The organism is Pseudoalteromonas piratica, from assembly GCF_000788395.1.
In the GTDB taxonomy this organism is placed as follows: domain Bacteria; phylum Pseudomonadota; class Gammaproteobacteria; order Enterobacterales; family Alteromonadaceae; genus Pseudoalteromonas; species Pseudoalteromonas piratica.
The window spans coordinates 634386-749728 of sequence record NZ_CP009888.1 but is presented as its reverse complement, the minus strand read 5'-3'; the positions used below and the strand labels follow the sequence as shown (position 1 = coordinate 749728).

The 115343-nt window shown below is 40.4% G+C and carries 115 protein-coding genes and 2 tRNA genes (2 of these 117 cut by a window edge); 64 read left to right on the top strand and 53 right to left on the bottom strand.

Going from position 1 to position 115343, the window contains the following annotated elements; translation table 11 throughout:
- The 3 genes in view from OM33_RS03340 to OM33_RS03330 are tightly spaced (at most 33 nt apart) and all read right to left on the bottom strand, a layout consistent with a single transcriptional unit that may run on beyond the window.
- Positions 1-58: the 5' portion of a DUF494 family protein gene (locus tag OM33_RS03340; RefSeq protein ID WP_038638760.1), read on the bottom strand. Its footprint begins 416 nt before the window's first position; the window shows 58 of its 474 coding nt (coding positions 1-58); the start codon lies at positions 56-58; the stop codon falls past the left edge of the window.
- Between the two features lie 2 nt (positions 59-60).
- Positions 61-1149 (bottom strand): DNA-processing protein DprA, encoded by a 1089-nt coding sequence (gene dprA, locus OM33_RS03335; protein WP_038638757.1) that lies wholly within the window; start codon positions 1147-1149, stop codon positions 61-63.
- Positions 1150-1182: 33 nt separating this feature from the next.
- A complete protein-coding gene (locus tag OM33_RS03330; RefSeq protein ID WP_038638755.1) occupies positions 1183-2289 on the bottom strand; it encodes a LysM peptidoglycan-binding domain-containing protein in 1107 nt (368 codons plus the stop codon).
- A 124-nt stretch (positions 2290-2413) separates the two neighbouring features.
- Between OM33_RS03330 and def the strand changes: the two genes are divergently transcribed.
- The 5 genes from def to OM33_RS03305 all read left to right on the top strand — a co-directional run bounded on the left by def (position 2414) and on the right by OM33_RS03305 (position 7875).
- Positions 2414-2926 (top strand): peptide deformylase, encoded by a 513-nt coding sequence (gene def / locus OM33_RS03325; protein WP_038638752.1) that lies wholly within the window; start codon positions 2414-2416, stop codon positions 2924-2926.
- Positions 2927-2944: 18 nt separating this feature from the next.
- Positions 2945-3898, top strand: coding sequence for a methionyl-tRNA formyltransferase (fmt, locus tag OM33_RS03320; RefSeq protein WP_038638751.1), 954 nt, complete (start codon positions 2945-2947; stop codon positions 3896-3898).
- Positions 3882-5174 (top strand): 16S rRNA (cytosine(967)-C(5))-methyltransferase RsmB, encoded by a 1293-nt coding sequence (gene rsmB, locus OM33_RS03315; protein WP_038638748.1) that lies wholly within the window; start codon positions 3882-3884, stop codon positions 5172-5174. The genes fmt and rsmB overlap by 17 nt, the downstream gene beginning before the upstream one ends.
- 35 nt (positions 5175-5209) lie before the next feature.
- Positions 5210-6586 (top strand): Trk system potassium transporter TrkA, encoded by a 1377-nt coding sequence (trkA, locus tag OM33_RS03310; RefSeq protein WP_038638746.1) that lies wholly within the window; start codon positions 5210-5212, stop codon positions 6584-6586.
- Positions 6587-6750: 164 nt separating this feature from the next.
- The gene (locus OM33_RS03305; protein ID WP_038638743.1) at positions 6751-7875 is read left to right on the top strand and encodes a DUF3103 family protein; all 1125 of its coding nucleotides are present in this window, start codon (positions 6751-6753) and stop codon (positions 7873-7875) included.
- A 299-nt stretch (positions 7876-8174) separates the two neighbouring features.
- Here OM33_RS03305 and OM33_RS03300 read toward each other — a convergent pair whose 3' ends face one another.
- The 4 genes from OM33_RS03300 to OM33_RS03285 form a co-directional block, all read right to left on the bottom strand.
- On the bottom strand, positions 8175-9626 hold the full coding sequence (locus OM33_RS03300) for a TrkH family potassium uptake protein (protein WP_038638741.1): 1452 nt from the start codon (positions 9624-9626) through the stop codon (positions 8175-8177).
- A gap of 37 nt (positions 9627-9663) precedes the next feature.
- Complete coding sequence (locus OM33_RS03295; RefSeq protein WP_038638738.1) at positions 9664-10281, bottom strand: YigZ family protein; 618 nt, start codon at positions 10279-10281, stop codon at positions 9664-9666.
- 59 nt (positions 10282-10340) lie between these two features.
- Positions 10341-11663: a Xaa-Pro dipeptidase gene (gene pepQ / locus OM33_RS03290; protein ID WP_038638734.1), complete on the bottom strand. Its 1323-nt coding sequence runs from the start codon at positions 11661-11663 to the stop codon at positions 10341-10343.
- Positions 11664-11766: 103 nt separating this feature from the next.
- Entirely contained in the window at positions 11767-13659 is a 1893-nt protein-coding gene (locus OM33_RS03285; RefSeq protein WP_038638731.1) for a transglycosylase SLT domain-containing protein, read from the bottom strand.
- A gap of 327 nt (positions 13660-13986) precedes the next feature.
- On the opposite strand from OM33_RS03285, the gene fadB reads away from it, so the two are divergent.
- The 3 genes from fadB (at position 13987) to tusA (ending at position 17692) form a co-directional block, all read left to right on the top strand.
- A complete protein-coding gene (gene fadB / locus OM33_RS03280; RefSeq protein WP_038638729.1) occupies positions 13987-16149 on the top strand; it encodes a fatty acid oxidation complex subunit alpha FadB in 2163 nt (720 codons plus the stop codon).
- Position 16150: 1 nt separating this feature from the next.
- On the top strand, positions 16151-17314 hold the full coding sequence (gene fadA / locus OM33_RS03275; protein ID WP_038638728.1) for an acetyl-CoA C-acyltransferase FadA: 1164 nt from the start codon (positions 16151-16153) through the stop codon (positions 17312-17314).
- Between the two features lie 135 nt (positions 17315-17449).
- Positions 17450-17692 (top strand): sulfurtransferase TusA, encoded by a 243-nt coding sequence (tusA, locus tag OM33_RS03270; RefSeq protein ID WP_038638725.1) that lies wholly within the window; start codon positions 17450-17452, stop codon positions 17690-17692.
- 59 nt (positions 17693-17751) lie between these two features.
- Here tusA and OM33_RS03265 read toward each other — a convergent pair whose 3' ends face one another.
- From OM33_RS03265 to dnaA, 8 genes are all read right to left on the bottom strand, one after another.
- Positions 17752-18210 (bottom strand): hypothetical protein, encoded by a 459-nt coding sequence (locus OM33_RS03265; protein WP_038638722.1) that lies wholly within the window; start codon positions 18208-18210, stop codon positions 17752-17754.
- 178 nt (positions 18211-18388) lie between these two features.
- Entirely contained in the window at positions 18389-20455 is a 2067-nt protein-coding gene (gene glyS, locus OM33_RS03260) for a glycine--tRNA ligase subunit beta (RefSeq protein WP_038638719.1), read from the bottom strand.
- 2 nt (positions 20456-20457) lie between these two features.
- A complete protein-coding gene (glyQ, locus tag OM33_RS03255) occupies positions 20458-21381 on the bottom strand; it encodes a glycine--tRNA ligase subunit alpha (protein ID WP_038638717.1) in 924 nt (307 codons plus the stop codon).
- Positions 21382-21514: 133 nt separating this feature from the next.
- Entirely contained in the window at positions 21515-22132 is a 618-nt protein-coding gene (locus OM33_RS03250; protein ID WP_038638715.1) for a hypothetical protein, read from the bottom strand.
- A 117-nt stretch (positions 22133-22249) separates the two neighbouring features.
- Positions 22250-24667 (bottom strand): DNA topoisomerase (ATP-hydrolyzing) subunit B, encoded by a 2418-nt coding sequence (gene gyrB, locus OM33_RS03245; RefSeq protein WP_038638712.1) that lies wholly within the window; start codon positions 24665-24667, stop codon positions 22250-22252.
- 12 nt (positions 24668-24679) lie between these two features.
- Positions 24680-25774 (bottom strand): DNA replication/repair protein RecF, encoded by a 1095-nt coding sequence (gene recF, locus OM33_RS03240; RefSeq protein WP_038638709.1) that lies wholly within the window; start codon positions 25772-25774, stop codon positions 24680-24682.
- A gap of 24 nt (positions 25775-25798) precedes the next feature.
- The gene (gene dnaN / locus OM33_RS03235) at positions 25799-26902 is read right to left on the bottom strand and encodes a DNA polymerase III subunit beta (protein WP_038638707.1); all 1104 of its coding nucleotides are present in this window, start codon (positions 26900-26902) and stop codon (positions 25799-25801) included.
- A 12-nt stretch (positions 26903-26914) separates the two neighbouring features.
- On the bottom strand, positions 26915-28294 hold the full coding sequence (gene dnaA, locus OM33_RS03230; protein WP_038638703.1) for a chromosomal replication initiator protein DnaA: 1380 nt from the start codon (positions 28292-28294) through the stop codon (positions 26915-26917).
- A 546-nt stretch (positions 28295-28840) separates the two neighbouring features.
- On the opposite strand from dnaA, the gene rpmH reads away from it, so the two are divergent.
- From rpmH to OM33_RS03200, 6 genes are all read left to right on the top strand, one after another.
- Entirely contained in the window at positions 28841-28975 is a 135-nt protein-coding gene (rpmH, locus tag OM33_RS03225; protein ID WP_010376846.1) for a 50S ribosomal protein L34, read from the top strand.
- Positions 28976-28979: 4 nt separating this feature from the next.
- Complete coding sequence (rnpA, locus tag OM33_RS03220) at positions 28980-29402, top strand: ribonuclease P protein component (protein ID WP_038638698.1); 423 nt, start codon at positions 28980-28982, stop codon at positions 29400-29402.
- Between the two features lie 85 nt (positions 29403-29487).
- Positions 29488-29754 carry a membrane protein insertion efficiency factor YidD gene (gene yidD / locus OM33_RS03215; protein ID WP_038638695.1) on the top strand — a complete coding sequence of 89 codons (267 nt, stop codon included), beginning with the start codon at positions 29488-29490 and terminating at the stop codon, positions 29752-29754.
- 8 nt (positions 29755-29762) lie between these two features.
- On the top strand, positions 29763-31391 hold the full coding sequence (yidC, locus tag OM33_RS03210) for a membrane protein insertase YidC (RefSeq protein WP_038638692.1): 1629 nt from the start codon (positions 29763-29765) through the stop codon (positions 31389-31391).
- Positions 31392-31484: 93 nt separating this feature from the next.
- On the top strand, positions 31485-32849 hold the full coding sequence (mnmE, locus tag OM33_RS03205) for a tRNA uridine-5-carboxymethylaminomethyl(34) synthesis GTPase MnmE (protein WP_038638689.1): 1365 nt from the start codon (positions 31485-31487) through the stop codon (positions 32847-32849).
- On the top strand, positions 32812-33285 hold the full coding sequence (locus OM33_RS03200; RefSeq protein ID WP_199922495.1) for a ribosome recycling factor family protein: 474 nt from the start codon (positions 32812-32814) through the stop codon (positions 33283-33285). Before mnmE ends, OM33_RS03200 begins: the two co-directional genes overlap by 38 nt.
- Before the next feature lie 278 nt (positions 33286-33563).
- Here OM33_RS03200 and OM33_RS03195 read toward each other — a convergent pair whose 3' ends face one another.
- Positions 33564-34142, bottom strand: coding sequence for a hypothetical protein (locus tag OM33_RS03195; RefSeq protein WP_038638684.1), 579 nt, complete (start codon positions 34140-34142; stop codon positions 33564-33566).
- A 447-nt stretch (positions 34143-34589) separates the two neighbouring features.
- Entirely contained in the window at positions 34590-34844 is a 255-nt protein-coding gene (locus OM33_RS03190) for a hypothetical protein (RefSeq protein WP_038638681.1), read from the bottom strand.
- A 448-nt stretch (positions 34845-35292) separates the two neighbouring features.
- Here OM33_RS03190 and mioC point away from each other — a divergent pair, with 448 nt between their 5' ends.
- The 14 genes from mioC (at position 35293) to OM33_RS03120 (ending at position 47543) form a co-directional block, all read left to right on the top strand.
- Positions 35293-35730, top strand: a complete 438-nt coding sequence (gene mioC, locus OM33_RS03185) for an FMN-binding protein MioC (RefSeq protein ID WP_038638678.1) — start codon at positions 35293-35295, stop codon at positions 35728-35730.
- A 425-nt stretch (positions 35731-36155) separates the two neighbouring features.
- A complete protein-coding gene (mnmG, locus tag OM33_RS03180; protein ID WP_038638675.1) occupies positions 36156-38045 on the top strand; it encodes a tRNA uridine-5-carboxymethylaminomethyl(34) synthesis enzyme MnmG in 1890 nt (629 codons plus the stop codon).
- 30 nt (positions 38046-38075) lie between these two features.
- The gene (gene rsmG, locus OM33_RS03175) at positions 38076-38696 is read left to right on the top strand and encodes a 16S rRNA (guanine(527)-N(7))-methyltransferase RsmG (protein ID WP_038638672.1); all 621 of its coding nucleotides are present in this window, start codon (positions 38076-38078) and stop codon (positions 38694-38696) included.
- Between the two features lie 16 nt (positions 38697-38712).
- Positions 38713-39498, top strand: coding sequence for a ParA family protein (locus OM33_RS03170; RefSeq protein WP_038638669.1), 786 nt, complete (start codon positions 38713-38715; stop codon positions 39496-39498).
- Between the two features lie 16 nt (positions 39499-39514).
- Complete coding sequence (locus OM33_RS03165; protein ID WP_038638667.1) at positions 39515-40423, top strand: ParB/RepB/Spo0J family partition protein; 909 nt, start codon at positions 39515-39517, stop codon at positions 40421-40423.
- A gap of 218 nt (positions 40424-40641) precedes the next feature.
- The gene (locus OM33_RS03160; protein ID WP_038638662.1) at positions 40642-41019 is read left to right on the top strand and encodes an ATP synthase subunit I; all 378 of its coding nucleotides are present in this window, start codon (positions 40642-40644) and stop codon (positions 41017-41019) included.
- 15 nt (positions 41020-41034) lie between these two features.
- Positions 41035-41889 carry a F0F1 ATP synthase subunit A gene (gene atpB, locus OM33_RS03155; RefSeq protein ID WP_010561329.1) on the top strand — a complete coding sequence of 285 codons (855 nt, stop codon included), beginning with the start codon at positions 41035-41037 and terminating at the stop codon, positions 41887-41889.
- 49 nt (positions 41890-41938) lie between these two features.
- A complete protein-coding gene (gene atpE / locus OM33_RS03150; RefSeq protein WP_010561330.1) occupies positions 41939-42172 on the top strand; it encodes a F0F1 ATP synthase subunit C in 234 nt (77 codons plus the stop codon).
- Positions 42173-42216: 44 nt separating this feature from the next.
- Positions 42217-42687 carry a F0F1 ATP synthase subunit B gene (gene atpF, locus OM33_RS03145; protein WP_038638658.1) on the top strand — a complete coding sequence of 157 codons (471 nt, stop codon included), beginning with the start codon at positions 42217-42219 and terminating at the stop codon, positions 42685-42687.
- A gap of 15 nt (positions 42688-42702) precedes the next feature.
- Entirely contained in the window at positions 42703-43236 is a 534-nt protein-coding gene (gene atpH / locus OM33_RS03140; RefSeq protein WP_038638655.1) for a F0F1 ATP synthase subunit delta, read from the top strand.
- Positions 43237-43250: 14 nt separating this feature from the next.
- Entirely contained in the window at positions 43251-44792 is a 1542-nt protein-coding gene (gene atpA / locus OM33_RS03135) for a F0F1 ATP synthase subunit alpha (RefSeq protein ID WP_010561333.1), read from the top strand.
- Between the two features lie 44 nt (positions 44793-44836).
- Positions 44837-45697, top strand: a complete 861-nt coding sequence (atpG, locus tag OM33_RS03130; protein WP_010561334.1) for a F0F1 ATP synthase subunit gamma — start codon at positions 44837-44839, stop codon at positions 45695-45697.
- A gap of 30 nt (positions 45698-45727) precedes the next feature.
- Positions 45728-47113, top strand: coding sequence for a F0F1 ATP synthase subunit beta (gene atpD, locus OM33_RS03125; protein WP_010561335.1), 1386 nt, complete (start codon positions 45728-45730; stop codon positions 47111-47113).
- 13 nt (positions 47114-47126) lie between these two features.
- Entirely contained in the window at positions 47127-47543 is a 417-nt protein-coding gene (locus tag OM33_RS03120) for a F0F1 ATP synthase subunit epsilon (protein WP_038638651.1), read from the top strand.
- Between the two features lie 134 nt (positions 47544-47677).
- On the opposite strand, the gene OM33_RS03115 is transcribed toward OM33_RS03120, so the two are convergent.
- Positions 47678-48331 (bottom strand): PKD domain-containing protein, encoded by a 654-nt coding sequence (locus OM33_RS03115; protein ID WP_038638646.1) that lies wholly within the window; start codon positions 48329-48331, stop codon positions 47678-47680.
- Between the two features lie 156 nt (positions 48332-48487).
- Here OM33_RS03115 and OM33_RS03110 point away from each other — a divergent pair, with 156 nt between their 5' ends.
- A complete protein-coding gene (locus OM33_RS03110) occupies positions 48488-49135 on the top strand; it encodes a YceH family protein (RefSeq protein ID WP_038638643.1) in 648 nt (215 codons plus the stop codon).
- A gap of 15 nt (positions 49136-49150) precedes the next feature.
- Entirely contained in the window at positions 49151-49981 is an 831-nt protein-coding gene (gene nadE, locus OM33_RS03105) for an ammonia-dependent NAD(+) synthetase (protein ID WP_038638640.1), read from the top strand.
- Between the two features lie 66 nt (positions 49982-50047).
- Here the strand turns inward: nadE and OM33_RS03100 are convergent, their stop codons facing one another.
- Complete coding sequence (locus OM33_RS03100; RefSeq protein ID WP_038638638.1) at positions 50048-52564, bottom strand: zinc-dependent metalloprotease; 2517 nt, start codon at positions 52562-52564, stop codon at positions 50048-50050.
- A 170-nt stretch (positions 52565-52734) separates the two neighbouring features.
- Between OM33_RS03100 and OM33_RS03095 the strand changes: the two genes are divergently transcribed.
- Both OM33_RS03095 and OM33_RS03090 read left to right on the top strand, forming a co-directional pair.
- Positions 52735-54810, top strand: coding sequence for a S9 family peptidase (locus OM33_RS03095; protein ID WP_038638635.1), 2076 nt, complete (start codon positions 52735-52737; stop codon positions 54808-54810).
- 1 nt (position 54811) lies between these two features.
- Positions 54812-55399: a DUF938 domain-containing protein gene (locus OM33_RS03090; protein WP_038638632.1), complete on the top strand. Its 588-nt coding sequence runs from the start codon at positions 54812-54814 to the stop codon at positions 55397-55399.
- Here the strand turns inward: OM33_RS03090 and OM33_RS03085 are convergent.
- Positions 55376-56518, bottom strand: a complete 1143-nt coding sequence (locus tag OM33_RS03085) for a GNAT family N-acetyltransferase (RefSeq protein ID WP_038638630.1) — start codon at positions 56516-56518, stop codon at positions 55376-55378. The genes OM33_RS03090 and OM33_RS03085 overlap by 24 nt on opposite strands.
- Before the next feature lie 73 nt (positions 56519-56591).
- Between OM33_RS03085 and OM33_RS03080 the strand changes: the two genes are divergently transcribed.
- Both OM33_RS03080 and OM33_RS03075 read left to right on the top strand, forming a co-directional pair.
- On the top strand, positions 56592-57899 hold the full coding sequence (locus tag OM33_RS03080) for an alpha/beta hydrolase (RefSeq protein WP_038638627.1): 1308 nt from the start codon (positions 56592-56594) through the stop codon (positions 57897-57899).
- Between the two features lie 118 nt (positions 57900-58017).
- Positions 58018-59103, top strand: a complete 1086-nt coding sequence (locus tag OM33_RS03075; RefSeq protein ID WP_038638623.1) for a GGDEF domain-containing protein — start codon at positions 58018-58020, stop codon at positions 59101-59103.
- Positions 59104-59133: 30 nt separating this feature from the next.
- On the opposite strand, the gene OM33_RS03070 is transcribed toward OM33_RS03075, so the two are convergent.
- From OM33_RS03070 to OM33_RS21960, 6 genes are all read right to left on the bottom strand, one after another.
- Positions 59134-59628 (bottom strand): YcxB family protein, encoded by a 495-nt coding sequence (locus OM33_RS03070; RefSeq protein ID WP_052140884.1) that lies wholly within the window; start codon positions 59626-59628, stop codon positions 59134-59136.
- A gap of 6 nt (positions 59629-59634) precedes the next feature.
- Entirely contained in the window at positions 59635-60534 is a 900-nt protein-coding gene (locus OM33_RS03065) for a prenyltransferase (protein WP_038638621.1), read from the bottom strand.
- Positions 60535-60544: 10 nt separating this feature from the next.
- A complete protein-coding gene (locus tag OM33_RS03060) occupies positions 60545-61309 on the bottom strand; it encodes a substrate-binding periplasmic protein (RefSeq protein ID WP_081990998.1) in 765 nt (254 codons plus the stop codon).
- Positions 61310-61409: 100 nt separating this feature from the next.
- Complete coding sequence (locus OM33_RS03055) at positions 61410-62681, bottom strand: hypothetical protein (protein WP_038638615.1); 1272 nt, start codon at positions 62679-62681, stop codon at positions 61410-61412.
- Positions 62668-63555: an ABC transporter ATP-binding protein gene (locus tag OM33_RS03050; protein WP_038638612.1), complete on the bottom strand. Its 888-nt coding sequence runs from the start codon at positions 63553-63555 to the stop codon at positions 62668-62670. The genes OM33_RS03055 and OM33_RS03050 overlap by 14 nt, the downstream gene beginning before the upstream one ends.
- Positions 63552-63956, bottom strand: a complete 405-nt coding sequence (locus tag OM33_RS21960) for a GntR family transcriptional regulator (RefSeq protein ID WP_052140883.1) — start codon at positions 63954-63956, stop codon at positions 63552-63554. Before OM33_RS21960 ends, OM33_RS03050 begins: the two co-directional genes overlap by 4 nt.
- A gap of 65 nt (positions 63957-64021) precedes the next feature.
- Here OM33_RS21960 and OM33_RS03040 point away from each other — a divergent pair, with 65 nt between their 5' ends.
- On the top strand, positions 64022-64339 hold the full coding sequence (locus OM33_RS03040) for a DUF4144 family protein (protein ID WP_038638610.1): 318 nt from the start codon (positions 64022-64024) through the stop codon (positions 64337-64339).
- A gap of 9 nt (positions 64340-64348) precedes the next feature.
- On the opposite strand, the gene OM33_RS03035 is transcribed toward OM33_RS03040, so the two are convergent.
- Positions 64349-66340, bottom strand: coding sequence for a winged helix-turn-helix domain-containing protein (locus tag OM33_RS03035; protein ID WP_038638607.1), 1992 nt, complete (start codon positions 66338-66340; stop codon positions 64349-64351).
- Positions 66341-66503: 163 nt separating this feature from the next.
- Between OM33_RS03035 and OM33_RS03030 the strand changes: the two genes are divergently transcribed.
- Entirely contained in the window at positions 66504-68738 is a 2235-nt protein-coding gene (locus OM33_RS03030) for a DUF5916 domain-containing protein (protein ID WP_038638604.1), read from the top strand.
- A gap of 40 nt (positions 68739-68778) precedes the next feature.
- On the opposite strand, the gene OM33_RS22480 is transcribed toward OM33_RS03030, so the two are convergent.
- From OM33_RS22480 to OM33_RS03015, 4 genes are all read right to left on the bottom strand, one after another.
- Entirely contained in the window at positions 68779-68952 is a 174-nt protein-coding gene (locus OM33_RS22480) for a hypothetical protein (RefSeq protein ID WP_199922494.1), read from the bottom strand.
- 9 nt (positions 68953-68961) lie between these two features.
- Positions 68962-69225 carry a hypothetical protein gene (locus tag OM33_RS03025; protein ID WP_038638601.1) on the bottom strand — a complete coding sequence of 88 codons (264 nt, stop codon included), beginning with the start codon at positions 69223-69225 and terminating at the stop codon, positions 68962-68964.
- A gap of 93 nt (positions 69226-69318) precedes the next feature.
- Entirely contained in the window at positions 69319-71202 is a 1884-nt protein-coding gene (locus OM33_RS21955) for an ATP-binding protein (RefSeq protein ID WP_052140882.1), read from the bottom strand.
- Positions 71195-72154 carry an ABC transporter substrate-binding protein gene (locus tag OM33_RS03015; protein WP_052140881.1) on the bottom strand — a complete coding sequence of 320 codons (960 nt, stop codon included), beginning with the start codon at positions 72152-72154 and terminating at the stop codon, positions 71195-71197. Before OM33_RS03015 ends, OM33_RS21955 begins: the two co-directional genes overlap by 8 nt.
- A gap of 197 nt (positions 72155-72351) precedes the next feature.
- On the opposite strand from OM33_RS03015, the gene OM33_RS03010 reads away from it, so the two are divergent.
- Positions 72352-73089: a helix-turn-helix domain-containing protein gene (locus OM33_RS03010; protein WP_038638597.1), complete on the top strand. Its 738-nt coding sequence runs from the start codon at positions 72352-72354 to the stop codon at positions 73087-73089.
- A 54-nt stretch (positions 73090-73143) separates the two neighbouring features.
- Here the strand turns inward: OM33_RS03010 and OM33_RS03005 are convergent, their stop codons facing one another.
- The gene (locus OM33_RS03005) at positions 73144-73581 is read right to left on the bottom strand and encodes an MAPEG family protein (protein WP_081990997.1); all 438 of its coding nucleotides are present in this window, start codon (positions 73579-73581) and stop codon (positions 73144-73146) included.
- Positions 73582-73657: 76 nt separating this feature from the next.
- Here OM33_RS03005 and OM33_RS03000 point away from each other — a divergent pair, with 76 nt between their 5' ends.
- Positions 73658-74650, top strand: coding sequence for a GlxA family transcriptional regulator (locus OM33_RS03000; protein ID WP_081990996.1), 993 nt, complete (start codon positions 73658-73660; stop codon positions 74648-74650).
- A gap of 345 nt (positions 74651-74995) precedes the next feature.
- Here the strand turns inward: OM33_RS03000 and OM33_RS02995 are convergent, their stop codons facing one another.
- Positions 74996-76270 (bottom strand): Xaa-Pro dipeptidase, encoded by a 1275-nt coding sequence (locus OM33_RS02995; RefSeq protein WP_038638589.1) that lies wholly within the window; start codon positions 76268-76270, stop codon positions 74996-74998.
- Between the two features lie 187 nt (positions 76271-76457).
- On the opposite strand from OM33_RS02995, the gene OM33_RS02990 reads away from it, so the two are divergent.
- From OM33_RS02990 to OM33_RS02975, 4 genes are all read left to right on the top strand, one after another.
- Positions 76458-77606 (top strand): efflux RND transporter periplasmic adaptor subunit, encoded by a 1149-nt coding sequence (locus OM33_RS02990; RefSeq protein ID WP_038638586.1) that lies wholly within the window; start codon positions 76458-76460, stop codon positions 77604-77606.
- Positions 77607-77615: 9 nt separating this feature from the next.
- Positions 77616-80744, top strand: coding sequence for an efflux RND transporter permease subunit (locus OM33_RS02985; protein WP_038638583.1), 3129 nt, complete (start codon positions 77616-77618; stop codon positions 80742-80744).
- 192 nt (positions 80745-80936) lie between these two features.
- The gene (locus tag OM33_RS02980; protein WP_234402721.1) at positions 80937-81944 is read left to right on the top strand and encodes a GGDEF domain-containing protein; all 1008 of its coding nucleotides are present in this window, start codon (positions 80937-80939) and stop codon (positions 81942-81944) included.
- A 14-nt stretch (positions 81945-81958) separates the two neighbouring features.
- On the top strand, positions 81959-82144 hold the full coding sequence (locus OM33_RS02975; RefSeq protein WP_038638581.1) for a hypothetical protein: 186 nt from the start codon (positions 81959-81961) through the stop codon (positions 82142-82144).
- A gap of 19 nt (positions 82145-82163) precedes the next feature.
- On the opposite strand, the gene OM33_RS02970 is transcribed toward OM33_RS02975, so the two are convergent.
- Positions 82164-83063, bottom strand: a complete 900-nt coding sequence (locus tag OM33_RS02970) for a sulfite exporter TauE/SafE family protein (RefSeq protein WP_052140879.1) — start codon at positions 83061-83063, stop codon at positions 82164-82166.
- Between the two features lie 241 nt (positions 83064-83304).
- On the opposite strand from OM33_RS02970, the gene folM reads away from it, so the two are divergent.
- Genes folM through folX form a run of 3 tightly spaced genes read left to right on the top strand, consistent with a single transcriptional unit; the run spans position 83305 to position 84942 of the window.
- Positions 83305-84012: a dihydromonapterin reductase gene (gene folM, locus OM33_RS02965; protein WP_038638578.1), complete on the top strand. Its 708-nt coding sequence runs from the start codon at positions 83305-83307 to the stop codon at positions 84010-84012.
- Between the two features lie 9 nt (positions 84013-84021).
- Complete coding sequence (gene folE, locus OM33_RS02960; RefSeq protein WP_038638575.1) at positions 84022-84576, top strand: GTP cyclohydrolase I FolE; 555 nt, start codon at positions 84022-84024, stop codon at positions 84574-84576.
- 3 nt (positions 84577-84579) lie between these two features.
- On the top strand, positions 84580-84942 hold the full coding sequence (gene folX / locus OM33_RS02955) for a dihydroneopterin triphosphate 2'-epimerase (RefSeq protein WP_038638572.1): 363 nt from the start codon (positions 84580-84582) through the stop codon (positions 84940-84942).
- Here folX and OM33_RS02950 read toward each other — a convergent pair.
- Positions 84939-85361, bottom strand: coding sequence for a YqaA family protein (locus tag OM33_RS02950; RefSeq protein WP_038638569.1), 423 nt, complete (start codon positions 85359-85361; stop codon positions 84939-84941). The two genes, folX and OM33_RS02950, sit on opposite strands and share 4 nt — an antisense overlap.
- Before the next feature lie 91 nt (positions 85362-85452).
- Here OM33_RS02950 and OM33_RS02945 point away from each other — a divergent pair, with 91 nt between their 5' ends.
- A complete protein-coding gene (locus OM33_RS02945; RefSeq protein WP_038638566.1) occupies positions 85453-85950 on the top strand; it encodes a TlpA disulfide reductase family protein in 498 nt (165 codons plus the stop codon).
- Positions 85951-86058: 108 nt separating this feature from the next.
- Complete coding sequence (locus OM33_RS02940; protein WP_038638563.1) at positions 86059-86508, top strand: c-type cytochrome; 450 nt, start codon at positions 86059-86061, stop codon at positions 86506-86508.
- Positions 86509-86592: 84 nt separating this feature from the next.
- Here the strand turns inward: OM33_RS02940 and OM33_RS02935 are convergent, their stop codons facing one another.
- Entirely contained in the window at positions 86593-87246 is a 654-nt protein-coding gene (locus OM33_RS02935) for a cytochrome b/b6 domain-containing protein (protein ID WP_038638559.1), read from the bottom strand.
- A 227-nt stretch (positions 87247-87473) separates the two neighbouring features.
- Between OM33_RS02935 and OM33_RS02930 the strand changes: the two genes are divergently transcribed.
- The 3 genes from OM33_RS02930 to OM33_RS02920 are packed head-to-tail and all read left to right on the top strand — an operon-like array spanning position 87474 to position 89264.
- On the top strand, positions 87474-88301 hold the full coding sequence (locus OM33_RS02930) for an AraC family transcriptional regulator (RefSeq protein ID WP_038638556.1): 828 nt from the start codon (positions 87474-87476) through the stop codon (positions 88299-88301).
- Positions 88282-88965, top strand: a complete 684-nt coding sequence (locus OM33_RS02925) for an AzlC family ABC transporter permease (RefSeq protein WP_038638552.1) — start codon at positions 88282-88284, stop codon at positions 88963-88965. Before OM33_RS02930 ends, OM33_RS02925 begins: the two co-directional genes overlap by 20 nt.
- Positions 88962-89264, top strand: coding sequence for an AzlD domain-containing protein (locus OM33_RS02920; RefSeq protein ID WP_038638550.1), 303 nt, complete (start codon positions 88962-88964; stop codon positions 89262-89264). Before OM33_RS02925 ends, OM33_RS02920 begins: the two co-directional genes overlap by 4 nt.
- Positions 89265-89294: 30 nt before the next feature.
- Here OM33_RS02920 and OM33_RS02915 read toward each other — a convergent pair whose 3' ends face one another.
- Positions 89295-90449 (bottom strand): iron-containing alcohol dehydrogenase, encoded by a 1155-nt coding sequence (locus tag OM33_RS02915; RefSeq protein ID WP_038638547.1) that lies wholly within the window; start codon positions 90447-90449, stop codon positions 89295-89297.
- Positions 90450-90587: 138 nt separating this feature from the next.
- Between OM33_RS02915 and OM33_RS02910 the strand changes: the two genes are divergently transcribed.
- The 3 genes from OM33_RS02910 to OM33_RS02900 all read left to right on the top strand — a co-directional run bounded on the left by OM33_RS02910 (position 90588) and on the right by OM33_RS02900 (position 92461).
- Positions 90588-91460, top strand: coding sequence for a LysR family transcriptional regulator (locus OM33_RS02910; RefSeq protein ID WP_038638545.1), 873 nt, complete (start codon positions 90588-90590; stop codon positions 91458-91460).
- A 75-nt stretch (positions 91461-91535) separates the two neighbouring features.
- Complete coding sequence (locus tag OM33_RS02905; RefSeq protein ID WP_038638541.1) at positions 91536-92018, top strand: glutathione peroxidase; 483 nt, start codon at positions 91536-91538, stop codon at positions 92016-92018.
- Positions 92019-92020: 2 nt separating this feature from the next.
- Positions 92021-92461, top strand: a complete 441-nt coding sequence (locus tag OM33_RS02900) for a MarR family winged helix-turn-helix transcriptional regulator (protein ID WP_038638539.1) — start codon at positions 92021-92023, stop codon at positions 92459-92461.
- Here the strand turns inward: OM33_RS02900 and OM33_RS02895 are convergent.
- Positions 92458-92637: a PA3496 family putative envelope integrity protein gene (locus OM33_RS02895; RefSeq protein ID WP_038638536.1), complete on the bottom strand. Its 180-nt coding sequence runs from the start codon at positions 92635-92637 to the stop codon at positions 92458-92460. The genes OM33_RS02900 and OM33_RS02895 overlap by 4 nt on opposite strands.
- Positions 92638-92914: 277 nt before the next feature.
- Here OM33_RS02895 and OM33_RS02890 point away from each other — a divergent pair, with 277 nt between their 5' ends.
- On the top strand, positions 92915-93733 hold the full coding sequence (locus OM33_RS02890) for a DUF2884 family protein (RefSeq protein WP_038638534.1): 819 nt from the start codon (positions 92915-92917) through the stop codon (positions 93731-93733).
- A gap of 58 nt (positions 93734-93791) precedes the next feature.
- Here the strand turns inward: OM33_RS02890 and OM33_RS21950 are convergent, their stop codons facing one another.
- Entirely contained in the window at positions 93792-96554 is a 2763-nt protein-coding gene (locus tag OM33_RS21950; protein ID WP_052140878.1) for an HD domain-containing phosphohydrolase, read from the bottom strand.
- Positions 96555-96570: 16 nt separating this feature from the next.
- On the bottom strand, positions 96571-97434 hold the full coding sequence (locus OM33_RS02880; protein WP_038638531.1) for a diacylglycerol/lipid kinase family protein: 864 nt from the start codon (positions 97432-97434) through the stop codon (positions 96571-96573).
- A 221-nt stretch (positions 97435-97655) separates the two neighbouring features.
- Here OM33_RS02880 and OM33_RS22475 point away from each other — a divergent pair, with 221 nt between their 5' ends.
- The 3 genes from OM33_RS22475 (at position 97656) to OM33_RS02870 (ending at position 100487) form a co-directional block, all read left to right on the top strand.
- Positions 97656-97796, top strand: a complete 141-nt coding sequence (locus tag OM33_RS22475) for a hypothetical protein (RefSeq protein ID WP_199922492.1) — start codon at positions 97656-97658, stop codon at positions 97794-97796.
- Positions 97797-98206: 410 nt separating this feature from the next.
- Positions 98207-99823, top strand: a complete 1617-nt coding sequence (locus OM33_RS02875) for a sensor histidine kinase (protein ID WP_234402720.1) — start codon at positions 98207-98209, stop codon at positions 99821-99823.
- Positions 99804-100487, top strand: a complete 684-nt coding sequence (locus OM33_RS02870; protein WP_081990995.1) for a response regulator transcription factor — start codon at positions 99804-99806, stop codon at positions 100485-100487. Before OM33_RS02875 ends, OM33_RS02870 begins: the two co-directional genes overlap by 20 nt.
- Before the next feature lie 77 nt (positions 100488-100564).
- Here the strand turns inward: OM33_RS02870 and OM33_RS02865 are convergent, their stop codons facing one another.
- Together OM33_RS02865 and OM33_RS02860 are read right to left on the bottom strand one after the other, a co-directional pair.
- The gene (locus tag OM33_RS02865; protein WP_038638522.1) at positions 100565-100867 is read right to left on the bottom strand and encodes a DUF3718 domain-containing protein; all 303 of its coding nucleotides are present in this window, start codon (positions 100865-100867) and stop codon (positions 100565-100567) included.
- Between the two features lie 281 nt (positions 100868-101148).
- Complete coding sequence (locus OM33_RS02860; RefSeq protein WP_038638519.1) at positions 101149-101451, bottom strand: DUF3718 domain-containing protein; 303 nt, start codon at positions 101449-101451, stop codon at positions 101149-101151.
- A 240-nt stretch (positions 101452-101691) separates the two neighbouring features.
- On the opposite strand from OM33_RS02860, the gene OM33_RS02855 reads away from it, so the two are divergent.
- A tRNA-Ser gene (locus OM33_RS02855) sits at positions 101692-101782 on the top strand.
- A gap of 19 nt (positions 101783-101801) precedes the next feature.
- Positions 101802-101894, top strand: a tRNA-Ser gene (locus tag OM33_RS02850).
- Between the two features lie 254 nt (positions 101895-102148).
- Here OM33_RS02850 and rraA read toward each other — a convergent pair.
- The 4 genes from rraA to OM33_RS02830 all read right to left on the bottom strand — a co-directional run bounded on the left by rraA (position 102149) and on the right by OM33_RS02830 (position 104846).
- The gene (rraA, locus tag OM33_RS02845) at positions 102149-102634 is read right to left on the bottom strand and encodes a ribonuclease E activity regulator RraA (RefSeq protein WP_038638516.1); all 486 of its coding nucleotides are present in this window, start codon (positions 102632-102634) and stop codon (positions 102149-102151) included.
- A 110-nt stretch (positions 102635-102744) separates the two neighbouring features.
- Positions 102745-103062, bottom strand: a complete 318-nt coding sequence (locus OM33_RS02840; RefSeq protein ID WP_038638514.1) for a YbjQ family protein — start codon at positions 103060-103062, stop codon at positions 102745-102747.
- Between the two features lie 130 nt (positions 103063-103192).
- Positions 103193-103870: a LipL32 family surface lipoprotein gene (locus OM33_RS02835; RefSeq protein ID WP_038638510.1), complete on the bottom strand. Its 678-nt coding sequence runs from the start codon at positions 103868-103870 to the stop codon at positions 103193-103195.
- A 94-nt stretch (positions 103871-103964) separates the two neighbouring features.
- Positions 103965-104846, bottom strand: a complete 882-nt coding sequence (locus tag OM33_RS02830; protein WP_038638507.1) for a helix-turn-helix transcriptional regulator — start codon at positions 104844-104846, stop codon at positions 103965-103967.
- A 167-nt stretch (positions 104847-105013) separates the two neighbouring features.
- Here OM33_RS02830 and exaC point away from each other — a divergent pair, with 167 nt between their 5' ends.
- Both exaC and OM33_RS02820 read left to right on the top strand, forming a co-directional pair.
- A complete protein-coding gene (exaC, locus tag OM33_RS02825) occupies positions 105014-106534 on the top strand; it encodes an acetaldehyde dehydrogenase ExaC (RefSeq protein WP_038638503.1) in 1521 nt (506 codons plus the stop codon).
- A gap of 200 nt (positions 106535-106734) precedes the next feature.
- Positions 106735-107679, top strand: a complete 945-nt coding sequence (locus tag OM33_RS02820) for a tetratricopeptide repeat protein (RefSeq protein WP_038638501.1) — start codon at positions 106735-106737, stop codon at positions 107677-107679.
- Here OM33_RS02820 and OM33_RS02815 read toward each other — a convergent pair whose 3' ends face one another.
- The 5 genes from OM33_RS02815 to OM33_RS02795 form a co-directional block, all read right to left on the bottom strand.
- Positions 107680-108165, bottom strand: coding sequence for a hypothetical protein (locus OM33_RS02815; protein WP_038638497.1), 486 nt, complete (start codon positions 108163-108165; stop codon positions 107680-107682).
- Between the two features lie 32 nt (positions 108166-108197).
- Positions 108198-110372: a cation:dicarboxylate symporter family transporter gene (locus OM33_RS02810; protein WP_038638494.1), complete on the bottom strand. Its 2175-nt coding sequence runs from the start codon at positions 110370-110372 to the stop codon at positions 108198-108200.
- Positions 110373-110464: 92 nt separating this feature from the next.
- Positions 110465-111202: a purine-nucleoside phosphorylase gene (gene deoD / locus OM33_RS02805; protein WP_038638491.1), complete on the bottom strand. Its 738-nt coding sequence runs from the start codon at positions 111200-111202 to the stop codon at positions 110465-110467.
- Positions 111202-111981: a deoxyribose-phosphate aldolase gene (gene deoC, locus OM33_RS02800; RefSeq protein ID WP_038638489.1), complete on the bottom strand. Its 780-nt coding sequence runs from the start codon at positions 111979-111981 to the stop codon at positions 111202-111204. The genes deoD and deoC overlap by 1 nt, the downstream gene beginning before the upstream one ends.
- A 319-nt stretch (positions 111982-112300) precedes the next feature.
- Positions 112301-113197: a DUF808 domain-containing protein gene (locus tag OM33_RS02795; protein ID WP_038638486.1), complete on the bottom strand. Its 897-nt coding sequence runs from the start codon at positions 113195-113197 to the stop codon at positions 112301-112303.
- Between the two features lie 78 nt (positions 113198-113275).
- Between OM33_RS02795 and OM33_RS02790 the strand changes: the two genes are divergently transcribed.
- The gene (locus tag OM33_RS02790) at positions 113276-113938 is read left to right on the top strand and encodes a COG3650 family protein (RefSeq protein WP_038638482.1); all 663 of its coding nucleotides are present in this window, start codon (positions 113276-113278) and stop codon (positions 113936-113938) included.
- Here OM33_RS02790 and OM33_RS02785 read toward each other — a convergent pair.
- Positions 113935-114282 (bottom strand): thiol-disulfide oxidoreductase DCC family protein, encoded by a 348-nt coding sequence (locus OM33_RS02785; RefSeq protein WP_038638479.1) that lies wholly within the window; start codon positions 114280-114282, stop codon positions 113935-113937. The two genes, OM33_RS02790 and OM33_RS02785, sit on opposite strands and share 4 nt — an antisense overlap.
- Positions 114283-114388: 106 nt before the next feature.
- On the opposite strand from OM33_RS02785, the gene OM33_RS02780 reads away from it, so the two are divergent.
- Positions 114389-114688, top strand: coding sequence for a DUF6482 family protein (locus tag OM33_RS02780; RefSeq protein ID WP_038638476.1), 300 nt, complete (start codon positions 114389-114391; stop codon positions 114686-114688).
- On the opposite strand, the gene OM33_RS21945 is transcribed toward OM33_RS02780, so the two are convergent.
- On the bottom strand, positions 114669-115265 hold the full coding sequence (locus OM33_RS21945; RefSeq protein ID WP_052140877.1) for an acyl carrier protein phosphodiesterase: 597 nt from the start codon (positions 115263-115265) through the stop codon (positions 114669-114671). The two genes, OM33_RS02780 and OM33_RS21945, sit on opposite strands and share 20 nt — an antisense overlap.
- A 66-nt stretch (positions 115266-115331) precedes the next feature.
- Between OM33_RS21945 and OM33_RS02770 the strand changes: the two genes are divergently transcribed.
- Positions 115332-115343 carry the beginning of a glutathione peroxidase gene (locus tag OM33_RS02770; RefSeq protein ID WP_038638472.1) on the top strand. Its footprint extends 534 nt past the window's final position, so 12 of the gene's 546 nt are visible here — the first part of the coding sequence; the start codon lies at positions 115332-115334; its stop codon lies off the right edge, out of view.

Here is a 115343-nt window from a genome sequence, read left to right as displayed (position 1 = left end):
AAATTTCGCTTTCGCTGTGAATGTAGTTCTCAAACAAATACATGAGGATATCAAACATTTTCAACTCCTCCCTATTAGGGTATAACCGTCTAGAACACGAATAACATCGCCAGATAACTCTAGATCTAATAGTTTTGAAAGCAATTCATCCATTTGCAATCCAGATAGTTGTTGTAACTTATCTACAGGTGTTACTTCAAAAGTGAGGTGTTTTAAAACAGGATCTGTACACTCACCTTTTTTTTCCTCTTTTACTTTATATAGACAACTTTTTGGTAAAACGCTTAATTCTGCGAAAATATCCTCGCAATTTTCAATTAACTTAGCACCTTGCTTAATAAGTGCATGACACCCTTTAGATAGTTCATTGAACACAGAACCTGGTACAGCAAAGATTTCTCTATTTTGCTCTAACGCATATTTCGCAGTAATTAACGAACCACTTTTTTGCTCCGCTTCAACCACAATTGTTCCCATCGACAAACCTGAAATAATCCTATTTCTACGTGGGAAATTTGACGCAAGCGCAGACGCACCAGGTAAATATTCTGAAATAAGCAAACCATGTTCTTCTATCTCTCGATACAAGGATTGAGCGCGTTTTGGGTAACACACATCAACCCCAGTACCAAGCACAGCGATAGTTTTACCGGAAACATTTAAAGCTCCCTGATGAGCACAGCTATCAATTCCCCTGGCCATGCCTGAAACGATACAAAAATCACTGATAGCTAAGTTAGTTGCAATATCTGAACTTAATTGCCGTCCGACTTCCGTCGCATTTCTTGAACCAACAATGGCAAGCTTCGGCAGCTCAAGTAAATCAATATTGCCTTTACAAAAAAGTACTAATGGCGGGTTGGAAATCTCTTTTAAAAGCTGGGGGTAATTAGGATGTGAATAGTAAATAATATCGATATTACTATTATCACACTCACGGATCAGTGATGAGATTGTTTGCCAATTAACGCGCTTAAGATTATCGAGAACGCTTCTATTTGGACCAGCTTGAGTAAGCTCTGAATTAGGCGCAAAAATTTCACTAAATGTAAAATGAGCAAGTAAGTTTTGTGTGGTCTGGAAACCCACTCCTTTTGTCAAATAAAAAGCGAGCCAATATTCAAGCTCGCTTCTCTTATTATGTTGCATCTTCTCTCCTTAGAAGATGCTCCACAGAACATTTTAGTTATCTACGTGGATAGTATCACCAACGCGAACAGGCTCTAGAGTTTTAGTTACTATGGCGTAGCTTACTTTATCGTAAACTTTAAACACCATTAGTTCACCAACCTTTTCTTTTGGCATATTCCATTCGCGACTGTCTTCACCATCTCCAAAATAGCTCATTGTACGTTCATAACGTGAAGCAGCATCTTTGTATTTAGGTCCATCTTTACCTACTACAACTGTAGGCGATGCACGACGAATGTCCAGTACATGACCTGCTTTGATTGAATCCTTTTCACCGCGATTTAACACAACAACATCCATAGTACTAAACTCTCGTAATTTAGATGATGTATCAATTATCGTACCTGAAATGTCTGTTTCAGGGCGTTTCATCATGAAAAACGCCGGTAGTGTTTGTCCCTCTAAGGCTGGCATTAAAAAGTCACCTTGGCGCACTTCTCGTTTAGAGTTTTTTACACGTACGGAAGCAGGTACTGCATTTGCCTCATCTCCGGTTCTAAAAGCGCGACCAGTACCAACCAAAATGGCTTCATGACCTAGAACCTCTTCTGTTTCTGGATCAATATATGGGTCACCTTGGCGATAAATTCCATAAAACTGTGAGCGCTCTAAATCGCCTTTCACATAAATAATGTGATCTGTTTTTATATTTTTAACATTGGAATTTGCGCCCAACACCACTGGTCTTGTATCGATATCTTCTTTATCTAGCGCTTGCTCAAATGTTAAGAAAGGACGAATAACCTCTAACGGTAAGGTTGGTATTGCATCCCCTTTCTTCATTGTTTTACGAACACCAGGTGATAATTTTTTAAACTTTTGGTTAATCACCAACATTGGGCGACCTTGAGAGTCATACACCAAAGAAAGTTTGTCACCTGGGTAAATTAAATGCGGGTTGTCTATTTGTGGGTTCAGACGCCATAGCTCGGGCCACAACCAAGGTTGGTCGAGGTAAATAGCAGAAATATCCCAAAGGGTATCGCCTTTTTCAACAACATATTCTTTAGGGGCGTCCTTTCTGATCTGAAGCACATCAGCAAGAGTTGGAAACGCCATAGTTAATGCGACTATCGCAGCTGTCAGCTTTTTGACCATAACTAGCTTCCTTGAGCTGTTTTTTATTATTATTTACTTAAACCTGTAAAAGGTGAAGACAAATGGCTAAAATAAAAACATATCATAAATTGATGATTTTCGCATAGTTTAAATTAAGGTAAATATGGCTATTTTAGAAGTTTTACGCTTTCCAGACGAGAGATTACGTACAGTTGCTGAAGAAGTGACACAAATCAATGATGATACTAAGAAAATTGTATCAGATATGCTTGAGACCATGTATGACGAAAACGGTATTGGTTTAGCTGCAACGCAAGTAAATATCCACCAGCGCATTGTCGTCATCGACGTTTCAGAAGAAGGTAATGAACCACTGGTATTAATTAACCCAGAAATAATCAAGAAAGATGGCAGCACAATCAGCGAAGAAGGCTGTTTATCTGTGCCTGGTTCATACGCAAAAGTTGACCGTGCTGAAACGGTAACAGTCAAAGCGTTTGATGAAAACGGTAATGAGTTTGAAAAAGATGCAGATGGCCTACTTGCCATATGTATGCAACATGAGCTTGACCACTTAAAAGGTGTGCTTTTCATTGACTATCTTTCACCTTTAAAGCGTCAACGTATTCGCAAGAAGCTTGAAAAAGAAGCAAAATTAGCCGCGCGTGCTGGCTAACCTACCTGGAGTTAAACCTTGAGCAAACCTTTAAGAATTGTATTTGCGGGCACCCCAGACTTTGCCGCACAGCACCTCGATGCCTTAATACAGTCAAACCACGACGTAATTGCTGTTTACAGTCAACCTGACCGCCCTGCAGGTCGAGGTAAGAAATTAAAAGCCAGTGAAGTAAAACAACTCGCTTTAACCCATGACATACCGGTATATCAGCCTGAAAACTTTAAATCAGACGAAGCTAAACAACAGTTAGCCGATTTAGATGCTGATATCATGGTCGTAGTTGCGTATGGCCTACTCCTGCCAAAAGCAATATTAGAAACACCAAAACTCGGCTGCATTAATGTGCATGGTTCAATTCTTCCACGTTGGCGTGGCGCAGCACCAATTCAACGTGCCATTTGGGCCGGAGATGCGGAAACTGGCGTCACTATTATGCAAATGGATGAAGGTTTAGATACCGGCGATATGATCTCAATTGCCACATGTCCGATTGAGGCACATGATACAAGTGCAAGCCTTTACAGCAAGCTCGCTGAGCTAGGTCCGACGGCACTTATCGATACTTTAGCCACAATTGCCGATGGCACTGCAAATGCCGAAAAGCAAAATGACGAATTAGCCAATTACGCGAAAAAGCTTAGTAAAGACGAAGCAAATATCGATTGGCAAATGCCTGCGCAACAAATAGAACGTAATATTCGCGCCTTTAACCCATGGCCGATTTGCTTTACACAAATGCAAGGTAATACAGTAAAAGTCTATGCGGCTGAATTAGTTAACCTTGATGGCAATGTTGGTGAAGTGTTAGCTGCGGATAAAACAGGTATTACTGTCGCAACTGGTGAAGGTGCTCTTAAGATCACACAACTCCAGCCACAAGGTAAAAAACCAATGTCAGTACAAGACTTCTTAAATGGTCGTGCTGATTGGGTAGCAGTTGGTTCAATTTTAGGTGACAACAATGAGTAGTGTTCGTGCTTACGCAGCTGAAACACTGCACCTTGTGGTTGATAAAGGTCATTCATTATCTCAAGTATTACCAAGGTATTCAGATAAACTGCCACCAAAAGAGCGTCCTCTTTTACAGCAACTTTGCTACGGTGTATTGCGCTATTTGCCGAGCTTGGAGAATTACTGTTCTCACCTGCTTGAAAAGCCTCTAAAAGGTAAACAACGCCCTTTTCAGTTTTTACTTTATGTAGGAATTTATCAGCTGCAACATATGCGTATTCCAGCGCACGCAGCATTAGATGAAACGGTAAATGCAGTTAAAACCATGCGAGCTCCAGGCTTAAAAGGTCTAGTAAACGCAGTACTACGTAACTTTCAGCGCCGCCAAAGTGAGCTGGAAAATTTAGCCGACCAAATTGATGCCTGTAAGTACAACCACCCTGGTTGGTTTTTAAACAGATTGAAAGCTGCGTATCCAGATAATTGGCAAGATATTGTTGAAGCAAACCAAGTACAAGCGCCAATGTGGCTTCGTGTTAATGGTAACTACCATTCGCCAAAAGCATATCGCGAGTTACTTTTTGATGCTGACATTGAAGCACACTTAGTTGACCATTTTGATGATGCACTAGTGCTTGAAAATGCCGTTGACGTGTTTAAGCTACCCGGTTTCGAGCTCGGCCACAGTTCAGTTCAAGATGGCGCAGCGCAACTTGCGGCAAGATTACTCGAACCAAAAGATGGCGATAAAATTCTTGATGCCTGCGCAGCACCCGGTGGAAAAACGTGCCACATTTTAGAGCTAGCAGAGTGTAATGTTACTGCCCTTGATCATGACGCAACCCGTCTTGAGCGCGTACAACAAAACCTAGAACGTATTGGCCTAAACGCAAAGCTTATTAGCGCAGATGCCAGCCAACCCGACGACTGGTGGGATGGTGAGCAATACGATCGTATTTTACTGGATGTGCCTTGTTCTGCAACTGGTGTAATTCGTCGTCACCCTGATATCAAATGGCTGCGAAGAGCGTCTGATATCGAGCAACTGGCTAAGTTGCAACAGCAAATTCTTGAGCAAATTTGGCCATTATTAAAGTCTGGTGGCACGTTAGTTTATGCAACTTGTTCTGTTTTACCGGAAGAAAATACCGATCAGATAAAACAGTTTTTAGCAAAACATGCAGATGCCAAGCATATCGCACTCAATTTAACAGATACCATCGAGCAACCAGGTTGGCAATTACTGCCAGATGAGCATGATGGCTTTTTCTACGCAAAAATTGAAAAACTATAATTAAGGCGAAGCTCGCCAACTAAGCGATTGACAGTATGAAAATTATCATTTTAGGTGCCGGACAAGTTGGCGGCACCTTAGCAGAAAACCTAGTCGGTGAAAAAAACGAAATCACCGTGGTTGATATTAACCGAGAAAAGCTACGCGTATTACAAGATAAGTACGACCTTCAAGTTGTGTCTGGTCACAGTGCTCACCCTGAAGTATTACGCCAGGCTGGCGCTGAAGACGCCGATATGATTATTGCGGTTACTAGCTCTGACGAAGTTAATATGATTGCCTGTCAAATCGCTTACAGTATTTTTAATACGCCAACTAAAATTGCACGTATTCGCTCTGAGCAATACCTCAAATACAAAGAGCAACTATTTCATAACCATGACTTACCAGTAGACCACTACATTGCGCCTGAACAATTGGTTACACGCTACATTCATCGCCTTATAGATTATCCTGGGGCACTGCAAGTGCTGCAGTTTGCAGAAGGTAAATTATCTCTTGTAGCTGTAAAGGCTTATTATGGTGGTTTACTCGTTGGTTATGCGCTATCAGCGCTCAAAAAGCATATTCCTAATGTAGAAACACGAGTAGCAGCCATTTATCGTAAAGGTCGACCAATCAAACCTTTAGGCACCACTGTTATTGAAGCCGATGACGAAATATTCTTCGTTGCAGCAACTAAGCATATTCGCGCGGTAATGAGCGAACTGCAAAAACTCGAACAATCGTATAAAAAAATAATGATTGTTGGTGGCGGTAATATCGGTGCTGGTCTTGCCCGTACATTAGAGAAAAGTCACAGTGTAAAACTGATTGAGCGCAACCCTGAACGCGCTGAATATTTATCCGGTAGATTAGACCGTACCGTTGTATTTTGTGGTGATGCGTCAGACCAAGAGTTGTTATCGGAAGAACATATCGAACAAGTCGACGTATTTATTGCTGTTACTAACGACGATGAGGCAAACATCATGTCTGCCATGCTTGCCAAACGCATGGGCGCACAGAAAACCATGGTGTTAATTCAACGTGGTGCTTATGTTGACTTAGTGCAAGGTGGCGAAATTGATATTGCTATTTCACCTCAACAGGCGACTATTTCAGCTCTCTTAACGCATGTCCGACGTGGTGATATTGTGAATGTATATTCACTTCGTAAAGGTGCCGCAGAAGCTATTGAGGCAGTCGCCCATGGTGATGAAACCACCTCAAAGGTAGTTGGTAGAGCCATTCAAGATATTAAACTACCAGCAGGCACAACTATCGGGGCTATTGTGCGAAACGATGATGTTCTCATTGCCCATGACGATACCGTGATCCTCTCAGGTGACCACGTCATTATGTTCTTAATCGATAAAAAACAGATTCACGTTGTTGAGAAGCTGTTCCAAGTAAGTGCTATCTTCTTATAAGTTAAATTTAGAAATAGTACTTCTAAACAAAGTTTTACTCATAAATACTTCAGTATAATTTCTGTTTATTTATTAACCTTTCGTTACATTATTGACTATTTATTCTAACTTGGAGCTAATAAAGGTACACATGAATATGTACCTTTACTATTGGAGACAAGTTAATGAATAAAATAATAAAATCAATATTACTTAGCGCACTCGCTTTACCTATGGCGAGTGTGTCAGCCTTTGAAAGTGCAAGCCAAGAACGTTCCATGCATATTGCAGAACAAAAACGTGCATTAGCGCTTTCATTTGCAAAAAACTATACAGCGCTAAAGCCAAGCATTCTCGCCTCAACTTCACGCTATGATTTAATCGTTGAACCAGCAGAACTTGCTTTAAATAACCAAGCAATGAGCAACCTCAAACAAGTAGAAGCAAACATTCGCACAGCTAAAGGTTTACCTAACAATAACCACTCTATCACACAACTAAGAGTTGCTGACTCAAGCATGCTTAACTCGTTAATGTCTGAAACACCGTTATTTGCATGGGCACCAGCAGGTAATGAGAAATCATGGCAATTTATTGAAGCATTTGACACTCAAGGCAACACCTTTCATTTGCCGGTTAATGAGCTACCAGAGCGTCCAGTATTAATTGTTGAACTCGATAATAAACAAGCGTTATCGGAAGGTATTTCGGTATTAAAAAAAACATTAAAACCATTTAGCAGCTCACCTAAACAGGCTTTAGAATCAAGTATTCAATCTTCAACCAACCCAATTCAAACGTCAGTGCTTAAATCAATTCACTTACAAGACGATGAAGAGCCATGGATATCTGGTAAAGCAGAAGTATATAGTATCGTTACTGGTGTGAGCCCTTCTCGTGATGAGCCTGTACTCGATATAGTAGATATGCCATATCTTGATTACGATGGCACTACTTATAACCCTAATCAAATTATCATTTATTGGGACCGCTATCGTTGGCAAGCTGCTGATATTTTAATGATGGAGCAGGATGACAACACTAACTACAAAGAACTTGCGAGCCGCTTACTTGATGTTGCTACCGAGATTCTTAAAGCAATTCCAGACCCAGAAGTACAAGGTTATGCCATTATTCCACAGTTAACCAATAAAGTACTGGCTACTATGCCTGACTCATGGTTTACCAACGATGATGACTATGTGGATGTGTATTACACTTTATTTGAAGGCCAACGCTATTCAAATCACAAAGGCGCTAGCTCAAATGCAACTATCACACTTGAGCCTTTAACGATTCAACCACGTTAATAAACTGAGTCACTTTAAACCAGAATCAAAGAGCGTCAATGGCGCTCTTTTTTGTTTTTTTGACAGACTTCAAAATCATTCCGACGTTGGGTCCAGCTCGAAATCCCTTTCTCGCGTTCGACCAGCTGTGACGTACAAGATGTACTAATGCCGCAATTACATGGATGTAAATGAGCGGCCTAAACTTCGTTGCGGTCTGGAATAAACGACCGATATATTAAGTCGTCCTGACGCGATATTCCGGCTAGAAATCCCTTTCTCGCGTTCGACCAGCTGCGAAACTTCGTTTCGGTCTGGTCTCACCCACGCCAGAATGTTGGGGTGAATAATACGAGTAATGTGAAAATTTCGAGGCGGCCAAATACCATAGCAAGTGTTAAAATCCACTTTGCAGTATCGGTAATATCGCCAAAGTGCGCTGCAACATCACCTAAGCCTGGCCCTAAGTTATTTAAGCAGGCGGCAGTTGCTGAGAATGCCGTGATGTTGTCCATTCCAGTTGCTAATAAGCACAGCATAATGATGACAAATACCAAAGCATAGGCGGAGAAAAAACCCCATACAGCTTCGACTACTTTATCAGGTAATGCTTTGCGACCAAGCTTTATAGAGTAAATTGCACGTGGGTGTACCAAGCGGTTTAACTCGCGAATACCCTGTAAGTACAACAGAAACACGCGTACTACTTTCATGCCGCCACCTGTTGAGCCAGCACAGCCACCAATAAAGCTTGAAAAGATCAGCAAAATTGGTAAAAACAGCGGCCACTGTGAGAAGCTATCTGTGGCAAAACCAGCCGTTGTACTAATTGAAACGGCTTGGAATAGCGCTTGGTCAAATGCCTGATCGGTCGAGGTATAAATACCTGCAGACGTCAGTACAAAGAAACACAAAAGCACTAAACATGTTTGAATAAATAGAAATACTTTGAGCTCTGGGTCACGCCAATAAACGCGAAAGTTTTTATTAGCCACTGCCGCATAATGCAGCGAGAAGTTCACTGCAGCAATAAGTAAAAACACCACACAAATAATGTTAATTAGCGGGCTATTAAAGTGGCCAATAGAGGCATCATAAGTAGAAAAACCGCCAATGGCGATAGTCGAAAAGGCATGGCAAATAGCATCAAACCAATTCATCCCAGCTGCCCAATACGCCAAAGTACACGCACCTGTAAGCGACACATATATATACCAAAGGTGCTTTGCTGTATCGGCGATGCGCGGAGTCATTTTTGAATCTTTTACAGGCCCCGGTGTTTCAGCGCGGTAAAGCTGCATGCCACCCACCCCAAGCATAGGCAGTACCGCAACGGCAAGTACGATGATACCCATACCACCTAGCCATTGTAGTTGCTGGCGATAGAATAAAATCGCTTTAGGTAAATACTCAATACCCGTTAAAACGGTAGCCCCTGTAGTGGTGAGGCCAGAAAAGGATTCAAAAACCGAATCGGCAATAGATAGGTTAGGTTCTTCCAAAAAAATTAACGGTAACGAACCAAAGCTGCCCAGTACTAACCAAAACAAAACCACAATTAAAAAGCCTTCTCGGGCCTTCAAATCCCCTCTTTGTTTACGGTTTGGGTAGTAAGCTATTAAGCCAATAATAATACTGAAGACAAATGCCAGAACAAACGGTACACCACCACCATCTTTATAAATAAGCGAAACGAGCGCTGGCGGGATCATGGTGATACTAAATAGAGCAACTAACTGCCCTAATATTTTAATTATTGTTCTGTATTGCATTGCAAGAGTAAGAAACGAGCTATTTTAAGCTATTCTCTTACTGTTTTACTTTTAACTCAACAGCACCATTGGATATTTCATAAATATCTTTTATCGCCTGCGCTGCATTTCGCTCATCAATGGCGATTTGCCATGCAATATTTGCGGAGAAGTCTTTCTCAATATTACTACCACTAAACTGAGTATTAATATGTTGTTCAATTACCCCTTGTAGCGCATAACTCGATTCACCAAGTAATGTCACCATTGGAACACGAGTTAGTACTTCAATGTTATTCAATGCATTATTAAGTGAGCCACCATATGCACGAACCAGCCCACCTGTGCCCAACTTTATGCCGCCAAAATAGCGCGTAATTACCGCTGTGATTTCACCAAGCCCAGAGCCCATAAGCACATTTAACATTGGCTTTCCAGCCGTACCATTTGGTTCACCATCGTCAGAAAACCCCAGTACATGACTACCACCTGGCTCCCCCGCCACATGCGCCCAACAATTATGACGTGCATCTGGGTACTCTTCATTGATGCTTTTTATAAAGGCTTTTGCATCTGCAATGCTAGGTGTATGTGCAATATGTACAATAAAGGTGCTTTTTTTTATTTCTTCACGATACAAGGTTCGTGTTGCTGGGTATTGGTATTCTTGAGTCATAACTTACAAACTAAAAAGGAGCCATATGGCTCCTTAAAGTGTATCACTTGTTATTTAGATTAAGCTAAACCTAAATCACGCGTCATATTTTCATTGCGGTCTTGATGAACAATCACGTTATCCTCAATACGAATACCACCAAATGGCTTAAATGCTTCAACTGTTTGCCAGTTGATGTATTGATTGTTATCTGTTTGCGCCAGGTCTGCTAACAGTGAATCAATAAAGTAAAGTCCAGGCTCAATGGTAAACACTTGGTTCGCTTCAATTAAGCGTGTACAACGTAAGAATGGATGACCTTCAGGTGGTGCTTGGTGTGTACCACGTTCATCCGCCATAAAGCCACCCATATCGTGTACTTGTAAACCTAAGTGGTGGCCTAAACCATGTGGGAAGAACGTTGAACTAATGCCTTTCTCAATAATGGCTTCAGGCGATAAGTTCACAATCTTAAATTCACTTAGGACCTGCGCTACTCGTTGATGACAATCTAAATGCAATTCACCGTACTTAATGCCTGGCTTTAACCCTTCACATAATGCCTGTTGATGCGCATTCATCGTACTGACTAATTCAGCAAACGGACCTTGCTGCTTAAAATCGTAAGTACGGGTGATATCAGCCGCGTAACCATTAAAGTTGGCACCCGCGTCAATCAGAAATGATAAATGTTGATCGGGCTTCGCAATATCTAAATGGGTATAATGCAAAATCGCACAGTTCTTGTTAAGAGCAACTATATTGCCATAAGGCATTTGGTTTTCGGTGTGCTGTGTTGCCACAAGGTACGCATGCTGAATATCATACTCAGAACCTCCTGCATAAAAAGCATCACGCGCAGCCTTATGGCCAAGTACTGCCAAACGGTTTGCTTCTCGTAAACATACTAATTCGTAATCGGTTTTGTATGCACGGTGATAATGCAGATAGTTCAAAACACCTTCTGGGTTAATTGCAGAAAAACCAAGTGCTTTCGCAACTTCAATATATTCACCAATATAAGCAAACTTTTCTTTGTCATATGGCAGCAGTTGCTCAACTTGCTCAGGTGATTTTAACAATGAGATATCAAAATACTCAGCCCAAAAATCACTTGGCTCATCTGGCACTTTATGCCAAAAATCCACAGGGCGATAAAAAATAAGCTTTGGCTTATCCACACCATTAACGACTAACCAACAATGTGGATTATCGATAACAGGTAACCATGCTTTAAACTGAGGATTAACTTTAAACGGGTAATCCATATCATCTAAAAATTGGCGTTTCGCTTGACCTGAGTGAATGATCAGACCATCAAGTCCTTCACGCGCTAGTACATCTTTAGTACGTGACTGTAAGGTTGCAATATGCGCTGCATAAGTTGTTGAAAGTTTATCCATTATTAATCCAGTTCAGTGTGTTCTTTATCAAGTGTACCATCTCTAAGTGCCAATCATAATAGGCAGCATTCAATCAAAATTGTCTGCAAGTAATTTGCCAAATCTACTTTTGTATCTTCATGGCTATTAGATCATCAAACAAGTTATCTTTATTTCCAGCACGGGTTGCATACACCTGTCGATACGCAAATACATTTTTAACGTACTCTCGGGTCTCGCGATACGGTATCGCTTCTACCCAGAGATCAAAATCCACTGCTTCTTTTGGTAACCAGCGTTTCACTTTGTGATAACCCGCATTATATGAAGCGGTAGCAATCACCTCATTCCCCTTACTCTTTTTCTTAAGATAGTTAAGGTATTGCGTGCCTAAGCGAATATTAATATGCGGTTTTTTTAGTTGATGCTGACTGACCTTACCTTTATTCACATAACGCGCGGTACTTGGCAATAACTGCATAAGGCCTACAGCACCAGCACTGGAATATGCATCGGAAGCAAACGAGCTTTCGCGACGGGAAATTGCATAAGCCCATGTTGTGTCGACTTTGCTGCGATTGCTATAGCGTTCGAACTGCTCGCTGTAAGGTGTTGGAAAGCGATAGTCGAGTAAGTTAAATGCTTTTAGCTGACTCATCACACGGATAACACTATCGTGCCAACCCATTTGATTCGCTAAGCTCGCCGCAGCCAGTTTTTCTTCGTCGGTGGAACCGACAATAAGGGCGTTCCACTCACGACGAGCTGAATAAAAGCGCTCAAGTTCATAAAGTGCTTGGGCTCGTTTAAACGCTGGGTTTTCACTTACCAGTTTTTGACTTTTAGGATCGACCACAGCAGGCTGATATTCAAGAGACACCTCAAGTCCTAAACGTGACGCAGCCAAAAAGCCATAGTAATCGCGTTTTTTCGCAAGTGCTTGCCAAAGCGCTTGTGCTTGCTGTTTTTTCCCCACCTTATCATGAGCATAAGCAAGCCAGTAGCGGTAACCATTATTCAATGTTTTACCGGTTGAATAAGCGATGATGCCCTGCCAATCTTGTTCACGCAACATGTTGCTTAACTGCCATTGCATCAACTTACTGTCGTGCCTTTCAGGCGCGACTTTATTCAGGTAAAACTTTGCTTCTTTGTGTTTACCTGAGGCCAGAGATAAAGCAAAAATATAATACAGTGATTGTTTTTGTTGCTCTGAATAGTCAAACATCGTCTCGAGCTTTTGCCAAGCTCTGATAGCTAAATCACGATCTCGCCACACCAAACGTTTCACACCGTAGAGCGCTATTTGACCCTCTTTTTCAGTACGTTTTTTAAAACGATAAAGCCCAGCAGCTGCGGAGGGGTCTCGTCTTACTGTTTTATACAAATCTGTTAAATAGCGCTCATCTTTGGGCAGTAGTCGACTTAAAAAACTCAGTAAGCTGGTATCGCCTTTTTCAGACACTTTGGTAATCCGTTGCCAAACAAGATCTTGACTTAAGTGCCCTGCTTTTCGCCAGTTTGCGAACAAGTTATCACATGCTTTCGGTTGTGATTTTGCCACATTCCAAAGCTCATCGACTTGATTGAAAATCGCCTCTTTTGGTGCACCTAACTTAAGCTGATAGGTTAAATAAGTACAGTGATACTCAGCATTACTAGTAGGCCTAAATGCATCTATATAAAGTGCTTTTTGATTACGTTTAATTAAGTTATCTAACCAAGCAGAGCGTACTTTCCACTCTAAAGGAGTGCCCTGATAGGTATCTAAAAACTTATTAATTTCTTTTTTATTCGATAACTTAGGATAGTTTTCTAAAAAGGTCGCTTCAGCATAAGGTGAAAGTGGATGAGATGACTGTTTTAAAGCCAAATAAAACTTTTTTTTGTCATTTTTTTTAGCGAGCTTTTCTAACGCCAAAAATTCTTTATGTACTGTTTTATCAACACTTGCACTCAACGAAGGAGACGAAATGACTAAGCTAACAAGCGTTGTTAAAATCCATGATTTTTTCACTGTTTTGCTCTCTTTACCGCAGTAGTTAAAATGCCCTGCGGCTCTCTATTCAAATAAATTTAAAAATGCGCTGCATAATTCTAGCGTTTACCCAAACTGCAGTAATGTCATCTTAATCAATGTAAACCTAAACGTCAGCCTTTTAAGCTTAATCCCCTTATTGATACGACCACTGACAACGCTCACGTTAATTTTTTTGTCCAGTTTTTAATCTTATGTAAAAAGCCAACTAAAATTTTAATTGCAATTTAATCGCAAAGAAGCGACACTGCGTAAAAACCAAACTCATCGTACCAGTTGTGGTGCGAGAAATTAGGGAGCAATACTATGCTATTTCAAAGCGAATCTTTTCAGGTTGCTTTTGTTAAAGACAACATTGCTGAGTTTAAGTTCTGTGTTCCAGGCTCAGTAAATAAACTTTCTCAGCAAACTCTTAGCGACTGTGGCGCTGCATTAAAAGAGCTAGCTGCTAATAAAGATATTAAAGGTATGATTTTCACCAGTGATAAAGATCACTTTATTGTTGGTGCTGACATTTTTGAATTTTTACCTACCTTTAAAAAATCTGAAGAAGAACTAACTCAGTGGATTAAAAATGCTACTGACGTTTTCGACCTACTCGAAGATTTACCTTTCCCAACTATTTCAGCAATCAATGGCATGGCCCTTGGTGGTGGTTGTGAATGGGTACTTGCTACTGACTTCCGTGTAGCAAGTGAAGAATTAAAAATGGGCTTACCTGAAGTTAAACTAGGCATTATGCCAGGCTTTGGCGGTACTGTTCGTCTACCGCGTATTATCGGTGCAGATAATGCGATGACGTGGATTACAACTGGTAAAGAACACCGCGCTAAACAAGCGCTTGCTGTCGGTGCTGTTGATGCCGTTGTAGCAAAAGACAAACTGGTTGACTCAGCTATCAAAATGGTTGAGCTTGCGGCAAACGGTAAACTTGATTGGCAAGCAAAACGCCAAGCAAAGTTAGACCCACTTGCAATGAACCAAATGGAACAAGGCATGAGCTTTGCGACAGCGCAAGGCATGGTATTTGGTAAAACTAAAGGTCATTACCCTTCTCCGCTAATGGCTGTTGCAACGATTAAAGCGGCTGCAAACCACGGCCGTGCTGAAGCTATGGCAATTGAGAATATGAACTTTGCAAAGCTAGCTAAAACCGATGAAGCAGCAGCACAGGTAGGTATTTTCCTTGCAGACCAGTTTATTAAATCTAAAGCTCGCAAACTTGCTAAAAACAGTTCAACTGATATCAAGCAAGCTGCGGTATTGGGTGCAGGTATTATGGGTGGCGGTATTGCATACCAGTCTGCTTATAAAGGCACGCCAATCATTATGAAAGACATCAACCAAGGTGCGCTTGATCTTGGTATGCAAGAAGCCTCTAAACTGCTTGGCAATAAAGTTCAACGCGGACATATGAAGCTTGATAAAATGGTTGCAACATTAGGCGCAATCAAACCAACGCTAAGCGATGACGATGTTAAAAAAGCAGACATTATTGTTGAAGCGGTTGTTGAAAATCCAAAGATTAAACAAGCAGTGCTTTCTCAACTAGAAAAAGACATGCCTGAAGGCACAGTGCTGACATCAAATACTTCAACTATTCGTATTGATGAGTTAGCAAGCGCACTTGAAAAACCAGAAAATTTCTGTGGTATGCACTTCTTCAACCCTGTGCACCGTATGCCATTGGTTGAAATTATTCGCGGTGAAAAAACATCTGACGAAACCATTAATGCCGTTGTTGATTACGCATTAAAATTAGGTAAGTCACCAATTGTTGTAAATGACTGCCCAGGTTTCTTTGTGAACCGTGTGCTGTTCCCTTACTTTGCCGGCTTTAACCAATTAGTGGTTGAAGGCGCAGATTTTGCGAAAGCAGATAAAGTGATGGAAAACGTGTTTGGCTGGCCAATGGGCCCTGCTTACCTGCTTGATGTTGTTGGTCTTGATACAGCAAATCACTGTACAGGTGTGATGGCGGACGGTTTCCCTGAGCGTATGGCTGAACAAGAAAAAGATCCAGTTGCTCTGCTTGTTAAAGAAGGTCGTTTTGGTCAGAAAAATGGGAAAGGTTTCTACCAATATGCACCTGACCGTAAAGGTAAGCCAAAGAAAGCAAAAGATGCAGATGCAATTGCGCTACTAAGCACAATTTGCGATGCACCTAAAGAGTTTAGCAAAGAAGAAGTCATAGACCGCTGTATGATCCCAATGCTTAACGAAGTGCTACTTTGCTTACAAGAGAATATTGTTGCATCACCACAAGAAGCTGATATGGCACTTATTTACGGCTTAGGTTTCCCTCCATTCAGAGGTGGTGCGTTCCGTTATTTAGACCAAATTGGTTTAGCTAACTTTGTTGCAAAAGCAGACCAATACGCACACTTAGGTGCGATTTACCAAGTTTCTGATATCACGCGTCAGTGGGCAGAAGAAGGTCGTCAATTTTATTCAGTAGAGGGTGCATAATATGAAAACACCAGTAATTGTTGATTGTATTCGTACCCCTATGGGTCGTTCTAAAAACGGTGTTTTTAGAAATGTCCGTGCCGAAGATTTAAGTGCACAATTAATGAAAGGGTTAGTTGAACGTAACCCTGCTTTAAACCCAGCAGATATCGATGATATTTATTGGGGTTGTGTACAACAAACGCTAGAACAAGGCTTTAACGTTGCGCGTAATGCGCAGCTTTTAGCAGGCATTCCACACACAGTACCTGCAGCAACAGTTAACCGCTTATGTGGTTCATCAATGCAAGCATTACATGATGCAGCACGTGCAATTATGACCGGCTGTGGTGATGTTTACCTAGTTGGTGGTGTTGAACATATGGGTCACGTACCAATGAACCACGGTGTCGATTTTCACCCTGGTTTATCAAAGTCAGTAGCACAAGCTGCAGGCATGATGGGTTTAACTGCTGAATACTTAGGTAAGCAACATGGTATTTCTCGTCAACAACAAGACGAGTTTGCAGCACGTTCTCATGCACGAGCTCATGCAGCAACAGTTGAAGGTCGTTTCAAAAATGAAATCTACCCAATCACTGGTCACGATGCCGATGGTGCAATGATCTTAGTTGAAGATGATGAAGTGATTCGCCCTGAAACAACAGTAGAAGGCCTTTCACAGCTTCGCCCTGTGTTTGACCCAGCAAATGGTACGGTTACGGCTGGTACATCATCTGCGCTTTCAGATGGCGCATCTGCAATGCTTATTATGAGCGAAGAAAAAGCCAATGAGCTTGGTTTAACCATTCGTGCAAAAGTAAAAGCAATGGGTGTTGCGGGTTGCGATCCATCAATCATGGGTTACGGTCCTGTTCCGGCTTCTAAGAAAGCTTTAAAAGCAGCTGGCTTAACGATTGATGATATTGATGTAGCAGAGCTTAACGAAGCATTTGCAGCACAAGCATTACCGGTACTGAAAGATTTAGGTTTAACCGATGTGGTTGACGAAAAAGTTAACTTAAATGGTGGTGCAATTTCACTTGGTCACCCGCTAGGTTGTTCAGGTACACGAATCAGCACAACATTGATTAACCTTATGGAAGAAAAAGATGCGAAATATGGTCTTGCAACCATGTGTATTGGTTTAGGCCAAGGTATCGCTACCATTTTTGAACGCCCATAAGTTTAATCGAACGATTTATTCTTGGTGATAAGGCGCTGTCTCGAAAGAGCAGCGCCTTTTTTATTTGCTATGGTTTACATCACACGCTTAGCCACCTACAATTCCGCCTCTACTTTTTAACAGGGCTTAATTTTCATGACTGATTTTTCTAATGCAGACCATACTCTCGATGCTATTGGTCTTCGCTGCCCTGAGCCTGTAATGATGGTGCGTGGCGCGATTCGCAAAATGCAGCACGGAGAAACCTTAGTGGTGATTGCAGATGATCCATCAACAACGCGCGATATTCCCTCTTTTTGTCGCTTTATGGATCACACCTTGTTAGCACAAGAAGTGGATAATGAACCGTATAAATATTTAATAAAAAAAGGGCTTTAAACGCCCTTTTTTATTGCTGATAATTTTGCTTTTGAACCTTTTAGAATGAGTTCAACTGACTATTCGAAAATTTGATTAATAGTAACCAGAGGCGTACTTTTGTTGCGGAAGTTAATTGATACTTCATACCAGCCAGCTTCATAAGGCGTAAAACTAAAATAGTTGTACACACTGTCGCAGTTTGCTTGGACTGGAATACCCACTTCTAAAAACTTATCCAAGTCTTCATTTTTAAAACCACAGTTATAACCTTGTGTCCAATTCGCGTCTGCTACTTTAAATTCGTACGCTTTACCAATTGAGCCAAATTTTACCTTTGTGCTGTAAACATTGGCAGTTTGCTGTGTTAGTTGATAGGCTTTTTGCGCCTCCCAAAGTGTAAAGTCACCACGCAAATATAGTGTGGTATCAACATTACCCACATTGCTTGTTTGTTCTAACAGGCTATCGTCTGTGCTTGAGCAACCAACTAGTACTAAACTAGCAAGTGCCAGAGTTGAAAGTGATGCTTTATTCATTGTTATTATCCGCGATTTTCTAAGCTTAATTACTATACTAAATATCGTAAGATTTTATGCAAGCAACGTTTTTACCTGTTGCGAATATTTCCGCTATAACTAAGCTAAATACTGAATAAGTAAATTTAAAATAAAAAAGCCGGTGTGTTATCACCGGCTTTTTATAATTCGATTTATCTTACTTTTGTAACAGTGAAATATCTGCTACTTGCAAGAATAAACTTCTAAGTTGGCTTAGTAATGTTAAGCGATTTAGTTTCACCGCTTCATCATCGGCCATAACCATTACGTTATCAAAGAAGGTATCAACTACTTCGCGTAAATCAGCAAGACTTGCCAAAATAGTTTGGTAATCATGTGCAGCAAATGCAGGTGCTAGCTCTACTTGGTAGTGTGCAATTTTATCTGCTAACTGCTTTTCAGCGTCCTCTGCTAATAGGCTCTCATTAACACTGTCAGCAAGCTCTACTTCATTCTTAGCCAAGATATTACCTACGCGTTTATTAGCCGCAGCTAGCGCTTCTGCCGCATCTAATTCGCGGAAGTGAGAAACCGCTTTAACACGTTGGTCAAAGTCTGCAGGCTTAGTTGGACGACGAGCCAATACTGCTTGAATAATATCAACACTAAAGCCTTCGTCTTGATACCAAGCACGAAAACGACCCAGCATAAAATCAATAACATCAGATTCAACATTATCATTGCTAAGCTTTTCGCCAAACAGCGATTTTGCTTTAGCTATTAAATCAACTAAGTCGAGGTTGTAACCCTTTTCAACAATAATACGCAATACGCCTAGTGATGCTCGACGTAGCGCAAATGGGTCAGAACCCTTTGGCGCTTGACCAATACCGAAAATACCCACAATCGTATCAAGCTTATCAGCCATTGCTACAGCAGCAGATACACCTGTGCTTGGTAACTCGTCACCTGCAAAACGCGGCATATATTGCTCGTATAGCGCTTTTGCAACTTCTGCATCTTCACCATCGTGCGTTGCATAGTGCATACCCATAACACCTTGCGTATCGGTAAATTCAAATACCATTGATGTCATAAGGTCACATTTTGCCAGTAAACCTGCACGTTTAGATTTTTCAACGTCTGCTTCGATTTGCTCAGCAATGTAACCAGCAAGTTCAGTAATACGGTCAGTTTTATCTTTAATGGTACCAAGCTGCTTTTGGAAAATAGCTTGGTCTAATTCAGGTAAGCGATCGATTAACGGACGTTTACGGTCAGTATTAAAGAAGAACTCAGCATCGGCTAAACGAGGACGAACAACCTTTTCATTACCTTCAATTACGTAACGAGGCTCTTTTGATTCAATGTTTGAAACAAATATAAAGTTAGGTAATAATTTTTTGTTTTCGTCATAAACTGGGAAGTACTTTTGGTCACCTTTCATGGTGTACACAAGTGCTTCAGACGGTACTTTTAAGAACTCTTCTTCAAACTTTGCCGTCAGTACTACTGGCCATTCAACAAGTGAAGTTACCTCTTCAACTAAGTCATCTTCTAAGTCCGCGATACCACCTACAGCTTGCGCAGCCTTTTGTGCATCAGCAAGAATAATCGCTTTACGTGCTTCGTAATCAGCCATTACTTTACCGCGCTCTTCTAAGACCGCTGGATATTGCTCGGCAGAATCAATGGTAAACTCTTGTTCACCCATAAAACGGTGGCCACGAATAGTACGGTCTGATGCAACACCTAAAATCTCACCGGCAACTAAATCACTGCCCATAAGCATAGTAAGCGTTTTAACAGGGCGAATAAATTGCGTTGTTTTATTACCCCAACGCATTGGTTTTGCAATCGGTAATTTAGCAAGTGCTTGCGCTGCAAGCTCAACGATAATTTCGCTAGTCGCTTTACCTTTTACTTCTTGTTTGAATAAAAGCCACTCGCCTTTTTCTGTTTTTAAACGGTCTGCTTGTTCAACTGTAATACCATTACCACGCGCCCAACCCTGAGCTGCTTTTGTCGCATTACCATCTTCATCAAATGCAACTGAAATTGCCGGGCCACGTTTCTCAACTACTTTGTCAGATTGAGACTCAGCAAGTGCTGCCACTTTTAATGCTAAACGACGTGGTGCTGCGTACCATTTTACACCTTCATGATTTAGCTCCGCAGCTTTTAACTCTGCTTCAAAGTTTGATGCAAAACTTTCAGCGAGCGTACGAAGTTGTGTTGGTGGTAGCTCTTCCGTGCCTAATTCAATTAAAAATTCTTTTGCCATGACTACTTCTCCTCACCACTTTTTTTACACATAGGAAAACCTAACGCTTCACGCGATGCGTAATACGCTTCAGCTGTTGCTTTGGTAAGGTTACGAATACGAAGAATATAACGTTGACGCTCTGTCACTGAAATTGCTTTACGTGCATCTAGTAAGTTAAATGCATGTGCTGCTTTCAAAATACGCTCGTATGCAGGAAGTGGTAAGGGTGTTTCTAGCGCTAATAACTCTTGTGATTCTTTTTCACATTGGTCAAAGAAACTAAATAAGAAATCAACATCAGCGTGTTCAAAGTTATAAGTCGATTGCTCTACTTCATTTTGATGAAAGATATCACCATATGTTACTTTGCTGCCGTCTGGCGCATGGTTCCAAACTAGGTCATACACTGAATCTACTTCTTGAATGTACATCGCTAAACGCTCAATACCATAAGTGATTTCACCTGTTACAGGTTTACACTCAAGGCCACCTACTTGCTGGAAATAAGTAAACTGAGTTACTTCCATACCGTTTAACCACACTTCCCAACCAAGCCCCCAGGCACCTAGCGTTGGGTTTTCCCAGTTGTCTTCAACGAAGCGAATATCGTGCACTAATGGGTCAATACCCAATACTTCTAAAGAGCCAAGATAAAGCTCTTGAATGTTATCTGGCGATGGTTTTAATGCAACTTGGAACTGGTAGTAATGTTGCAGACGGTTTGGGTTTTCACCGTAGCGGCCATCCGTAGGACGACGTGATGGTTGAACATAAGCAGTTGACATTGGCTCTGGGCCAAGTGCACGCAGACATGTCATTGGGTGCGATGTACCTGCACCTACTTCCATATCGAGTGGCTGAACGATAGTACAGCCGTTTTGTGCCCAGTAATCCTGTAATGCTAGGATCATTCCCTGGAAGGTTTTGATATCGTATTTTTGCATTGGCTTTAGCTGATATTTTAATCTGAAAAATTACGCAACAGTATACCGCGGCAGCAAACAGGTTTTAAGCGATTTGTTGTTTTACTACTAATAAAAAAGAGCCTTTATGGCCCTTTTCTTTTTTCACATTACTTTAGTTTGTACGTTTCCAGATTTTCATTTGCTCTGAACGTTTTGACACAGAGGCCATTTCTATCAGCCTATTATCTATTTCTGCATAACTGGGAAGATTGCACCCTTCGCGTTGTTTATCTGTTTTCTGCGTGCGATCAAAATTAGCTGGATAAAGAATGTCATAATCGGCTGTTGGGTGTTTTTTTCTTGAAAGTTGTGTGCCCCAAACCTGAGCTTTTCCACTGCGCTGCAAATAACGATCTTCAGAGGCACACTTTAACCATTTAGCTTGTTCATGACTTGGGTCTTTTTCTATGGCATTAATGGCGTACTGCATTGCATTTTTTGCGTCTTCTGCACTATTTCCATGTTGCATTATCATGGCTGCTGCAAAATATTCGTCGGCATTTAATGATGGCTTTGAAGCCATTAATTTAATCACCTTTTCACGTCTTATTTTATCACCCGGTACCATCACATTTTGTATATATGTTTTAACTTCATCACGCGGCAAAGTATAAATAGGTTCTCGCGCTTTTTGGTCTTCAGCAAGTAAGGTTAATAATTCAGATGCATTTAAATTTAAGGTAGTAATAAACAAGGCTATCAGCGAGATAAGTGGGTATTTCTTTAACATATTTTTCCCTTTTTTTTGAGTTAGAGAAGTCTACGTTCTTTAAAGTTCATTATAACTATCTTAAATTTAGGCAAAAAAAAGCCTTCCAATTGGAAGGCTTATGACTCTTATTTTTTACTACACATCTAAGTTAACAACTTTAAGTGCGTTTTGCTCAATGAAGTCACGACGAGGTTCAACCTGATCACCCATTAATGTCGAGAACAATTGGTCTGCACCAATTGCATCTTCAATCGTTACTTTCAACATACGACGTACTTCTGGGTCCATAGTTGTTTCCCAAAGTTGATCTGGGTTCATCTCACCAAGACCTTTGTATCGTTGAATGTATAAGCCACGCTTAGATTCTGAGATTAGCCAATCAAGTGCTTCTACAAAGCTAGACACTTGTAAAGTTTTTTCACCACGCTGAATATAGCCTCCTTCCTCAATTAGATTACCAATTTGCTCACCTGTTTTAGCAATTGATAAGTAATCGCGAGAAGTTAAGAACTCATAATTCAGCACGTGCTCACGGTCAACACCGTGTTGGCGAATAACTATATTTGGATAGAAGAGATTGCGCTCTTCGTCTTTCTTCACTTCTGCTGTGAATAAAGTCGCATCCACATCTTTTTCAGTCAGGTATGCTACAACACTTTCTGTCCAAGTACGTACTTTCGCTTCATCCGCTAAATCAGCTTCATTAATTCGTGTAGAGTAAATTAATGAATTAAGTACACTTAACGGATACTTACGTGTTAAACGCGTGATAATCGCTTCAGTTGCTTGGTAGTCTTTTACTAATGCTTCAAGAGCCACATCACTAATACCTGGAGCCTCTTCGTTTACGTGTAATGAAGAACCATCTAATGCAAGTGTTGTTAGGTATTCCGTTAACGCAGGATCATCTTTGATATAACGTTCTTGTTTACCCTTTTTCACTTTATAAAGCGGTGGCTGAGCGATGTATACGTAACCACGCTCTACTATTTCCGGCATTTGACGATAGAAGAAGGTCAATAGTAGCGTACGAATGTGCGAACCATCGACGTCAGCATCGGTCATGATAATAATGCTGTGATAACGCAGTTTTTCTGGGTTATATTCATCACGGCCAATACCACAACCCAATGCTGTGATTAGCGTTGCAACTTCTTGCGAAGATAGCATTTTATCAAAACGCGCTTTTTCTACGTTAAGAATTTTACCTTTCAGCGGTAGAATCGCCTGATTCTTACGGTTACGACCTTGCTTAGCCGAACCGCCCGCTGAGTCACCCTCCACTATATATAGTTCAGAAAGTGCTGGGTCTTTTTCTTGGCAGTCTGCTAATTTACCTGGTAGACCAGCTAAATCCATCGCACCTTTACGACGTGTCATTTCACGCGCTTTACGTGCAGCTTCACGGGCACGTGCTGCATCAATAATCTTAGTAACAACAATCTTTGCATCTTGTGGGTTTTCTAATAAGTATTCACTTAGTTTTTCACCCATTGCTTGCTCAACTGCTGATTTAACTTCGCTTGATACAAGTTTATCTTTGGTCTGAGAAGAGAATTTAGGATCAGGCACTTTAACTGAAATAACAGCTGTTAGACCTTCACGTGCATCATCACCTGAAGCACTGCTTTTCTCTTTCTTGTTAAAGCCTTCTTTATCCATATAGGTATTCAGTGTACGGGTTAGCGCACTTCTAAAACCTGCTAAGTGCGTACCACCATCACGCTGAGGAATATTGTTCGTGAAACAATAAATGCCTTCTTGGAAACCATCATTCCACTGCATTGCAACTTCAACACTAATACCATCTTCTTCACGTGTTGATGTGAAATGGAATACGTTCTGGTTAACCGGTGTTTTATTAGTGTTTAAGAATTCTACGAATGCTTGAATACCACCTTCATACTTAAAGTGGTCTCTTTTCTCATCACGCTCATCTGAAAGAATAATACTCACACCTGAGTTTAGGAATGAAAGTTCACGTAAACGCTTTGCAAGAATATCGTAGTGGAAATTAGTATCGCTAAAGGTTTCAGCACTCGGCCAAAAACGGATTTCGGTACCATTTGTTTCTGAGTCACCAACAACAGCTAGTGGCGCTGCAGGTTCACCCATATTATAGGTTTGCTCGTGAATTTTTCCGCCACGGCGAATCGTCAGCTTAAGCTTCTCTGATAGTGCGTTTACTACTGAAACACCTACACCGTGAAGACCACCAGAAACTTTATAAGAGTTATCATCAAACTTACCACCGGCATGAAGTACCGTCATAATAACTTCTGCGGCTGATACACCCTCTTCTTCGTGGATTTCAGTCGGAATACCACGACCATTATCGCGCACCGATACAGAGCCATCAGAATGGATGGTTACATAAACATCATCACAGTAGCCAGCTAAGGCTTCATCAATTGAGTTGTCTACAACCTCAAACACCATATGATGAAGACCCGTTCCATCATCCGTGTCACCTATGTACATCCCAGGACGCTTTCTAACTGCATCCAGTCCTTTTAGTACTTTAATACTCGACGAATCGTAATTTTCAGACATGGTTTCTTCCAATTAACTTGTTATTAGTTTGCCATGTTTCACGTGGAACACTTTCATATTTTTATTTAGAGGTTCCACCACAGCTGAAATACTGTCGTAATCAATTGCGCTTATAAAGAGCTGAGACGTTGAATGAGATAGAAGCTCACTCACAGCTTGCTTTGTTTCGCTGCTCAATTCCGACGGTAAATCATCAATTAAAAAAAGTGATTGTTTATCTGTTTCGCTTTCAATCAGGCTATTTTGACAAATTTTTAGCGCATACATTAAAAGCTTAAGTTGGCCACGCGATAAATAATTTTCGACAGCTATGCCATCAATTACAAAATTGATATCCGCCTTATGTGGCCCTTTACTGGTATGACCCAGTTTAGCGTCTCTTTCAAAGTTATTTCTCAGTTGTTCTGCTAAATCTTCTTCAGCCTTCCAACCAGGAGAAAAATCAAAAGTAAGACTTTTAAATAATTCAATCTGACTAGCTATCTTATCAAAAAACAGACTTGATAACCTAGTTATATATGAGGTTCTTAATGCATTTATCTTAGTTGCGATTGTTACAAATTCTTTATCCCAAAATTGAATTTGTTGCTCAAAGCCCTGCGGTTTTTGCTTCAACAATGCATTTCTTTGTTTTAATAGTTTATTAAAACGGTACCAATGGTAATAAAACTCTTGTTCCACGTGGAACAATCCTAAATCTAAAAAGCGTCTGCGTTCTTTGGGACCGCCAAAAAATAATTCGAAGCTTTCAGGTGTAATCACTTGAACCGGTAAGACTTCAGCAAGCTGAGCCATACGCTCACAGCGTTTTCCATGCACTTTGGCCAAGGTATCACCAGAGCGTTCTTTTTGCAGTCCAACAGGGATTTGTAAGCTGTTAAATTGCTTTTTGCCATGTAACACCATGGCATTCTTTTGATGTTGAATTACAGCTTTAAATTTAGATGTGCGAAATGACTTGCCATGAGAGAGAAAATAAATAGCTTCTAATAAACTACTCTTTCCACTGCCATTTTCACCAACAATAACATTGATTTCAGGTGAAGGGTCAAAGCTTAGCGCTTCAATATTACGAAAATTGGAAATATTAAAGTTAACTAAGCTCATTGATTAATCTTATAAAATCCAATTCTATAAACGCATTGGCATAACAACGTACATAGCGCCTTCGTCGCCTTGCCCCTCAATTAATGCACTGCTGTTTGAATCGAGTAAGGTAAATAAAACGTCATCCGTTTTAATTGTGTTTAACACATCAAGCAAATACGACACGTTAAAGCCTATTTCAAGATCAGGACCTTGATACATTACTTCAACAGTTTCTTCGGCTTGTTCTTGCTCTGGGTTATTTGCAGAAATAGTTAATTCACCTGAAGTAAGATTTAATCTCACACCACGGAATTTTTCATTTGATAAAATAGATACACGGGCAAATGCACTGCGTAACCATTCACGATTGGCAATAATCTGCTTATCACCACCTCGAGGTAATACACGACGATAATCAGGAAAGCGACCATCGACTAATTTAGACGTAAAGATAAATGCCTGATCGAGAATACGAACATGGTTAGCACCGAGTTGAATTTCAACACTTTCATCATCCACAATTAAAAGGCGCATAATCTCTTGCACACCTTTGCGGGGAATAATCACCTGACGTTGTGTGTTTAGCGATGCGCCAAGTGGCTTTTGAGCCAGCGCCAAACGGTGACCATCGGTCGCAACTGTTTTGACAACATCATTTTCTATTTCCAGCGACATACCGTTTAAATAATATCTAACATCTTGATTTGCCATGGAAAAACTTGTGCTTTCAAGTAATTTCCTAAGCTCTAATCGAGTTAGATTTAAGGTAACTTCACTGTCCCAGTTTTCTAAATTTGGAAAATCTTCAGCGGCTAGCGTCGCCAAAGAGAAACGGCTTTTACCTGATGTAAGTAGCACTTGTGCATCTTGAACAGTTAATGTGATATCAGAACTATCTGGCAAGCTCTTACAAATATCCAATAACTTTTTAGCTGGTAACGTTAGTTTGCAATTAGCTACAGGCTCGGCAAGCACAACGCTTGCAACTAATTCAATTTCCATATCTGTACCAGTGAAGTAAAGAACCCCTTCTTTTACTTCTAACAATACATTAGAAAGAATAGGTAACGTATGTTTGCGTTCAATCGCCCCTGAAACCTGCATTAAAGGTTGTAAAAATTGCTCGCGCGAAATTGTAATTTTCATGCTGTACTCGTCCTAAGATGACAAAGTTCTAATCAAGTTTTGATAATCTTCTTTTACTTCGTGCGATTCTTCACGAAGTGACTTCACTTTTCTACAGGCATGTAGCACTGTTGTATGATCTCGACCACCAAACGCATCGCCAATTTCAGGCAGACTGTGATTGGTCAATTCTTTTGATAACGCCATTGCTACTTGGCGTGGTCTTGCTACAGAACGACTACGTCGTTTTGATAATAAATCAGAAACACGAATTCGGTAGTACTCTGCAACCGTTCGTTGAATATTATCTATGGTAACCAGTTTATCTTGTAAAGCTAATAAATCACGTAGCGCTTCTTTTACAAAGTCGATTGTAATTGGTCTACCCGTAAAGTTTGCATTAGCAATAACACGGTTTAATGCACCTTCTAATTCACGCACATTAGATCGTAATCGCTTCGCAATAAAAAACGCGACTTCTTCTGGCAGTTTAATTTGGCTCTGCTGCGCTTTTTTCATCAAGATGGCAACGCGCGTTTCAAGTTCTGGCGGCTCAATTGCAATTGTTAAACCCCAGCCAAAACGAGACTTAAGACGGTCTTCTACCCCTTCAATTTCCTTCGGATAACGATCAGAGGTTAAAATGATTTGCTGGTTACCTTCTAATAATGCATTAAAGGTATGGAAAAACTCTTCTTGTGATCGTTCTTTATTAGCAAAAAACTGAATATCATCGATAAGTAGTGCATCAACACTGCGGTAATAACGTTTAAATTCTTCAATGGCATTGTTTTGCAGTGCTTTTACCATATCTTGCACAAATCGCTCGGAATGCATATAAACAATTTTGGCATTTTCTTTTTTGGCGAGAATGCCATTACCCACAGCGTGCAATAAGTGCGTTTTACCTAAACCTGTACCACCGTAAATAAATACCGGGTTAAATGCTGAACCAGGGTTATCTGCAACTTGAGTAGCTGCAGCCTTTGCTAACTGGTTTGATTTACCCTCAACAAAACTATCAAAAGTATAGTTTTCTTTAATGTTGGATTTCGGCATGTTTTTAGGCGCAGGTTCAACGGGTGTTTTGTTTTCCTTTTTAACAGGCGCTTCTACGACCGCTTTTTCTTGCGTGGCCGCTTGAGGTGCAGCTGGTTTACTTATATTAACTGTACTGCCTACTTCAAAACGTAACTCAGGCGCTTCATCGCCACAAATTTCAATGAGTAGTTCATTAATACGGTTTAAGTATTTTTCGCGAACCCAATCCAGTACAAAACGGTTTGGTGCATATATTGTAAGGGTATCATCAGTGCTTTCTGCCTGTAGCGGACGCACCCACATACTAAATTGTTGTGATGGCAGTTCATCTTGTAAAACGTAAAGACAGCTTTGCCAAACCGACAAATACACGGCAACCCCCAATAATATTCCCGCTCATCATAACTGAGCAGAAAACAAGCATAAAATCCAAGTTAAGACTGCCATTATGAAGCTAGTTTATCCACAACATCAATATTGATTTTTCTATTTTTTATGATCTGACGCATAAAAACATATAAGTTGTTATTTTTACTAAGATTAATTATTAAAAATAATGTGGATAAATTCCCAATTTAAAAACAGATCTAAAAGATTAAAGATGATCTAAGAAAGTTTTCCAAAGAAAAGTCGCAATTTTTACACTATCATTGTGGAAAACTTTATTTTAAAATTGATCCCCGCTGGATCATATAAGAAAGCAAAAGCGATCACTCCATTTTAACTGTTATATGTAATTAACTTGTTAAGATTAGATTAGCTTTTATCCGCCGCCTATAATTAATACTGTTATTGAGTGTTTTTTATTGACTTTGCGTATGCTTCTCTATAACATCTCGCGCTCGCAATGGCACCTGTGCCAGGATCGCGACCTGCATAGGATGTTTTAATTTTTAACCGATCGGATGGAATATAGTTATGAAAAGAACTTTTCAACCTAGCGTTCTTAAGCGTAAGCGTACACACGGTTTCCGTGCTCGCATGGCGACTAAAAATGGTCGTAAAGTTTTAGCACGTCGTCGTGCTAAGGGCCGTAAGGTTCTTTCTGCTTAATATAGTGGAAGACTTTCGCTTTGGTAGGGAGTTACGTCTGTTAACTCCCTCACACTACTCCCGCATCTTCAATGAGCCTGCACGCGCAGCAAATCAACACTTCACTCTTCTAGCAAAACGAAATGATTTAGACCACCCTCGTCTTGGTTTAACAATTGCTAAAAAACGCGTTAAAAAAGCGGTACAACGTAATCGCATTAAACGCCTTGCTCGTGAAAACTTTCGTCTTAACCGTCATAAACTCGATAATATCGATATTGTTTTAATGGTTAAAAATGGCGTTGATGAATTGTCAAATGAAGAGTTACACAAACAATTAACGAAACTGTGGCGTAAAATCAACGAGCGCTCTCAGCCAGGCTATAAGCCAAAACCGCGTCCGAATAACTGGCAAAAGAATAAAAACGCAAAAAAAGCGTCTAACTAAAGCGAATTAGCCGGCAGTTGCATAGCAAATGCAGGCAAATTTAGGTAAAGTTAGCTCACCTTTTAATCAGGCACTTTTTCATTAAATGCACTTTTTATTTGCTCTGCCAAGTAATCTGATGATCTTTATTATTAAAGCTTATCAAAAGTTACTCAGTCCTTTACTTGGGCAAAACTGTCGCTTTAATCCGACATGTTCAAGTTATGCGATAGACGCAATAAAAATACACGGATTTGTAAAAGGGAGTTGGTTCGCAGCGAATCGCATTATAAAATGTCACCCTTTGCATCCAGGTGGGGATGATCCCGTGCCTGATAAACAAAATTCAATTAAACAACACCACGAGAAATAAGAGCTGTTATGGAATCACAACGCACGTTTTTATTTATCGGTTTTCTTTTGGTAAGTTTTCTTTTATTCCAACAATGGAATATTGATAACAACCCACAGGTAAATACCGAGACAAGTGCTACAACACAAGCATCTACTAACCAGTCAACAGGTAATGACTTTGTTCCTCAGTCATCCACTGGCGACTTACCAGTAGCGACTGCTGCTACTTCACGTCAAATTATTGATGTAACCACAGATGTTTTTTCTGTAAAACTAGACACCTTAGGCGGCGATATTATCGAAACTAAGCTGTTAAAGTTTAAAGAGAAGATCGACAACGATTCACCATTTATGTTGCTTGGCGTATTAGACGGCAACCAATATTTCTCACAAAGTGGCTTAATTGGTTTACACGGTCCAGATGCATCAGCAGAAGGTCGTCCAACATACCAAGCAGCACAAACAAGTTACCAGTTAACTGGTGATGAGTTACGTGTTCCACTTACTTTCGAAAAAGATGGCGTAAGCTTTACTAAAACGTACATTTTTAAAGCCGGTCGTTACGATGTTGATGTTGAATATCAAATCGCTAACAACACAGCTGAAACCAAACAAGTTCAATTGTTCACGCAAATTAAGCGTTCGATCACCGAAAAAGGTGGCATGATTGACCAAACGTATTTAGGTACAGCATATGGTACATCTGAAGAACCGTATGAAAAATACAGCTTTGATGACATTAAAGAGCGTGACTTAAATATTAATACAACGGCTGGTTACATCAGCTTTATTCAGCACTACTTTGTAAGTGCATGGGTACCTAAGCAAGATCAGCAAAACAATATTTACACTAAAGCACGCAACGATAATTCCGTTATTATCGGCTTAAAAGGTCCGCTAGAAAATGTTGCAGCAAACAGCGCACAAACAATCTCATCGACTTACTACATGGGTCCTAAAGATTCAGCTGCGCTTGAAGCATTACAAACAGACTTAGACCTAACAGTAGACTACGGTTGGTTATGGTTTATCTCACAGCCTCTTCACTCATTACTAATGTGGTTATACGGCTTAATTGGCAGCCTAGGTTTAGCAATCATCGCGATTACTGTTATTGTTAAAATGGTGCTTTACCCGCTAACCAAAGCGCAGTACACCTCAATGGCTAAAATGCGTAACCTGCAGCCAAAAATTATGGCGCTGAAAGATCGCTACGGCGATGACCGTCAGAAGATGGGTCAAGCGATGATGGAAATGTACCGCAAGGAAAAAGTTAACCCTATGGGCGGCTGTTTCCCACTATTGCTACAAATGCCAATCTTCCTAGGCTTATTCTATGTGTTCATGGAATCGGTAGAAATTCGTCATACTGAATTCTTATACCTAAATGACTTAGCGGCGATGGACCCATACTTCATTTTACCAATTCTATTTGGTGCAAGTATGTTCCTAATGCAAAAGCTACAGCCAATGACAGTTACAGATCCAATGCAGCAAAAGATGATGACTTGGATGCCGGTAATGTTCTCAGTATTCTTTATCTGGTTCCCATCAGGTCTTGTAATGTACTGGTTAATATCTAACTTAATTTCAATTGCTCAGATGCTATACATCTACAAAGGCATGGAAAAGAAAGGTATCTCGGTTAAATCGTAAACCGAACTAAATAAATGAAAGGCGGCACAGTGTGTCGCCTTTTTTATGCACGCCAGTTACAATATAAGTAACTAAAGCTATCAACTCATCTCTATGTTTAATCAAGATACCATCGTTGCACAAGCAACAGCGCCAGGCAAAGGCGGCGTTGGCATTATTCGTATTTCAGGCAAACTGTCACAACAGGTTGCTGAAAAAATCTTAGGCAAATGCCCAAAACCACGTTATGCCGACTACCTATCGTTTAATACCTTACAGGGCGAACAACTCGACCAAGGTATAGCTCTTTACTTCAAAGGCCCTAACTCCTTCACTGGTGAAGACGTACTTGAACTACAAGGACATGGTGGTCCAGTTATTATTGATATGCTACTGCGCGAAATTACGCAAATCGAAGGCGTACGTTTAGCAAAACCCGGAGAGTTTAGTGAGCGCGCGTTCTTAAACGACAAAATGGACTTAACGCAAGCCGAGGCGATTGCAGATTTAATTAATGCCAACTCAGAGCAGGCTGCAAAAAGCGCGTTGCACTCGCTGCAAGGTCAATTTTCTAAGCATATCGACACGCTGGTGGAACAAGTTATTCACCTGCGCATGTATGTTGAAGCTGCCATTGATTTCCCCGATGAAGAAATCGACTTTTTATCAGACGGTAAAGTAGCAAACGATCTCAATGCGATTATTGAACAACTTGATAACGTAACCGCACAAGCCAAACAAGGCGCGATTATGCGCGAAGGTATGCGCGTAGTAATTGCTGGTCGCCCTAATGCGGGTAAATCGAGTTTGCTTAATGCCCTTGCTGGTCGTGAAGCAGCCATTGTTACTGATATTGCCGGTACCACCCGTGACGTACTACGTGAGCACATTGATATTGATGGTATGCCGCTGCATATTATCGACACCGCAGGTCTGCGTGAAAGTCCAGATGTAGTAGAGCAAATTGGTATTGAACGCGCATGGCAAGAAATAAATCAAGCTGATCGTGTATTGTTTATGGTTGATAGCACCGAAACAAGTGAGACCGATCCAGCAAAAATTTGGCCTGAATTTGCTGAGAAACTACCACAAGGCATGGGCATAAGTGTGATCCGCAATAAAGCCGATTTGTCTGGCGAAGCAATTCGCATCGATGATTCTGCACAAACACCAGTACTAAGCGTAAGCGCTAACAGTGGCGAAGGCGTTGAACTGGTTAAATCACATCTTAAACAAATTATGGGTTTCCAAGGTGCGACTGAAGGCAGCTTTATGGCGCGTCGCCGTCACCTTGATGCACTTGAAAGCGCAGCGTATCACCTTGCAACGGGTAAAGATCAGTTAGAAATGCACATCGCTGGTGAGATCCTTGCTGAAGAATTACGCTTAACGCAGCAATTCTTAAATGAGATTACGGGTGAGTTCACCTCAGATGACTTGCTTGGCAAAATCTTCAGCTCATTCTGTATTGGTAAGTAATCAATTAAGTTTTAGAATTAAGATTTTAGATGCTGATATTTTCTCAGCATCTATTCTGCCAAAAGTAATAAAAACCATGCTTGATATTCAATTAAACAGCTTTGTTCGCCGTATTGAGAAAGCTAACGAATTAAAAGCACAAATCAAATCATCTGGTGCCAAGTTAAGTCGTAAAGGCCGCTCACGACACTGGCGGATACAAGGCACTTGGCCGCAATTTCAAAGCATTATTGATCAAATACAATTAACCGAAGAACCCAGCTGGCAATGGGTGATTGAAACACTTAAAAGTCATCAACCTAAACCACACATTGAAGATTTAGTTGAAATCGTCAAAACTAACCCGAATATCACTCAGCAGCAGCTGATCAGCCAAACTGATTGCACGCTGGTGGAAGCAAGAAAAGCTTTTGATGTGGTGGAATGGGAAGAGTGATCACTCTTAACTCTGCCTCAATGCAAATATCTTACGCCATCCATGGCGCACTCGTTCATTCTTTTTAAACGGCCAAAAAGAACGAACCAAGAAAAAGCCGCCCCAAACATCAAACTAATCTTCAAACGTTATTTAAATATGAACATAAACGCCATGAAGCGGCATCCATGCCTAAGCATGGCTTACTCGACCCGCTACGCTCCCTGTCTCGCATTATTCATTTAAATCCCATTTTCAGGTTTGATATAAGTGGAGAAGCAAGCTTCTAAATAGCTGAGTTAAACTTCACTAAAGTGCCATTGTTCCTCAGGATTTGCCAAAAAGTACTGAGTTCCAAATGGTGTTTTTATATATTGGAATGTATAAGTCGCAAGTAGGTTAGTTTCAAAGAAAAGCTCACTTGAAACATTAAACTCATGCTCTATGTTTGGCTCATGTAATATCTTAAACGTAACATAATAATTTCTACCCCTTCTGTCCGACTCAACTAGCTTCGCATTAACATTATATTTATGACGATCAGAAATATAGTTACTTTGAATAGATGGCAAACCTTTTGACAAGGCGTCATAGAACATGAGTGATAATAGTATTGTGAATAAAGGCAGCACAAAAACGATAAATGAATAGAATTTTTTATCGTTAGCTACCCATTTTTGAGTTTCAGCTATTTTAATTCTCCCCTTTACAATCACTAATACCGAAGTAAGAAGAAAAAGAACATAAAAAAAGTAAGCACTAGTTTTGGAAACATTTACTGTTTCATTACTTGGCACAAAATGACTGCTGTTACCAATCAACCCAAAAAATAAAACTAAAAAGAATACTAACAGATAGAGTAAGCCTAAAATTTTCACAGAAGCCTAAAAAGTAAAATATGTAACCGATAAGCCATTTTAAACACATAGCCTAATCTATTGCTAAATATAATATTTTAACTGATAGGAAGAGCAGTCTGTTTATAACTTACTTCTCTTCCGCTTTAATCAAACCCGAACAACGAGTTTGAATTGATAATACGAGACAGGAAGCGTAGCGAGTCGAGTAAGCCATGCTGAGATAGGGATATCGATTCATGGCGTTTATCATAAAATTCAAATTTGTTGTGAGGATCAGTTTGATTTCGCGGTCGCCTTTCTTTTGGTTACTTTATCTTTGGCGAAGCAAAGAAAAGTAATATTAAGCCCATGGATGGCTTTATCACAATACAGGGAAATAAGTTAAAAACCGAAAATATATAATTACGATCAGCCCTAAAATCCCTTCTTGCAACAACCCAACATTATGCAATAAAAAGCCCACCCCTATAAATTCCTTACCTGAAAACTACCCTGTCCGAGCTTTTTTAATAGCATTGCCAGGCGATCTAAACGCCATGATCTAAGCTCATCTACCCTCGCTTGGCGAATTGTGTAGCCCTTTCCGGTTTGCGTATTAATGGCAAATAAGTGATACTTATTGGGCTCTAAGTTCGATTCTTGGGCAATAAAGTCTGTCATAGAGCCTGTTTCTACAAGTCTTACAAACTCACCTTCTTTGATCCGATAAAAATCAATCATTACAAAACACCTAAATAATCAATACATATTGTCATTTTGTCATAATACGATCTAAAAAGCAGATCTGATCTTGGCTCGCTAAGTGAAAAGATCGCCTATTTTTAGAATATTTGGATCTTAAAAACTCGTTATTAGATCTAAGAAAAAAGCCGATCACATTACCTATTGAATAGATCTATCCACAAGCTTAATAAACGGCTTCGACTTAGCCACAAAACCCCGCTTAACATTTACTATGAAACACATTAATAAATAGCTTAACAACCTGTTGTACACAGTTAGATCGCAAATATATTAAATTTTAAAACAATTTAAAAACCATAAATAACAACAAGTTAAATAAATAACGATGAATAAACAATCGTTTTGCTACTATCCACTGTGAATAAGATCTTTTAACTATGTGGTTTATACCTTAAGATCGACAAAAATACCTGATCAACTGATTATGAAAAACATAAGTATTATCGTTGGTAGCCAAATGGGATCGGCTGAATATGTTGCCGAACAACTACAAGACACTTTAGTTGAGAACAACTTCATCGTTACAGTGCATGAGCAACCAGTACTAGCCGATATTGCTGATACGGTTTGGCTTATTTGTACCTCGACCCATGGTGCAGGCGAGTTACCTGATAACATTCAAGCTTTTGCAGCAGATCTTAGCCAAGGTAATACGCTATCTAACATTCATTATGCGGTGATTGGTTTAGGTGATTCTAGCTATGATCAATTCAATCAAGCAGCTAAACAAGTAGATCAATTGCTTTTGGATAAAGGTGCGCATCAGCTATTAGATCGTCTTGAAATCGATGCTCAATCAGAAGACTTGCCTGAAGATATTGCGTTAGCGTGGTTGCCGCAGTTTATTGCTACATTAGGTTAATTAACTACCGATATTGATCATATAAAAAGGTTATTCACAATTTAAGAGATTTTTAGATCGTAATGTGGATAACCCTTGATCTAACCTTGTATTTATAGATGATTATGCATGGGATAGAATTTTCACTTGATCTGATTGTTGATAACTAGGCTAGTTGATCAAGGCTTTTAAAGTAGTTGATCCGATCATATCAACATCTATTGATCTGCTCTAACTTGCTGATTTAAATATTGTATTAATACTTATCAACAAAAATAGGCGATCTATATAATAGAAATAACAAGATCTTTCTAAAGATCATTTAATTTATATTAGATCAACTCTTTAGATCGTGTTCATTATTTAATCGTTTCACTTCTTAGAATTTCTAGGTAGAATACGCATCCTTTCAAAATCTAACTCGGATATTACGCAGGATCCTTTACATGCTATTTCATGAACAATTTGACGTTATTGTTGTTGGTGGTGGACATGCTGGTACAGAAGCAGCACTCGCTTCTTCTCGCATGGGAATGAAAACATTACTGTTGACTCATAATATTGATACTTTAGGTCAAATGTCATGTAACCCTGCGATCGGTGGGATCGGGAAAGGCCACTTGGTAAAAGAAATCGACGCTTTAGGTGGTGCTATGGCACAGGCGATCGATAAAGGTGGCATTCAATTTAGAACACTGAATTCTTCTAAAGGCCCAGCGGTACGTGCTACTCGTGCTCAAGCAGATAGAAAGCTTTACAAAGAAGCAATTCAGCAAACATTGCAAAACCAAGAAAACTTAACGATTTTCCAACAGTCATGTGATGATCTGATTGTTGAAGGTGACACAGTAAAAGGTGTTGTAACCCAGATGGGCTTAAAGTTTGAAGCACCATCAGTGGTATTAACGGTAGGTACTTTCTTAGGTGGCCAAATCCATATTGGTATGGAAAACTTCAGTGGTGGTCGTGCTGGTGATCCACCGTCAATTGCCTTAGCAAAACGTTTGCGTGAACTGCCATTTCGTGTTGATCGCCTTAAAACAGGCACACCACCACGTATTGATGCGCGTACCGTTGATTTTTCAGTAATGCAGGCGCAACCGGGCGATACACCAACACCGGTATTCTCGTTTATGGGTAAACAAGAAGATCACCCAACGCAGATCCCGTGCTATATCACATATACCAATGAACAAACCCATGATGTTATTCGTGAAAATTTACATCGCTCGCCTATGTATGCGGGTGTAATTGAAGGTATTGGTCCGCGTTACTGCCCTTCTATCGAAGATAAGATCATGCGTTTTGCTGACAAAGACAAACATCAGATCTTTGTTGAGCCTGAAGGCCTAACAACACATGAACTTTATCCTAATGGTATTTCGACAAGCTTGCCATTTGATGTGCAAATGCAGATCGTAAGATCGATTAAAGGATTTGAAAACGCTCATATTTGTCGACCTGGCTACGCTATTGAATATGACTTCTTTGATCCACGTGATCTAAAACAGTCACTAGAAACTAAATTTATCAATGGTTTATTCTTCGCTGGCCAGATAAATGGCACTACAGGTTATGAAGAAGCGGGTGCGCAAGGCTTAATTGCTGGTATGAATGCAGCGCTTCAAGTTCAAGGTAAAGATGCATGGACACCACGCCGTGATGAAGCATATACCGGTGTATTGATTGATGACTTAGCAACACTTGGTACAAAAGAACCGTACCGCATGTTCACAAGTCGTGCTGAATATCGTTTATTACTGCGTGAAGACAATGCCGATCTGCGCTTAACAGCAAAAGGGCGTGAACTGGGCTTAGTTGATGATGCCCGTTGGCAAGCATTCAATGAAAAAATTGAAGTAATGGAACTTGAATCTCAGCGTTTAAAAGATACCTGGATCCATAAAGATCACCCTGCTCTTGAAAACGTTAATGCATTGTTGAAAATGCCATTAACACGTGAAGCAAGTCTTGCTGATTTAGTAAAACGTCCAGAAGTAAATTATAACGATCTTACAGCGATTGATGGTTTGGCCCCTGAAACGAATAATCATCAAGCGCATGAGCAAGTTGAAATTCAAATTAAGTACGCAGGTTATATCGCTCGTCAGCAAGACGAAATTGATAAGCAACTACGTCATGAAAACACCTTGCTGCCAAAAGACTTTGATTACAGCAAGGTCTCCGGCTTATCTAACGAAGTTGTTGCTAAGCTAACAGATGTGAGACCTTCAACAATTGGTCAAGCATCGCGAATTTCAGGTATAACACCTGCTGCAATTTCGCTATTATTAGTGTACTTAAAAAAACAAGGTTTATTACGCAAATCAGCTTAGTGCTGATTTGCTGCTTTCTAGGTTCATTACGTGATTCGCAATAAATTAGACGCCTTATTGGCAAAAACATCCATTACCCTTTCTGAAACGCAAAAACAGCAACTTGTTAGTTATGTTGAAATGCTTGATAAGTGGAATAAAGCATATAACTTAACATCGGTGCGCGATCCGCAAGAAATGGTGGTAAAGCACATTCTTGATTCATTAGTTGTGGCCCCGCATTTAGACGGTAATAATTACATTGATGTAGGTACTGGCCCTGGTTTACCGGGTGTGGTGCTTGCGATTGCCCACCCAGATAAACAATTTGTGTTATTGGATAGCCTCGGTAAACGTATCCGATTTTTAAACCAAGTTAAGCTTAATTTAAAACTTAAAAACATTACCCCTGTTCAGTCTCGCGTTGAAGAATATCAACCAGAACAACCATTTGACGGTGTTTTAAGTCGTGCCTTTGCATCTTTGCAAGATATGGTAGACTGGTGTCAGCACTTAGTGGATCACTCTGGTCGTTTTATTGCGCTAAAAGGCCAATTTCCGGAACAAGAAATTGACCAATTACCGGCCTCGATTGAATACCAAGATAAAGTTGTATTAACAGTGCCTGAGCTGGATGCCGAGAGGCATTTAATAATTCTAAAAAAGAACTAATTTGTTAGGGGACACCGTGGCTAGAATCATTGCAATTGCAAACCAAAAAGGTGGGGTTGGCAAAACCACCACTGCGGTAAACTTGGCAGCGTCTATGGCTGCAACCAAGCGTAAAGTGCTGTTAATCGATCTAGATCCGCAAGGCAATGCCACTATGGGCAGTGGCATTGATAAATACGATGAAATTTGTACCACTTACGACTTATTGGTTGAAGAAACGCCTTTTGAGCAAGTGGTCATCACTGAAACTTCCGGTGAATATCATTTAATTGCAGCCAATGGTGATGTGACCGCCGCTGAAGTGAAACTAATGGAAATGTATGCGCGTGAAATTCGCTTGCGCAATGCATTAGAAAAAGTAGCCGATCAATACGAATTTATTTTTATTGATTGCCCGCCTTCACTTAATATGTTGACTGTTAATGCCATGGCTGCAGCTGATTCTGTATTGGTACCTATGCAATGTGAATACTTTGCATTAGAGGGTTTAACAGCCTTAATGGATACCATTACGCAGCTTGGAAAACTTGTTAATCCAAAATTAGAAATTGAAGGCATCTTACGAACCATGTACGATCCGCGTAATCGTCTGGCAAATGACGTGTCTGACCAATTAAAACAACATTTTGGCGAAAAAGTATACCGCACTGTAATTCCTCGTAATGTACGCTTAGCTGAAGCGCCAAGTTTTGGTGCACCGGCAATGTACTACGATCGCGCTTCTACTGGTGCAAAAGCCTATTTAGCTTTGGCTGGTGAAATGTTGCGACGCAAAGAGAAAAAAAGTCAGGCCGTTGCTTAATTTTTGAGGAAAATGAATGTCTCCTAAAAAACGTGGTTTAGGGCGTGGCTTGGATGCCCTGTTAACATCTGCAAAACCTAAAACGCAAGATGTTGAAGTGCAATCTAATGTTCAGCATGACGGTGTAAATGAAACAAATGTTGTTACATCATCAAGTGAACTACAAAAGTTACCTATTGAGTTTTTACACCCAGGTAAATATCAGCCGCGTAAAGACATGTCTGAAGAGGCACTTGAAGAGCTTGCCTCATCAATTCGTGCACAAGGGGTTATTCAACCTATTGTTGTACGTCCTATTGCACAAGATAACTATGAAATTATTGCCGGTGAACGTCGTTGGCGAGCTGCTCAAATTGCAAAGCTTGATGTTGTCCCGTGTTTAATAAAAGAAGTGCCTGATGAAGCGGCCGTTGCGATTGCATTAATTGAAAATATTCAACGTGAAGATTTAAATGCAATGGAAGAAGCGGTTGCACTTGAACGTTTATTGAGCGAATTTGAGCTTACACATCAGCAGGTTGCTGATGCGGTAGGTAAATCACGCACAACAGTAACGAATTTATTACGTTTAAATAATCTCAATGATGATGTGAAACGTTTGCTTGAACATGGCGATATTGAAATGGGTCATGCCCGCTGTTTACTAGCGCTTGATGGTGAAGATCAATCTGCTACAGCGCGTATTGTTGTTGCAAAAGCCCTCACCGTTCGAGAAACAGAAAAGCTAGTACGTTCAGTGCTTGAACCAAAGCCAGAAGCACAACCTAAAGAGAAAGATCCAGATGTTGTTCAGCTTGAACAACAACTTGCGCAAAATCTAGGTGCCAAAGTGGAAATTAGTTATAACCAAAAAGGAAAAGGTAAACTGGTTATCTCATATACCTCTTTAGATGAGCTTGATGGCATTTTAGAGAAAATTAATTAACGATTGGTTAATTTTCGGTATACATTTCATTAATATTATCTAATAGTCTAAAAATACCTTAAATTTTGCATAAAAATCACGGTTTAAAGCCTGTTTATGCACCTTCCAAAAGCCTATAAATAAACGGCTTTCAAGTTGCAAATCTGGCAAAAATAAGTATAATTTTGCCAGTTTTTTGTACCCTGTTCTATTGTGCATCGTCAAGGTTGATTATTTTTGTGGCAAATTCTTTAGCAAAACCTTTACGTAGCCAGGCACTGAAGTTTATTTATTTACAGGGCGTGGTAGCACTTGCAAGTGCGTTAGTTGTTTGGCTTGGTTGGGGAGTGTTAGCGGGCAAATCTGCGTTAATGGGCGGAGTTGTGGCGTTGCTTCCCAATTTAGTATTTACCCTCTATGCTTTTCGTTTTGCTGGGGCCAGACAAGTACAGCAAGTTTACTCCTCGATTAAACGAGGAGCAGGATTAAAGTATTTATTAACCATTGTGCTGTTTGCATTGGTACTTAAGTCTTCTGCGGTAATATTATTACCGTTTTTTTCGGCTTATGTACTGGTGATGATAGTAAGTTGGTTTGCACCGATTTTTTTTCATTAACTTTTGGGATAAAACATGGCTGAAGAAGTAACTCTATCGAGTCACATTCAGCACCACTTAACAAATGCTAAGATGTGTTCGACCGATGCTGGTCTTGCCTTCAATAAAGCATGTGCTGACAGTGGTTTCTGGACGTGGCATATCGATACCCTTGCTTGGTCTATCGGATTAGGGATCTTATTTTTATGGATCTTCCGAAGTGCAGCAAACAAAGCAACTACCGGTGTACCGGGTAAATTTCAATGTTTCATTGAAATGATTGTTGAGTTTGTTGGTGACAACGTACGTGATACTTACCATGGTAAGAGCGCGTTAATTGCACCACTTGCATTGACTATTTTCGTTTGGGTTTTCTTAATGAACCTAATGGACTTGATACCTGTTGACTTCTTACCTGCGTTTGCTGGCTTTGTTGGCGAAACGGCATTTGGTATGGATTCACACGATGTCTACATGAAGATAGTACCAACCACAGATATTAATATGACTGCTGCATTAGCATTAGGCGTATTCTTCCTGATGATTGGCTACTCAATTAAAATTAAAGGCATCAAAGGTTTCATCGCTGAACTTACGCTTCACCCTTTCAGCACTAAGAACAAGATCGGTATGTTGTTCTTAATCCCGTGTAACCTTTTATTAGAAACAATCGCGCTAATTGCTAAGCCGTTTTCACTAGCACTGCGTTTGTTCGGTAACCTGTATGCAGGTGAGCTTATCTTCATCCTAATCGGTGCAGTTGGCTTAATGCAGTTACCTTTACACTTTATTTGGGCAGTTTTCCATATCTTAGTAATCGTACTTCAAGCATTCGTATTTATGATGCTGACGATTGTTTACCTAAGTATGGCAAGCTCTGATAACCACTAATTTATACACTTTTTTAATTTAACTTTTAATTTACATTTTGGAGATAAAAATGGAACTAATGATTGGTCTTAAGTACATCGCTGTTGCTCTACTTATCGGTTTCGGTGCTATCGGTACTGCTATCGGCTTCGGTAACATGGGTGGTAAATTCCTAGAAGCATGTGCTCGTCAGCCTGAACTAGCGCCTTCACTACAAGTTAAAATGTTCATCCTAGCTGGTCTTATCGATGCGGTAGCAATGATCGGTGTAGGTATCGCAATGGTATTGTTGTTCGTACTTTAATTTTATTAATCGTTGAACAGCAAACTATTTAAGGAGGAGCGGTCGTGAACTTAACTGCCACTCTAATTGGTGAATTAATTGCGTTTACGGTTTTCGTACTTTTCTGTATGAAGTATGTATGGCCACCGCTAAACGGCGCAATTGAAGCTCGCCAGAAAAAAATTGAAGAAGGTTTAGCTGCTACAGACAGAGCTGAAAAAGACTTAGAGCTTGCTCAGCAGAAAGCAGCTGACCAGCTTAAAGAAGCGAAAGCGCAAGCAGCTGACATTATTGAACAAGCTAAAAAGCGTGCGACACAAATCGTTGATGACGAGACAGCTCGTGGTCAAGAGGAGCGTCAAGCTATCATTGCTCAAGGTCACTCAGAAGTAGAAGCTGAGCGTAACCGTGCTAAAGAAGAACTACGTAAACAAGTTGCTACTCTAGCAGTTGTTGGCGCAGAGAAAATTTTAGAGCGCGAGATCAATGAAGCGGCACATAGCGACATCGTTGAAAAACTTGTTGCGCAGCTTTAATAGGAGGGTATGAGCATGTCTGAATTGACTACCATCGCTCGCCCATACGCGAAAGCGGCTTTTGACCTAGCGGTTGAAAAAGGTGCTGTGGAAAGTTGGAATGAAATGTTGTTCTTCGCTGGCGCATTAGCTAGCGATGAACAAGTTAAAGCCCTACTTTCAGGCATCCCATCTGCAAAAGAGCAAGCTGATATGATTATCAAACTTGGTGCTGAGCAGATCAACGAACAGGGTCAGAATCTTATCAAGCTAATGGCCGAAAATGAGCGTTTAGCCGCTATTCCTGCTGTTGCTACGTTATATGCTGAGTATAAATCAGACTATGACAAAGAAATCGACGTTGACGTGATTTCTGCAACTGAGCTTTCTGCAGAGCAGCAAGCCACTCTTAGCGCAGCATTGGAAAAACGCTTCGCACGCAAAGTTAAGCTGAATTGTAGTGTTGATGCTAACACTATGGGCGGTCTAGTGATTAAAGCTGGCGATACTGTGATTGATGGAACAGTACGCGGCAAGCTAAATCGTCTTTCAACAACACTACAATCGTAATTGGGAAGAAGAGCATGCAACTTAATTCCACTGAAATTTCAGAACTAATCAAAAAACGTATTGAGCAGTTCGAAGTTGTAAGTGAAGCACGTAACGAAGGTACGATTGTATCTGTTACTGACGGTATCATCCGCATTCACGGTCTAGCTGACTGTATGCAAGGTGAGATGATCGAGCTTCCAGGCAACCGTTATGCTATCGCACTAAACCTTGAGCGCGACTCAGTAGGTGCAGTAGTAATGGGTCCATACGCAGACCTTAAAGAAGGCGTAAAAGTACAAGCAACAGGTCGTATCCTTGAAGTACCAGTTGGCCCTAAACTACTTGGTCGTGTTGTAAACACACTAGGTGAGCCAATTGATGGTAAAGGCGCTGTTGAAGCTGCAGGTTTCGAACCTGTAGAAAAGATTGCACCAGGTGTAATCGAGCGTCAATCAGTAGATGAGCCAGTACAAACTGGTTATAAGTCTATCGATGCGATGATTCCAGTAGGTCGTGGTCAGCGTGAGCTAGTAATCGGTGACCGTCAGACTGGTAAAACTGCACTAGCAATCGATGCAATCATCAACCAAAAAGACACAGGCGTTAAGTGTGTGTACGTAGCGGTTGGTCAAAAAGCATCTACAATTGCTAACGTAGTACGTAAGTTAGAAGAGCACGGTGCACTTGAAAACACTATCGTTGTTGTTGCATCTGCTTCTGAATCAGCTGCGCTACAATTCCTAGCGCCATTTGCTGGTTGTACTATGGGTGAATACTTCCGTGACCGCGGTGAAGATGCATTAATCGTATATGATGACCTGTCTAAGCAAGCTGTTGCTTACCGTCAGATCTCACTACTACTTAAGCGTCCACCAGGCCGTGAAGCATACCCAGGTGACGTATTCTACCTTCACTCACGTCTTCTAGAGCGTGCATCACGTGTAAACGCTGATTACGTTGAGAAGTACACTAACGGTGAAGTGAAAGGTAAGACAGGTTCATTAACTGCACTTCCAATCATTGAGACTCAAGGTGGTGACGTATCTGCGTTCGTACCTACAAACGTTATCTCAATCACGGATGGTCAGATCTTCCTAGAAACTGACCTATTCAACGCAGGTATCCGTCCAGCGGTTAACGCTGGTATCTCGGTATCTCGTGTAGGTGGTGCAGCACAAACTAAGATCGTTAAGAAACTAGGTGGTGGTATCCGTCTAGCGCTAGCACAGTATCGTGAACTAGCAGCGTTCTCACAGTTTGCGTCAGACCTTGACGATGCAACTCGTGCTCAATTAGAGCATGGTGAGCGTGTTACTGAGCTAATGAAGCAAAAGCAGTACGCTCCAATGTCTGTTGCTGAAATGTCTCTGTCATTATTCGCTGCTGAAAAAGGTTATCTAAAAGACATCGAAATCAACAAAGTACTAGATTTCGAAGCTGCGTTAATCTCTTTCGCTAACAGTGAATATTCAGCGCTTATGACTGAAATCAACGAAACGGGTAACTACAACGCCGAGATCGAAGCTCAACTTAAAGAGCTTTTAGAAAAGTGTAAATCTACACAAACTTGGTAAGTTATTAATGGTGACTTCGGTCACCACTGATTCGGAGATAAGTCATGGCCGGCGGAAAAGAGATAAAATCACAGATCGGGAGTATTAAAAATACTCAGAAGATCACCAGCGCAATGGAGATGGTTGCCGCTTCTAAAATGAAGAAGGCACAAGATCGCGTGGCATCAAGCCGCCCATACGCTGAAAATATACGCAAAGTGATCGGTCGTGTTGCTCAGGCTAACTTAGACTTTAAACACCCGTTTTTAGAAGAACGTGATGTAAAGAAAGTTGGTTACATTATTGTTTCTACTGACCGCGGTCTATGTGGCGGCTTAAACTCAAACGAGTTTAAGAAAGTTGCACTAGACGTTAAAGCGTGGAAAGAAAAAGGCGTTGACGCTGAATTTGCTGCCCTAGGTAGCAAAGCAGCAGGCTTTTTCCAGCGTTTTGGCGGTGAGTTATTAGCAAGCAGAGCAGGGCTTGGTGATGCTCCTTCAATTCAGGACGTAATTGGTCCTGTAAAAGTGATGCTTGATGCATACTCTGAAGGAAAAATTGACCGCTTGTTTGTTGTTTACAACAACTTTGTAAACACGATGAAACAAGAGCCAGTGATCGATCAGTTATTACCTTTGCCTAAAGCTGACGAAGAAGTTTCTAGCCACTCTTGGGATTACTTATATGAGCCAAACCCAGAGGCAATTTTAGAAACTCTTATTAAACGCTTTATCGAGTCTCAGGTATATCAGAGTGTTGTTGAAAACGCTGCATCTGAACAAGCTGCACGTATGGTTGCGATGAAAGCCGCAACAGACAACGCAGGTGACTTAATTGATGAGTTACAACTGGTATACAACAAAGCACGACAAGCCGCGATTACACAAGAAATTAGTGAAATCGTGTCAGGTTCAGCAGCCGTTTAACGGTTGGCAAAGTTAACGAGAGGAATAGACATGAGTTTAGGTAAGGTCGTCCAAATTATCGGCGCCGTTGTGGACATCGAGTTTCCACAAGACAACGTGCCAGCCGTATATGACGCACTAAAAGTAACAAGCGGTGAGCTTGCTGGTTTGACTTTAGAAGTTCAACAGCAGCTTGGCGGCGGTGTGGTACGTGGTATCGCACTAGGTACTACTGACGGTTTACGTCGTGGTACTGAAGTAGACACAACTGGCGAGCCTATCAAGGTTCCAGTTGGTACAGCGACACTAGGTCGTATCATGAACGTACTTGGTGACCCAATTGATGAAGCGGGTCCAATCGGTGAAGAAGAGCGTTACTCTATCCACCGTGAAGCACCAAGCTACGAAGATCAGAGCAGCTCAGTTGAACTTTTAGAGACTGGTATCAAGGTAATCGACCTTGTATGTCCATTCGCTAAAGGTGGTAAAGTTGGTCTATTCGGTGGTGCGGGTGTTGGTAAAACAGTAAACATGATGGAACTTATCCGTAACATCGCAATCGAGCACAGCGGTTACTCAGTATTCGCAGGTGTTGGTGAGCGTACTCGTGAGGGTAATGACTTCTACCATGAAATGAACGAATCAAACGTACTTGATAAAGTATCGCTTGTTTACGGTCAGATGAACGAGCCACCAGGTAACCGTCTACGTGTTGCACTTACTGGTCTTACAATGGCTGAGAAGTTCCGTGACGAAGGTCGTGACGTACTTTTCTTCGTTGATAACATCTACCGTTATACACTAGCGGGTACAGAAGTATCAGCACTTCTAGGTCGTATGCCATCAGCGGTAGGTTACCAGCCTACACTAGCTGAAGAAATGGGTGTACTTCAGGAGCGTATCGCATCAACTAAGACTGGTTCAATCACGTCTATCCAAGCAGTATATGTACCTGCGGATGACTTAACGGATCCATCTCCAGCGACTACGTTCGCTCACTTAGATGCGACAGTTGTACTTTCTCGTGATATCGCGTCACTAGGTATTTACCCAGCGATCGATCCACTTGATTCATCATCTCGTCAGCTTGACCCATTAGTAATTGGTCAAGAGCACTATGACGTTGCACGTGGTGTTCAAACAGTTCTTCAGCGTTATAAAGAACTTAAAGACATCATCGCAATCCTAGGTATGGACGAGCTATCTGATGAAGATAAGCAAGTTGTATCACGTGCTCGTAAAATCCAGCGTTTCCTATCTCAGCCATTCTTCGTAGCTGAGGTATTCACAGGTGCACCTGGTAAATACGTATCACTGAAAGATACTCTTGAGGGCTTCAAAGGCATCCTAGCTGGTGACTATGACGATCTTCCAGAGCAAGCGTTCTACATGGTTGGTTCAATCGACGAAGCGATCGAAAAAGCCAAAGACATGTAATTAGGGGGCTGTTATGGCAATGACTATACATCTTGACGTAGTAAGCGCAGAAGAGACTATTTTCTCTGGTCGCGTTGAATCACTTCAAGTAACAGGTAGTGAAGGTGAGCTAGGTATTTTACACGGCCACGCACCACTACTAACACCCCTAAAGCCTGGTATGGTTAACTTTGTTAAGCAGCACGGCGAAGAAGAAATGATTTACATCGCAGGCGGTACATTAGAAGTACAACCTGGCACTGTAACTGTTCTTGCTGATGTTGCAACACGTGCAGAAGACTTAGATGAAGCAACTGCGTTAGAAGCGAAGCGTCAAGCTGAAGAGCATATGGCGAACGCATCTGCTGCAGACTTCAACTATGCTGAAGCGGCAATTGAGCTTTCAAAAGCGATTGCGCAGATCAAAGTACTTCAGTCTCGTAAGAAGTAATCAAACCTTACATGGTTTAGTAAAAAACCCGCCAATTGGCGGGTTTTTTGTTTTCGATTATTTAAATTTTAAAATGGAAATTTCAGAGGGTTAAGAAAACCCACATCTGGGATGTGGGTTTATATTCTTTTTAGCTATTGAGTAATCGGTATTTCCATCAGATGTACTTCATCGTGACCGTTAATATGAGTCGCCGTAAGTGACAAGGAAATTGGTGTCTCAGAGTCAGGCGTAATAAACGATACTTGGTTTGTATCTGCACCAATTAATTCGATGTCGTGTTCAGAACTAACCTGCCATTGGTAATGGCTGATATAGCTTAACCTGCCAAACATCTCAGGAGTAATCGTTACATTTTGCCCTACAGTGGCGATTACATCATTAGGCAGAGCTAGGTATACATAGTCATTAAAATCTTTTTCAAAGGTATCACTGACAGAAGCACCTTTTTCATCTGTAACAGTTAATTCAAATGCTAAGTTATACACGTCTTCCGAGGTAGACATTGGGTAATCGAAACTAAGTGTTGCAGCGCGTGTGTTAGTGAGCGTTACTTTGTCGCTCTCGCTAAGTAGTCGCCATTGATACGTTAAGGCGTCTCCATCAGGATCGGAAACATTAGGATTAATTGTTGTTGGTAATGTTTCGTTGAACTCATCGCCCCAATTAAATTGCGTAGTAACGGTCCAATTACCAATTTCTGGTTCGGAATTTGATTCATTATCACTGTCACATGCGGTGATCAGTGTTAGCAGTGATATTGCGAGAAGGGTCTTTTTTATATGCATTATTATTCCATTAATAAATTTCATTTCTTTGAGCTAAACAGTTTATATTTCAGTCAGCTAGAGTTCAATATAATAATTTTAATACGATAACTGCTTTTATTATTGGTTGAAATGCATTAAATGTATCATGTTAATTTTAGATGAAAGAGGATATTCATGGACTTAAATTTATCATTAGTTGAGCAACGCATTATTGGCTGCTTACTGGAAAAACAACAAACCACACCAGATCAGTACCCTCTTTCGCTCAATGGGCTCACTAACGCATGCAATCAAAAGTCTAATCGAGATCCAGTATTAGATTTATCAGAGTCAGAAGTACAAGATGGTTTAGATTCGCTTATAACAAAGCGCTTAGTGACTGTTGATGAAGGGCTTTCAGGTCGTGTAAATAAATATGCGCATCGTTTTTGTAATACAGAATTTGGTTCAATAAAGGTATCCAATCAGCAAAAGGCCATTATTTGCCTAATGCTTGTCCGTGGCGCACAAACACCCGGTGAACTGAGAACACGTTCAAATCGATTAGCAGACTTTAGCAATGTGACTGAAGTGGAAAGTGCTTTAAATGATTTAGTAGAGCAGGATTATGTTGTGAAACTAGAGCGTGAGCCTGGCAAGCGTGAATCGCGCTTTATGCATTTATTCGGTGATGTGGATATATCAGAACTTAAAGCGATGAATTCGAATGCGCAACCGGCTGTTGCAACTAGCCATCAAAGTGATGAAGTGGCACAATTAAGATTAGAAGTTGCTGAATTACGCAGCGAACTTGCAGAAATTAAATCACATCTAGGTTTATAACACAGGAGATAACCAGTGCGCGCTGAAATCATGGCTGAAATGAAGGTATTGCCTTCAATCGATCCTCAAGCAGAAATTACCCGTCGAGTCGCTTTTATTAAAGGTAAGCTGGTGGAATCTGGTACGCGTAGTTTAGTGCTAGGTATCTCTGGCGGTGTTGATTCGTCTACTTGTGGTAAGCTTTGTCAATTAGCCATTGATGAGCTTAATAACGAGCAAGCTACAGATAAATATCAGTTTATTGCAATGCGCTTACCTTACGGTGTGCAAGCCGACGAAGATGAAGCGCAACTGGCTGTGGATTTTATTCAACCATCAAAGCGCGTCACTGTAAATATTAAGCCTGCAACCGATGGTATGCATTCAGAAGCTCTAGCAGCGCTTGAGGCTGCAGCAATTGAGCCACCAGCACAAAGTGCTATCGATTTTACCAAAGGTAATGTAAAGGCGCGTCAACGCATGATAGCGCAGTACGAAATTGCAGGATTAACGCAAGGCTTAGTGGTTGGAACGGATCACAGCGCTGAGAACATTACTGGCTTTTATACTAAGTTTGGCGATGGTGCCTGTGACTTAGCGCCATTGTTTGGTCTTTCTAAGCGTCAAGTTCGACTGCTCGCTAAAACCTTAGGTGCGCCAGAATTACTGGTAACCAAAACGCCAACTGCTGATTTAGAGTGTGATCGCCCTGGCCTTGCTGATGAAGATGCACTCGGTGTGAGCTATGATCAAATTGATGATTTCTTAGAAGGTAAAGACGTATCAAAAGAAGTTGAAGAAAAGCTGATTGCAATTTATTTACGTACCCAGCATAAGCGTCAGCCCATTCCAACAGTTTACGATTAGTTTTGCTTTTATATTCTGTAAAAAAGGCGCTCACTGGAGCGCCTTTTTTGTTTTACAGACTAAGCATTATGCTTTAAGTGCTTTATCGATTAATGCATCGATATATGCTTTTTGTGCTTTTGCAGCATCTGATGCACCCCAAGATAGGCTTGCACCTTGAATATCTTGTAGTTGCTTGAATGCTGCAGCTTTTGCAAGGTTGTCATGCTTAGAAGGCTTAGCAACACCTGCCACTTTTATTAATGACTTCACATATTCAGTTTGCACGTTATGGCTTACTGACGACGCAGATTTAGCATCAACAAAAATCGCTGCAGTTAAGTCATTTAAGAAGCTATTTACATCGTATTCGTTACCGTATTTAGTGGTGTCAGAAATACGTGTCATGACGTTCGGGTGCAATAGTTGTGCTAGCACATTCTTTTGCATACGAAGCACCATTGCATGGTATTTTGGATCTTCGTTTTTACCATAATGACTAAAGCCACGACGCTGGTGTTGCATTTTATTTAGCAGTGGTTCCATGGCTGATAGTGCATCTGGTGCAAAAACATACTCAGTGAGTACCTTCATTGCTTCTTTTTGCTTCGCTAGAGGTACTGGCGTATAAGGTTGTGTATTACTACCTACGTTATCACGCTCTACGTAAACGCCACCGATATAACGCGATACAACACCTGCTTGGGCACGGTATTGACCAAATAGCATGTTAGCTTTGATTAGTAGCTCTTGATAAGATTCACCTTCAGTAAGCGCGGTTTGTTCAAGGTTGCCAAAGGTATGATTTACTAATGCCATGCGATCTTTTGCATAGGCAACGGCGTTTGATGACATATCACCAATCATAATACGTGGGTCAATATGACGACCTGGTGCACGCATATCGTCTGCATCATTACCAAATGCTAAACCATGTTCACTAGAGCGTTTTAAAATTGACTCTAAGCGTGCTGCTTCAGCTGTAGCATCGGTCAATCCTTGTGAATAACCATATTCAATTGCCCAGTCGTCATAAGGACCTGGTTTATCTTGGAAGTAATCGCCTTGTGTCATGCCCTTTTGAGCAATATTTGCTGGCGTGTAATCCATAACTGAGCCCGTTAAAACACCTTGTGTTTTAGCTTTGTCGTGAACCTCTTTCTCATCCCATAAAATAGACGCTTTCATATTGTGGTTTAAACCAAGCGTATGGCCTACTTCGTGAAGAATCAGCATTTTTAAGCCTTGCTCTAAAATCTCTTTCTTCGCGATATCCGTTGTTGCCAGTGAATTAGCTAGCATCATGCCTTGTTGTAATTCATGGCCTTGGCTGCAATGTAACCCTTCTTGGCTTGCAATCTCATGGCTGTGCGCACTTGATGATGCCGCTTGGCTGTATAAGCTGTCCATCATCCAACGGTTTTTCATAAACACGTACTCAAGCATGATATCTGAACCTAAGATCTGGCCTGTTAATGGATTTGCAAGTGATGGACCGTAACCGCCAAATGGAGGACGTGGAGAAGATGTCCAACGTAACACATTGTAGTTGATGTCGCCCGCATCCCATTCAGCGTCATCTGGTTGTACTTTTACAACAATGGCATTTTTGAAACCTGCTTTTTCAAATGCTAAGTTCCATGCTAGTACACCTTCTTTTACTGTTTCGCGCCATTCAACAGGTGTAGTATTTTCAATCCACCATGTAATTGGCTCAACAGGTTCAGAAATTGCGGCACTCGGGTCTTTTTTAACAAGGTTCCAACGATTAATGTAATCTTGATACGGTGCCCATTCACTTGATGTCATATCGTCAAACTGTTGGCCAAAGTAACCAACACGAGCATCGTCTTTACGAGGTTGATAGTCATTTTGTGGCAGTTCAATAAATGAATGCTGCACTTTTACTGATACCGTACGCGGGTCGGTTACTGATTGTGTACCACGAACTGTAGGGTTGGCATTTTTGAACACATAATCCACAACAATATCTAAATTATTTGTGTAGTTGCGGTTGCTTAAAATACGTGACTTTTTGTCATCTAACTTGCCAGGATTAAAACGTTTGCTCGCATTTTTATCACCTGCTCGCTTCCATGGCGATACTTTATGAAGCGCTTCGCTTTTAAAGAGCTTATCTACTTTAAGTGCAAACTTGCCTTCTTCTTCTTTTTCAATTTTTAAGCTTGCCAGCACAGCTTCACTGATATTTGCATCGCTTGCTTTAGCAATTGCATTGTTTGGATCGAACTTATAACGCGGTGTTTTACTAATAATATCAATACGGTCAAAATGACGACGGAACTCAATTAGTTTTGTCTCACGATATGCACCACGTACATGGCCAGCATCAATGACACCATCAACAGTGTGCGCAAAGTAAACGTAAGGCTTATTTAAGTTTGCCTCACTGATTACCATCATTGTTTCGCCGGTTTTTTTATCTTGATATAGATTGAATAACCCTTCAGAAGCGGTTTTTTTCTCTAGCATTTCAGCCAGTGTTTTATCTTTTTTATCGTCTTTTTTCTTATCACCTTTTGCCAGTGCTGTGCTGCTTGCAAAGCTAAGTGCTACGGCAAGTGAAAGTAGCTTTAATTTCATTGTGTTTCCCTTGGAACTTGCAAAGTTAATCTTTGTTTTATCTAAAAATGAGTCTACCCAAAGCAAAAACAGATTTAAAACGTAAAAAGTAACTTAATGTTAACGGTGCTTTATTTTGATAAACTGCGGCCATTACTAATGCTATTCATTTTGGGTTTATAGCTAACTTCATGACCACACAACGTTTAAATCGATGTGCAACCGCACCAATAGCCACTAAAAAAGCAAAAATTCTTAGCTCGCATAATTTAACGCGCACCGACAACTATTATTGGATGCGCGATGATGAGCGTGCTGATAAAGCGGTGCTGGCACATTTAGCCGAAGAAAATGCCTATTGTGATGCGGTGCTTAAACCAACAGAAGCATTACAAAGTGAGCTTTTCGAAGAATTGAAAGGACGTATTGAAAAAGACGATAGCACTGTGCCTGTGAAAGACGGTAATTATTGGTATCACAGTGAAGTAACGGGTGATGATGAATATGCACGGCACTACCGCACCACCAGCTTTTCTGGCGACAATAAACAGCTCCTATTGGATGTTAACCAGCTTGCGGGTGAACATGAGTTCTTCGATCTTGGTGAAATTGGTATTAGCCCAAATGACGAATTACTCGCCTATTCAGAGGATACTGATAGCCGTCGTATTTATACGGTGCGTTTTAAGCATATTGCGTCCAATACCTATTTGGATGACGTATTGGAAAATACCGAAGGCCAAGTTATTTGGGCTAATGACAATAAAACAGTATTTTATGTAAGGAAGGACTTACAAACCCTACTCGGCTATCAAGTATATCGCCATGTTTTGGGTACAGCGCAAAGCGATGACGTTTTAGTATATGAAGAAGACGATCACAGCTTTTATATGGGCTTAGGGAAAAGTCGCGATGATAGCTTATTAGTGATCGATATTGCGGCAACTGAAACCACCGACTGCCTAGTGCTCGATGCTAATAATCCAATGGGCGAATTTAAACGTTTAATTCCGCGTGAAACAAATCATATTTATGATATCGATAAGCTCGGTGATGAGTATGTGATTTACTCTAACTGGCAAGCTAAAAACTTTAGAATATTAACGGCTAATGCGCACACTATTGGTGACAAAAATCAGTGGCAGGAGTTTGTCGCTCATCGCAATGATGTGTTAATTGAAGGTGTTGAGTTATTCAATCAATTCAAAGTTGTAACGGAACGAGAGTTGGGCCAGATCCGCTTTATTGTGTATCCGCAACATGGTGACAGTTTTGCACTCGCATTTGATGATCCTTGCTTTTTTGCAGGCATTGGCGATAACCCTGAGCCAAATACCGATAAAGCGCGCATTTTCTATTCGAGCTTAACGACACCGAGTAGCTTATTTGAGTTTGATCTTAACACCGGTGAAAAGCGCGTACTGAAGCAGCAAAAAGTCTTAGGTGAATTTGATGCGGCAAATTATCAAGCGGAACGCTTGATGATCTCGAGTCGTGATGGCGTGAATATTCCTGTGTCGCTGGTGTATCGCAAAGATTCTTTTAAACAAGACGGTACAAATCCGATTTATCAATACGGTTATGGTGCTTACGGTATTACTATCGATCCAAACTTTTCTGCGCATAACCTAAGCTTACTCGACAGAGGATTTGTTTATGTAATTGCCCATGTACGCGGCTCTGAAATGCTTGGCCGTGAATGGTACGAACAAGGCAAAATGCAGCATAAGCAAAATAGCTTTAATGATTTTATCGATGTAACGAAAGCCTTAGTTGAAAAAGGGTATGGCGCACAAGATAAAGTGTTTGCATCAGGAGGCAGTGCTGGTGGATTGCTGATGGGTGCGGTAGTAAATCAAGCACCTGAATTATATCTAGGTATTGATTGTACAGTGCCTTTCTTAGATGTGTTAACCACTATGCTAGATGATTCCATTCCACTGACGACTAACGAATATGATGAGTGGGGTAACCCAAATGAGCGTGACGCTTATGACTGGATACAAGCCTATTCGCCGTACGATAATATTTGTGCCCAAGACTACCCAAATATTTTAGTAACCACTGGCTTTCATGACTCACAAGTACAGTACTGGGAGCCAATGAAATGGGTTGCTAAGTTGCGTGAGTACAAATCAGATAATAACTTACTGTTATTTAAAACAGATATGGACAGTGGCCACGGTGGCGCCTCGGGGCGTTTTAAAAGTTTAAAAGAACGTGCTTTGGTGTTGGCATTCTTCCTTTCGTTGTTGGCTGAAAAATAATATGCAACCTTATTCTAAAGCGTGTGAAAATAACAAAGAACCGATTTTAGCAATTTTAAAATCGGCCTTTTCAAACGTTTCTAACGTGTTAGAGATAGGCTCTGGCAGTGGGCAACATGCCGTACATTTTGCCCCTGCATTACCTCACTTAGTTTGGCAAACAAGCGATGTTGTTATAAACCATCAAGGTATGATGGCATGGTTAAATGCTTTTCCGGCCGATAACTTATTGCCGCCGTTACCGCTTGATTTAAACGATGAATGGCAAATCGCCCGTTATGACGCGATATTTTCTGCAAATACTTTGCATATAGTGAACCAATCACTTGTTACATCATTTTTTGATAAAACAGCTAAGCATCTCAATGTTGGCGGAAAGCTGTGTATTTACGGCCCATTTAATTACGCCGGTAAGTTTACGTCTGAGTCTAATGCTGAGTTTGATAATTGGTTAAAAATAAAGAGCCCTGAATGTGGCATTCGAGATTTTGAATGGATTTGTGAGCTGGCTAATGAGGCACAACTTGAATTAGTTAAAGACCACGAAATGCCGGCAAATAATCGTTTATTGGAGTTTATTAAAGGGTAACAAGCTGTCACATTGCGCTTTATAGTCTGCTATTTGTTGCCACTCATGTTTTAGGAAGTTCGCAATAGCTGGCTGAAACATCTCGTTGCGAATATGGTGGCATGAATAAGTATATTCAGGCTCAAAGCCCCGCAAAATTTTATGCTCACCTTGAGCGCCTGCATTAAAATAGTCGAGCTGGTGCTCAATACAATACTCTATGCCTTGATAGTAACAAAGTTCGAAATGCAGGCTATCAAACTCTTCGAAGGCGCCCCAATAGCGGCCAAACAGTGACTTTTGACCCTTTACAAATAAGCTCGCCGCAACCATTTCGTGATCTTTAAATGCAGCAGTTAGCACTAGGTTATCTGGCATTTTATCGAGTAACAGCTTGAAGAAATTTAGATTTAAATATCCATGGTGGCCAGAGCGTTTTAAGTAGGTTGCGCAATAAAACTGGTAAAACTGGGTAATAATTTGCTCTGTAATTTGGTCACTCTGTAACACATTTATACTGTCGACCTGCGCAGATGCTTTGTTACGCTCTTTTTTGATACTCTTTCGCTTTCTTGCGGTGAGCTTATCTAAATATTGGGAAAAGCTTTGGTATTGTCGATTGTGCCAGCTAAATTGCACCCCTCTACGGGCATTTACCTGAGCGCATTCTAATTGCTGTAATTCATCTTTTAGGCAAAAATTGATATGCCATCCGGACCAAGCGTGTTCTTCGGCTAAGGTATTTAAAAGTGATTTTATAAATGGATAAATCGCTTTATCAGTTGTGTTTTTTAGTCCTATTCTGGTTTCGGATACTGGCGTAAAGGGGACGGCGCATATCCACTTAGGGTAGTAATCTAATTGATACCTTTCATACGCTTCCGCCCACGCCCAATCAAACACATACTCGCCATAGCTGTGACTTTTAACATAGCCTGGCATTAGTGCAACGAGTTTGTCTTTTTGAAAAATAGCAATATGGTAAGGTTGCCACCCTGTTTGTGCACTCACGCTACCAGATAACTCTAAACTCGATAAAAAGTGGTAATTGGTAAAGCTGCTTGTGCTAAAGCAATTGCGCCACTGTACCTCGCTAATTTCATTTATATTTGTATAAACTTTGTAGTGAAAATTAGACATGCCCTTAGGTTATTTTGGTATAGTTCAACTGGGTTGTGTGGAATTGATATTAATACAAAAAGGATAAAGGGTAATGACTTATTTTACGAAAGTGCTTGGCCTAGTGTTAGCAGGTTTTAGTTTCAGCGTTTCGGCAGATTGTTTATCCCAAAGTAACGATATCAACTTTATATTAGACGCAAAAGCGCAAGGACAGTTTCGCTATTTACCGCCATCTCAGCAGGCCAAAGTAATCGATTTAAAAGGCTTAAATTTTGCTGATTATTTACGTGAAACTGAGCAACATATCGCGTCTTTTAATCCGCGTGCTAAGACCCCTTGCCCGATTGATAACTATGTTATCAATCAACAAAATATTGCATCACCAACCATCTTAGACCTAGTAAAGCCGTTTGAATTAACGCACAACAATAACCAGAAAGTGGTTGTGCTATTTCATGGTTTAACGGACTCTCCTTATAGTTTTCATGACCTGTCGACTTTTTATCACCAACAAGGGTTTAATGTGCGAACGGTCTTGTTGCCTGGCCACGGTACTGCGGCAGAACACTTACGCCATGTTGACTATAAAGATTGGCAAGCTGTGACATCATTTGCTATCGAACAATCACTGAATGATTTTGAGCAGGTTTATTTAGGTGGTTTTTCAACGGGCGCAGGTCTGATATTAGATTATATGTTGACGCGCAAATCACTCGATAAAAAACTCTCTGGAGTCATGCTGTTTGCGCCGGCAACACAAGCTAAAAACTCCATGTCATGGCTTGCGCAATACATTGATTATATTCCTTTTTTAAACTGGCTCGATAAAGACGCCGATGCTGACTTCGCCAAGTATGAGTCGTTTCCGATAAATGCAGGAGCACAGGTTCACCTGCTGATGAATGAAGTGTATCCACTTAAAAAACGGCACACAACGCACAGTGTACCGATGTTTGTTGCTGTGCCCGAGCATGATATGACGATTGACACCGCTGCAACACTTGATTTACTCGCGCAGTGGCAACAGAAGACGTTAGCACCGCTTACGCTAGTGTATTACGGTGAGCGCGAAAACCTTGCGCTGTTTAGTTCATTTGAACATATAAAACTCGTTACACCACAATGTGATACAAGCTGTGACACGCAACTACAAATGGCGCATACAGCAATCCCCAATGCGATTGATAATGTGCATTATGGTAAGCTAGCGAGCTACCGTAATTGCGGTCACTATCTGGGTGATTTAGCAAAATATAATGAATGTAAGTTGGCCGAAGAGATAATGGAGTCTGAAGTTACTGCTTTTGCAAAAGCGCAATACCCAACTTTTAAACGTTTAACCTATAACCAGTATTACACGCAGTTAACGGAAGAATTAGCGCTCTTTTTAAATAAATAAGTGATTAAGTTAAGTCTGATATTACCTTTTTTAGCACCATGAATTAGACTTAGCGTTAACACTAAAAATCAAAAAAGTTTACGTTTCGTCACTTTTTAAGATAACAATAATAAAATAAATGCAGCAAAATAACTCACACAGAACAGACTGGTGGCGCAACTTTATTGAAGTTGACGGTTTGCACAGTGCCGAATTAAAACGGCGTGTTTTTTCATTTCTCTCCATGTCTGGTATTGCCTTAGTGGTATTTTCCGGTTTATTACTGGTTAACTTTCAAACGTATCCTTGGCTATTAAGTATTACCTTGCTTGGCGCTTTGATAGCGGTATTTGTTAATGTGGTGATTTACTTTAGTACGCGACAGCTCAAGTATTGCAGTATCGGCATAGCGCTTACAGTCTTACTGCTAAGTATTCTTCTGGTTTACACCGGTGGTAAGGAAAACACAGCACTTTATTGGATTATGTTTTACCCCGTTGTGGTCTTTACCATGTTAGGTGTTCGCTCTGGATTATTGCTGACTGCACTGGCTTTAAGTGCCATTGTGTTTCAGTTATACGGCCCTGATTTTGGGCAAGCTGATTATGGTCAAACTGAAAAATCACGCTTTCTTTCAGGTTTTTTGCTGGTGGTATTTTTTGCGTTTATTAGCGAATATTTTCGTGATAAAAGTCATCAAGCTATTACCAGTATTACCTACAATCAAAAACAAAAAGCCAATACTGATGCGCTTACTGGTTTACCTAATCGTCGTTTTATTGATGCTATCTTCCTAACCAAAATGGAAAATGCGACATCAGAGTTTTTACCAATGGCAGTAATCATGTGTGATATTGATCGCTTTAAATCGGTCAATGATAATTATGGCCATGATATTGGTGATAAGTCACTGATGCACATTGCAAAGTTGATGCAAAATCAACTGCGTTACTCTGATGTGGTGGCGCGCTATGGCGGTGAGGAATTTATCATCTGTTTGCCTCATGCATCAATGCGTCAAGCGGTGCAAATAGCTGAGAAGCTGAGAAAAAACATTGAGGATCATCCTGTCAATCTGGATGACGGAGAAAACCTTGCACTAACAGCCAGTTTTGGCGTAGCTGAAGTACATTCGGTGGTGGCATTTTACAATGCAGTGAAACAGGCCGATGAAGCGCTTTACAGCGCTAAACGCAATGGTCGAAATCGTGTTGCGACCTTATAGTGCATAAGATCGAGCACAGCATGTGCTGCGTTAACGAATAATATTGACTTGGTAAACTGCAAGGTGCTTTTCAATAAAGCCTTCAGTGTCATCTGGCATAAAGGCTTTAGAAAGGTATGTTTGTTGGCCTTTGTAGTTAACAAAAATCATACCCTTAGGGGTATGAATTATTTCCTTAATTTGATCCCACTCTAGCAGTGATTCGGTATAAGGGTTCTTACTTTCAATACCATCATCATTCATGGTGATAGTGACTGTTGAATTAGATGCCCGACTCCACATTTGACGTGCAAGCCACCATGGGCGTCGATAGTAAAAGCTAATAAACTCTAATACACCCAAACCCACCATAATATATGGCGCAACACCGCCCATATCAGTGAAGATAATAAGCCCCATACCGATGCCAATAAAGCTGCCAGCAAAGCCATACTTTGGAGATTGATGTGGGCTATGTGGTAGCGATTCATCAAAACATTCTTCAAGATAATTTTTATCGAGTGTGAACTGGTAACTAATGGTCATTGGGTATTATCTTTTACTCATAAATAAAGCGAGAGATAACATCAGCGGTGTTAAATTTGCCGCTGCTGCAACTAATCCCATCGCTGGTAAGTGTTGCGCAATGTTATCGCCTAAACGGTATAAGTATACCAAGGAAATTACGCAAAGTCCGAGCGGTAGCAAGGCGATTAATGCAAGTGTTGGCAAATAACTATTCGATACCAAATAGACTAAGCAACCAGTGGCAATAATGAGTGAAAGCGTGAATACATGTTGAGCAGAACTGACGCCATATTGAATGGCAAGGTGGTTCCTGCCAACATTTTTGTCAGCTGTGATGTCAGGGAGTTGATTAATTAGCAGTAAATTATTGGTAATTAAGAATGGCACTAAGGTAATAGCAAACAATGACAATTGCCATTCGCCTGTTTGCACTACAAATGTGCCAATCGGCATTAAAACAGCAAACCCAAGCCCGGGTGCAATAAAACAAAGCCACGGGTGCTTGTTTAAAACCTTGGTATACGTGATAACAATAAGTAAACCTAAGATGCCAATTGGAATAAGCGATACACCGACGGTTACAATAAAAAAAGCACCAACAGCTAATACGGCTGAAACGGCAATAATTGCCAGCTTTTTAACATAAGGCGCTAAGTGCGGATACTGTTTTAATAAACCACTGCCACCACTAAAAGGTGTACGCTCGGTTGTGAGATCTAACCCGCTATGAAAGTCTTGATACTCATTAATTGTATTTACAGCGATTGCAGCACATGTTGCCCCTAACATTGAGAGCATCGCATATGGCACATTAATGGGATAACCTAGATACCAACAATAAGCTAAACCAAGCAAGCATGACACAGGGGCTAAGGTTAAAAATGGTGGTCTGATTGCGGGTAACGCTGCAATGAAGTTATTCATAAAGCAGATCCTAATGTAGTTTATATTCTTCCTTAAGTGCTAAATGCTGTTCTTTTAATTTATCTAAACTGCTTTGAAATGCATGCACAATTTCGTCGGGCGTATCTTTGCTAAATGCAATGTAGTCATCAATTACGTTAAGTAAAAGAATACGTTTAAATTGATCTTTGCCAAGTTTTCTTTGCTCCATTGCTGCATTAAGTCCAGATTTAGAGATGGCTAATAAATTCACTCGCTTTGCAGTAAACAGAGCCAACGCGTCATTCATGCTTTTTGCTGCGATAATCTGCTCATGGGGAAATTCAGTGTCATAAATTAAATTTTGGGTTACATCATTGCGGATCACAGCGATAGACTTATCATAAACGTCAGCGATATCAGTTATTGAATACTGAGAATCTGAGTGCGCAATAAGGTAATACTCAGCTGTGAATAACGGCCCTACCCATTTAAATTTTGCTGCACGATCAGCTGTTTTCGACATTGCAAATAGCGCTGTATTGGGTTTATGGGTGATTTCTTGATAACCGCGGGCCCAAGGCACGACCAAAATAGGTTGCTCAGCAATGCCTTGATCTTGCCAAATTAGCTTAATTACATCGACAGATAAACCAATAAGTTTGTCGTTATAGTAATAACTCGAAGGAGGATACAATTCGGTATAATACGTAATGGGATGTGCTTTTTCTAAAGCGATGACCTGATTTGCCAGCAGCATGTAAGCCGTAACTATCGCTAACCAAGTTTTTACACAACAAAAACAAAAAAATTGCATTGTACTACATCATTCATACGACTTTTTTCTACTCTAGCCTATTGAATTAATTGGAACAATGCATTTTATTTCAACAAACTTGACCTAGCGCTAGGTTTAGTTAGTTAATTATTTTTTCAAGGGGTTGCCGCGTAATATGTTGTTGCGTGAAATAACGAATTACTCCTGAAACTATGAGCACAGCAATACCAATCAAATAGATGCTAAGTTGTTCACTGCTATAGTGGACGAGCCCAAAAATACCGATTTCAAAACCACAAATTACCAGAAACATTACAATGTTTTTTGCATTAATACAGCCATTAAAAAACACCAGCAAAAGAGGTGCGAATGCTAAAAATATGGCTGTTGCAAAGAGTGCTAAAAATGCAATTTTGATTGCCGCATCGGTATCTTGGCGAAATAGCGTAATACTCACAATTGCTGCAAAAATCAGGGAGGTATTTCTCAGTACTACCTTATCAAAACTATAAATAATGCCGCTAATTACACTTTGTTTATCTGCAAAACAATGTGCAATGGCTTTGAGCTGGTGCTTAAGTTGCGAAAACTCCTGATATACTGGAAACTGGCAGCCAACAACTAGCGATAACAATAAAAAGCTTACCAAAACTTCGTTATCGTTGGTTGCTAATAAAAAGGCAAAAATGGCTGCGAAGTAACCTCCCATATAGCCCATTTTGGTTTGAGGATAACAAACGGACCAAGCGATATCTTTATTGTATGACTTTTTAAACTTAGCGGTGAATGTGGCTAACTTACCATTCCACCAAATCACCGATTGGCGATCCGTAAGCATCATTGATTTACTGCTTAATGAAGCACGTTTTGATGTGCTAAATTCTGAGTAAATGGCGTAGCAGCAGGTTACGATAATCACCAACTTCACTGCTTCATGGGTTATTTCAAACATCATGGCAATTAACAATCCTGAGCAAGCTAAGTTGCGCATAATGTTGTACTTCAAAGAAGATGAACTGTTAACAAATAGTCCAATAATTGCAAAGCTGATGGGTAAAAAGAGGTAATGTATTGCAACTTCGCTATTAAAGGTAATAAATACGCTCATAAACAACGCCCCTAGCACAGCCAGGAAAAGCCCTGTTTTTAAGATGGAATAGCGATATTCCTCATTTGTCACCCACAGGTAGTGAGCTTTAAGCTTTTGTAGTCCAATCCCCAGCATAAAGCCAAAGAATAATGAGGGTAAACTGGTTATCAATAAATACGTCTTGATGTAGCGGAAAGTTGTAGGATCCAATGCTTTTTGTTGCCACAACAGATTAAATACAATGGATAAAATCAGCATAAATGGCAGCGCTATCGTGCCATTTCGCATCAATACTAATGCGTTTGATTTAAACAAATTCATTTGCTACCTCCAAATACCAATCCTCCAAGTTCATAGGTTGGATGGTTGCGTCTATGCCATAGAAGGCACACCACTCATCAATTGGCTTTTTCAATGGTGCAATGATGCTGGTGGTTGTGGTATCACCAAACTGTTGTAGCTTGCTGATGCTAGCATCTTTTTCTAATAAGTTTGTTTTTTCACTGTTGGCAAAGCTGAGTTTTGCGATGCTTGCCTTTAACTCGTCAAGCTCATAGTAGTGACGAATGACACCAAACTGCAGCACAGCAACACGATTTGCTACGCGTTCTAAGTCCGACACAATATGAGTTGAAAAAATCACAGTTGTGCCGTGCTCACAACACAAATCAATCACTTCTTTTAAAAACGCGCGGCGCATATTAGGGTCAAGATGTGCAACAGGCTCATCTAAAATAAGCAGCTCTGGGCGAATAGATAAAGCTTGTACAACATCCAGCATTTGTTTTTGCCCGCCCGACAGTTTACTGATCACTTGATCATCACTGATGCGCCAACGTTTTAGCAAGGTTTCACAATAGGCTTTATCCCAACTTGGGAAAAACTGACAAATATAATTAAGGTATTGCGATACTTTCATCCATTCAAACGCTGAACTAGTTTGTGCAACATACCCTATTTTTTGCTTTTGGCTTTGCGGTAACTCGTGCCATTGGTAGCCCCACAATTTGATTTCACCTTGCTCTAGCTCGCGCAGCCCCATTATCGATTCTAATAGGGTGCTTTTTCCAGCCGCATTTTTACCCAGCAAGCCAACAATATCGCCTTCGTTTACTTGCCAATTGAGCTTATCGAGAACACGCAGGCTATTATATGATTTTATGGCTTTTTCTATGGTGATGATAGGCTGAGTCATGGTTTGGTCCTGTTACTTTGTGCCGAAAGCGAATCTTGAATTAGGGTGATGATTGCATCGTCAGAAAGCTTGTATTGCTTTGCTAATTGAATAAACTCGTCGCACTTAGAGGTTAGCGACTCATTGTAATTACTAATATTGTGTTGCTCTGCCACCAGCATGCCGATGCCCTTGCGCCTTTCCAGCACACCTTGTTGCTCTAATTGGGAAAACGCCTTTGATATTGTCATTGGGTTGACCTGTAAGCATGACGCCATTACCCGAACAGATGGCAGCTGTTGCCCTGGTTGTAACAAACCAGCACGAATGCCCTGTTTGGTTTGCTCCATCACCTGGCGGTAGAGCGCACTCGCAGCTTGGGTATTTATGGTGTAAATTGCATGAATTAATTCTATGCTCATAGTGTATTAGTAATTTAAAGGTGTATTAATACACTAATACAGTTTAAAAATAAGTCAATCTTAAAATGAATTTAATTGAGACGCTTCACTATCCGGTTATTATTCACTATTACGGTGATGATGAATTGGAGTATGTCGCCAGTGCGCAGCAATTACAGGACTTAAGTGCAAGCTTTGTATGTGATGATGCGTTAATTGATAGCCAAGGTTTGCGCTATAAATGCCTTTCAAATGGCAGATTTGATGCGCCGCAGTCGTTTGAACTAACCGAGTTTGAGCAACTATTGCAAAAGCATGCTTTTGCGTTAGCGAATTGCTGTATAACAAAAATGCGAATTACCAACTTTGCTGAAGGCATCACGTTTGTAAAAGAAAGTCGCTAGCATTTAAGGTTATTGCTTTTGCGTTGGTTCTGGTGAAAGACGTTTTATGTCACCTTCAATCGCTTCCATTCTGGCAATGGTAAGTTGTTCGTATGGATCAATATCAAAGTGCCAAATTAAATTGCCCTGCTTCACAAGAGAAATATCGTTTGGATTTGCCAAATCGAGACGCCAAATTTTATCTTGCTTTGACCACGATGACTGCCAATACAATGCGTTGTTTTTTATACGTATATTGTGTAATAAGTTCGTTTGCTCATTGCTTAGTTTAGCAAGCTTTTCACCATCAAGAGATAACTCAGCTTTGCTGTACAGTTGATGCTCCTGCAGTATTAACCAGCGCTGGTTATGGTTATCGTAGTAAGCAAATTGAGCATTTAAGTCGATACTTTTGAGCATTCTACCTTGCAAATCATAAAGTTGAACCTGCTTGCCATCAAAGGCGTAAACGGTTTGCATATCATACCAACCGGTATTTTTTATGGTGCTATTAAGCTCAGTGGTAAACTGCAAGATTTGGCTCTTTCTATCATATAACGCCAAATCCATATCGCGATTTGATAACAACATGCTTAAATCAGGACGCCACTCTAAAAACTTAACGTATTCGTAGCCTTTATGATTCGACAACCTTGTTACCTTATTATCAGCATGCAAATAGACTTCACAAACCCCGCTGCGACGCGACATAAACGCGGTTTCACCCAAACTATTACTGACCGGTAAATAGTCAATGCTTGACGTTGAGAAAATCGGTAAATTATCTTTATCGCGAATATTCACCTGCCAGCTTTCAATTGCGGTGTAAATGTCGCCATGCTTATCGATAGACACACTGGTAAAGAGGCCTTGAGCCGTATTGTAAACAGGGTAGCTTTGACCATCGCGATGAGTTGCGATTAAATTATGACGCTGGCTTTCATCGTTACTAATAATTGCGCCATTGTTTGGGTTATATGCAACTAACCATACAGGAAATGGCCAACTAAGCGCTGTTTTACCATCAAGTGAGATGAGTTTGCTGGTATGATCAATGTAATTAAATAAGAAATAGACGCGGTTATCCCATGCTGAAATTGCGCCTTTATATTCTGCTTGAGCTGGGCGTTCAAGCGGCATTGGAATAAGCTCTTCAGTGCCAATACGGTATAAGTAGGGCACTAATGTACCTTGTTGTAATACGCTTAAAATCAACTCGTCATTAGACTTCCATACCGGCGGCTTAGCTGATTCACAGGCAATGCCTTTTGCTTTGTGACTGGTGGCACCTTGCGGTGAGATAACGGAAAGTTCGCATCTGTCTTCAATAAATTGCCAATAGGCTAATAGCTTGCCTTGATGTTGCCATGCAGGGAAACCAACGCGATGGGCAAAAGTACGATTAAATAGCAGAGTGCCTTGCTTGTCTGTGATCGTGAGGGTTTTGATGTCTTTGATATAAGCCATTAAATTGTGCTCACGATGAACATTCACATCAAATTCTAAACCGAGTTCATAACTGACATCGTGCAATTGATAGTGGGGCTCTTCAAATGTCGGTTCTTGGCTATTAAAAAATGCCCACACGCTAAAGCACACAATTAAGATTGGTAAAACGGCAACGAGCGGGTGGATTTTACGCGTGCGTTCAATGGTTTTTACCACAGAGGGTTGGTCTTTGATTAACTCCACCTCAGCAATAAAGCAGTAACCTTTCTTCGGCACGGTTTTAATAAATTTAGGGTTACGCGAGCTGTCGTTGAGTAATTTTCGTAGCTTAGTTAATAGTTGATAAAGGCTGTTTTGTTCAACAATCGTATTTGGCCATAAGGCAGTTTGGATATGCTCTTTTGAAATGACTTGCTGGGCATTATTAATCAGCATGGCAAGCAATTGAGATACTTGCGGCTCAAGTTTTTCTATTTGGCCGGTTTGCCATAGGCATAGCTCATCTTTAGCTGCATTGAATTCAAATTCTGCGAATCTAAATGTGCCTTGTTGTGGCTGTTGAGCGATTTCCATAGCGGGTGAACATGCCTTTTATTGTTTTAACAACAAAAATACGGTTTTGCAGATGAAAGTCAATAAATATAAGACTTCTAGCAGCTTTATTAAGAAAAAAATCAGCTTTTTTCGAACTGTTTTCTGGTCATATGGAAGGTAATTCAACCGTCAAAGAGCAGTTATGAAAACACCCTTATTTTACGCATTAACGCTTGTTAGTTTTACCTCAGGAGCAAGCCAATCTGAGATCGTTCTCGATGGAAAGCTATCAGAACTTGTTTGGCAAGATGCCACCAAATACCAAACATTCTATCAAGTTGTGCCTGCAACACTGTCTGAGCATAAAAACAAAGTAGAAGGGCGTGTCTACAGTGACCAAAAAGGCATGTACATTGGCATGATTAACTATCAGCCAGCTAATCAAAGGCAAAAGCAATACAACTTACAAGATGCGTTTATGCAGGCAGACTTTAATCGCTTTGTTGTCGACTTTTCGGGAGATGGCAGTGGCGCATACTTGTTTGCAGTGACCTTAGGTGGGGGGATCCAAGATGCGGTGTTAACACCGCAGCTGGCGACCGACTATGATTGGGATGGCGCTTGGCAATCTGCCTTCTATGAAAGCGAACAGTTTTGGTCGATAGAAGCGTTTATTCCTTGGCATGCGGTATCGTTTCGCCATAAACAAGATGCACATGGCTACTCGCAAGTAGGTGTGTCACTGCAATTATATGATCTGGCAAAAAACTATATTTATGGTTCACAACAGCAAACTACAGGAAATAGCGACTTTTACCTAGAAATGCCAAAAGTAGAGGTAAAAATCCCCCAAAGTCAGCAATGGGCATTTGTGCCATATGCAAGCTACTCAAACAATTTGGTGGCGAATGATAGTGAAGCAAACTTAGGCTTTGATTTAGTCTATAAACCAAATCATCACCAGAAGTTGAGTGTGGCTGTTAACCCCGATTTTGGTCAAGTTGATAGTGATGAAGTAGTACTTAACTACTCGGCAGTAGAGACTCTCCGCACTGATAAACGTCCGTTTTTCACACAAGATATTAGTGTGTTTAGTATTCCATCTGAGCGAAATACAAAGCTGATTCATACCCGTCGAATTGGCGCGAGTAGTGATGATAATAGTGAACTGATTACCCCAATCGATGTCGCTGCACGGTTTGTACATCAAGGTGAAAACTTACAGTTGGCTGGTTTTGCGGTTGCTGAGGACAATTTGGCCTCAGATGCGGGCAAGGATTTTTATGCCGGGCGAATTAACTACACCGAGCAAACGGCAGCTAAAAATTGGCAAACTGGCATGCTGGCCACTAAAACCAAACGCCCATGGCTTGCAAGAGATGCATATACCTATGCATGGGATAGCCAGTACCAAAGTGATACCTGGTCTGGGCAAATGGCACTAATGCGCACGGATGTTACAGAGGCAAGTAGCAGTGAGCAGGGCACAGGTGTATCGCTCAATGCCAAGTATCAGTTCTCAATCAATACTTCACTTTCAGCGAGCTACTTAAGATTGGATGATGCTTTTGATAATAATGATTTAGGTTATAGCGAACGTAATAATTGGCGCACCAGTGAAATAAAGTTTAGCCATGCAATTAATACTCAAAACAACTGGTTTAACCGCATCTTACAGCGCGCGAGTTTTAACTATCACAGTGATGATAGTGGCTTGAAGTTAACCAGCAATCCGCAGTATCTAGTGAACTTCAACTTAGAAAATGGTGGGCAATTTGAAACGGTTGTTAATTACTTTGCTGGGGCATGGCACGATAATTTAGGCTATGGCACCGATGCGGTGTACGTTGAAGATAATTGGACGACACGATTCATGTATATCAGTCCCTATACAGGGATGTTTAGCTGGGCTGCGAGTTACCAAAATGATCAAGAAGGCTTAAATGGTCGCGCAGATCAATATGCGATTGATTTAACCCTAATGCCACATCCTAATTGGCGGATTGTATTTAATAACTATTTTCGAACAGGTGATGGCTGGTTAGTTGCCAATCAGCAGAATCTGATCACTGAATACGATCGAGATTACTATGCTAATTACATTAAAATCTCTGGGTTAGTGATGGAGAATTTGGAGTTTAGCTCTACATTTCAATGGGCCAATTTAAAAGCTAAGAGTAAAGATGTGTTTCGTGTCAGTAATGGTGACTTGGTTTCACAAAACTTGGATACGAGCTTTGATGACTCTCGTTTCAATCTACAACTGAAATTGCGTTATAAAATGGGGACTTATTCTGATGTGTTTTTAGTATATGGCCGTGGTGGCACTGAATTTATTGAGCGTGACTTGACGCAAAATCGTTTTGCAACGTTGGAGAATAGCTGGCAGCAGCCAGATCAGGAATTTGTTACGTTTAAAGTAAGGTACTTGTTTTAATCGTTTTTTAGCTAACAACAAAGCAAAAATCTAACTGCCCTTAGATTTTTGCTTTTTTCTTGCCTCTCACAAGCTTTATCCAAAACGCCAGTTCAAACAACACACCAAATATAATTACCAAAAAAGTACCACTTTGAAATGAAACCGTATAAAAGAAAATGGCAGTGATAAGCAGCGCCGCTAAAACTAGGTAGTGAGTAACAGTTGAAAACATATCGATTCCTTAAGCGTTGGCTTTAAATAGCAATTGATTTTGGCCTGCGGACTTTAAATAAAAGCGAATTTCTTGCCCTAATTTAGTTGTCACTTGGCTGATAATAAAGTCACCTAGCTTTTCGAGTTTAGCTAAATAGTTAGTACGATTTTTAAAAGATTGCTTTGTTAAGCTCTGCTTTTGACCATTGATGTAAAGTTTAGCATCTTGCTGATCATTCTTTGTTAAACGTATTTGCTGTCCAGCTAATACCAATTTATATGTTTTAAGCATAATGCCTCCTTAATTCAATGAGGCTAGACTAACCGAGTGGTATTTGAATAAAGATGAAAAGTGCTAAAAGGCGATTTGGGGTGATAACTGGTGTTATGTGTTGTGATTAGCCCACAGATTGATCATGCTGATTAAATCTTTTTCAACCAGAGGTTTAGATAAGAAATCATCCATTCCAGACGCTAAGCACTTTTCTTTGGTCTCGCTTTGGTTGCTAGCTGTTAGCGCGACGATTGGCGTTGTGATCCCCATTTTACGGATTTGCTTCGTGGCATCAAAACCGTCTAGCTCAGGCATTAAGCAATCCATCAAAATAATATCAAAGGTACTTTCTTGTGCTTTGGCAACGGCTTCAATACCATTGTTTGCAGTAGTCACTATGTGATCAGCTAGCATTGCTTTTGCAATATGTTGATTGAGAGGCACATCATCTACTAACAAAATATGCGCATTTTCAACATTTGCTAACCCATTAATTGTTCGTGTGTCGACTCTTGGTTTTTCCGCTTCTTCACAGGGCAGGGATACGACAAAACGAGAGCCTTTACCTAACTTACTTGCCACATTAATTGTGCCACCCATTTGTCTTACTAAGGCATTACAAATAGCTAACCCTAAACCAGTACCACCATATTTTCTTGTAGTGCTGGCATCCGCTTGTACAAATTTGGTAAACAGGTTATCAACTTGCGATTCGCTTAAGCCAATGCCTGTATCGACGATGGTAATGTTAAGCGTATGCTTAGCTGGGGCTGTATTCTTTAATTCAACCGACACCGATACGGTGCCTTGCTCAGTAAATTTAATCGCATTACTAATTAGGTTTATCAATACTTGTTTAACGCGAACATCATCAAGGGCAATAAAGGTTGTTTGCTTGGTGTAATTGGCAACAATACTGACATCTTTTTCTAATGCCGTTGCGTTAAACATATCGACTACGCTTTTAAGCATTTGATTAATTTCACATGGCACAGGATGCAGCAATAACTTGCCTGCTTCTATTTTGGAAATATCTAAGATGTCGTTGATTGTTGCCAGTAATTGTTGTCCTGAGCTTGTGATTACGTCAAGGTGTTGTTGTTGTTCGTCCGACATGTTCGTTTTGGCGAGTAAACTTGCAGTACCCAGTACACCGTTGAGCGGGGTGCGAATTTCATGGCTCATTACAGCGAGAAAGTCAGATTTGGCTTGAGCCGCCATTTGGCTTTTTGTTGTTTGCTTTTCTAGCTCTTCTTGCTTAGTGAGTAAATTATCCAGTAAATCATTGTGAGCAGTCACTAACTCACCAATTTCATCATTACGTTGAATTGTTACTTTTTGCGGCTTGCGCGAGCGAATGCCAGCTCTAATTGATTCAAGTAACTGATAAAGAGGAAGAATGGCTTGAGAACGAATTACATAAATGCTGAGAGCCATAGTGATGGAAAAACCAAGCAAAGCCGCGAAGAAAATAGATTGATTTGATAAGGCGATGTACTGCCCAAGTTGCCTTGTATTGATAATTAAAATAATCACAAGATCTTCCAGTGAACTCAGATCTTCAGAAACGGCTTCGAAGCTGGCCAAGTAAATTAATTGATTATCAAAATAATAATAATTAGGAAATTGATTGAAATTTAACTCATCTAATAAATGGCTAAATTTAAAATGGGATGAGGTAAATGACTCACCGATCAAATCAGCTTGGTTACTAGCTAAAATAATGCCAGAGTTTGCTTTTGCAATAAGTACATGATCAACCGCATCGTTGGCGCCAATGGCACTTGCAACACGCTTAAAATTGGCTGGGTTAATTCGGTTTGCAGAAGATACAATAATACTTTCGATGATTAATTCAGCTTCATGCTTCATCATCGTTTTTGAGAGTTGTGTTGCATTATATTTATTAAATATTACTAGCCCTGCCAGCACCGTAATATAAATAATGCTAAGCAAAAGCGTAATGCGTTTTCCCAGTGTTAAACCTTCATTCACGCTTTATTCCTACCGATAAATAGTTTGGCAGCTGAGTGCAATCAAAAGAAATCGAGTTAATTTTATTTAGTACCGAGCACACCTGTTCCATATTATAAGAGACGCTTTTTAGTGTTAAGTCTGTTTTTTGTTCAGCTGCAGATAACACTTTAATACCAGCTAGTTCGGCTGTAAATTCATCGGCACTTATGCCTTCTCGTTTAGCCATAATATTATTGGCTTCAATCGGGTGTTTTTTGGCGTAATTTAGCGCTGCCTGCCATGCTGAGTGCAAGCGAGTAATTAGTGTCGGGTCTTGTTTAACTAAATCAGTTGAAATGGTTACAACATCTAACACGGTTCTTGGGATCTGGCTCGAATTAAAAATGCTGTGTAAATTATGATTATTGACGAGTAGATTGGAGTAAGGCGGGTAAGTTACATAGGCATCAATAAGGTCTTTTGAAAAGGCATCTGATGCATCGAGTTGTTCAATATTAAGCATTTTTATATCTTCTAATGTCATCCCTTGTTGTGCTAATGCTTGATGTAAAAAAAACGCACCGAGCGCGCCAAGTTCTACTCCAATGCGTTGGTTTTTTAGCTGCTTCAGTTCATCGATAGTGGGTCGAGCAAGAATTTGATCTCCGCCATTTGAGTAGTCAGTTACTAAGACAATGGATATTTGGGTTTTCTGCTTAGTGGCTAACATCACAGCTTCAACCATAGTGCTGGTCATGGCATTTACTTTGCCTTGATGAAAAAAGCGTTTTACTTCTGCAAGTGAAGGTGCCTCAACAATTTCAATGTTTAGACCTGCTTGTTTGAATAACCCTTTTTCTTTTGCTAGGTAAAGATATTGATAGCCAGGCCACGGATTTATTGCAAGCTTAATAGTTGGGTTGCTAGGTTTGGAGCAAGCGCTTAAAAGTAAGCATAATAAACCAACTAAAGGGGCCTTAATCCAATTCATTCTTTGTCTTCTTCTTTCACTTTTATATTTAGTATAGAAAACCCTGCACTAAGTGGTACAAATCCAAGTAAAAATATGAAATTCTTCAATATTCTAAATTATTCAGCTGTTTATTTTTGCAGGAATAGCCAAGAATACACACGTTCGCAGGCCAGCAACGATCAAAAATAACGTGATAATGTATTAAGGAATATAAAATGACATTAGGTGAAAAATTAAAACTGCTAAGACAAGAAAAAGGGCTTAGCCAACCCGAGTTGGCCGAACAGGCGGGAATAGAACAATCGTATTTATCTAAATTAGAGAATGATAAATCGCTGCCATCCAATGATATGTTTCGCAAAATTCTTACGGCGTTTCAAATATCAATCGCTGATTTTCTCAACGATGAATTGGTGCAAAAAGATTTACAGCGTTTAAAGCAAATTCCAGACGTTGAGCAATTTCTAACGCAACAGTCACATAATCAATTTATCAAGCGCCGTAACTTTTTGTTGCTTGCGAGTATGAGTATTGTACTGGCCGTGACTTTATTTTTTATTGGTTATAGTAAGCTTATTTTTAACGAATATGTTTACCACTATGAATCTATTGGCGTGATTAAAGATGATGAACCTAATGACATATTTTCACGCTGGGAAAGGTACTATTTAAACGTGGGTGAAACACTGACCCCACAACAGCGAGTACAAAAGCAAAAATCATTAATGCTTGAAATGGCAAAGCGACGCGCCACACTGGTGCAAATGACGCCAGAGTATAAAGGCCCAAGTTTTACCGAGACTGTTGCCGGTGGCAGGCGCATTTATAAACTGGATAATTTAATGAGTAAAAAAATACGCCGTCCAGTTAACTCTTGGCTACAAGTACTGGGTGTTTTGTTGTTTGCATCAGGTATTATGGGTTTTGTACTTGAAAGGCGCTTGTTTAAATAACCCCTGATGAAAGCCAAAAGCACTTAAAGGGTCTTAAGTGCTTTTGTCGTTAGCCTATACCAATCTACTGACTAAAAAAGCTAACCACATAAACAGTAATAATAATGAACTTAAGCCAAAAGCATAGGTTCGCCTTTTAAGGTTGTGTGCTTTAAGGTGTTCGATGGAATGCCATAATCGCAATAAAACATAAAGCCATGCGGCAAGAATCCATGTGGTATCTTGAATGGCGTTAGATGCTATAAATCCCAGTAAAACAATAAATAAAATGGGTTGCTGAAATTGATTATCATAACTGCGTCCCGCTAATAAAATATCCTCTGGCATCGCACGGTAATCCAAGTTTTGAACTACCTTATAATCAAGCTGCTTTTTTCTTACTGCAATTATGCGCTTGCTTGCTGCGTAAATAAGCAATGCGAATATATGCAGAACAATGATCAAGATCGGGCCATAAATCCAATTAGTATCCATATTAATTCTCATATTCATATTTTATGACCTAGTTTAATTGCAAAAACCTTGCTATAACGTGTCTTAACTGACTAAAAAAGGTTAAATAAAGACAATGCACAAAATAGGAATTTTGATTAATCAAGGCGTAATGGCAACAGCTGTAACGGGTGTGATTGATGTGCTCAATGTCGCAAATAGCATTTACAAAAAGCGTACGGGCGCAAATGCGGATGCGTTCAGCTGGCAGCTTATTGGAGTTGATAAAAAGTATGTAGAGTCTAGCCAGGGCTTAGTATTTAAAGCTGATGTATGGCTGGAAGAAACTACCGAGTTTGATGTTGTTATTTGGCCGGGCAGTCAATACCGTAGTGACACCGAACTTTGGCAGCTATGCAAAAGCTTAATGCCCTTTCATCAGCATATTAAAAAACTCGCAGAAAGCGCCGAATTAGTGATGTCGGGTTGTACAGCAGTGCCATTACTGGCGCATACTGGTTTGTTAAAAGATAAAAAAATCACAGCAAGCTGGTGGTTAGATAGTTTTTTTCAGCGCCATATTAAGGGCTGTAAACTCGATACCAGCGAAATGCTAAGACTAGATGGCAAGTTTCTAACATGTGGCGCGACTTCGAGTTTCTTACTGCTTACCTGGTATCTAGTGCGCCATTATTTAGGTAAAGATATTGCTGATACTGTAGCCCGCTATTTGCTGATCGATACTGAGCAAGTAAAACAAAGTGCGTTCTTTGCATTGAATGACTTACCTGCGCACCAAGATGGTGAGATGCGAAAACTTGAGCAATGGATAAGTGATCACTTGGAGACAAGTATTGATGTATCAACCATGGCGTATAAGTTGAATATCAGCGAGCGCACGTTAACGAGAAGATTTAAAAAGCTGCTAGGTGTTGCGCCCATGCAGTATGTGCAAATTGCACGTATTGAACGCGCCTGTGGCTTATTAAAAACAACTAATAAAACAGCGCAGCAAATAGCACTCAGCTTAGGTTATCAGGATGATGCCGCTTTTCGAAAGCTATTTATCAAGCACAAAGGAGTTGGCATGGGTGAATACCGACGTAACCGCGAGTTTTTTGAATCATAAAAAAGGGGCGAGTGTCCCTTTTTTAATTAGGGTCTGTTGACCTTTCAAGTTCGTTTTTGCAGCAGTTTGATTGGGTTTTATACAAGGCAGAGGCTGCGTGGCATAGTTATTCTATGTGAGCCAGCCGATAACACAGTAGAAAATCCAATCAAGCGCTGCCGAACGGTTCTTTTGAGCGCAATTTTCTCATTGTTACCTGCATGGATGCAGGTAAGGGGCGTTAGCAGGACGCGGAAGCTTTGCTCGATATTCGCTTAGATTGCTAGGACACACATCGAGCGCCGCGATAAAATCACGCTCAAAGAGAACAAAAATAGAACAGCAAAGATCAACAGACCCTAACCGTTATTTAATTAAATCGATTTCGACTTTGCCATCTTTAATCACTAAGTCGACTTGCTCTAACGTGCTAATGTTTTCGAGAGGGTTACCTTTAACAGCAATGACATCAGCAAATTTACCCACATCGAGCGAGCCTAATGAATCTTGCTTTTTAAGCATGGTTGCCGCATTGATAGTGGCAGCTTGCAGGGCTTGTAATTCGGTCATACCAAATTTTACCATACGGCTAAACTGATGGCCGTTATCACCGTGTGGATACACGCCAGCATCTGATGCAAATACCATATTTACACCTGCTTTAACGGCTTTGGTAAAGCTCGCGCGTTGACGAGAGCCGACTTTACGCTCTTTATTTAAACTTTCTTCTAAAATACCGGCTTTCTTACCTTCGCTAAGAATGTATTCGGTGTTGTAAATGTCCATCGAGAAATATGTGCCTTTTTCAAGTGCTAAGGCAATTGCTTCATCGTCAACAAAACTAACGTGCTCAACCGAATTTACCCCTGCTTTAATGGCTGATTTAATACCTTCGGTGCCATGGGCATGCGCTGCAACGGTTAAACCACGCAGATGTGCTTCCTCAACAATGGCATTCATTTCTTCTTGTGAGTACTGCTGTGCGCCTACTTTGGTACCTTTTGAAAGAACCCCACCAGTTGCACAGAATTTAATAATATCGGCGCCATACTTAATATTTTCGCGCACTTTTGCACGAACTGCCCATGGGCCGTCAGCGACGCCTTGACTCGTCACGGCATGTTCATGAGTAAGTAAGTTGTTATCACAGTGTCCACCTGTTACACCTAAGCTAGGGCCCGCAGCAAAGATTCGTGGACCAGGCACATCGCCATCAGCAATCGCATCTTTAAGAGCAATATCAGCATAGCCTGGTGCACCTAAGTTACGCACTGATGTAAAGCCAGCCTCTAAAGTACGTTTTGCGTTTCGCACGCCGGTAATTGCCGAGCGCTGAGTGGTACGTTGCAGGCGCTTATAACCATGAACATGGGCATCACTGGTGAGGTGTACATGCATATCAAATAAACCAGGTAACAAGGTGTAGCCTTTTAAATTCATTATTTTTGCGTCGGCTGCATACCCTTTACGATTGGATTTACTAACACTGATAATTTTATTGTCTTCGATTACCACGGTAGCTGGTTTAATTAGTTTGCCGCTGGTGACATCGAGCGCCGCATCTGCATTGAGTACCAACTGTGCCGCACTAACTGAGAAACTAGCGAGAGTGGCTAATGCGATAAGTGAGTGTTTGAACATAATTTTAAACCCCTGTTGATTTATGTCTGTTATCCCATAGCAATGCGAATTAGTGAAGAAAAACTCGACAATTAACATATTTAAAATCTTTTTTCGAAATATAAACGTAACATCAAACATATAGCGCTAAAATTATGAATAAGAATGCGTTATATTTAGTGTGCATAAAATCAACAGGAAGTCATAAATGAAAGCGTTACTTGTCAAAATCTTGGTACCGATTGGTATTGTTTTGTTAGGAGTGGTTGGGTTCAGCCTGATAAAGGCAAGTGCCGCGGATGATGGAGACAAGAAACCTGTTGATACACGCCCAACCGTTAGTGTTAAAGCATTAAAAGCCGTCGAACACCAAGTATTATTAACAAGTTTTGGTGAAGTAAAACCGTTGGAAACGACTCGCTTGGCTGCACAAGTGTCTGGTGAAGTAACAAGCTGGCACAAAAACTTTGTCGCGGGTGGGTTAGTTAAGCGTGGTGAAGTCTTGTTCTCAATAGAAAAAGACAACTATCAAGCTGCATTACTTCAAGCTGAAGCGGCGCTCACGAGTGCACAAGCTGCACTGATTGAAGAGCAAGCAAAAGCACAGGTAGCTGAAGATGAGGCGGCGCGTTTTCCTAATAAACCGCGCACCGATTTATTTTTAAGAAAGCCGCAAGTATTAAGTGCGCAAGCACAAGTTAAATCTGCGCAGGCAGCACTTATGCGTGCACAGCGCGATTTAGAGGATTGTGATGTAAAAGCACCTTATGACGCACTGATCATTTCGCGAGAAGTCGGGGTTGGTCAATTTGTTAATAAAGGCACACAAGTGGCCCAATTAAACAACATTGAAACAGCAGAAATTATTGTGCCAATTGCTGGCTTTGATAGTTTGTTTTTACCTGCGCCATTAGCTGAAACACCCGTTAATATTTCTTACAAAGGTATAAATAGCTTTGTTCGCCAAGGCAAAATTGCACGTGATTTAGGCGTAATTGACAGTGCGACTCGCATGAGCCATATCGTGGTACAAGTTGAAGACCCTTACAATCTTAAAAGCAAGGGCAGTGACTTAAAGTTCGGCAAATATGTCGAAGTTTCGTTTGCCGGTAAACAGCTTTCAGAGGTGTTTAAACTGCCCCAAGAGCTTGTTAACAATCGCACTGTTTGGGTTGTTGATGATGAGCAAAAACTTCAGGCAAAAGAAGTCAATGTGTTACGAACTGAAGGCGCGTATTTCTTAATTGATAAAGGCCTTACAAACGATGAAAAGCTAGTGCTCACTTTACCTGAATACCCACAGGCAGGTATGGAAGTAAAATTAGCAGCTAGTAATGCAAGTGATGCGCTGAAGTAAGGGCCAACCATGACGAATAAACAACAAACAGGGCTCATCGCTTTTTTTGCCAATAACTCAGTTGCTGCCAATTTAATGATGTTTTTCATTATATTAATGGGGGTTGTGAGTTATTTAACCATTCAGCGCCAAATGTTTCCGAGCATTGAAATTAACTACATTACTGTTAACGCTAATTATCCTGGGGCATCGCCACAGGAAATTGAAGAAGGCATTTTAATCAAAATTGAAGAAGCAATTAAAGACATCACCGAGGTAGAAAAAGGCATTTCTCGTGCGTTTCGCAATGGTGGTAGTTTGACGCTAGAAATTGATCCAGATAAAAACTTAGCTGAAGTGCTCGATAAGGTAAAATTAAGAGTTGATGGTATAGCCACATTTCCTGCAGGCATGGAGCCGGTTACGGTATCACAAATAGAGTTTCAGCAAGATGTAATTAATATGGCTTTAGTTGGTAACTTACCGCTCACCCAACTAAAACCAATTGCGCGTCAAATTGAAACTGAATTATTACAATTAAAAAATGTTTCATTGGTTAACCTAAGTACGCCTGACGATGAAATTGCAGTCGAAATTCAACCTGATCAATTACGAAAATATAACCTCACGTTGAACCAAGTGAGTGATGCCATCAGACGTTATTCTGCCAATATATCCGCGGGTCAGCTTAAAACTGATTCAGGAATAATTTCGGTTCGTGTTGAAAATCAGTTTTATAAAGGCGATGAATTCCGCCAAATTCCAGTTAAAGTTGGCAGTAATGGCGCCAAGGTTCTACTCGGTGATATTGCTGAGATAAAAGATCAATTTGTTGAAGGCGAACGCTACTTCAAAATGTCAGGTGCCAATGCGATTTCATTGTCAGTAAAAGCAACCAAAGATCAAAACATGATTCCGGTAGCGGAATCAGTGAAGAAATTTATTACTGAGCGCAATAAAACACTGCCGCCAGGAGTAAAACTCGAAACCATCGTTGATATGACGTACTACTTAAATGCACGTCTGGATATGATGCTGAAAAATCTGTTTCAAGGGGCGATACTGGTCGCTCTAATGCTAAGTTTGTTCTTACGCTTTAAATTAGCATTGTGGGTAATGGTTGGCTTACCAGTGTGCTTCTTAGGTGCCATGATGATGATGCCGATGGTTGGCGTTAGTATCAATATTGTGTCGTTATTTGCGTTTATTATGGTACTAGGTATCGTGGTAGACGATGCCATCGTGATAGGTGAAAGTGCATACAGTGAAATTGAACGATCCGGCCCAGGTGTAAACAGCGTGGTACGGGGTGCGCAGCGCGTTGCAACGCCCGCCACCTTTGGTGTATTAACAACTATTGCGGTATTTGCACCGTTTACCTTATCCAGTGGCCCTGAAAGTGCGTTTTTTGTCAGTATCGCGGCCGTGTCAATTTTATGTTTAGTCTTTAGCTTAATTGAGTCTAAATTAATTTTACCTGCGCATTTGGCTCATACGCATTTCAGTGAAGTGAAGCCAGATGGCTTTAGAGCAAAGTTTAACGAACGCTTTTTTGGTTTCGTGAACGGTCCTTATCAGCGTTTTATTTTAAAGTGTGTTGAATGGCGATACGCGGTTTTTGCAACCTTCTTTGCATTATTAATGATAAGTGTTGGCTTACTTGCGGGTAATTATGTGCGTGTGGTACCAACGCCGAAGGTACCCCATGACTTTCCAACTATTCGTATTGAAATGAACGATAACGTGTCAGATACCCAGACCATTTCAGCGTTGCAATCAATCGAATCTGTCATTATGCAAATTGATAAACAAACTCAAGCAGATACCGGACAAACCATGATCCGCGATATGTTAGTGTTTAATCAAGGTCGTACAGAAGGGCAGTTGGTGGTGCCATTGGTTGATGAAGAATTAAGGCCTTATAATACATTTGAGCTCTCTCGTCGTTGGCGTGAAGCACTGCCGGCAATTCCAGGGTTAAAATCCATTAATATTCAAGATGATGTTAATGGCGGCGGCAATGATGGTGAATTTGGTTACTTACTATTCGGCCCAGATATCGAAACGCTCAATGCGGCAGGGCGCCAGTTTATAGCTATGTTGCAGCAGCAAAAAGGCTTATTTGATATTAGCTCGACCATCGATCCTGCCAGCAAAGAAGTGCAAATCAGCTTAAAACCGGTGGCTTATGATTTAGGCCTTAACCTTGCCAATATTGCGAATCAAGTAGGTGCCAGTTTTTATGGTGGTGAGGCGCAACGCGTTATTCGAAATGGCGAAGAGGTACGCGTGATGGTGCGTTATCCTAAACTAACGCGTGAAGCATACTCATCGCTTAAATACACAGTAATTACCACGCCAAATGGTAAAGAGGTGATGCTTGGCGATGTGGTCGATCTCGTTGAGAAGCCGGGGATCAGCTACATTCGTCGTGAAGGCGGCTATCGCAGCGTCTATATTTGGGGTGCAATTGATGAAGAAGTTGTTGAACCAGATGCAGTCGTTAAATCGGTAAAAGAGGAATTGTTACCCCAGCTTAAAGAGCAATTCCCAACCGTAAAATCAGAACTAGGTGGTTCGATTGAAGAGCAGCAAGCACAAGCGAATGAACAAAAGCTATTCTTTATCGCTGGTATGTTTATTGTGTATATATTGCTAGCGGTGCCGCTAAAGAGCTATTTCCAGCCCTTGATTATTATGTCGGTTATCCCGTTTAGCATGATCGGCGCGATTTGGGGGCATTTCTCTTTTGGTTTAGATATTTCCTTAATGTCTACTTTTGGCTTAATTGCGGCGGCTGGGGTAGTAATAAACGACTCCTTGGTTATGACCGATTTTGTCAACCAAATGCGTGCCCAAGGTGCCACCATTAAAGAAGCAGTAACAAAAGCGGGCTGTGCGCGTTTTCGTGCGATAACCCTGACATCCATCACCACCTTTGTGGGGGTGTTGCCAATTATGTTTGAAACGAGCCTACAGGCACGTTTTGTTATTCCGATGGCGGTAGCACTAGGTTTCTCTGTGTTATTTGCCACCTTAGTGACTTTGGTATTAGTGCCTTGCATGTATTTAATTTTGCAAGATATAGGCAATGGGCTTTCAGCGCTTATTAATAAGATAAGAGGTCAACGAAGCGCTAAAGTGAGTTCACTAAGCTAATAAAATGTCTAAATAAAGCCCTAATTATTAGGGCTTTTTTTTGCTCTAATGAAAATGTTTAAAATTTACACTTTTGCTAGCAAATCTTTGTTCCTCGACTACACTTTTCTTAGAATCTATTGATTGCGGCTATTAAGCAAGTGCTAAGGATCGCATAAGGATTGCAAAGTGGAGTTTAGTTTGAAGAATACCATGTCACACTCAGCCGAGTGTTTGCGAAAAGCTGTCCCTTTAATGGTCAAATACAACATTGCAGTAACGCCTGCTAATTATGCCCTTTGGTATAGTTATGTTTCAGGTAATCATCCTAACTTAAATCAAAAATTAGACTCAGCGCTCAGAACTTATGGCACTTGCCCACCTGCGCTATCAAGAGATTTATTTGAAGAGTTCCTCTCGGATAAAGATTTAGAACTGTTTGATTCGGTTGCGACAGAAATTAGTACTGTAATTGCTTCGGTTGAGAAAGGTGTTGGGCAAACCCTTAATTCTGCCATTGATTTTAGTGAAGTTTTAAATACCTGCAATCAAGAGTTAGATGGCTTTTCCAGTAATGAGAATACTGAAAAAGACATTCTTGAAGTGGTGAATAAATTATCTGAAGAGTCAAAAAGCATGCAGCAAACAGCTGAGCGCTTTCAACAACAATTACGTGCCGCCCATAAAGAAATATCGAGTTTGCGAAGCGAACTTAAAGAATCTAAAAAGGCAGCGTCGAAAGATGGATTAACGGGACTAAATAATCGTAAATCATTCGATGAAGATCTTGAGCTTTTATGCAATAGCCATCACAGCATATTAAAGCTTTATCTCACCTTTGTTGATATCGACCACTTTAAAAAGTTCAATGATGACTTTGGCCATCAAAAAGGTGATTTGGTATTAAAAGTTGTCGCAGATAGGCTGACAAAACATGCTGATCAACTCAATGCTGCTTATCGCTATGGCGGTGAGGAATTTTGCATCTTGAGTCAATTTAAAGACAAGCGAGAGGCAATTAGCTACCTTGAAAAAATTCGTATTGATATCGAAAAATTAGCACTTAAAGACAACAAAACAGGTAAGGCCCTGCGCAGTATCTCAGCAAGTTTTGGTTTAGCTGAGTATGAAGGAGAAGCCCCTGAAATGTTTATCGAGCGAGCCGACCAGGCTCTCTATAAAGCGAAAGAGTCAGGTCGAAACTGCATTATTGTAGCTTAATTAAAGGCAAAAGGATGACCACATTAATTGAAATGCTTGCGATGCAAAAAGCACAGAGTGAAGGGCGTTTAAAAGTGACTGCTGATGATATTATGTGGGCACAAGCTAACATTGATTGCTTTGAAGCATTACGAGATTGTATGGGTCTTGATGTTGCTGATAATGACGTGTTGTTTGATGATCAGCTAAATAATTGTTAGTTGCAGCTAAAAGGGTAGGTTAATAGGCGCGCACATTGATAACTTCATACAATGTAAAACCAATTTCAAGACCAATTAGTGTTAGTAGGAAGCTCAAGAGTACTGATTTTGGTACTTTAGCACAGCAGTATGCGCCTAGCGGCGCACCAATTACAACAACAGGAATTGCGGCGAGCACATATTGCGATATTTCTGCAGTTACATTTCCAATATAGAAATAATTAATGAGACTTGCGAATACAGAAGTTGCAGCCATTAGTAAGACTGAACTTGCTGTTGCAATTTTTAGGTCAGCCTTAAAATAGAGCATAAGTAGCGCAAAAATAGCGATATCGGCACCTGAACCAATTAACCCACTAACAACCCCTCCTAAAAAAGCTACCAAAACAACAAGGGTATTTTGTCGTTTACAGCTAAGGTCGATAGATAAGTGCACCTTACCACGCCAATGAGCTCGTAGTAATGTGATGGCAAAAACCAGTAAAAAAACACTAAACAGTGATTTTGTCATAAGCCGAGGAATTAAATCGGCAATGAATAATAGGCTAATAGCAACACCTGGCAATGCACCAATAAGCGCTAGTAACACCACAGAACGATAATATTTAATACCACCAAAAATAATTGTGATGCTTGCTGCTGTCATGCCAAAACTCTGAATAGCGAGTGAAAACACTTTCGCCGTTGTAGGGTCAATGGCCAATACTTTTGTCATCACAGGAAAGGCCACAGCACCGCCACCAAGCGCGGTTCCTCCGGCTACAAATGAGCCAAACACCATGGTTATTGCAATGCTGATTTGCGACAAAAAGTTGGCAAGTGCTGAGTGTATACCTTGTAGAGAAAGCCAAAAAATATAAACAAAAGCGATGCACAAAAGCGGAATATAGTGTTGGAAGTTTTGCTTTTTATAAGTCATGTACAGCGCTGTCATTTTTATGTGGTGATAAAAGTATCAAAAATCTCATAACAATGACAATTGAATAAATTTGCAGTTATCAAAGAGGAATAAATAAAAGTTATAAGATCTAAACAGGTTAAAAATCTGTATAAAAGCAGGTTAGGCCTTTTTAATTCGCTCAACGGCTTAATAAATCAAGAAGTTAGGTTATAGTTAATAATACAAGCGATTAATCCCAAAACGAACTTATCAAAATTATATGGCAACAATATTAATTACAGGTGCGGCGCAACGCATTGGACTCGATATAGCAAAACACTTTATCGAAAAAGGATTTCAACTCATCATTACTTATCGTACCAAACATGACTCTGTAGCCGAGCTTGCTGAACTTGGTGCAATTTGCTTGCAGTGTGACTTTGAAGAACCTGGTGCGGTTGACTCGTTAGTAGAGCGTGTTAAAGCGCATACCTCAGAGCTGAGAGCAATTATTCACAATGCATCAAGTTGGGATTGTGAGAGTAAAAACCCAGACTTTAATGGCCTATTTGATAGCATGATGAATATTCATGCCAAAGTACCTTATTTGCTTAATTTAGCACTCACTCCTTTGCTGCAAAATACCAACGCTGAGCACAGCGACATTATTCATGTAACTGACTATGTGGTTGAAAAAGGCAGCCCGAAACATATTGCTTATGCGGCAAGTAAAGCTGCCCTGGATAATCTCACACGCTCTTTTGCAGCAAAATTAGCGCCTAAGGTAAAAGTAAATTCAATCGCTCCTTCGTTAATTATCTTTAACGATCATGACGATGAAGCTTACCGTGTTAAAACGCTTAAAAAATCTATTATGGCGCTTGAACCCGGCACAGCAGAAGTGGTTAATGGTGTTGAGATGATTCTTAATAGCAACTACATGACAGGACGTACATTGCAACTAGATGGTGGTCGCCACCTAAAATAGGACAGGACAATGGAAAAGAAACTAGCTGAAAACTACCTCAAAATTATCGAAGCGGTTGGCGAAGATCCAAACCGAGAAGGCTTGCTAGACACGCCAAAACGGGCAGCAAAAGCGATGGAATATTTAACCAAAGGATATCGCCAAACGTTGCAAGAAATTACCAATAACGCTGTTTTTAGTTCCGATGCAGACGACATGGTATTAGTGCAAGATATTGAGTTGTATTCCATGTGTGAGCACCATTTATTGCCATTTGTAGGTCGTTGTCATATTGCTTATATTCCTAATGGCAAAGTGCTCGGCTTATCAAAGTTTGCGCGTATCGTTGATATGTTTGCGCGCCGCTTTCAAATCCAAGAGCAACTTACTCATCAAATTGCAGAAGCTGTGCAAGAAGTAACCAATGCAAAAGGTGTTGGTGTGATTGTTGAAGCCAAGCATATGTGCATGATGATGCGTGGTGTAGAAAAACAAAACTCTAAAATGCGTACCTCGGTTATGTTAGGTAACTTCCGAGAAGATCCTAAAACTCGTAATGAGTTTCTGCAGTTAGTTAAGGGGTAATTTATGCTGAATGCGATAATTAATATCACCAATTTACGTTTGCGCACTTACATTGGATTTAATCCCGAAGAGCGGGAAAAAAAGCAAGATGTTGTCATTAACATCGAGGTGCACTATCCGGCGGATATGGCGTGCGTGACTGATGAGGTCGATCAAGCCGTTAACTATAAAGTGATTACTAAAGCGGTAATTGAATTAGTCGAAAATGGCCATTTTTTATTGCTTGAAAAGCTGGTGGCAGATGTACTTGAAGAGTGCCACCGCCATCCGAGTGTTACCTTTGCAAAAGTCTCAATCGATAAACCTCATGCCTTGCGTTTTGCTGACTCAGTATCGCTCACACTTGCATGGCAAAAGCAAAACTAAATAAATTGCAGCGCCATAGCAATAACTATGGCGTAACGCACTGCTTTACCAATGGACACGAGTACAACAAAAACACCAAAGGGCACGCGCATAATGCCCGCTATAAATGTAAGTGGATCGCCAACTACTGGTAGCCATGCAAATAACAAACTCGCTCTGCCATAGCGATTAAAACTGTTTTGCGCTTTTTCCAGTTGTTGTTCAGACACGGCAAACCACTTTTTGTTTTTAAAGCGATTTAACTCCTTTCCAAGCCACCAGTTAACGCAGCTACCAAGGGTATTGCCTAAGGTGGCACTTACCCATAGTAATGCAATGTTATTTTGTTGCTGAATCAGGTATGCGAGCATGCCTTCAGATGCCGTTGGCAGTAAGGTTGCAGCGATAAATGCGGTAAAAAATAACGAAAGGTAGCTCAAATAACGGTTTCAATTATTGTGTGATGATGGCTTGACGCATGATGCTAAATTTTTAACACTGAGTCCAGCGCAATAATTATATGGAATATAAATGAAAAAGCTTTTACCACTGGCCCTAGTGGCGACACTATTTGGCTGTGCTCAAACAGAAAACAACCAAGTTACCTATCAAAAGCCAAATTATGAAACTTATATAACACAAGGACAGACATTTCCTATCACTCAGTTTACCAACGCACAAGGTGAGCTTGTGGCGCTGGCAGAAGATAAACGTAAACTTGTATTACTGTTTGCCACCTGGTGCAGTGACTCGCAGCGTTTTGTGAAACAGTTAATGGCCTCTCCATTAATTGCCGACCCAGACTTACAAATTATTGCCATAGGCCGAGAAGAGAATGCGCAAAGTTTAGTTAACTTTTCTGAAAAATTCGCAACGAACTTCACCATGGTAGCAGACCCGAATCGTCAAATTTATAGTCAATTTGCCAATGCAGGGGTGCCACGTATTATCTTATTAGATAACCAAAATCGTGTCGTATCCACATTGATTGGTGAAGCACCCAATACCATTGAAAAAGTGCTTTGGTAATAATAAAGAAACTTATAACGCGTAAATTCGCGGATTGGTCGTTTCCAGTTGCAGCATCATGTGGGATGTTGTAATAATTGGAACGATAAAAATTATTAGGGGCAAACTATGAAAATAAGAACATTAGTTCTAGCTGCTGCGATTGCTGCACCAGCACTTGCAAATGCTAACCCTGCATTTAAAGAAGCAGAGGACGCTATTGAGTACCGTCAACAGGCGTTTCAACTGATCCGCACTCAAATTGCTAATATGGGTGATATGTTGAAAGGTAAAGTTGAATTTAATGCTGAAACATTCCAAATGCGTGCTAACAATGCTGCGGCATTGTCAAAAATGCCTTGGGAAGCGTTTTATGCGGGCACTGAGAAAGGTGACACATCTGCTTTGCCAGCAGTATGGTCTGATAATGAAACTTTCATGCAAAAAGCCAATGCCTTTGCTGATTATGCTGACAAACTAGCTGTTGCAGCGCAATCAGGTGATCCTGCGGTGATTAAACCAGCGTTCGGTGCATGGGCAAAAGGATGTAAAGACTGTCATAAGTCTTTTAAAGACTGATTGCTACACATTAATGCTCAAGTATATAAAAGGTCAGCAATTGCTGACCTTTTTAATATAATTGTTTAAATGCGACGTTAACTGCTATCCCAATAACGTTTGTACTGACTCCGCACCCCAAGTGGTAAGTAAAACAGCTAGTAAAACAGCAAAAATCACAAAGCCTATCCAACCACTCTTCATTTTGACGCTTTGTGGGTAACTTTCTGATGTTTTGCCTGTAATCATAGGTGGGACGAGCGCTTTACCTTTCAATTTATAAACCACAATTGCACAAATATGTAATGCGATAGCGATAAGAATAAAATCAAACATTTGACGGTGTAAGCTGCTCGCAAGCGTGGACAAATCACTACTCACCATTGCTACGAGAGGGCCGTCATACATAATATCGTCAGTGGTCATTAGCCCCGTAATTGCTTGCGTTAATAATAGAATGAGAAACGCGATCACCATATAACTACCTGCTGCATTATGGCCCGGAGCGTCTTGTGAGGCCCCTTTAATTGCTGCAAATGTTTGTTTAGGTGAATGAATTAGCGCTGATAACTTTGCTGTGTCACTGCCAATAACGCCCCAAATAATGCGTGTCACCAAAAGCGAGAACAAGCTAAATCCTGCGACAAAATGTAATTCCATTAGACTGTTTTCAGCTGAATAATATAGAAGTGCGATCAGTGCGACCATACTCCAATGGAAAAAGCGGATAAAACCATCCCATACTTGTGTTTTTTGCATATCGCCCCCTGACAATATTCTTCAATAACTGACATAAGAATAAAGATATGTTGCCATAAATCAGCTAGATTCGGTAAGTAAATACGTTAAACGTTACGAAAAATGCTATCGAGCAATTTTGTACAATTTTTAAAAATTTACTTAGTTATACTGACACTATCGCTAAATATTTTAAGACGTAATAACGCCTTAGATAACAGAGAATATCGAAATAATAAGTCTCATTAATGGAAAAAACGGTTTTTCAATATCATCATGAATTAAATGGTTTAGAAGTTCTGCAAGCACAATACAAGCAGCAGAATTTTGCTCGCCATAGTCATGAGGGGTACACCATAGGGTTAATTGAAAACGGCGCGCAGCGCTTCTTCCGCAGTGGTGCTAATCATGTTGCGCCAGCGAGCAGTATTATTTTAGTTAACGCAGATCAGGTGCATAACGGCCAAACTGCCACCGAACAAGGCTGGGGTTACCGTGCTATGTACCCAACACCTGGGTTATTTGAAGGCCTGACCCATGATATTGGTGAAACGCAATTAGGCGCTCCTTATTTTGATCAAGCGGTGGTGTTCGATCCTGTGCTGGCAAAGCAAATGGCACAAACTTTTGATTTACTCGCGACTGAAAAAAGCACATTAGCTAAACAGTCAGCGCTTTATCAACTGCTAATTAATCTAATAACTCGCCACAATAAGCGTTCATTTTGCTTACGCGGCATATCACGGAAACCCCAATTAGCCACAGCGCTTGATTACTTGCGAGATTATTACTTCGATAATATAAGTCTTACACAGCTGGCTGCAATTGCCAATATGAGTCCCTTTCACTTTATTCGACAATTTAAAGCGGAAACAGGGATGACTCCACATGCCTATCAAACGCAATTCCGTGTTAATCGGGCAAAGCAAATGTTACGCTCTGGACTTGCTATTAATGAGGTTGCAGTGGCAGTTGGTTTTTACGATCAAAGTCATTTTCACCGTTATTTTAAAAAGAATATGGGGTTAACCCCAAAGCAGTACAGCAAGGCAATAAATGAAAACAGCAATCGCTAAAGGTTTTTGGGACATGTTACCGCTCAATTTAGCGGTGATCCCATGGGGAATTTTATGTGGCTCACTTGCCGTGCAATCTGGGTTCAGTCCATTAGAAGCCCAGTTAATGTCGCTGTTAGTGTTTGCTGGTTCAGCGCAGTTGGTAGCAATCGAGTTAATTGTTGGCAATGCATCACTTATCACCATTTTAGTTACCACTTTTATTATCAGTGCGCGTCACTTTTTGTATGGCTTGAGTGTGCGACACAAGTTAATTGATAAACCGCTAAAATGGCGATTAAGTTTAGGTTTCTTATTAACCGACGAGTTGTTTGCATTTTCCCATCATAGTCGTGCTTACCAAGGCAAAATTCGCTTGGTATATGCGTTAGTTGCTGGTGGTAGTTTTTATATCGCATGGAATATTTGGACCTTGATTGGCGTGGTTGCTGGCGCCATGTTGCCTGACTTAACTCAGATGGGTTTAGATTTTGCCATCGCATCTATTTTTATTGCCTTAGTGATTCCGAGTATTACTAATTGGCCAACCTTATTTGCATGTTTAGCTTCGGCAGTTAGCATCGTGGTATTCAAATTGTGGCAAGTTGAGCTGGGGTTAATATTTGCTGCTTTGTTAGGAATGAGTGTGGGTTATGCACTTGCCAGTAAACGAGGTGAGAAGTGATAGAAATTATTTTACTGATGGCATGCGTTACTTTTACAACACGCTTTTTATTTTTATCTAAACGCCTACCGTTTAGCATAGGGCCGAAAATGCAACGCTTTTTAAGCTTTAGTGCACCTTGTGTATTAACCGCTATTTGGGTGCCCATTGTGTTTGTGCAAGAAGGCAAGCTGGCGATTTCATTGAATAATCCCTATTTAATTGCTGCCTGTGTGGCGGTGTTACTGGCATATCGCTTTAAGAATTTATACATCACTACGGTTGTAAGTTTAGTGGTGTTCTTTTTATTAAAGCTCTAACTGAATTTTCAGTTAGAGCTTGTTGTGTCTTTAGAGCGATGCCTTAAGTACTTCACGGCTAATATCGAGTGTGACTTGTTGGTTTTCACCGAGAGCAACCATACCATGTCGTTCAAGTTGCTCAACAATCGCATCCACGATTTCTTCGCCTAATTGGTAATCGCTAAAGCGTGTTGGCATGTTTACTGAGTGGAAAAATGCCACTGTCTTTTCGATTGCTAGATCAATGGCAATGTTATTATCTTGCTCTGAAATGCCCCAAATACGTTCAGCATATTGCAGTAATTTAGCTTCTTTTTGTTGGCGCATTGCATGCATCATTCGTGGTAACACTATGGCTAACGTTTGTGCATGGTCTAAACCATAAAGCGCCGTAATTTCATGACCTAGCATATGGGTTGACCAATCTTGTGGTACACCTGCACCAATCAGGCCGTTTAATGCCATGGTCGCTGACCACATTAGGTTTTCACGAACCTCCATATTGTCTGGTTCAGCAAACACACGAGGGCCTTCTTCGATGAGTGTATGTAATAAGCCTTCAGCGAAACGATCTTGTACTTTTGCGCCGTGGTCAAATGTGAGGTATTGCTCCATTACATGAACAAACGCATCAACAATACCGTTGGCCAGTTGTCTTTCAGGTAGCGTTTTGGTTACTTGCGCATCTAGCACAGCAAATTTAGGTTGTACTTTTTCGCTAAAGAACGGCAGTTTATCGTTGCTGTCGAGTTTCGAAACAACCGAGTAGCTATTCGATTCTGAACCAGTTGCTGGCAGTGTCAGTACCACACCGATAGGTAAAGCGTCGGTTACCTCTGCGGCTTTTGCCAGAATATCCCATGGCTTGCCATCAAATTTTGCTGCTGCAGCAATAAACTTAGTACCATCAATGACAGAACCACCGCCTACGGCAAGTAAATAATCAATGTTGTGCTCTTTAATTTGTGCAACAGCGCGCATAGCTGTTTCATAGCTTGGATTTGGCTCAATACCAGAAAATTCAACCACCTGATGTTCGCTTAGCGCATCAACTACTTGCTGATAAATGCCATTTTGCTTAATACTGCCACCACCATAAATGATCATCACTTTGGCAGATGAAGGGATTTCCTGTTGAATTGTTGCGATTTGGCCTTGACCAAAAATAATTTTCGTTGGATTTACAAAACTAAATTCCATGATATTGCCTCAATTAGGTACGGTAATTAAGGCCAGTTTAGCGTGTAACAACACAGGGATAATCCCCCAAATTGACAAATAACTTTTGCATCTGTGCAATAATGGTTGTGATAGTGTTTTTATTTTTGCTGTGGAGTGGATATGGATTGGCAGGGTATTAATGAGTTCTTAGCGGTTGTTGAAAATGGCAGCTTTACTCGTGCGGCAAAAATTTTAGATGTCTCAACATCACATGTCAGTCGCAGTGTTGCTCAGTTGGAATCCCGTTTGGGGGTGGCACTGCTAAAGCGTACAACCCGTTCATTGAAGTTAACCGAGGCAGGGCAACAATATGCTGCATCACTTAGCTCTATCCAATCGGCTATGGAAGAAGCCAATCTAGCACTGCAAGGTGAGCAACAAGAGCCTAAAGGTACTATTCGCGTGTCGTGTGCAGGTGATTTTGCGGCAAAGCACGTCGCACCTAAATTAGCACAGTTTTGTCAGCGTTATACTCAGGTATCTATGGTGATGGACTTTAATAATCGAAATGTTGACTTAATTTCTGAAGGCGTCGATTTAGCGATTCGTTTTGGTCGTATGGCTGATTCCAATTTAATCGCACGACCATTAACCACACGAGTTATGACGCTAGTTGCGTCACCCGATTATCTAACACAGTTTGGCGCCCCCACTCATCCTGAGCAGCTTATAGAGCATAATTGCTTGTATGCGGTCACTAATCGCTGGCGCTTTAAAGTTGATGGCGCTATCAAAGAATATAAAATTTCCGGCCGCTGGCGCAGCAACAATGGTGAGGCGCTACTACAGGCATGCTTGACGGGTTTGGGTATTGCGCACCTTGCGCAAGATATTGTTGAGGAATATGTCTCAAATGGGCGATTAGTCAGTTTATTAGCGCCCTATCAAGTTGCTGATAACGCTTCGTGGTTAGTTTACCCAAATCGCGATTTAATGCCGTTACGTGTGCGTTTGTTGATCGATTTTTTAATTGCAGAGTTTAATCAAGATTAATACTTCAATTTTTGAACTATTATTGCGCGATTGTGTCGTGCACGATATATTTTACTGCAATAGAGGAGAAAGCATATGACACCGTTTTATCAATTAAGCATTAATAGCCTGCAAGGGCAAAAAATCGATTTTTCAGAGTATCAGGGCAAAGCAGTATTAGTGGTTAATACTGCTAGCAAGTGCGGGCTTACGCCACAATACGAAGGACTACAAGCACTTCACAAAAAATACAGTGATAAAGGGCTGGTTATTATTGGCTGCCCATGCAATCAATTTGGTCAACAAGAGCCTGGTAGCGCCGAACAAATTCAAGGCGAGTGTTTAATTAACTATGGCGTTGATTTTACGATGACTGAAAAAATAGATGTAAATGGTGAAAACAGTCACCCGCTTTATAAATATTTACGCACTGAGTTAAGCGGCATTTTGGGCAATAAAATTAAATGGAATTTCACTAAATTTTTGATTGGCCGTGATGGCAAGCCGTTAAAGCGTTTTGCGCCTACCACAAAACCTGAAGCATTAGAAAAGTACATTGAACAAGCTTTGGCGCAGTAGCCATGGCCAGTAATGCTGATCAATTATTAGAAAACCAACTTTGCTTTCCGATTTATGCTGCGTCACGCTTGGTGACGCGGCTATATCAGCCAGAGTTGGATAAGCATAAGTTGACCTATCCCCAGTACGTAATTCTATTGATTTTGTGGCAACAAGATGGTGTTACAGTAGGAGAGATAGGTCAGCAAGCTATTTTAAATAACAACACGCTAACGCCAATTTTAAAACGCATGGAACAAAGTGATTTAATAGAGCGCCGCCGCGATGAATGGGATGAACGCAAAGTACGTATTTTTTTAACCCAACATGGCCATGCTTTACAGCAGAGCCTTTCTTGCTTGCCTTCACAATTAGTTGATAAAGTCGGGTTGGACCTTGAAAAAGCAAAGCAATTAAAAGTGTTATTGGGTGACTTAATGGATAAGCTCAACGACCAGTTTTAGAGCTCATCCCAATAGTTATGTGTTTCATCCATACCAATGGATTTGAGCAGGCGCTTTTGTTCTAAAATATCTTCTAAGCGTTTTTTCACTTCTCGCTTGTGTTGGCTATCTTCGCTGTGTTCAAGATCTGAATTCAGCGGCTCTTGATTATTTATGTCTTGGTAATTGTCTTTCATGATCACCCTCAACATTACAATTTAAGCACTCATAATCAGTAAAAACCCATATTGCTGTTAGCGCAAGTAATGGTGTTAAATTTTAATTGGTCAAATTCAACAATATAGTGGTTAAAAAAACCATTTATTAGTTTTAAGTATTTATTTCCCCTCGTTATTTTTAGCCTGATTTTATTTATATTGTTGATAATTATTGGTTTTTTATTTTTGGCATTGAGTTTGATAAAGGTATAACACTTAGAGAAAAAATTAAAACGCGACAGAAACGGGAATCACTATGAAAAAATTAATTATCACAACAGCAGTAGCAGCATGTATGGGTCTATCAGCAAATGCAATGGCGCACCAAGACGGTCATGATAACAACATTAACTTTTCATCAGATAGCTGTAATTTAAAGTTCAACAATAAGCTTTCTATCACCCCTGAGGTACTTAATATTGAAGCAGCATCAGGTGTGGTAGCAATTGATCAAGATGGCAATCTTCAAATAAATGGTGAAGCGCAGTCTCTGTCGGCAAGTGATCAAACCCTATTAGCACGCTACTCGGATGATGTACGAGGCCAGGTGCCACAAGTGGCTGAAATTGCTATGGAAGGTGTTGCACTTGCGGGGGTTGCATTAAGTGAAGTTGGCAATGCATTTGGTTTAGAAAACATGGCTGCAATGGAAGAGATCATGTCGGAAATCGGCGAAGAAATCCAAGATGCATTTTATGACGGTGGCACCTTTGTAATGGACCAAGGTCGTTTTGATAATATTGGCGATACATTCGACAATAAGTTTGATGAAAAAATGGAACAAGCGATGGAAGAAATGATGATGGAATCCATTGGTAGTTTATTGATCACCCTTGGTAGCGAAATGATCAGTTCAGGTGGCAATATGAATGATTTTGAACAGCGCATGGAACGCATGGGTGAACAAATTGAAGAGAAAGTTGAGCTGCAAGCGAAGAATATTGAGCAAAAAGCGGATCAAATGTGTCACGACTTTAAAGCACTCGCACTGCAAGAAGATGAGCTGCAAGCACGTATTCCAGCTCTCGCAAATTACGATGTATTTAAAGTAGAAACTAAAAAGTCATCAATCTAATGTAAGTAAACATTAGGCATAGCGTCAGTCATCATTTTAGGGAGCATTAGCTCCCTTTTTAATTGAGTTGTTCAGCTTTTAAGTGAACTTTCCCATAATGTTCGGGGATCTTTTCGGCAATGAAAAAGTTGAGTAAATCTTGGTCTAGTTCACCTTTACTTGCGAGTTGTTGCATTATGCCAATGGCCTGTGACAGGGTCTTCGCTTTTTTATAAGGCCGATCCGAGGCGGTGAGAGCTTCAAAAATATCAGCAATTGCTAAAATACGCGCTTCAAAGCTAATCTCATCACCGCACAGCCCTTTGGGGTAGCCGTTACCATTAAGTTTTTCATGATGTGCACCTGCGATCTCAGGCACTCTGCTTAAATGTTTTGGAAATGGTAGCTTCTCAAGAATTTCAATTGTTTGAATGATGTGATGGTTGATTGCATAGCGCTCTTCAGAATTAATAGTACCGGCACTCACGCTTAGATTATAGAGTTCACCAAGATTATTTCTTAACTCGGGCTGTTGTAAATTATATTTAGTGCTATCGCAGCGTAAGTTTTGATTATAAAGCAAGTGACTTGGTTTATCGGCCAAAATACTAAGCTCAGAAACCTCAGGGTAATCAGTGTATTGCGTTAACTCTTCTTGTGATAACCCTAGACGCTCATTAAAATATGGTTGCCAATTCAGTTGTGCGATTTCATGGAGTTTGTTTTTGTCACTGTCTGATACAAACTCAGCGCTATTGCAATAAGCTACATGCGCAAAGTCACTTTCTAACTGCTTTATTTGTTTCATTAATTTAGCATTGACTGCGCTTTTATCCGCACCGGCTAAGATTTCTTTTAGCGCGTCAATTTCTAAATCACGTTTTACTACTTCAAAACGCGTTCTAATTTCATGAATGCGGTTGTAAATGGTTTCTAATCGGGTGGCTTTGTCCACTATGTATTCTGGCGTTGTGACTTTACCACAGTCATGTAACCAAGCCGCGATGGAAAGTTGGCGCCTCGCACTTTCATCAAAATGAAAATTAGGAAACTGCGTGGATTGACTCGCTGCTTCAGCAATTTGTGTGGCAAGCTCAGGCACTCGTTGACAGTGTTTACCCGTATAGTGAGATTTAGTATCAATCGCACCCGCAATGACTTGAATAAAGGAATCGAGCAACTTCTCTTGTCTATTGACCAGCTTTCGCCCTTCAATTGCGACACCAAAAAACGCGGCAACTTGCTCAGCAAGCTTAAGACTAATGTGCTCTTGCGGCATACTTACAGGATAAAAATATATTTGTAAGCCAATAACCTGTTGCTCGCGATTTTTTAGCGGCACAAGCACTTGGTAGCACTCTGAATCGGCTTGTGAAAACAGGGTTTGTAACGTTTCAGGTAATTTATTTATCTTTGTTGTATCACAAGTAGTGTATAACGCGTGCCAGTCGATATTGGGCAGATTATCGAGCGTGAATTTTTGCTTATGATACTGTAAGAATTCCGCTACTAATGCTTGGTTTTTCGTAAGAAGAATCAAACACCCTTCGGCATGCATCATTTGCATCGATTTTATGGCTATTTTATCGATTAAATGTTGTAAGTTTTGTTCTTTTGAAAGGGTTTCAAGCAGGCTGAAAAACTCCACTAAGTTACTGTGAAGAAGTTCTAAACTATGAGCTAGTTCTTCAATTTCAGTTACTTGGGCATAGCGAGTTGATTTTTTAGGTGCTTCGAAATTGGCTAACTGTGACGCATATTCGTTTACTTGACGAATGGGACGCGTCATAAGGTGAGCAACAAAATAACTCAAGGGTAATACTAATAAACATAATCCAATAGAGATAAACAACCATTGGTACAGCTGTGCATATATCGGTGCGAGAATATCTTCTGCTTCGGTGGCAGCAACTAACATGATGTTGCTACCTTCTTCATTATTTATTTCTGATGCACTGATATACCATGACTGATTTTTAGTTTGTATTTTCGTAAGTGAATGACTATCCGATGATCTTACCTGTGCTGCGGAGTGAGCTAACCACGTTTGCCAAGGGGCAATTTGTTGGTTATTTAATTGAATATTCTGACCATCTTGTAACGCTAAAAGCTTATTTTGACTGTTCATTAAAAACAGCCAAGTGTTAAATTTGAGTGCGTCATGACGCATGCTTTCGGACAGAGCTTGTGAATTAAGGTCTAGGTTTACCGTGAGTTGATTAACTTGTTTCACCATCGAAAACACTTTTTCGTTGCGAAAATTGTCAAGATAAGGCTCAACCACGGTAACCTTGTGAGCGGTTTTGGCTTGTTGGTACCATGGACGCTCTTCGATATTAAGTGTGGCGGGAAGTGCTTGTTTTTCGATTAGTGTTAGCGCTTGATCATAAAAAGAACGAACTTCTTTATTATCGTTTATCTTTTGCAGTAAAAAATAAGCGTTGTGTGGTGCGCCAAATAAGCCTTTTGTTTCGGCAGATTTAATTTGGTGCAGTGCCCAAAGGGTATTATCTGCTGTAACGATCATTATGGCATCGGCATGTTCGTCACTGTGTAAAAACATACTGAGTTCGCGTAACAACAACGGGGGAAACTCTTTAAGGAGCGCTTGCTTTGCTTGATAACGGTAAATAAGGCTATTGATGACTTTGTGTTCGTTACTGTAATCAGAACGAATACGTGTTAGCACATCTTTGAGCGCTTGTTGATGATTATTGAGTGCTTGAGTTGTGGCATACTCCAAGCGATTTTGATAATTCAGATAAATAAATGTGCTACTAATGAGTAACGACGACATCAAAACAGCAATAGTCGAAAATGTGATAATGCTCAGTTTTGGCATGATTAACTCACTGCAATTAAATGATTTTTATCGTTAACGCATTTTTAGCTACTGCAATAACTGCTGGTGTATAGCCTGCTGACTCTCCATCTGCTTGAATCGGCAGCCCCGGGGTTACGATTTCAAGTTGTCTAAATGCGTGTTCCTTCACTTCAGGTAATTTTGTATGTGTGCCGCGGTAGAGCTTTGGTAACGCCAGTACTTTTTTTAATAGTGATGTCTTTTCAACACTATAGCGCATTAAGTGGGATGAACTTAGCTCAGCTTTTGGCGCTATTTTCATGCCACCACCAAAGTATTTACCATTTGCAAACACCGTTAGAAAGTTACTGTACTGTACTTCTTGGCATTCTTGCTGCAGTGATAAGAGTGACTCTTTAAAGAAGAAAAGACAAGTAAATGCATGATATAAATAACTAAAACGTGCTAGCCACCCTTTATTACCTTGGGTTCTCTCAACGATTTCAGCATCAAATCCAACCCCTGCACTGTTAATAAAGTAACGCTCATTTACTTTCCCCAAATCAATACTTAAGGAATGCTTACTATTGACCAGTTGTTTTAACTGATTATTGCTGTAACCAAAATTACGCATAAAGTCATTACCGGTTCCGCAGGGCAGCACAGTAATTGGTTGTGTGCAGTTCGCCATGCAATTTGCTAATTGGTGTAGCGTGCCATCACCACCAAGCATGATAACTTCATCATATTCATTGAGATGTTGTTGGAAAAAAAGCTGATTGTCAGATAAGACAGGAGAAGTGGTAAATACATAATACGTATGTTGATGCTGCTTTAAATAATCAATAAGCCAAGTTAACCAATATTTTTTTTGTTTATTTGGTAAGGGATTTAAGACAATTAAATAATGTTTATGCATGAAATGGAGATAATGACAACGTTAACTCTAAGCTTGCCCGTTAAAGGTTTACAGGTCAAATGCATAGGTAGTACAAGAGTGCTTATGTGAAGTTAATATGCAGGATTGATGACTAGCTATTCGCATTAGAAAATCTTATCTCAAAAATGTAATTTTATTGATTGGATTTTAACCGCCCAAGAGCGCAGAATAGCACTTAGTTAAACAACAGGAGCAATCACATGACTAAGCAAGCGTTAAATCAAGGTGGCCAATCTCAAGGTCAATTAACTCGTTCAAATAATGGTAAAAAAAGTTTATTAGCTAAGTTAAACCGCTATGGCAAAAAACTCGCATTAGCAGGCGCAATCGCATACAAATAAACCATGGTTTATTGGCGAAAAGTCGCACCTGTTTAAAAAGGCTGTAATTTTAGATTACGGCCTTTTTTAATTTATTTATCTAATGACTTATTTTGTAATTAAGTTGTTTAAATAAATTTTAAACTTGGCTTAGGTAAGTTTAATTGTTTCAACAAGCTTAATTTAACCAGTGTGATTACTATATGTCTCGCGTTCCTGTATTACCGTCGGCTGTGATTGACGCAAGAATGTTGTAGTCGATGGTATTTTCAGGGGACAGGAACGCAATCCCAATATTGTTGTTGTCAGAGTTAATAGGTTGGTGAATTATTAGCTCTTTTTACTTCTAACAATATAGTAAACTCGCAGATTTACGGCTAACTTATTATAAACCTTTAGTTAGTTGTTAACCCATTTGAATGGAAAAGCAGTTGAATCACCTTCCTTATCAAATCCAAAGCCATCTTACGCATAAGCTGCTTGTTGCTTTAGTGATTCTTTCATTGTTCAGTTTAGCAATGGCCGGATTGTATTTTGATAGCTCCAATCGCTTTAAACAAAACGCACAAAAATCAGAATTAGTGCATAAAATCCTGAATCAATATTCCAATATTGCACTTTATACCTTCGAAAAGCTTGTTGCGATTGGCGAAATGTCTCGTAATGGTATTGTGCTCACACCTGAATTACGTCAAGAAAATGAACAAAAACTGCGAACTTCAATTGTTGAAGTACGTGATTCGCTATTACAAAAATTGGCGTTAGCGCCAGATTTAAGTTCACGTGATGAGTTGGCGGTACTTGATAAAGTGACGCAAAAAGTAGAACGAATAATTACGACCTCGCAAGAGATCCGCTCGTTAATTAACAAGGGTGAACTTTCAGAGGCGCAGAGTTTATATCGCTTGTTACAGCAGCAAGGTGTTCATGCAGAGTTTAATGCATTAATAAGTGAGGCGGTAAAACAAGAAAACTTACAAGCAGAGGCCATTCGCGACAACACGCAAGTAATGTCTGAGCGCAATAATCGCTACCTAGCAGTGGCATTAGGCCTATCAAGCTTGTTTATGATGCTTACTATTTGGTTTTTTTGGCAGCGTATTTCAAAAGCAACAAGGCAATTACAATTTGCTGCTAGTCAATTTACGGCTGGAAAGCTAGAGCATCGCATTCCAAAGTTAAAAGACAAAGAGTTTGCTAAGTTAGCAGAGGCCTTAAACTTTATGGCGAGCGAATTAAAAGCCAAGCATAGTGAGTTAGGGCTGGCGAAATTACAGCTCGAAGAAAAAGTGCAAGAGCGCACCAAAGAGTTGGCTCTCAGTAATGAAAAACTGGCTCATGTTGATAAACAAAGGCGTCAGTTTTTGGCGGACATTTCTCATGAATTACGTACACCACTGACAATTATCCGTGGCGAGTCTGAAATCTTACTGCGCAGTCAATCAGATAATGTGGATGACTATTTAGCGACCTTAGTTGCGGTTGTCGATCAAGTGAGCCATACCACAGCACTCATTGATGATTTAATGTTAGTTGCACGTTCTAGTGCTGGTGAATTAAACCTCACCTGTAGCGAAGTTAATTTAACTAAGTTGATCCAAGATATTTGTTATGTCTATCAACGTAAAGCACAGGAGCGTAGTCAAACTCTGAGTTTTGAATTGAGTGAAGAGGTTACACTCACTCTTGATGAGCGACGTATTCGCCAAGTTGTGATGATTTTGCTTGAAAATGCGCTGAGCTATTCAACCTCTGGTGCAGTCACAGAGGTTAAGCTGATGTGCCGTCAGCAAGTTGTAATTCTAAAAGTGATTGATTCTGGGCAAGGCATAACAAAACAAGAGCAAGAGCACATTTTTGAGCGATTTTATCGTAGCAATCGTTCAAACACGCCAGGGTCAGGCTTAGGTTTACCTGTAGCAAAAGCAATTGTTGATGCTCATGGTGGTCATATTAGTTTAAAATCAAACACTTCAGGTGTAGGCTCTGTAGCTACTATACTATTACCGTTAAATGGTGAGGAACGTAATGAGAATTTTATTAGTTGAAGATGATGATCGTGTCGCGAGTTTTTTAGAGCGCGGCTTACGCGCTGAAGGCTACTTTGTTGTGCGAGCCAGCGATGGAAAAGAAGGGCTTGATCTTGCCCTTGAAGGTGACTTCAATTTAATTTTGCTAGATATTATGTTGCCCGGCTTAAACGGCTTAGAAGTATGCCAAGCACTGCGAATTAAAAACTTTGAAATTCCAATTATTATGCTTACGGCAATGGATGCATCGCAGGATATTGTTCATGGTTTACGTCTTGGTGCTGATGATTATGTGACGAAGCCATTTGCATATGAGGAGCTTTTAGCACGCATTGAAGCAGTGACACGTCGCAAGCCAGCTCAAAAAGGTCGCACAAATACGCTTGAATTTGGATCTTTATGCTTTGATCGCGATAGCTACATCGTTACTTTGGCAGAGCAAGAGATCTCTTTAACTGTAAAAGAAATGGCAATACTTGAGTTATTGATGACAAACCCTGGTAAATATTTAAGCCGAGAGCGTATCTTAAGTAATGTTTGGGGCATGGAAATGGATCCAATGACCAATGTTGTGGATGTGTATATTGGCAAGCTTCGTAAAAAATTGATGTTACCAAACAATGATGAAAGCATGATAGAAACTAAGCGAGGTATAGGCTATCGCTTGGTATCACCAGAATAAATAAGCTTCTTTTATCCATTAAAAAGGGCGAACTCATGTCGATGAGTTCGCCCTTTTAACTTCAGGTAATTGTTGGATTAACGCTTTGCAATATAGGTTGCAGCATTGTTGTTAGGGTAAAGGTTTTTAGCCACTTTAGCTGCGTTCATATCTTGTAAAAACTGTGCAAGTGGTTTGCCGTCACATTGAATGTTCTGAGCAGCTTTACGAACCGTTTGGTGTTCCTGCTTAAGTAAACGACGCACTTTACTCACTTTATCATTTGCTGCCGCGGCGCAGATTTGTGAAGCACGGCTGCTGTCAGCAGGAACAACTTTTGCTGCAGCGTTGAAAGAAAAAATGCTTGATGCTGCGATGGTTGCTGTAATTACTTTATTCATGTCTCATTCCCTCGGATGTTTGGGTTAATTCGTTTTGTTGGTGTCTATATTAGGGATATTTTTGATAACGAAGTGAGCTAGGTGATTAGCGGTAAAGTTCGGTGATTGGTGGCAAACAGCAGTGATAAAGTAGTGAATAAAGCACTTGTTTTAATTGAATTAATAAAATCAAACTTCGCATTAAAATTTGCCGATAGGGCAAGTTTATAGCTATTTTCAAAATATAAAAAAGGCGAGTTACTTTCCAGTAACTCGCCTTTTAACTTCAGGTAATTGTTGTATTAACGTTTTGCAATATAGGTTGCAGCATCGTTGTGAGGGTAAAGATTTTTAGCCACTTTAGCTGCGTTCATATCTTGTAAAAACTGTGCAAGTGGTTTGCCGTCACATTGGATATTTTGTGCAGCTTTACGAATGGTTTGGTGTTCCTGCTTAAGTAAACGACGCACTTTACTTACTTTATCATTAGCTGCCGCGGCACAGATTTGTGAAGCACGGCTGCTGTCAGCAGGAACTACTTTTGCTGCTGCGTTGAAAGAAAAAATGCTTGCTGCTGCGATGGTTGCTGTAATTACTTTATTCATGTCTCATTCCCTCTGATGTTTGGGTTAATTCGTTTTGTTGGTGTCTATATTAGGAATATTTTTAATAGCGAAGTGAGCTTGGTGATTAACGGTAAAGTTCGGTGATTGGTGGTTAATAGCTGTGATAAAGGCAATTTTTCTAATTAATTTAATAAAAATGTTAATTTTTTGATGTTTATTTAAGCAAACAAACTTTTTGCTATTTACACATTAGAATAGGCTGAGTATTATTTTGGCCATGGAGAGATGGCTGAGTGGTTGAAAGCACCGGTCTTGAAAACCGGCATAGGTTAATAGCCTATCTAGGGTTCAAATCCCTATCTCTCCGCCATTTTATAAGTATTTGCGCTGGAGAGGTGGCCGAGTGGCCGAAGGCGCTCCCCTGCTAAGGGAGTATAGGGTTTGTAGCCCTATCGAGGGTTCGAATCCCTCCTTCTCCGCCATGTATAAAGCAAAAAACCCCGCAACTTGTTGTGGGGTTTTTTGCTTTATGGTGTGTGAAGAGAGGCTTTGGTTCGAACCCTTAGTTCGACAATCTTACCTACGAGAAAGGTCAGAAAAAATTGAGCCGCCAATGCGCCACGAAGTGGGCGAGTGCAGAATGCACAAGCGCTAATCCCGATTTCTCCATTTCAAAACACAAATTCAAACCTAGCATAATCTGTTTTGGGGTTTTTGTTTCAAAATACTGACAATACTAAACGCTGAGCTCATCTTTGCTTATTAATAACCCATTACGATCACCATAAAGCCAATCACCATTATGAATGGTGATATCTAAAAAACTAACAGCATTTACTTGATCGCCTAATCCTTGTTTTTTGGTTTTGCGTGGCGTATTACCTCTAGCCATAACAGCCAGTGACATGTGTTCTAATATCTCAATATCGCGGACGCAACCATTGATAACGATTCCGCTCCAGCGATTTTCAATTGCGTGCTGCGCCAAGTTATCACCTAAAAATGCAAAGTGTTGGCTGTTGCTTGCATCAACAACAAGCACTTTACCTTCACCATTGGTGCGAACTATTTCACCAACTAACGAGTTGTCATGGGGGCATTGAATAGTGACAGCTTGACCATAGAACTTTGTTATTTTGCCGAAGTGCAGTAACCCGGCTGAGGCAACTTGAAGTTGATCACCATAGTAATCGTAAAGATCGGGAGTTGTGAAGTCTGTCATTAGCAGTGCCAAATTATTTGCGGTAAATAAATTAAAGCACTGCTAAAAAGGTTAAATAAATTTATCTTACTAATAATTGTTATTTCTTAACGAAATAGCATTGGAATTGGTTACTTCGTTAGTTTAACCGCGGTGCCGTAGGCTAAAATTTCAGACATACCCGCCGCAACGGCACTTGTTGTAAAACGAACATTAATAATGGCATCAGCGCCCAAACGTTCGGCTTCGTCAACTAATCTTGCTTGAGCAACGGCACGAGCATCACTCATCATCTCGGTATAACCTCTAATTTCACCACCAACAATTGTTTTAAGGCCAGCCATAATATCTCGGCCGACGTGTTTAGAGCGTACAACATTACCGGTAACGAGTCCGAGCGTTTGTGTTATCTCGTAGCTTGCAACTTGTTCTGTATTGGTAATAATCATCTTGATACTCCTGTTTGATTTAAAACAAGCGTAAATGTTTTTGCTTCAGAGTTTTTTAAAGAATGATGGGCGGGAAATAAAACGGATAAGTGGAAAAGTGAGCTCGATAAGTTATCGAGCTCAAAAATAATTAACCTTCGTTTACAAGATTATGTAATTCTTCTAAAGAAGCGGCAATTTTAACGCCAGGTACGTTTGTACCAACGGTTGCTTCAAACGATCCTTCAACCGCTGAACGGAATGAAGTGAAAGAAATACGGTATACACCACGAACAAGCGCTTTAGTTGGGTTGTTCACATCTGATGTTTGACGAAGTAATGAATTGTAGCTCTGACCACCTGGATTTTGCGGTAATTCGCTGCTGTCGTCATTGTAAGTAAGTGTTTGTAGTGACTTACCGCCATTTTTGATCTTCGCTGGGTCAATAATGTCCATGCGGTCAAGCACTAGGTACGTATCAAAAAATGTTTTTGAATCTGAACCATAGTTTTTAGTGTAGTTAGCATTTACAAAGTCGCTATCCGCAGGCGTTGATGTTGCAGGTGAAACCATTGAAACACCAATTTCATCTACTGCAGCAGGAACCCAAGCGTAAAGGTAGTATGCGTCTTTATTTTTGTATTTGCCTTCAGGTTTTACTGATGCATCAACATAACCAAAGTAGTTGGTGTAGTTTGCATAAGGTAAGCGTGCTTCAACACCAGCTACACTTTGACTTACAGAACTTTTGAGTGCAGGGCCACCTGATGATACACATGCGCCTAGAGCGATAGTTGAAGATACGATAAGAAGAGCTTTTTTAAACATTAAAATATCCTTTTTAGTCCTTGTTATAAAATTGCGGAACATATTACATGTATTGGTTGATTTTTCAACAAACTTAAAGGCAAACAAAGTTTATCTAGTTAAAATCGTGACTTTGATATTGCTTTGGACTACAACCAAATGTTTGCTTAAAGCGACGACTAAAATAGCTAAGTTCACTAAAGCCATAATCGTAACACACTTGAGTAACAGCTTTTCCTTGCTTCAACTTTACAGCAGCGGCATAAAGCTTTTGTTCGACAATAAATGTTTGTGGTGTACAACCTAAATGGCGTTTAAATTCGAGATACAACTTACTGCGCCCCATGCCGGCACTTTTACACAGATTTTCAATAGAGATAGGCTGTTTTAAATTTTGCTTAATGTAGGAAATAGCTGATTGTAAGGCGTTGTGTCCAAGCAATTGGCTGCAATGTTGTAACACCAATTGGCGAGACTTATCTTGCAGCATACGCACTAAAAGTTCGCTAATGCCTAAATCAATGAGCACCTCTCGATCGCGTTGGTTTTCGCTAAATGTATCCACCAAACGCTGATAAAGTTGCTGTGTTAAGGGGTTATTACGCAATTGAAGGGTAGTAGCTTGTTCACTATAAAAAGCCTGCTCCAAACGCATTTTTTCTGCCACTTCTTGTACTTTCTGGCTATCAACTTCAATGGTCAGGCAGGAGGTAGGTATCTTGATATGTGCGACAGGAAAGTCTATTTCAACGTGTTCACCCCCAGCAATAATAAAGCTTTGCCCTGGTAAAAACTCTTGGCCAGATTGCATGCTGTGATGGTGCATTATTTTTTTACCTGTATGCATCGCACAGAACATTAACTGCTCCGCTTGAAAAGGTATTCGCTCACAGGCTTGATAAGTATCGTAAACACATAATTGCACATGTTCACTATTAAACGCGGCACGATTGTCAATTAAGGTGCTGATTTTACTACGCTCAAGTTGTAGTGACATGCCTGTCTCCCGAGTTTTACCGTTCTTCATAATGGCTAAATTGTGCACTCTCAGTCAAGTAATTTGGATGGAGAATCAAGCACGAATCAATTTTAAGCCCTAGTCTGTGTGAGCACATATATAAGTTGAAGCAACTTTCTAACAATAACACACATAAAGGAAAAACAATGATTTATGCTAATCCTGGGCACGCAGATGCCAAAGTGCAATTTAATGCACAATATGAGAATTTTATTGGTGGTGAGTGGGTTGCGCCTGTTGACGGCCAATACTTTGATAATACAACACCGGTAACAGGCGAAGTCATTTGCCGTATCCCACGCTCTAACAGTAAAGATATTGAATTGGCACTCGATGCTGCCCATCAAGCGAAAGATGCATGGGCGCAAACATCGGTTACTGAGCGCAGTAACTTAATGCTAAAAATAGCTGACCGCATCGAGCAAAATTTAGAGATGTTAGCCATTGCTGAAACTTGGGACAATGGTAAAGCAGTACGAGAAACGCTAGCGGCAGATTTGCCACTTTGTGTTGATCATTTCCGTTACTACGCAGGGTGTATTCGCGCGCAAGAAGGTTCAATTGGTGAAATTGCCTCAGACACAGTCGCTTACCATTTTCATGAACCATTAGGTGTGGTGGGCCAAATTATTCCATGGAACTTTCCGTTATTGATGGCCGCTTGGAAGTTGGCACCAGCTCTTGTTGCAGGAAATTGTGTTGTTCTTAAACCTGCCGAACAAACGCCTGTTTCAATTTTGAAATTGATAGAAGTTATTGGAGACTTATTACCTGCAGGGGTACTAAATGTGGTAAATGGTTATGGCGCAGAAGCTGGCCAAGCCTTAGCAACTAGTACGCGTATTGCCAAAATCGCGTTCACAGGGTCAACGCCTGTCGGTTCACACATATTAAAATGTGCTGCTGAAAATATCATTCCTTCTACCGTAGAACTTGGCGGAAAGTCACCTAATATATACTTTTCAGACATTATGCAGCAAGATGAAGAGTACATTAGTAAATGTGTTGAAGGTGCAGTACTTGCGTTTTTCAACCAAGGTGAAGTGTGTACCTGTCCATCACGTTTACTGGTACAAGAAGATATCTACGATGAATTTATCGCACGAGTGATTGACCGAACGAAACAAATTAAACGTGGTAATCCACTTGATACAGAAACTATGGTGGGCGCTCAAGCATCGCAAGAGCAATTTGATAAAATTTTAAGTTATCTTGCAATTGGCAAGGAAGAGGGTGCGCAATTACTCGCAGGTGGAGGCGTAGAGCAAATATCCGATGAGCTTGGTGGCGGTTACTACATTCAGCCAACCTTGTTTAAAGGGAATAATCAGATGCGTATTTTTCGCGATGAAATTTTCGGACCTGTGGTAAGTGTTGCCACCTTTAAAGATGAAGCTGAGGCACTAGCCATTGCTAATGATACCGAGTTTGGTTTAGGTGCAGGGCTTTGGACTAAAAATATGAATCTGGCTTATCGTATGGGGCGTGGTATTGAAGCTGGCAGAGTATGGACGAACTGCTATCACCACTATCCTGCACATGCTGCATTTGGCGGTTATAAAAAGTCAGGTGTTGGCCGTGAAACACATAAAATGATGTTAGATCATTATCAAAATACCAAAAACTTACTAGTAAGTTATAGCGATAGTCCACTGGGATTCTTTTAAATTCTAACTTTTAAACCCACCAAGGCTCTTTTAAGAGCCTTTTTTATTGCAAAAATGACGATAAAAACAGGCATACTGTTAATTTGGTGTAATGGTTTTTGAGATGCATGTTCTTATCTGTAAGAAAATATGTTTGTGATTGTGTTAAGTAATAAATTGCAGTAAATATGGACATAAACTAATCAAATAATGGACTGTCTATGTTGTTTTTCAATATTACAGAACAAGTTTTTGAACACGAACAGTATCTTCAGTGCTGCCTCTGCCAACAATGTGCAGTAAGTGCACAGAGCAAAATTAAATCTCTGCGTTTTGGTTTAATACCACTCTTTCCTTTTGCCCTAAAGAAAGCGTCTCATTGTGCTAATTGTGATAGCAAAAATGTGCCCGAAAATAGCCGTAGCGTTGAGGTACCAATCATTTCCATTATGAATAAATTTGTTGGCTTGATTCTATTACTCGTGTTAGCAGTGTGGTTTTGGCAAAAACACCATCGCGCTGTAGAAAATGAACTAGAAATAGTGCATAACCCACAGGTAAATGATTTTTACTTTTTTGACTACAGCAAACTCTTACAAGAAGATTATTATCAAAAGCGCGTGGTCGCGGCAAAAGTTATTGCTGTTGAAAATGATGCACTGACTTTACAATTTAGTCGATATAACTATTCGCGAGAGCGCGATCTTCAAATATCCGCTCGCAGCGATAATTTTGTGCAAGATGGGTATTTTTTCACTGCGGGTGAACACTATAGTCAGCAGCAAATAAAAGACTTATTTGAAAACGGCACCCTTTATGCTGCCTACAGGCCTCATGCGATGAAGTTATTTGGAGGTTTTGTTGTTATGCCAACAAAACCGAAACCGCTTTACCAGGGTTTTGAATTGAATAAGGCAAATCAAGAGGGCATTGCCTACTATCAAGAAGATGCCTTTTCGCTTGCGTTTGAATCTTTTACTCAAGCAGCTGAGCAGGGGGATGACTGGGGACAATACAATTTAGCTAAAATGTATTTAGATGGAGAAGGTACACAAGTTAATAAACAAAAAGCAGATTTCTGGCTTACTCAATCTGCTAAACAAGGGAATATTAACGCTAAGTTGTTATGTACCGAAGCCAAAATGTGCAGTGAAATAAGTAAATAGTTAAATAGCGCTTTCTAACTCTTCAATGCACGATTTACACAAATCGAGGTAACTGTGGATGTTGTTTTTAGTCCAAAGTTGCCTTTTTTGTGCACTCTCTTGCAAGATAAAGTTATTAAAGTCTTCGAAGGCAAAGGGGGTATAGTTAGCGATGTGATGTTTAAAGGCTTGTTGAACCGATTTCTTACCAAGCGCTGAATCACTAATAACACTTTCAGATGCCTCAACCAATAATCCAGTAAAGCGAAGTAGTTCAACCTTTGGCGAACCTGCACGCTGCACGCGAACAAAACGCTCATGCAATAAGTGTTGCTCTTCTTTTGCGAGTTCAATCACAATTTCACTTAAATACTTGGTCTCGCGATTGGCACCATCGAGCGTACTTGAAAGTTGTTTTGCTTTACGTTTGTAGTTTTCCCCACGCACATAGAGGAAAATCATCGCGAATACGGCCAGTGCAATACTGCCCATTATGGTAATGTTCATAGCTAACCTAATTGCACTATATTGTAAATAAACTAGTCTTTAGTAACTGATTTTTCAAGTATTATATCGTCCAATACAGACCACCTTCGCACATAAGGTCGGCTGCCTTTACCTAAAATCCAGTAGTCGTAAACTTCTTGTACCTTACCATTTGCACGACGAATATCGAGCCATGCATTAAGGTAATTAGCAAGATCGCTATGGCGCTTGGCGACTGCAAAGCCTGTAGGGTATTTGGTTTTAACCCCTTCAGGGACAACGACTCCGAAATCAGGGTAAAACATGGTCCACGCAAATCCTGCTTCGGCACTAATGAGCAGTGCATCAAACTTTTCGGGATTGGTAAAGAAATCGCGGTAGCTGTCGATATTTGTCAGCGCATAATGCTTGTTACGCTTAAACTCTTTGCCAAGCAAGGCTTGATATTCAATGGTGGCAAAATCCAGCGACTGATGAGCTTTTAAATCCTCTAGCGTTTGAAACTCCTTAATACGGTGATCCAAAGTCACCAAAGCCAATTGCAGTTCAAGTACAGGATCAGTAAATAGCACTTTCTCAATATCATCGAGGTTAATTTCTAACCCTGACATTGCGATATCGAAATAACCTTTATTTAGGTATTCAGTAAGTTGCGGTTTGTTAAATGGAATAAACTCCACTTGAACGCCGAGGTCTTCTGCCAGCTTATGGGCTAAGCTAATGTCGAAACCAACTAACTCATCATTATGATTAAAATAACTAAATGGCACATTGTCAGCAATGTATCCGACTCTAAGCAAATTACGCTTTTTAATTACACTAATGTTTGTTAGTGATAACTTACCACCTTCATAGGCTTTTGGAACATGGTTGAGTACGTGCTCAGGTACTTTATCGCTGACTACCATATTGGCAATAATATCATCGGCGTTGTTAGTATTTTGCAGTAGCATTGAGTTAACGGTGTATGCCGTAAGCATGCATGCAGGGAGGATCCCAGCGATTAAAGAAAAGTATAAAATACTTTTTGCACGCTTAAAGCTGATTTGTTTTCGCACGTAAAAAATACTTAGAAACGCAACTGCAACGATATATACAACGGTGGTTGGTGATACAAACTTGGCGCTAATGACCGACATTGCCAAGTAGAGCTGATAGGTGTCAGCTGGTACTCGCACGGTTTCCAACATGTACGGAATTGCAATATGTACATTGGCAAAATAACTAAATAAAGCGCTGATTGTGATGTTTGGTACATCAGAAAGGGTTGCTTCATGACCCGTTAGCCAAGCGGCAAATAAGACAAATATCAGCGTTGTTAGCTTACCTAAACTCGGGAATGTGAAGGCAATAGGCACTAGCACTTCGGCAATATGGTCTGACTTTGCATCAGCAATATTGTTTTTGTGCATATAGCTTTTAATACCTTCGGTAATTACCGGCAGGGTAATAAATACATTACCGGTAGTAAACGCAGTGATTAACGCGTTACGTGCTACATCAATAAGTTCATGGTATTTAACGGGAGTAAGTGCGGCAACCAACATGGGCAGAAATACAAACATTAAAAATAAACCGAGCAAAATGACCAACACTAAATACACTTGAAGTGTACTGAGCTGTTCAATACTCATGGTGCCTGCAGAACTGGCAGTGATAGCAAAAATACCAATCGGAAAAATCTTTACTACTTTTTTGGAAATGACCGACAAACCTTCGCCAACGACATCTAAAATATTAAGTAAGCTGCTTTTTCTGACATTGCCCATTAAGGCCATACCAAGTGCAATACAAAAAATAACTAAGGCAGGTACATTCCCTTCAGCCATAGAAGCAAAAGGGTTTGAGGGAATATAACGTGCAACAAAATCAATATCTTGCTTGGCAGAGATGAGTGCGGTTGAAAAAAATGTGCCAGCATCGTGTTTTGGTAGAGTAAAAGCAAAACACCAAATCACAAACAAGCCAATGCCCCATAACGACAACATGACCGTAGCAGCTTTAAGCAAAATTGAGCGCACTTGATCGGGTTCGAACTTACCTAAACCAACAATTAGTGAAACAACAATATAGGGGAATATGGTGATTTGCATCAGGTTGATAAAGGCATTACCAACAGGTTGTAAGAATGCCAGTCGTTCACCAAAAACTACGCCTGCGATAACGCCCCAAATTAGCGCCAATAGCATCAGGTTTTTAGTTGCAAAGTAGTCGAAGATTTTTTTCATTATTACACAAATAAATAAAGGGCTAAGGGTCTGTTTTCTTTGCTGCGAAAGGAGCATACCAAAGTGTAAGACCCTGTTTGAGCCCTATTTAATCACAAATTAGTTGTGGTTTGTAACGCTAAGGTGATCATTTCAGCAAAGGAGGTTTGCCTTTCTTCACTACTCAGATGTGTATTTTGGGTAATATGATCTGAAACGGTTAAGATGGTCAGTGCTTTTGCGCCAAACTCGGCTGCAACGCCATATAAACCAGCGGCTTCCATTTCAACTCCTAAAATGCCCATGCTATCCATAAGCTCGAACATTTCCGGTTGCGGTGTATAAAACAGGTCAGATGAAAAGACATTGCCGACTTTCACTGCCAATTGTGATTTGTTTGCTTGAGTTAAGCAGGTATTTAATAGCTTAAAATCAGCAATTGCCGCAAAGTCATGATCTTTGAAACGCATGCGATTCACTTTCGAGTCAGTTGATGCCCCCATCGCAATCACAATATCCCGTAAAGCGACTTGGTCTGAGACGGCGCCACAACTGCCGACACGGATAAGGTTTTTAACCCCGTATTCTGTGATTAATTCTTTTGCATAAATTGAGCAGCTTGGAATACCCATGCCACTGCCCATCACTGAAATGCGTTTGCCTTGAAAATAACCGGTATAGCCGAGCATATTGCGCACGTCATTAACTAATACTGCGTCATCGAGAAAGTGCTCAGCAATAAATTTGGCACGCAGCGGGTCACCCGGTAATAAAATGGTTTCGGCAAAATCATCTTGTTTGGCGTTTAGGTGTGGTGTGGCTGCAAATTCAATTTGATCAAATGAGACCATTAGTAGTCTCCCTTTGTAGAGACTGATTGCGTATCGACATGCAAAACAGTATTTACATCACCAAGTAGACCTGACGCACCAAAACGAAAGTTGCTAGGGTTAACCCAATCTAAATCAAAAATACTGGCGGCAAGTTCTATGTATTGTTTTGCATCAACTACTGTGCGAACACCACCTGCGGCTTTAAAACCAACCTTTTTGCCACTTGATTTAATGGCTTCTAACATGATTTTTGCTGCATTTAGTGTGGCATTTTCAGAGACCTTACCTGTGCTGGTTTTTATAAAGTCGGCACCAGCATTTATTGCAATGCGTGATGCTGTTGCAATCAGTTCGTCACTTTTTAACTCGCCAGACTCAATAATGACTTTTAACAACACATTCTCGCCACAGGCTAGCTTGCATTGTTTTACAAGTTCAAAGCCAATCGTTTCGTCGCCTGAGATAAGTGCGCGATAGGGAAAGACCACGTCTACTTCATTTGCACCTAAGTCCACAGCTTGTTTTGTTTCTAATACGGCTTTTTCTATATCAGCGTCGCCATGGGGGAAGTTGGTTACGGTTGCAATCTTTACTTCGGCATTGAGCTGTGTTTTTGCAAACTCAATGTACTGTGGGTAAATGCAAATGGCAGCAGTGTGCCCCACATTACTACTGGCTTGGTGGCAAAGCGTGTTGATTTCGCTGTCGTTTTCTTTACCAGTTAAGCTTGTTAAGTCCATGCAATGCAAGGTAATTTGGGCAGCTTTAGTTAAATTTAATTGGCTGTTTAAGGTCATACTTTTCTCCAAATAAAATACCAATTCTGTTAACTATGGAAGCCGATATGGCTAGTTAATCGAATTGATATAAAAGTAATCCCAGAACAATTGAGGAGGGAGAGGTAGACTCTCGATCAATAAGCTCACTCATATGCTCTAAGAACATGAGTGGACTTGGTTCCTTGAAGACTTATGGTTGTAACGATCTCCTGATCCTAGCACCATAATTTAAATCCATTTATACCAAGCGCTATTGTCGGCTATTTTTCAGCTAACAGCTAGCGCTAATTTGGCATTAACTGATCTAGTTCATATTTTTACTGAGTAAATTTAAAAACTAGTTATTTCTGAATTTATTCAGTAAAAGTGTTGCGGCCACAATTACTGCTCCTGCTACAAATCCTATAAGGGCATTAAATAGCGTGGGTAAGAAAAAGCTAAGGTCAGTATTAAGTGTAAGATTGATGGTTTCAACGAGCTGTTCAACCGAGTGATGCAAAAAACTACTCCCATGCACCACAATGCCACCGCCCACTAAGAACATAGCAAGTGTGCCAACAATGGCTAACAGTTTCATTAAATAGGGGGCAAACGACAGCAAGCCACGGCCAATCTTTTGCTGCCAAATATGAGGTTTTTCAATTAATAACAACCCAGCGTCATCAATTTTTACAATCAGTGCTACTAAGCCATACACGCCAATGGTCATTAATATTGCGATGACACTTAAAACCGATAATTGCGATGTAAAGCTTTCCGTTGCTACTGTGCCAAGTGAAATGACAATAATTTCAGCAGATAGAATAAAGTCGGTGCGAATAGCCCCTTTTATTTTTTGCTGTTCATAGTGTTTATCGTCTTTATTTTGTGGGCTTTCGTTGTGCTTGTTGTCTTTGTTATGTAACCAAGGTCCTAGTACTTTTTCACATCCTTCAAAACATAAAAATAAACCACCTAGCATCAATAACGGAGTAATTAAAAACGGCGCAAGCGCTGAAATAAGCAATGCTAATGGCACTAAAATAAACTTATTGATGAACGACCCTTTGGCTACGGCCCACACTACAGGCAGCTCGCGGTCGGCTTTTACCCCTGAAACCTGTTGCGCATTTAAGGCCAAGTCATCACCTAATACACCAGCAGTTTTCTTCGCAGCGACTTTGCTCATTACTGCAATATCGTCAAGTAATGTCGCAATATCATCGATTAAGGTAAGTAAGCTTGCTCCTGCCATTTTTTATTCCTTTGATTATAATTCACGCAGAGTAAAGTATTTACCACTATAGTGTTTTTCTCTTTAAAAGGAATCAAGATGTTAAAACATGTGTTTATGCTAATGGTGAGTGCAGCAGTTTGCGGCTGTAGTGCCACAGTACCCTCAAAAAATAGTGAGAGCTTGCAATCACAGCCTCAAACTAAAGCGATTACTATGGTGCTGGAATGTGAGCGTAATTTGAATTTTGTAGCACGTTTAGAAAGCGAAACATTATGGGCATTTTTACCCAAGCAAACACTTGCGTTTGAAGCCGTTATTTCAGCATCGGGTGCAAAATATCAAAAAGGCACAGATTATATTTGGTTAAAAGGTGAACATGCGATGGTGAATTACCAGCAATCCCTTTATAAGCAGTGTGCCAATAATCGCCAAGAAGCGATTTGGCAGGATGCAAAATTTCGCGGCGTGAGTTTTCGTGCCGTGGGTAATGAACCGGGCTGGGTAATTGAAATAAAACCAAATGAATCGATTGAATTTAAGGGAAATTATGGTCAGCAAGTGATTAATTTTAATTATGTAGCACCGATTGAATCAGTAAATAGTTCGCAGTTTAACTTGGCTCAAAATGATAATTTGTTAAGTTTTGAGATCAGCAATTCTGCTTGTCGCGATACTATGTCTGGCCAGACATTTTCTACCACAGTAAGCGGTAAGCTCAATGGCAAACCATTTCTTGGCTGCGGCAGGGCGCTGTTCTAAAGCTGGCATTGTTCGCACTCATAACGCTTATTGTAGCGACGCATTGCCCATGCGTTGTACAGCTTATTGGTAATCCAGTAAAAAACAGGGAGCGATAAAAGGTAAGAAGGCCAGCCGATCGGGTGTGAACGCCAAAGTTGAAAGTTTGCATTAAGGCCGACATGCCATTGGCCACTTTCATCTTGCACATGCAATAAGCGCAGCATTTCAGCTCTTTTTTCACTGGAGAGATTTTGTTGATGAACATCTTTAAAATCAAAAATATGGCTTGATAACTTACGCCATAACGCAATTTCTCTGCGACATAAGGGGCAATTTGCATCGTAGTAAACTGTTTTCTTCATAGACATCCTCATTTTTGTATTTATACGGCTCAACTATAAAAAAGATTGAACGGTTCTCTGTTTTTTTGCGTATTGATTAATAATTAGCCCGTTAAGGAGAGCTACCATGCGCCTCGCTGAGTTTAAAAGCCAAATTGAAAGACACTCGTTGGTACCTACTATTTTTGGCTATGCAGATGCTAATCATTATTTAGTCGGTGCAGAAGACGAAGAGGGTAACTTCTATTCGTTATCTGATGATAACGATAACGTAAAAGTGTTTAATTCAATGTTTGAAGCTGAAACCTGTCTAAAATCACTTGGTTTTACCTCAGCAAATCTGCACTTTCAAACTGCCTATGATGAAATGATAGGTAACGACAAAAGCAACGATACCCGTATTACCATCAATCTAGCAGAGCGTTGAGTTCGTCTCGCTTAGCAAGTGTAAATTGCGTTGTATCGTAATAGAGCTGTTTAAAGCCATCATCAATGCTTGCTTGATTGGCAGTATACCAATCAAGCATTTGTTCTAGTGCTACGGGTTTTCGAAATCGCTTACCAGTATTTTTTAACGCTACCGCTATGCCAGATAAACTACTGTAACTTGCAAACCAGTTATCTGTGGTAATCAGATAAATTTTGTGTTGGTAATCGGCAGGTAAAACAGCCTGATAAAAATACCTTTCATCACGCAAAATCTTATAAAATTTTTGGCATAAAACGTTGTAGTTGATGCCCAATTGTTTAGCGAGTAAGTGATCAAACAAAATATCCAATCCTACGCCAGCGTATCTTCGCATCTCTTTAAATCCACTTTTAAACTGTTGGCTTACATAATGAGAATCTGTGTAGCTGTCGATGCTCCGATGCAAGCGAATACCAAGTTCCAGCTCGCGCGGCAAATATGATAATCGGCTTCCTTTAACAAAATCACCTAAGAGGTTTCCTGTTAAACTCGTATTTGATAGATATGCTAAATGTAAATGTGCAAAATAATTCAAATTTTGTTCGATCTTTAGGACAAAAATAACCGTATACTGAGTATATTAAAATAACTAGGATTGGACATGAAACACCTT

Coding starts and splice junctions, on each gene's coding strand:
- dprA (WP_038638757.1), bottom strand. CDS start 1,149: ATGCAACATAATAAGAGAAGCGAGCTTGAATATTGGCTCGCTTTTTAT.
- OM33_RS03330 (WP_038638755.1), bottom strand. CDS start 2,289: ATGGTCAAAAAGCTGACAGCTGCGATAGTCGCATTAACTATGGCGTTT.
- def (WP_038638752.1), top strand. CDS start 2,414: ATGGCTATTTTAGAAGTTTTACGCTTTCCAGACGAGAGATTACGTACA.
- trkA (WP_038638746.1), top strand. CDS start 5,210: ATGAAAATTATCATTTTAGGTGCCGGACAAGTTGGCGGCACCTTAGCA.
- OM33_RS03305 (WP_038638743.1), top strand. CDS start 6,751: ATGAATAAAATAATAAAATCAATATTACTTAGCGCACTCGCTTTACCT.
- OM33_RS03300 (WP_038638741.1), bottom strand. CDS start 9,626: ATGCAATACAGAACAATAATTAAAATATTAGGGCAGTTAGTTGCTCTA.
- OM33_RS03295 (WP_038638738.1), bottom strand. CDS start 10,281: ATGACTCAAGAATACCAATACCCAGCAACACGAACCTTGTATCGTGAA.
- pepQ (WP_038638734.1), bottom strand. CDS start 11,663: ATGGATAAACTTTCAACAACTTATGCAGCGCATATTGCAACCTTACAG.
- fadB (WP_038638729.1), top strand. CDS start 13,987: ATGCTATTTCAAAGCGAATCTTTTCAGGTTGCTTTTGTTAAAGACAAC.
- fadA (WP_038638728.1), top strand. CDS start 16,151: ATGAAAACACCAGTAATTGTTGATTGTATTCGTACCCCTATGGGTCGT.
- tusA (WP_038638725.1), top strand. CDS start 17,450: ATGACTGATTTTTCTAATGCAGACCATACTCTCGATGCTATTGGTCTT.
- OM33_RS03265 (WP_038638722.1), bottom strand. CDS start 18,210: ATGAATAAAGCATCACTTTCAACTCTGGCACTTGCTAGTTTAGTACTA.
- glyS (WP_038638719.1), bottom strand. CDS start 20,455: ATGGCAAAAGAATTTTTAATTGAATTAGGCACGGAAGAGCTACCACCA.
- glyQ (WP_038638717.1), bottom strand. CDS start 21,381: ATGCAAAAATACGATATCAAAACCTTCCAGGGAATGATCCTAGCATTA.
- OM33_RS03250 (WP_038638715.1), bottom strand. CDS start 22,132: ATGTTAAAGAAATACCCACTTATCTCGCTGATAGCCTTGTTTATTACT.
- gyrB (WP_038638712.1), bottom strand. CDS start 24,667: ATGTCTGAAAATTACGATTCGTCGAGTATTAAAGTACTAAAAGGACTG.
- recF (WP_038638709.1), bottom strand. CDS start 25,774: ATGAGCTTAGTTAACTTTAATATTTCCAATTTTCGTAATATTGAAGCG.
- dnaN (WP_038638707.1), bottom strand. CDS start 26,902: ATGAAAATTACAATTTCGCGCGAGCAATTTTTACAACCTTTAATGCAG.
- rpmH (WP_010376846.1), top strand. CDS start 28,841: ATGAAAAGAACTTTTCAACCTAGCGTTCTTAAGCGTAAGCGTACACAC.
- yidD (WP_038638695.1), top strand. CDS start 29,488: ATGCACTTTTTATTTGCTCTGCCAAGTAATCTGATGATCTTTATTATT.
- yidC (WP_038638692.1), top strand. CDS start 29,763: ATGGAATCACAACGCACGTTTTTATTTATCGGTTTTCTTTTGGTAAGT.
- mnmE (WP_038638689.1), top strand. CDS start 31,485: ATGTTTAATCAAGATACCATCGTTGCACAAGCAACAGCGCCAGGCAAA.
- OM33_RS03190 (WP_038638681.1), bottom strand. CDS start 34,844: ATGATTGATTTTTATCGGATCAAAGAAGGTGAGTTTGTAAGACTTGTA.
- mioC (WP_038638678.1), top strand. CDS start 35,293: ATGAAAAACATAAGTATTATCGTTGGTAGCCAAATGGGATCGGCTGAA.
- mnmG (WP_038638675.1), top strand. CDS start 36,156: ATGCTATTTCATGAACAATTTGACGTTATTGTTGTTGGTGGTGGACAT.
- OM33_RS03165 (WP_038638667.1), top strand. CDS start 39,515: ATGTCTCCTAAAAAACGTGGTTTAGGGCGTGGCTTGGATGCCCTGTTA.
- atpB (WP_010561329.1), top strand. CDS start 41,035: ATGGCTGAAGAAGTAACTCTATCGAGTCACATTCAGCACCACTTAACA.
- atpE (WP_010561330.1), top strand. CDS start 41,939: ATGGAACTAATGATTGGTCTTAAGTACATCGCTGTTGCTCTACTTATC.
- atpH (WP_038638655.1), top strand. CDS start 42,703: ATGTCTGAATTGACTACCATCGCTCGCCCATACGCGAAAGCGGCTTTT.
- atpA (WP_010561333.1), top strand. CDS start 43,251: ATGCAACTTAATTCCACTGAAATTTCAGAACTAATCAAAAAACGTATT.
- atpG (WP_010561334.1), top strand. CDS start 44,837: ATGGCCGGCGGAAAAGAGATAAAATCACAGATCGGGAGTATTAAAAAT.
- atpD (WP_010561335.1), top strand. CDS start 45,728: ATGAGTTTAGGTAAGGTCGTCCAAATTATCGGCGCCGTTGTGGACATC.
- OM33_RS03120 (WP_038638651.1), top strand. CDS start 47,127: ATGGCAATGACTATACATCTTGACGTAGTAAGCGCAGAAGAGACTATT.
- OM33_RS03115 (WP_038638646.1), bottom strand. CDS start 48,331: ATGCATATAAAAAAGACCCTTCTCGCAATATCACTGCTAACACTGATC.
- OM33_RS03110 (WP_038638643.1), top strand. CDS start 48,488: ATGGACTTAAATTTATCATTAGTTGAGCAACGCATTATTGGCTGCTTA.
- OM33_RS03100 (WP_038638638.1), bottom strand. CDS start 52,564: ATGAAATTAAAGCTACTTTCACTTGCCGTAGCACTTAGCTTTGCAAGC.
- OM33_RS03095 (WP_038638635.1), top strand. CDS start 52,735: ATGACCACACAACGTTTAAATCGATGTGCAACCGCACCAATAGCCACT.
- OM33_RS03090 (WP_038638632.1), top strand. CDS start 54,812: ATGCAACCTTATTCTAAAGCGTGTGAAAATAACAAAGAACCGATTTTA.
- OM33_RS03085 (WP_038638630.1), bottom strand. CDS start 56,518: ATGTCTAATTTTCACTACAAAGTTTATACAAATATAAATGAAATTAGC.
- OM33_RS03080 (WP_038638627.1), top strand. CDS start 56,592: ATGACTTATTTTACGAAAGTGCTTGGCCTAGTGTTAGCAGGTTTTAGT.
- OM33_RS03075 (WP_038638623.1), top strand. CDS start 58,018: ATGCAGCAAAATAACTCACACAGAACAGACTGGTGGCGCAACTTTATT.
- OM33_RS03070 (WP_052140884.1), bottom strand. CDS start 59,628: ATGACCATTAGTTACCAGTTCACACTCGATAAAAATTATCTTGAAGAA.
- OM33_RS03065 (WP_038638621.1), bottom strand. CDS start 60,534: ATGAATAACTTCATTGCAGCGTTACCCGCAATCAGACCACCATTTTTA.
- OM33_RS03060 (WP_081990998.1), bottom strand. CDS start 61,309: ATGCAATTTTTTTGTTTTTGTTGTGTAAAAACTTGGTTAGCGATAGTT.
- OM33_RS03055 (WP_038638615.1), bottom strand. CDS start 62,681: ATGAATTTGTTTAAATCAAACGCATTAGTATTGATGCGAAATGGCACG.
- OM33_RS03050 (WP_038638612.1), bottom strand. CDS start 63,555: ATGACTCAGCCTATCATCACCATAGAAAAAGCCATAAAATCATATAAT.
- OM33_RS21960 (WP_052140883.1), bottom strand. CDS start 63,956: ATGAGCATAGAATTAATTCATGCAATTTACACCATAAATACCCAAGCT.
- OM33_RS03040 (WP_038638610.1), top strand. CDS start 64,022: ATGAATTTAATTGAGACGCTTCACTATCCGGTTATTATTCACTATTAC.
- OM33_RS03035 (WP_038638607.1), bottom strand. CDS start 66,340: ATGGAAATCGCTCAACAGCCACAACAAGGCACATTTAGATTCGCAGAA.
- OM33_RS03030 (WP_038638604.1), top strand. CDS start 66,504: ATGAAAACACCCTTATTTTACGCATTAACGCTTGTTAGTTTTACCTCA.
- OM33_RS22480 (WP_199922494.1), bottom strand. CDS start 68,952: ATGTTTTCAACTGTTACTCACTACCTAGTTTTAGCGGCGCTGCTTATC.
- OM33_RS03025 (WP_038638601.1), bottom strand. CDS start 69,225: ATGCTTAAAACATATAAATTGGTATTAGCTGGACAGCAAATACGTTTA.
- OM33_RS03015 (WP_052140881.1), bottom strand. CDS start 72,154: ATGAATTGGATTAAGGCCCCTTTAGTTGGTTTATTATGCTTACTTTTA.
- OM33_RS03010 (WP_038638597.1), top strand. CDS start 72,352: ATGACATTAGGTGAAAAATTAAAACTGCTAAGACAAGAAAAAGGGCTT.
- OM33_RS03005 (WP_081990997.1), bottom strand. CDS start 73,581: ATGAATATGAGAATTAATATGGATACTAATTGGATTTATGGCCCGATC.
- OM33_RS03000 (WP_081990996.1), top strand. CDS start 73,658: ATGCACAAAATAGGAATTTTGATTAATCAAGGCGTAATGGCAACAGCT.
- OM33_RS02995 (WP_038638589.1), bottom strand. CDS start 76,270: ATGTTCAAACACTCACTTATCGCATTAGCCACTCTCGCTAGTTTCTCA.
- OM33_RS02990 (WP_038638586.1), top strand. CDS start 76,458: ATGAAAGCGTTACTTGTCAAAATCTTGGTACCGATTGGTATTGTTTTG.
- OM33_RS02985 (WP_038638583.1), top strand. CDS start 77,616: ATGACGAATAAACAACAAACAGGGCTCATCGCTTTTTTTGCCAATAAC.
- OM33_RS02980 (WP_234402721.1), top strand. CDS start 80,937: ATGTCACACTCAGCCGAGTGTTTGCGAAAAGCTGTCCCTTTAATGGTC.
- OM33_RS02975 (WP_038638581.1), top strand. CDS start 81,959: ATGACCACATTAATTGAAATGCTTGCGATGCAAAAAGCACAGAGTGAA.
- OM33_RS02970 (WP_052140879.1), bottom strand. CDS start 83,063: ATGACTTATAAAAAGCAAAACTTCCAACACTATATTCCGCTTTTGTGC.
- folM (WP_038638578.1), top strand. CDS start 83,305: ATGGCAACAATATTAATTACAGGTGCGGCGCAACGCATTGGACTCGAT.
- folE (WP_038638575.1), top strand. CDS start 84,022: ATGGAAAAGAAACTAGCTGAAAACTACCTCAAAATTATCGAAGCGGTT.
- folX (WP_038638572.1), top strand. CDS start 84,580: ATGCTGAATGCGATAATTAATATCACCAATTTACGTTTGCGCACTTAC.
- OM33_RS02945 (WP_038638566.1), top strand. CDS start 85,453: ATGAAAAAGCTTTTACCACTGGCCCTAGTGGCGACACTATTTGGCTGT.
- OM33_RS02940 (WP_038638563.1), top strand. CDS start 86,059: ATGAAAATAAGAACATTAGTTCTAGCTGCTGCGATTGCTGCACCAGCA.
- OM33_RS02935 (WP_038638559.1), bottom strand. CDS start 87,246: ATGCAAAAAACACAAGTATGGGATGGTTTTATCCGCTTTTTCCATTGG.
- OM33_RS02930 (WP_038638556.1), top strand. CDS start 87,474: ATGGAAAAAACGGTTTTTCAATATCATCATGAATTAAATGGTTTAGAA.
- OM33_RS02925 (WP_038638552.1), top strand. CDS start 88,282: ATGAAAACAGCAATCGCTAAAGGTTTTTGGGACATGTTACCGCTCAAT.
- OM33_RS02910 (WP_038638545.1), top strand. CDS start 90,588: ATGGATTGGCAGGGTATTAATGAGTTCTTAGCGGTTGTTGAAAATGGC.
- OM33_RS02905 (WP_038638541.1), top strand. CDS start 91,536: ATGACACCGTTTTATCAATTAAGCATTAATAGCCTGCAAGGGCAAAAA.
- OM33_RS02900 (WP_038638539.1), top strand. CDS start 92,021: ATGGCCAGTAATGCTGATCAATTATTAGAAAACCAACTTTGCTTTCCG.
- OM33_RS02895 (WP_038638536.1), bottom strand. CDS start 92,637: ATGAAAGACAATTACCAAGACATAAATAATCAAGAGCCGCTGAATTCA.
- OM33_RS02890 (WP_038638534.1), top strand. CDS start 92,915: ATGAAAAAATTAATTATCACAACAGCAGTAGCAGCATGTATGGGTCTA.
- OM33_RS21950 (WP_052140878.1), bottom strand. CDS start 96,554: ATGCCAAAACTGAGCATTATCACATTTTCGACTATTGCTGTTTTGATG.
- OM33_RS02880 (WP_038638531.1), bottom strand. CDS start 97,434: ATGCATAAACATTATTTAATTGTCTTAAATCCCTTACCAAATAAACAA.
- OM33_RS22475 (WP_199922492.1), top strand. CDS start 97,656: ATGACTAAGCAAGCGTTAAATCAAGGTGGCCAATCTCAAGGTCAATTA.
- OM33_RS02870 (WP_081990995.1), top strand. CDS start 99,804: ATGAGAATTTTATTAGTTGAAGATGATGATCGTGTCGCGAGTTTTTTA.
- OM33_RS02865 (WP_038638522.1), bottom strand. CDS start 100,867: ATGAATAAAGTAATTACAGCAACCATCGCAGCATCAAGCATTTTTTCT.
- OM33_RS02860 (WP_038638519.1), bottom strand. CDS start 101,451: ATGAATAAAGTAATTACAGCAACCATCGCAGCAGCAAGCATTTTTTCT.
- rraA (WP_038638516.1), bottom strand. CDS start 102,634: ATGACAGACTTCACAACTCCCGATCTTTACGATTACTATGGTGATCAA.
- OM33_RS02840 (WP_038638514.1), bottom strand. CDS start 103,062: ATGATTATTACCAATACAGAACAAGTTGCAAGCTACGAGATAACACAA.
- OM33_RS02835 (WP_038638510.1), bottom strand. CDS start 103,870: ATGTTTAAAAAAGCTCTTCTTATCGTATCTTCAACTATCGCTCTAGGC.
- OM33_RS02830 (WP_038638507.1), bottom strand. CDS start 104,846: ATGTCACTACAACTTGAGCGTAGTAAAATCAGCACCTTAATTGACAAT.
- exaC (WP_038638503.1), top strand. CDS start 105,014: ATGATTTATGCTAATCCTGGGCACGCAGATGCCAAAGTGCAATTTAAT.
- OM33_RS02820 (WP_038638501.1), top strand. CDS start 106,735: ATGTTGTTTTTCAATATTACAGAACAAGTTTTTGAACACGAACAGTAT.
- OM33_RS02815 (WP_038638497.1), bottom strand. CDS start 108,165: ATGAACATTACCATAATGGGCAGTATTGCACTGGCCGTATTCGCGATG.
- OM33_RS02810 (WP_038638494.1), bottom strand. CDS start 110,372: ATGAAAAAAATCTTCGACTACTTTGCAACTAAAAACCTGATGCTATTG.
- deoD (WP_038638491.1), bottom strand. CDS start 111,202: ATGGTCTCATTTGATCAAATTGAATTTGCAGCCACACCACACCTAAAC.
- deoC (WP_038638489.1), bottom strand. CDS start 111,981: ATGACCTTAAACAGCCAATTAAATTTAACTAAAGCTGCCCAAATTACC.
- OM33_RS02795 (WP_038638486.1), bottom strand. CDS start 113,197: ATGGCAGGAGCAAGCTTACTTACCTTAATCGATGATATTGCGACATTA.
- OM33_RS02790 (WP_038638482.1), top strand. CDS start 113,276: ATGTTAAAACATGTGTTTATGCTAATGGTGAGTGCAGCAGTTTGCGGC.
- OM33_RS02785 (WP_038638479.1), bottom strand. CDS start 114,282: ATGAAGAAAACAGTTTACTACGATGCAAATTGCCCCTTATGTCGCAGA.
- OM33_RS02780 (WP_038638476.1), top strand. CDS start 114,389: ATGCGCCTCGCTGAGTTTAAAAGCCAAATTGAAAGACACTCGTTGGTA.